General features: G+C 49.7%; 101 protein-coding genes (2 of these 101 running past the window's edge). 69 read left to right on the forward strand and 32 right to left on the reverse strand.

What is annotated here, in order from left to right; genetic code table 11:
- The 3 genes from B076_RS12775 to hisI form a co-directional block, all read left to right on the forward strand.
- A protein-coding gene (locus tag B076_RS12775; RefSeq protein ID WP_084205765.1) for a UDP-2,3-diacylglucosamine diphosphatase crosses the window boundary here: on the forward strand, nt 1-279 show its end. The gene continues 648 nt to the left of window position 1, outside the view; the window shows 279 of its 927 coding nt (coding positions 649-927); the start codon falls outside the window, past its left edge; its stop codon occupies nt 277-279.
- Nucleotides 280-457: 178 nt separating this feature from the next.
- The gene (locus B076_RS0110855; protein ID WP_028487339.1) at nt 458-1534 is read left to right on the forward strand and encodes an exonuclease domain-containing protein; all 1077 of its coding nucleotides are present in this window, start codon (nt 458-460) and stop codon (nt 1532-1534) included.
- A gap of 5 nt (nt 1535-1539) precedes the next feature.
- Nucleotides 1540-1980 carry a phosphoribosyl-AMP cyclohydrolase gene (hisI, locus tag B076_RS0110860; protein WP_028487340.1) on the forward strand — a complete coding sequence of 147 codons (441 nt, stop codon included), beginning with the start codon at nt 1540-1542 and terminating at the stop codon, nt 1978-1980.
- A gap of 39 nt (nt 1981-2019) precedes the next feature.
- Here hisI and B076_RS13105 read toward each other — a convergent pair whose 3' ends face one another.
- The gene (locus tag B076_RS13105) at nt 2020-4830 is read right to left on the reverse strand and encodes a PAS domain-containing hybrid sensor histidine kinase/response regulator (RefSeq protein WP_051347311.1); all 2811 of its coding nucleotides are present in this window, start codon (nt 4828-4830) and stop codon (nt 2020-2022) included.
- 395 nt (nt 4831-5225) lie between these two features.
- Here B076_RS13105 and B076_RS12785 point away from each other — a divergent pair, with 395 nt between their 5' ends.
- Nucleotides 5226-7991 (forward strand): methyl-accepting chemotaxis protein, encoded by a 2766-nt coding sequence (locus tag B076_RS12785; protein WP_051347312.1) that lies wholly within the window; start codon nt 5226-5228, stop codon nt 7989-7991.
- An 11-nt stretch (nt 7992-8002) separates the two neighbouring features.
- Here the strand turns inward: B076_RS12785 and truD are convergent, their stop codons facing one another.
- The 4 genes from truD to B076_RS0110890 all read right to left on the reverse strand — a co-directional run bounded on the left by truD (nt 8003) and on the right by B076_RS0110890 (nt 11429).
- Nucleotides 8003-9112, reverse strand: a complete 1110-nt coding sequence (gene truD, locus B076_RS12790; protein WP_245566355.1) for a tRNA pseudouridine(13) synthase TruD — start codon at nt 9110-9112, stop codon at nt 8003-8005.
- 131 nt (nt 9113-9243) lie between these two features.
- The gene (locus tag B076_RS0110880; protein WP_028487341.1) at nt 9244-9705 is read right to left on the reverse strand and encodes a hypothetical protein; all 462 of its coding nucleotides are present in this window, start codon (nt 9703-9705) and stop codon (nt 9244-9246) included.
- A 44-nt stretch (nt 9706-9749) separates the two neighbouring features.
- Complete coding sequence (locus B076_RS0110885; RefSeq protein ID WP_028487342.1) at nt 9750-10685, reverse strand: Tim44 domain-containing protein; 936 nt, start codon at nt 10683-10685, stop codon at nt 9750-9752.
- 162 nt (nt 10686-10847) lie between these two features.
- Nucleotides 10848-11429, reverse strand: a complete 582-nt coding sequence (locus tag B076_RS0110890; protein ID WP_028487343.1) for a class I SAM-dependent methyltransferase — start codon at nt 11427-11429, stop codon at nt 10848-10850.
- 119 nt (nt 11430-11548) lie between these two features.
- On the opposite strand from B076_RS0110890, the gene rep reads away from it, so the two are divergent.
- The 10 genes from rep (at nt 11549) to B076_RS0110940 (ending at nt 26819) form a co-directional block, all read left to right on the forward strand.
- Entirely contained in the window at nt 11549-13582 is a 2034-nt protein-coding gene (gene rep / locus B076_RS0110895; RefSeq protein ID WP_051347314.1) for a DNA helicase Rep, read from the forward strand.
- 44 nt (nt 13583-13626) lie between these two features.
- Nucleotides 13627-14826: an iron-containing alcohol dehydrogenase gene (locus B076_RS0110900; protein ID WP_028487345.1), complete on the forward strand. Its 1200-nt coding sequence runs from the start codon at nt 13627-13629 to the stop codon at nt 14824-14826.
- Nucleotides 14827-15169: 343 nt separating this feature from the next.
- Nucleotides 15170-16120, forward strand: a complete 951-nt coding sequence (locus B076_RS12795) for an OmpA family protein (RefSeq protein ID WP_051347315.1) — start codon at nt 15170-15172, stop codon at nt 16118-16120.
- A 57-nt stretch (nt 16121-16177) separates the two neighbouring features.
- A complete protein-coding gene (locus B076_RS0110910) occupies nt 16178-16840 on the forward strand; it encodes a transglutaminase-like cysteine peptidase (RefSeq protein ID WP_038150546.1) in 663 nt (220 codons plus the stop codon).
- A gap of 58 nt (nt 16841-16898) precedes the next feature.
- Nucleotides 16899-18848 (forward strand): bifunctional diguanylate cyclase/phosphodiesterase, encoded by a 1950-nt coding sequence (locus B076_RS0110915; protein ID WP_028487347.1) that lies wholly within the window; start codon nt 16899-16901, stop codon nt 18846-18848.
- 104 nt (nt 18849-18952) lie between these two features.
- Entirely contained in the window at nt 18953-21151 is a 2199-nt protein-coding gene (locus B076_RS0110920; RefSeq protein ID WP_084205766.1) for a type I secretion system permease/ATPase, read from the forward strand.
- Entirely contained in the window at nt 21148-22512 is a 1365-nt protein-coding gene (locus tag B076_RS0110925) for an HlyD family type I secretion periplasmic adaptor subunit (RefSeq protein ID WP_028487349.1), read from the forward strand. The genes B076_RS0110920 and B076_RS0110925 overlap by 4 nt, the downstream gene beginning before the upstream one ends.
- A 137-nt stretch (nt 22513-22649) precedes the next feature.
- Nucleotides 22650-24380 carry an ABC transporter substrate-binding protein gene (locus tag B076_RS13110; RefSeq protein ID WP_169721415.1) on the forward strand — a complete coding sequence of 577 codons (1731 nt, stop codon included), beginning with the start codon at nt 22650-22652 and terminating at the stop codon, nt 24378-24380.
- Between the two features lie 399 nt (nt 24381-24779).
- Entirely contained in the window at nt 24780-25388 is a 609-nt protein-coding gene (locus B076_RS12805; RefSeq protein WP_051347317.1) for a helix-turn-helix transcriptional regulator, read from the forward strand.
- A gap of 87 nt (nt 25389-25475) precedes the next feature.
- Entirely contained in the window at nt 25476-26819 is a 1344-nt protein-coding gene (locus B076_RS0110940) for a TolC family outer membrane protein (protein WP_245566356.1), read from the forward strand.
- A 102-nt stretch (nt 26820-26921) separates the two neighbouring features.
- On the opposite strand, the gene B076_RS0110945 is transcribed toward B076_RS0110940, so the two are convergent.
- The 3 genes from B076_RS0110945 to B076_RS0110955 are packed head-to-tail and all read right to left on the reverse strand — an operon-like array spanning nt 26922 to nt 29417.
- Nucleotides 26922-27608, reverse strand: coding sequence for a sulfite exporter TauE/SafE family protein (locus tag B076_RS0110945; RefSeq protein WP_028487351.1), 687 nt, complete (start codon nt 27606-27608; stop codon nt 26922-26924).
- A complete protein-coding gene (locus B076_RS0110950) occupies nt 27608-29143 on the reverse strand; it encodes a YifB family Mg chelatase-like AAA ATPase (protein ID WP_028487352.1) in 1536 nt (511 codons plus the stop codon). Before B076_RS0110950 ends, B076_RS0110945 begins: the two co-directional genes overlap by 1 nt.
- A 7-nt stretch (nt 29144-29150) precedes the next feature.
- Complete coding sequence (locus tag B076_RS0110955; protein ID WP_028487353.1) at nt 29151-29417, reverse strand: accessory factor UbiK family protein; 267 nt, start codon at nt 29415-29417, stop codon at nt 29151-29153.
- A 259-nt stretch (nt 29418-29676) separates the two neighbouring features.
- On the opposite strand from B076_RS0110955, the gene B076_RS0110960 reads away from it, so the two are divergent.
- The gene (locus tag B076_RS0110960) at nt 29677-30726 is read left to right on the forward strand and encodes a GGDEF domain-containing protein (RefSeq protein ID WP_028487354.1); all 1050 of its coding nucleotides are present in this window, start codon (nt 29677-29679) and stop codon (nt 30724-30726) included.
- Between the two features lie 34 nt (nt 30727-30760).
- Here B076_RS0110960 and B076_RS0110965 read toward each other — a convergent pair whose 3' ends face one another.
- On the reverse strand, nt 30761-31405 hold the full coding sequence (locus B076_RS0110965; RefSeq protein ID WP_028487355.1) for an SPOR domain-containing protein: 645 nt from the start codon (nt 31403-31405) through the stop codon (nt 30761-30763).
- Nucleotides 31405-33177, reverse strand: a complete 1773-nt coding sequence (gene argS, locus B076_RS0110970; protein WP_028487356.1) for an arginine--tRNA ligase — start codon at nt 33175-33177, stop codon at nt 31405-31407. Before argS ends, B076_RS0110965 begins: the two co-directional genes overlap by 1 nt.
- 367 nt (nt 33178-33544) lie before the next feature.
- Between argS and B076_RS0110975 the strand changes: the two genes are divergently transcribed.
- On the forward strand, nt 33545-35074 hold the full coding sequence (locus B076_RS0110975) for a sensor domain-containing diguanylate cyclase (protein WP_084205768.1): 1530 nt from the start codon (nt 33545-33547) through the stop codon (nt 35072-35074).
- A gap of 84 nt (nt 35075-35158) precedes the next feature.
- On the opposite strand, the gene topA is transcribed toward B076_RS0110975, so the two are convergent.
- Nucleotides 35159-37684: a type I DNA topoisomerase gene (topA, locus tag B076_RS0110980; protein ID WP_028487358.1), complete on the reverse strand. Its 2526-nt coding sequence runs from the start codon at nt 37682-37684 to the stop codon at nt 35159-35161.
- A gap of 229 nt (nt 37685-37913) precedes the next feature.
- On the opposite strand from topA, the gene B076_RS0110985 reads away from it, so the two are divergent.
- Nucleotides 37914-38846 (forward strand): response regulator, encoded by a 933-nt coding sequence (locus B076_RS0110985; protein WP_051347318.1) that lies wholly within the window; start codon nt 37914-37916, stop codon nt 38844-38846.
- A 14-nt stretch (nt 38847-38860) separates the two neighbouring features.
- On the opposite strand, the gene dprA is transcribed toward B076_RS0110985, so the two are convergent.
- Nucleotides 38861-39937 carry a DNA-processing protein DprA gene (gene dprA, locus B076_RS0110990; RefSeq protein WP_245566357.1) on the reverse strand — a complete coding sequence of 359 codons (1077 nt, stop codon included), beginning with the start codon at nt 39935-39937 and terminating at the stop codon, nt 38861-38863.
- A 106-nt stretch (nt 39938-40043) separates the two neighbouring features.
- Here dprA and def point away from each other — a divergent pair, with 106 nt between their 5' ends.
- The 10 genes from def to B076_RS0111040 all read left to right on the forward strand — a co-directional run bounded on the left by def (nt 40044) and on the right by B076_RS0111040 (nt 51600).
- Complete coding sequence (gene def, locus B076_RS0110995) at nt 40044-40556, forward strand: peptide deformylase (RefSeq protein WP_028487361.1); 513 nt, start codon at nt 40044-40046, stop codon at nt 40554-40556.
- A gap of 21 nt (nt 40557-40577) precedes the next feature.
- On the forward strand, nt 40578-41519 hold the full coding sequence (gene fmt, locus B076_RS0111000) for a methionyl-tRNA formyltransferase (protein WP_084205769.1): 942 nt from the start codon (nt 40578-40580) through the stop codon (nt 41517-41519).
- On the forward strand, nt 41516-42850 hold the full coding sequence (gene rsmB / locus B076_RS0111005; protein ID WP_038150547.1) for a 16S rRNA (cytosine(967)-C(5))-methyltransferase RsmB: 1335 nt from the start codon (nt 41516-41518) through the stop codon (nt 42848-42850). Before fmt ends, rsmB begins: the two co-directional genes overlap by 4 nt.
- Nucleotides 42851-42859: 9 nt before the next feature.
- Nucleotides 42860-43522 (forward strand): DUF4390 domain-containing protein, encoded by a 663-nt coding sequence (locus B076_RS0111010; protein WP_084205770.1) that lies wholly within the window; start codon nt 42860-42862, stop codon nt 43520-43522.
- Complete coding sequence (locus tag B076_RS0111015) at nt 43519-45708, forward strand: ATP-binding protein (RefSeq protein WP_028487365.1); 2190 nt, start codon at nt 43519-43521, stop codon at nt 45706-45708. The genes B076_RS0111010 and B076_RS0111015 overlap by 4 nt, the downstream gene beginning before the upstream one ends.
- Nucleotides 45705-47054, forward strand: a complete 1350-nt coding sequence (locus B076_RS0111020; protein WP_028487366.1) for a sigma-54-dependent transcriptional regulator — start codon at nt 45705-45707, stop codon at nt 47052-47054. The genes B076_RS0111015 and B076_RS0111020 overlap by 4 nt, the downstream gene beginning before the upstream one ends.
- A gap of 72 nt (nt 47055-47126) precedes the next feature.
- Complete coding sequence (gene trkA, locus B076_RS0111025; RefSeq protein WP_028487367.1) at nt 47127-48527, forward strand: Trk system potassium transporter TrkA; 1401 nt, start codon at nt 47127-47129, stop codon at nt 48525-48527.
- Nucleotides 48528-48574: 47 nt separating this feature from the next.
- On the forward strand, nt 48575-50026 hold the full coding sequence (locus tag B076_RS0111030) for a TrkH family potassium uptake protein (RefSeq protein WP_028487368.1): 1452 nt from the start codon (nt 48575-48577) through the stop codon (nt 50024-50026).
- A gap of 17 nt (nt 50027-50043) precedes the next feature.
- A complete protein-coding gene (locus tag B076_RS0111035) occupies nt 50044-50634 on the forward strand; it encodes a class I SAM-dependent methyltransferase (RefSeq protein WP_028487369.1) in 591 nt (196 codons plus the stop codon).
- Nucleotides 50635-50664: 30 nt separating this feature from the next.
- Nucleotides 50665-51600 (forward strand): DMT family transporter, encoded by a 936-nt coding sequence (locus B076_RS0111040; RefSeq protein ID WP_028487370.1) that lies wholly within the window; start codon nt 50665-50667, stop codon nt 51598-51600.
- A gap of 46 nt (nt 51601-51646) precedes the next feature.
- On the opposite strand, the gene B076_RS0111045 is transcribed toward B076_RS0111040, so the two are convergent.
- Nucleotides 51647-52588 carry a lysophospholipid acyltransferase family protein gene (locus B076_RS0111045; protein ID WP_084205771.1) on the reverse strand — a complete coding sequence of 314 codons (942 nt, stop codon included), beginning with the start codon at nt 52586-52588 and terminating at the stop codon, nt 51647-51649.
- Nucleotides 52589-52590: 2 nt separating this feature from the next.
- Nucleotides 52591-53484: an ATP-binding protein gene (locus tag B076_RS0111050; RefSeq protein ID WP_084205799.1), complete on the reverse strand. Its 894-nt coding sequence runs from the start codon at nt 53482-53484 to the stop codon at nt 52591-52593.
- 109 nt (nt 53485-53593) lie between these two features.
- Here B076_RS0111050 and B076_RS0111055 point away from each other — a divergent pair, with 109 nt between their 5' ends.
- Nucleotides 53594-54622 carry a DUF3616 domain-containing protein gene (locus B076_RS0111055; RefSeq protein WP_157753558.1) on the forward strand — a complete coding sequence of 343 codons (1029 nt, stop codon included), beginning with the start codon at nt 53594-53596 and terminating at the stop codon, nt 54620-54622.
- A 40-nt stretch (nt 54623-54662) separates the two neighbouring features.
- Here the strand turns inward: B076_RS0111055 and B076_RS12810 are convergent, their stop codons facing one another.
- Genes B076_RS12810 through trmA form a run of 3 tightly spaced genes read right to left on the reverse strand, consistent with a single transcriptional unit; the run spans nt 54663 to nt 57274 of the window.
- Nucleotides 54663-55334 carry an MOSC domain-containing protein gene (locus tag B076_RS12810; protein ID WP_051347320.1) on the reverse strand — a complete coding sequence of 224 codons (672 nt, stop codon included), beginning with the start codon at nt 55332-55334 and terminating at the stop codon, nt 54663-54665.
- A gap of 52 nt (nt 55335-55386) precedes the next feature.
- Nucleotides 55387-56151 (reverse strand): sulfite exporter TauE/SafE family protein, encoded by a 765-nt coding sequence (locus B076_RS0111065; RefSeq protein ID WP_028487374.1) that lies wholly within the window; start codon nt 56149-56151, stop codon nt 55387-55389.
- A 31-nt stretch (nt 56152-56182) separates the two neighbouring features.
- Nucleotides 56183-57274, reverse strand: a complete 1092-nt coding sequence (trmA, locus tag B076_RS0111070; RefSeq protein ID WP_028487375.1) for a tRNA (uridine(54)-C5)-methyltransferase TrmA — start codon at nt 57272-57274, stop codon at nt 56183-56185.
- 307 nt (nt 57275-57581) lie between these two features.
- On the opposite strand from trmA, the gene metH reads away from it, so the two are divergent.
- The 5 genes from metH to B076_RS0111095 all read left to right on the forward strand — a co-directional run bounded on the left by metH (nt 57582) and on the right by B076_RS0111095 (nt 63483).
- Nucleotides 57582-61292 carry a methionine synthase gene (gene metH / locus B076_RS0111075; protein ID WP_028487376.1) on the forward strand — a complete coding sequence of 1237 codons (3711 nt, stop codon included), beginning with the start codon at nt 57582-57584 and terminating at the stop codon, nt 61290-61292.
- A 240-nt stretch (nt 61293-61532) separates the two neighbouring features.
- Nucleotides 61533-61874 carry a hypothetical protein gene (locus B076_RS0111080; RefSeq protein WP_028487377.1) on the forward strand — a complete coding sequence of 114 codons (342 nt, stop codon included), beginning with the start codon at nt 61533-61535 and terminating at the stop codon, nt 61872-61874.
- Between the two features lie 79 nt (nt 61875-61953).
- Complete coding sequence (locus B076_RS0111085; RefSeq protein ID WP_028487378.1) at nt 61954-62340, forward strand: DUF6680 family protein; 387 nt, start codon at nt 61954-61956, stop codon at nt 62338-62340.
- A gap of 104 nt (nt 62341-62444) precedes the next feature.
- Nucleotides 62445-63029, forward strand: a complete 585-nt coding sequence (locus B076_RS0111090; protein WP_028487379.1) for a hypothetical protein — start codon at nt 62445-62447, stop codon at nt 63027-63029.
- A gap of 103 nt (nt 63030-63132) precedes the next feature.
- A complete protein-coding gene (locus B076_RS0111095; RefSeq protein WP_051347321.1) occupies nt 63133-63483 on the forward strand; it encodes a carboxymuconolactone decarboxylase family protein in 351 nt (116 codons plus the stop codon).
- 16 nt (nt 63484-63499) lie between these two features.
- On the opposite strand, the gene B076_RS0111100 is transcribed toward B076_RS0111095, so the two are convergent.
- A complete protein-coding gene (locus tag B076_RS0111100) occupies nt 63500-64045 on the reverse strand; it encodes a YaeQ family protein (RefSeq protein ID WP_028487381.1) in 546 nt (181 codons plus the stop codon).
- A 242-nt stretch (nt 64046-64287) separates the two neighbouring features.
- Here B076_RS0111100 and B076_RS0111105 point away from each other — a divergent pair, with 242 nt between their 5' ends.
- The 11 genes from B076_RS0111105 to B076_RS0111155 all read left to right on the forward strand — a co-directional run bounded on the left by B076_RS0111105 (nt 64288) and on the right by B076_RS0111155 (nt 72848).
- Nucleotides 64288-64584 (forward strand): hypothetical protein, encoded by a 297-nt coding sequence (locus tag B076_RS0111105; RefSeq protein ID WP_028487382.1) that lies wholly within the window; start codon nt 64288-64290, stop codon nt 64582-64584.
- A gap of 40 nt (nt 64585-64624) precedes the next feature.
- Nucleotides 64625-65164 carry a GNAT family N-acetyltransferase gene (locus tag B076_RS0111110; protein ID WP_028487383.1) on the forward strand — a complete coding sequence of 180 codons (540 nt, stop codon included), beginning with the start codon at nt 64625-64627 and terminating at the stop codon, nt 65162-65164.
- A 61-nt stretch (nt 65165-65225) separates the two neighbouring features.
- Nucleotides 65226-66314 (forward strand): acyl-CoA dehydrogenase family protein, encoded by a 1089-nt coding sequence (locus B076_RS0111115; RefSeq protein WP_028487384.1) that lies wholly within the window; start codon nt 65226-65228, stop codon nt 66312-66314.
- 206 nt (nt 66315-66520) lie between these two features.
- Complete coding sequence (locus tag B076_RS0111120) at nt 66521-67009, forward strand: YeeE/YedE family protein (protein ID WP_028487385.1); 489 nt, start codon at nt 66521-66523, stop codon at nt 67007-67009.
- 30 nt (nt 67010-67039) lie between these two features.
- Nucleotides 67040-67543, forward strand: a complete 504-nt coding sequence (locus B076_RS12815; RefSeq protein ID WP_051347322.1) for a YeeE/YedE thiosulfate transporter family protein — start codon at nt 67040-67042, stop codon at nt 67541-67543.
- A 256-nt stretch (nt 67544-67799) separates the two neighbouring features.
- On the forward strand, nt 67800-69620 hold the full coding sequence (gene typA, locus B076_RS0111130; RefSeq protein ID WP_028487386.1) for a translational GTPase TypA: 1821 nt from the start codon (nt 67800-67802) through the stop codon (nt 69618-69620).
- A 120-nt stretch (nt 69621-69740) separates the two neighbouring features.
- Nucleotides 69741-70706 carry a prolyl aminopeptidase gene (pip, locus tag B076_RS0111135; RefSeq protein ID WP_028487387.1) on the forward strand — a complete coding sequence of 322 codons (966 nt, stop codon included), beginning with the start codon at nt 69741-69743 and terminating at the stop codon, nt 70704-70706.
- Nucleotides 70703-71140, forward strand: coding sequence for a D-aminoacyl-tRNA deacylase (dtd, locus tag B076_RS0111140; RefSeq protein WP_028487388.1), 438 nt, complete (start codon nt 70703-70705; stop codon nt 71138-71140). Before pip ends, dtd begins: the two co-directional genes overlap by 4 nt.
- Nucleotides 71141-71175: 35 nt before the next feature.
- A complete protein-coding gene (locus B076_RS0111145; RefSeq protein WP_028487389.1) occupies nt 71176-71535 on the forward strand; it encodes an Hpt domain-containing protein in 360 nt (119 codons plus the stop codon).
- Nucleotides 71536-71586: 51 nt separating this feature from the next.
- The gene (locus tag B076_RS0111150) at nt 71587-72189 is read left to right on the forward strand and encodes a hypothetical protein (RefSeq protein ID WP_028487390.1); all 603 of its coding nucleotides are present in this window, start codon (nt 71587-71589) and stop codon (nt 72187-72189) included.
- Nucleotides 72186-72848, forward strand: coding sequence for a hypothetical protein (locus B076_RS0111155; protein ID WP_028487391.1), 663 nt, complete (start codon nt 72186-72188; stop codon nt 72846-72848). Before B076_RS0111150 ends, B076_RS0111155 begins: the two co-directional genes overlap by 4 nt.
- 127 nt (nt 72849-72975) lie before the next feature.
- Here the strand turns inward: B076_RS0111155 and ccoS are convergent, their stop codons facing one another.
- From ccoS to ccoN, 9 genes are all read right to left on the reverse strand, one after another.
- Nucleotides 72976-73251, reverse strand: a complete 276-nt coding sequence (gene ccoS / locus B076_RS13375) for a cbb3-type cytochrome oxidase assembly protein CcoS (RefSeq protein ID WP_051347323.1) — start codon at nt 73249-73251, stop codon at nt 72976-72978.
- Nucleotides 73251-75734, reverse strand: coding sequence for a heavy metal translocating P-type ATPase (locus B076_RS0111165; protein WP_028487392.1), 2484 nt, complete (start codon nt 75732-75734; stop codon nt 73251-73253). The genes ccoS and B076_RS0111165 overlap by 1 nt, the downstream gene beginning before the upstream one ends.
- 3 nt (nt 75735-75737) lie before the next feature.
- Nucleotides 75738-76259: a FixH family protein gene (locus B076_RS13220; RefSeq protein ID WP_028487393.1), complete on the reverse strand. Its 522-nt coding sequence runs from the start codon at nt 76257-76259 to the stop codon at nt 75738-75740.
- 109 nt (nt 76260-76368) lie between these two features.
- Entirely contained in the window at nt 76369-77838 is a 1470-nt protein-coding gene (ccoG, locus tag B076_RS0111175) for a cytochrome c oxidase accessory protein CcoG (protein ID WP_028487394.1), read from the reverse strand.
- A gap of 144 nt (nt 77839-77982) precedes the next feature.
- The gene (locus B076_RS13340; RefSeq protein WP_169721417.1) at nt 77983-78123 is read right to left on the reverse strand and encodes a hypothetical protein; all 141 of its coding nucleotides are present in this window, start codon (nt 78121-78123) and stop codon (nt 77983-77985) included.
- A 116-nt stretch (nt 78124-78239) separates the two neighbouring features.
- Complete coding sequence (gene ccoP / locus B076_RS0111185) at nt 78240-79148, reverse strand: cytochrome-c oxidase, cbb3-type subunit III (RefSeq protein ID WP_028487395.1); 909 nt, start codon at nt 79146-79148, stop codon at nt 78240-78242.
- 20 nt (nt 79149-79168) lie between these two features.
- Nucleotides 79169-79351 (reverse strand): cbb3-type cytochrome c oxidase subunit 3, encoded by a 183-nt coding sequence (locus B076_RS13315; protein WP_157753559.1) that lies wholly within the window; start codon nt 79349-79351, stop codon nt 79169-79171.
- A gap of 5 nt (nt 79352-79356) precedes the next feature.
- On the reverse strand, nt 79357-80184 hold the full coding sequence (ccoO, locus tag B076_RS0111195; protein ID WP_028487396.1) for a cytochrome-c oxidase, cbb3-type subunit II: 828 nt from the start codon (nt 80182-80184) through the stop codon (nt 79357-79359).
- Nucleotides 80185-80260: 76 nt separating this feature from the next.
- On the reverse strand, nt 80261-81691 hold the full coding sequence (gene ccoN / locus B076_RS0111200; RefSeq protein WP_028487397.1) for a cytochrome-c oxidase, cbb3-type subunit I: 1431 nt from the start codon (nt 81689-81691) through the stop codon (nt 80261-80263).
- Nucleotides 81692-82143: 452 nt separating this feature from the next.
- Here ccoN and hisB point away from each other — a divergent pair, with 452 nt between their 5' ends.
- The 11 genes from hisB (at nt 82144) to B076_RS0111255 (ending at nt 90361) form a co-directional block, all read left to right on the forward strand.
- A complete protein-coding gene (gene hisB, locus B076_RS0111205; RefSeq protein ID WP_028487398.1) occupies nt 82144-82731 on the forward strand; it encodes an imidazoleglycerol-phosphate dehydratase HisB in 588 nt (195 codons plus the stop codon).
- Nucleotides 82731-83369 carry an imidazole glycerol phosphate synthase subunit HisH gene (gene hisH / locus B076_RS0111210; protein WP_028487399.1) on the forward strand — a complete coding sequence of 213 codons (639 nt, stop codon included), beginning with the start codon at nt 82731-82733 and terminating at the stop codon, nt 83367-83369. Before hisB ends, hisH begins: the two co-directional genes overlap by 1 nt.
- A gap of 12 nt (nt 83370-83381) precedes the next feature.
- Nucleotides 83382-84125, forward strand: a complete 744-nt coding sequence (hisA, locus tag B076_RS0111215) for a 1-(5-phosphoribosyl)-5-[(5-phosphoribosylamino)methylideneamino]imidazole-4-carboxamide isomerase (RefSeq protein ID WP_028487400.1) — start codon at nt 83382-83384, stop codon at nt 84123-84125.
- Nucleotides 84126-84152: 27 nt separating this feature from the next.
- Nucleotides 84153-84926 (forward strand): imidazole glycerol phosphate synthase subunit HisF, encoded by a 774-nt coding sequence (hisF, locus tag B076_RS0111220; protein WP_028487401.1) that lies wholly within the window; start codon nt 84153-84155, stop codon nt 84924-84926.
- Nucleotides 84923-85252 carry a phosphoribosyl-ATP diphosphatase gene (locus B076_RS0111225; protein WP_028487402.1) on the forward strand — a complete coding sequence of 110 codons (330 nt, stop codon included), beginning with the start codon at nt 84923-84925 and terminating at the stop codon, nt 85250-85252. Before hisF ends, B076_RS0111225 begins: the two co-directional genes overlap by 4 nt.
- An 11-nt stretch (nt 85253-85263) precedes the next feature.
- The gene (locus tag B076_RS0111230) at nt 85264-85584 is read left to right on the forward strand and encodes a histidine triad nucleotide-binding protein (RefSeq protein WP_028487403.1); all 321 of its coding nucleotides are present in this window, start codon (nt 85264-85266) and stop codon (nt 85582-85584) included.
- A gap of 240 nt (nt 85585-85824) precedes the next feature.
- Entirely contained in the window at nt 85825-86082 is a 258-nt protein-coding gene (tatA, locus tag B076_RS0111235; RefSeq protein WP_028487404.1) for a Sec-independent protein translocase subunit TatA, read from the forward strand.
- Nucleotides 86083-86141: 59 nt separating this feature from the next.
- Nucleotides 86142-86666: a Sec-independent protein translocase protein TatB gene (gene tatB, locus B076_RS0111240; RefSeq protein ID WP_028487405.1), complete on the forward strand. Its 525-nt coding sequence runs from the start codon at nt 86142-86144 to the stop codon at nt 86664-86666.
- 3 nt (nt 86667-86669) lie between these two features.
- Entirely contained in the window at nt 86670-87761 is a 1092-nt protein-coding gene (gene tatC / locus B076_RS0111245) for a twin-arginine translocase subunit TatC (protein ID WP_028487406.1), read from the forward strand.
- Nucleotides 87646-89586, forward strand: a complete 1941-nt coding sequence (locus B076_RS12825) for a thioredoxin domain-containing protein (RefSeq protein ID WP_084205772.1) — start codon at nt 87646-87648, stop codon at nt 89584-89586. Before tatC ends, B076_RS12825 begins: the two co-directional genes overlap by 116 nt.
- 88 nt (nt 89587-89674) lie before the next feature.
- Nucleotides 89675-90361 (forward strand): zinc metallopeptidase, encoded by a 687-nt coding sequence (locus B076_RS0111255; protein ID WP_028487407.1) that lies wholly within the window; start codon nt 89675-89677, stop codon nt 90359-90361.
- Here B076_RS0111255 and B076_RS12830 read toward each other — a convergent pair.
- The 3 genes from B076_RS12830 to B076_RS0111270 form a co-directional block, all read right to left on the reverse strand.
- Nucleotides 90358-91632, reverse strand: a complete 1275-nt coding sequence (locus B076_RS12830; protein WP_051347325.1) for a GGDEF domain-containing response regulator — start codon at nt 91630-91632, stop codon at nt 90358-90360. The two genes, B076_RS0111255 and B076_RS12830, sit on opposite strands and share 4 nt — an antisense overlap.
- 75 nt (nt 91633-91707) lie before the next feature.
- Nucleotides 91708-92619: a cation diffusion facilitator family transporter gene (locus tag B076_RS0111265; RefSeq protein WP_051347326.1), complete on the reverse strand. Its 912-nt coding sequence runs from the start codon at nt 92617-92619 to the stop codon at nt 91708-91710.
- Nucleotides 92620-92696: 77 nt separating this feature from the next.
- Nucleotides 92697-93377, reverse strand: a complete 681-nt coding sequence (locus B076_RS0111270) for a ComF family protein (RefSeq protein WP_028487409.1) — start codon at nt 93375-93377, stop codon at nt 92697-92699.
- Between the two features lie 136 nt (nt 93378-93513).
- Here B076_RS0111270 and bioB point away from each other — a divergent pair, with 136 nt between their 5' ends.
- From bioB to B076_RS0111285, 3 genes are read left to right on the forward strand one after another with little or no spacing between them, the layout of a single operon-like run.
- Nucleotides 93514-94533: a biotin synthase BioB gene (gene bioB, locus B076_RS0111275; protein WP_028487410.1), complete on the forward strand. Its 1020-nt coding sequence runs from the start codon at nt 93514-93516 to the stop codon at nt 94531-94533.
- Nucleotides 94534-94576: 43 nt separating this feature from the next.
- Nucleotides 94577-95755, forward strand: coding sequence for an 8-amino-7-oxononanoate synthase (gene bioF, locus B076_RS0111280; RefSeq protein ID WP_028487411.1), 1179 nt, complete (start codon nt 94577-94579; stop codon nt 95753-95755).
- An 18-nt stretch (nt 95756-95773) separates the two neighbouring features.
- Nucleotides 95774-98701, forward strand: coding sequence for a DUF748 domain-containing protein (locus B076_RS0111285; RefSeq protein WP_028487412.1), 2928 nt, complete (start codon nt 95774-95776; stop codon nt 98699-98701).
- A 235-nt stretch (nt 98702-98936) separates the two neighbouring features.
- Here B076_RS0111285 and B076_RS0111290 read toward each other — a convergent pair whose 3' ends face one another.
- Entirely contained in the window at nt 98937-99146 is a 210-nt protein-coding gene (locus B076_RS0111290) for a cold-shock protein (RefSeq protein WP_028487413.1), read from the reverse strand.
- A gap of 271 nt (nt 99147-99417) precedes the next feature.
- On the opposite strand from B076_RS0111290, the gene B076_RS0111295 reads away from it, so the two are divergent.
- Both B076_RS0111295 and bioC read left to right on the forward strand, forming a co-directional pair.
- Nucleotides 99418-100200 carry an alpha/beta fold hydrolase gene (locus B076_RS0111295; protein WP_028487414.1) on the forward strand — a complete coding sequence of 261 codons (783 nt, stop codon included), beginning with the start codon at nt 99418-99420 and terminating at the stop codon, nt 100198-100200.
- Nucleotides 100201-100211: 11 nt separating this feature from the next.
- Nucleotides 100212-101171, forward strand: coding sequence for a malonyl-ACP O-methyltransferase BioC (bioC, locus tag B076_RS0111300; RefSeq protein ID WP_028487415.1), 960 nt, complete (start codon nt 100212-100214; stop codon nt 101169-101171).
- Between the two features lie 66 nt (nt 101172-101237).
- Here the strand turns inward: bioC and B076_RS0111305 are convergent, their stop codons facing one another.
- On the reverse strand, nt 101238-103484 hold the full coding sequence (locus B076_RS0111305) for a primosomal protein N' (protein ID WP_028487416.1): 2247 nt from the start codon (nt 103482-103484) through the stop codon (nt 101238-101240).
- 281 nt (nt 103485-103765) lie between these two features.
- Here B076_RS0111305 and B076_RS0111310 point away from each other — a divergent pair, with 281 nt between their 5' ends.
- The 9 genes from B076_RS0111310 to B076_RS12840 form a co-directional block, all read left to right on the forward strand.
- Entirely contained in the window at nt 103766-104161 is a 396-nt protein-coding gene (locus B076_RS0111310; protein ID WP_028487417.1) for a hypothetical protein, read from the forward strand.
- Between the two features lie 155 nt (nt 104162-104316).
- Nucleotides 104317-104877, forward strand: coding sequence for a TRAP transporter small permease subunit (locus tag B076_RS12835; protein WP_038150548.1), 561 nt, complete (start codon nt 104317-104319; stop codon nt 104875-104877).
- Nucleotides 104877-106247 carry a TRAP transporter large permease gene (locus B076_RS0111320; RefSeq protein ID WP_028487418.1) on the forward strand — a complete coding sequence of 457 codons (1371 nt, stop codon included), beginning with the start codon at nt 104877-104879 and terminating at the stop codon, nt 106245-106247. Before B076_RS12835 ends, B076_RS0111320 begins: the two co-directional genes overlap by 1 nt.
- 131 nt (nt 106248-106378) lie before the next feature.
- Nucleotides 106379-108520 carry a sensor domain-containing protein gene (locus B076_RS0111325; protein WP_028487419.1) on the forward strand — a complete coding sequence of 714 codons (2142 nt, stop codon included), beginning with the start codon at nt 106379-106381 and terminating at the stop codon, nt 108518-108520.
- 110 nt (nt 108521-108630) lie between these two features.
- On the forward strand, nt 108631-110754 hold the full coding sequence (locus B076_RS0111330; RefSeq protein ID WP_038150549.1) for a putative bifunctional diguanylate cyclase/phosphodiesterase: 2124 nt from the start codon (nt 108631-108633) through the stop codon (nt 110752-110754).
- A 415-nt stretch (nt 110755-111169) separates the two neighbouring features.
- Nucleotides 111170-112909, forward strand: a complete 1740-nt coding sequence (locus tag B076_RS0111340; RefSeq protein ID WP_028487421.1) for a DEAD/DEAH box helicase — start codon at nt 111170-111172, stop codon at nt 112907-112909.
- A 323-nt stretch (nt 112910-113232) separates the two neighbouring features.
- On the forward strand, nt 113233-114195 hold the full coding sequence (locus B076_RS0111345) for a hypothetical protein (RefSeq protein WP_038150550.1): 963 nt from the start codon (nt 113233-113235) through the stop codon (nt 114193-114195).
- A gap of 12 nt (nt 114196-114207) precedes the next feature.
- Entirely contained in the window at nt 114208-114981 is a 774-nt protein-coding gene (locus tag B076_RS0111350; RefSeq protein WP_028487423.1) for a type II secretion system protein, read from the forward strand.
- A gap of 12 nt (nt 114982-114993) precedes the next feature.
- Nucleotides 114994-115343, forward strand: the beginning of a protein-coding gene (locus B076_RS12840; RefSeq protein ID WP_038150555.1) for a type II secretion system protein. 1084 nt of this gene lie beyond the right edge of the window; the window shows 350 of its 1434 coding nt (coding positions 1-350); it begins with the start codon at nt 114994-114996; the stop codon falls past the right edge of the window.

A 115343-nucleotide genomic window follows, 5' to 3' on the forward strand; every position in this document is an offset into this window, starting at 1 on the left:
AAACGCGCCGTCAACTTCATCTCCGACTTTGAAACCGCGGTCGCAAAGGAAGCACACAACCAAGGGATGGACGGTGTGGTGTGCGGACACATCCATCATGCGGAAATCCGTCAGATCGGCGAAGACATCACCTATTACAATTGCGGCGACTGGGTCGAATCCTGCACCGCTCTGGTGGAGCACCATGATGGAAAAATCGAACAGATTCACTGGGTGAAAATCGACCATCAAAACCGTCCGTCTGAAGAAGGTTCCGAACCCGTTCTTCAACCCACTTAAACGCTTTCTAAACAAAGAATACCTTGCGGTTAATCCTTTTTAATCCGAGTCAAATCCGCGCTTTTTAACGGATTTGGCGCTTAGATCTGGACAGGCCTGCCTATTTTTAAGAATTGCTCACCAAGCCGGTCGGCAACTGTTAAAATAAGCGTTTTTAATTTCGATACAAAAGACTTCCATGAGCAACGCACAACTTATTCTGATTGACAAACGTAACCAGCCTTTAAAAGAGTATCTAGTCGCGGTTGCGGCCTCCGACGGCTTAAACATCAAAGGCGTGCAAATCATGGCTTCACCGGCCAAAGGTGAAAAAGCGTTGCTCAATGCCGATCTCATCATTCCTCCTTTGGAAGCGTTTGAATTCAACGTCAAAAAACTGGTCAACGAGATCCTTAAGAACCTGTCGGTAAAAGGCGACATCATTGACGTGGACACCTTTATCGAACGCAGCAGCGAAGATGAAGACGTCCAAAAATCCTTGAAAAAGTCGGTTAACCGTCTCAAAAACAAACTGGAAGCCCTGATCAAGGAATTCACCTCTTCGGAAGTCATTCCGCTGATTCAGGAACGCCGCAACGATGCCCTCTTCAAACTCAAAGAACATGACGAAAAGCTTAAAGACAAGAAGATCGTCTGCATCGACATCGAAGCCACCGACATCTGCACCAACCCGGAAGCCGACATCATCCAGATCTCCGGTTGCGACCAGTTCGGCAAAGAACTGTTCAACCAACTGATCAACCCGGGTTACGACATTCCGGAAAACGAAAAACACAACATCACCACCGAGATGGTGCAAGGTCAGCCGACCTTGGCGCAAGTCTGGGATGAGATTCACCAAATTCTCAAAGACGCCGATGTGGTGCTGGCGTACAGCACCGAAAGCGACTTTGCCTATCTGGAAAAAAGTGCCGAGAAGAAACTGCTGCCGTTTGAGCTGGATTACAACACCTGGCTGGATGCCGCCGAACTCAGTAAAGACCTGATTGGGGCCCTGCGCTGGCAGAGTGAAAAAATGTACTGGTTCTACAAGACTCCAAAACTCACCGACGCCTATGAGCGCGTACTGGGTAAACCTTTTCCTGGCGATGCACACGACGCGCTGGCCGACGCACGTGCCACGGTCGAATTGTTCCAGTCCATGCTCATCAAGGGGCGCAAATCCCAGGTGGCGATCAAAAAACCCAAAGCCGTCAAACAAGAGATTACCAACAACCCGTTCGCCGCGGCCTTTGCCAACGCCAAACGGAGCTAAGCCCCATGTCAGAATTGAGTTTCAAACAATTGGAAAAAGCCAAACAGGGCGACACTTTTGAATGGGATGAGTTGAAAAAACAGCTTAAATTTGATGAAAACGGTCTGATTCCGGCGATTGCCCAGCAATACGACAGCAAGGAAGTATTGATGATGGCTTGGATGAATTTGCAGTCACTGGAAGAGACTCTGGAAACCGGGCGGGTGTGTTACTGGTCGCGTTCGCGCCAGAACTACTGGCGCAAAGGCGAAGAATCGGGGCAAATTCAGGTATTGAAAGCACTGGCTCTGGATTGCGACGGCGACACCATTTTATTGAGTGTTGACCAGACCGGACCGGCGTGCCATACCGGCAGAAGAAGCTGTTTTTATACGGCCGTGGAAGGTCATCAGGTGAAGATTCTCAACAACCCGCTGATTGACCCTAACGACCTTTATAAAAAGTAAGTTTTCACCTTTAAAAACCGACAGGCCTGTCGGTTTTGTCTATTTTCGTGGCAGATCCGGAAACCATTTGTAGACCATCTTCTGAAAATCCTCCATAAACAGCGGTTTCACCAGAAAATCGTTCATACCCGCTTCCAAACAGCGTCGTTCGTCCTCTTTGTAGGCATTGGCGGTGAAGGCGATAATCACGGCCGGATTCAGAGGTTCCAACAAGTCTTCCTCCTGACGAATCAGGCGACTCGCCTCATAGCCGTCCATAATCGGCATCTGACAATCCATCAGCACCAGGCCGAACTGTCCATGATGCAGACGCCAGAACTCAAGGGCTTCCAAGCCGTTATTGACCACATCGACCTCCAGACCCAGCTTGTGGATAAAGGCTTCGGCAATCTGCTGATTGGTCACATCATCCTCAACCAGCAATACCCGTTTCAAGGGTTTTTCCTGACCTGGACGTGCTGTGTCGACCACCGACTCCGCCGGCAAGGCCTTGTCCTGCTGGGCCATTTCCTCTTGCAGTGACCACTCTTGTTGCGGAATATTCGTCACCAAACCGAAATTCAATTTAAGGATAAAGGTGCTGCCCTGCCCCAGTTCGGAAACCAGTTGAATGTCACCCTCCATCAAATCAACCAGCTGCTTGGTGATGGCCAAGCCCAAACCGGTGCCGCCATAATGGCGTGAGGTCGAGCTGTCGGCCTGGGTAAAAGGTTCAAACAACCGCGCCTGCTGAGACTTAGCGATACCGATTCCGTTATCCTGCACACTGAACTGCAAATGGGTTTTGCTCTCATCGCTTTTCAGCAAGGCGACATTGATGTGCACTTGACCATTGGGGCTGAACTTGATTGCATTGCCGACCAGATTGAGCAACACCTGCCGGAGCCGCAGAGCGTCGCCTTGAACCCAAAGCGGACAGTCCTGTGCATAAGACTGTTGAATCGAGACGCCCCCAATCTTGGCTTGCGGCATCAGCAAACGAACGCAGTTATTGACCAGATCCTGAAGGTTGAAAGGTTCATTGAAAAGATGAATCCCACCCTGTTCGAGTTTGGAAAAGTCGAGCACGTCATTGAGGATAGCCACCAAGGAGCGGCCGCTTTCACGAATGGCGCCTAAATATTTTTGCTGCGACTCATCTAACGGGGTTTCCGAAAGCAAATCCGCCATTCCCAAGACCCCGTTCATCGGGGTGCGGATTTCATGACTGATCATCGCCACGAACTGGCTGCGGGCCTGAGCCAGGCTTTCCGCGCGTTCCTTAGCCAAAAGCATTTGCTGCTGTGCGGCTTTCTGCAGGGAAACATCGCGAATCACGCTGGCAACCACCACACCATCAGCGGTCTGCAAATGATTCAAGCTGACCGCCAATGTCAATTGTTTGCCGGAAGAGGTTTGCCCTTTGCACTCATTTTGGGTGGTCACACCGGAGATCAGCAAGCCCTCCAGAGCCTTTTGGTAGGAAGGAATCCACTCGACCATGGACAAGGCCTTGACCCCTTCCCTATCGGTTTCAAACAACTGTTCGGCCATTTTATTCAAACTCTGAATGCGCCCTTGGGTATCGGTCACCACCATGGCATCCGGGGCATTTTCAATCAGGGTGGTAGCTTGCTGTTCAGCCAACTTTTGTGCTTGTATTGAGGTAATATACCCTTGAATTCGAGCCACCTGATTGGTTTTAGTGCGGGTCAAATGCACCAGACTGTATACCCAAATGTAATCCCAGTCCGCGGCCATTAAGCGATATTCAATTTCAAAAGAAGGCACTTCATTATCAATCGCCCGCAGGATCGCCTGCTTGAAGCCAGGCAAATCTTTAGGGTGAACCAAATCATAAAAGCTGCGCTCTGCAATCAATTCCGAATCCCTAAACCCCAGCAGTTGAAAAACATTAGGGGAGACATATTCAATCGACATGCCTGCCGGATAGTTTTTTTCAAACAGAACCGTTGGCCCTGCATTGAACAACGCACTGTAAGAGGCTTTCTTTTCAGCCTGAAAACGCGCCTGATTGGCTTTTTTAAGGTAGTAACTGAACACCAGCAACAGCAACAGCAGGCCAAAAAACAACAACCAGGCAAACAGGTTAATCTGCCGGGCATATTTGGCAAATACGCCATCCACCGGCAGTGCCAACAACATCCAACGGGTATTCTCGACAGACTCTTTAGCGAGAGCATTTTGATGGAAATTTACAGGCATGGCTTTCTGCACAGTCTGATCCGAACCAGCAGACGAAGAAATCACAATTTTCTCTGGATTTTGCACTTCAACCAGCACCAACTTCAATTCGGGGCTGGCAAACTGGCTGAGCAATTTCTGCAAATGCTCAAGGGTGAAACTCACAAATAACGCCGCCATCTCCTCACCCCGACTGATTCTAACAACCACATCAAAATGGTAACCTTGCCCAGAGTGATGCAGTTCGGCTTTAATGTCGCCCTGGGTTTGCGTCATCATTTTCTCGACCTGCCCCTGACACTGGGCATCCAGCGCATCACCCTGACTGACGACAACCGCTCGGCCATGACGATTGATGACTGCAAACTCTTTGGCTTCGCTAAAAAGAGTGAAAATATCGCTGGAAATCTGCGTAAAGTCATAAGGGTAACCACCACCGGTAGCCAATTCGTAAATTCGATCCTGGTGATGATTGGCAATGGAGCGAATCACCAAGTGATAATTATTCAGGCGTTCATTGATCAGGCTATTGACCCCTTTGGCGGTCACCGTAGCAGTTTCCTGCAAACGCTCCTGGTAGCTCTGCTTCAAATACTGGCTTCCAAAATACACCGCCAACGCAATCAAAACCACACCCAACACAATGCTCGGTGAAAGCGACTTCATAAACAACGGTTTAAATTTTGACAGCTTGGCGGACAATGGGTTCAACCTCTCAGAGTTAATAACAAGAGTTTAAAGCATAGCACCCGCTTTTTTAAAGCGTTAAAAAAATAACTCGCAATAAAGCTTTTAACAAAAAAAACCACATCATAAGTAAGTTTATGCATACCAAAAGTTTTTCTTATTCACAAATTATGCAATAATTATGCAACCTTATTGATTATATGGTTTAATCTAAATACCCTTATTTTCATAGGTCATTGACTTTAAAGCAAAGACAACGAAGTCCATGCTTTGATTTTGACATTTTCAGACTGGTTCACCCCCTCTCCAAGAAGGAACACAGACCATGTCTAGTGAGTTTTATAAACGATTTAATCACTGCGAGTCTTTTAAGAATGAGAAACAATCAGCCCGTCACAAATCAAGAGTACGTTGTCCCTGAAGGCCTTATTTTGGTTTCCAAAACCGATCTTCAAGGCACCATTACCGAATGTAACGATGCCTTTGAGGCCGCCAGCGGATTTTCAAAAAACGAACTGATTGGCCAGGCTCACAACCTGGTACGCCACCCGGACGTGCCGGAGGCTGTATTCAAAGACATGTGGGCGACTTTGAAAATGGGGGCGCCCTGGACGCAAATGGTCAAAAACCGTCGCGCGGATGGCGGTTTCTACTGGGTACAAGCCAATGCCACTCCGGTCTATAAGGACAATCAGATTGTCGGCTACATGTCAGTGCGTACCGCCATCAGTGAAGCCGATAAGCGCGCGGCAACTCAAGCCTATCAAGACATTGCCGCAGGCAAAGCCAAAATCAAACACGGTCAAGTCATTTATGGATTCGACTGGTCACGGTTGAACTTCTACCCCAAACTCAACCCCCAATATCAGATGACCTTGATGATCGGCCTGCTTTACCTGTTGCCTTATCTGATTTATGCCGAAACAATTGGCAGAGGACACATGGAGGTGGCATTGGTCACCATTCTGGGATTAATCCCCCCTTACCTCTATGGTCTGGCAAGACTCAAATCCGACCGCAAAATGCGGGAACGATTGAGAAGACTGGCCGCCAATGATCCTATGCAAACCGAACAATCCGATCCCACCACCTACAACGGTAAAATGCAAAGTGCATTTAAAAGTGCCTGCCTGGGTGCGGTGGAACGATCTGAAGAGAGCGCTTATCAATTAGACAAAGCCAACCAGCTGCAATCCGCCATCGACCAGGTCAGCGCCAATGTCATGATTGCCGACAGCAAACTCAATATTGTCTACATGAACCAAACCATGACGGACTTCATGAGTGAACGCGAAAACCAGTTACAAAGCGAACTGCCCAACCTGAAGGCTGATGAAATTTTAGGCTCCAGCATCGACATATTCCATAAAAATCCGGAACACAACCGAGCCATGTTGCAGCAAATAAAAAAACCGACTGTTGCCAGCATTCAGGTGGGTGGATTCCATCTTGAACTCAACATCGTACCGGTTTTCAACCGCGCCGGAATACAGACTTCAACCTTGGTGGAATGGCGAGACTGTACCGCAGAATTCCAATTAATCGACCAGGTCAACAGCACGGTCAATGCGGCCAAAAACGGCATACTGACTCAACGCATTGACCTCTCCAAGGTCAATGGTGTAGCCAGACAGCTGAGCCAATCCATCAATGAAATGCTGGTTGCGATAGAAAAGCCGATCAATTCCGCGGTACAGATTGCCGTCGCCTTGTCGAGCGGGGACTTGACTCAACAGATTAACGGCCGTTATTCGGGTCGGTTTGCGGTCATGCAAGACAGTCTCAATGTCGCCGTCAACAATCTTTCATCGATGATGGCGCAAACCAAAAACACCACCATCAGAGTCGAAGAAGGTGCCCAGCAAATCAACACCGGCAGTATCGAACTGAACGAACGCACTCAGAATCAGGCGGTCTCAATTGAAGAGACCGCCGCCAGCATGGAACAGATGACATCAGCCGTGAAGCAAAATGCTGAAAACGCACAGCAAGCCGCTCAAGCCACGCAACGTTCGGCCGAACAAGCCAAACAAGGCGTCAAGGTCATGGATGATGCTATTCTCTCTATGCAACAGATTAACCAGTCTAGTCAACGCATTAACGACATCATCAGCTTGATCGACAGCATCGCTTTCCAAACCAACTTATTGGCTCTGAATGCGGCGGTGGAAGCGGCGCGTGCCGGTGAGCACGGACGCGGTTTTGCGGTGGTGGCCGGAGAGGTCCGAAACTTGGCCGGAAAATCCTCCGAAGCCGCCAAAGAAATCCGTCAACTGATTGAGGATACCGTACAGAAAGTATCAGAAGGAACCCAGCATGTGCAGGGCTCAGGCGAAGCATTGAATCAAATGGTGGAATCCATTACTCAGGTCAATCAGATCATCGAAGAGATTGCGACTTCCAGTCATGAACAGAGTGAGGGCATTATCCAGGTCAACCAGGCCATCACCAATATCGATTCCGCTGTTCAGCAAAACGCCGCCATGGTGGAGGTCACGACCTCTACCGCGGAAGAACTGGAGAAAATGGCCAAAATCATGATCGACAATGTCTCTCAATTCAAAATGCATGAATTAAAAGGCACCCCAGCTACGGGAGACGATATGAGCGGATTTGATTTTGCCCGGGCACGTCGCGCTCACACCCAGTGGCGTGTCAAACTTAACGCCTACGTCAATGATGTGGACATTGAATTCGACCGCAAAAGCGCAACCAACCCTAATCTTTGCGAACTCGGAAAATGGATGAAGGACAGCGGTAAACGCTATCAACATCTATCAAGTTATCAAACATTGCAAAGCGCGCACACTCAACTGCATGAACTCATTGGAAACATACTCGAATTCAAAGAAAATAATGATGAAGATGCCTTGAAACAGGGATTGACGGAACTATTCCAGCTTAGCGAAAAGGTTGTCTCGGAGCTGCACCAGCTTGAAAAAGAGCTTCAACAAGATTCGCTAAGCAATCAACACAAAGTTGCTTACCTGCCGGGAAATGAACCGAAAACATCCGAACAAAAAGCCAGGCATTCAGGCACTTTGCCGAAAACACAACTTGCCCAGAATTCCGCCAAACCGGAACCCAAAGTAGCGAACAGCGGCCTCCAGCCCAGTCAGGACGAATGGGCTGAATTTTAATCGATAAAACATCATGATGTAGGGGTTTCAGGGGGACGCGATCCACGCTCTTTATGTTGGATTTGAGCGTCCTCTACCTTCATGATTTCACGCATGACCATCGTGGCGTAACTGCCCGCTGGCAATTCAAACTGCAGACTCAAAGTATCTGTTTTCAAAACCCAACTAATATTCTTGGGCAACACCCGCAAAGCTCGGCGATCCTGTTTGAGCCCCAGGCGCTCAAGCCCATCACGCCAAACCTCGTAAGACTGCATTACCTGCTCCTCCAAATCGCGAACACTCCCTTGACTGGGCAATTCACCGCGTCCGAACATGGGGCCGGTAGGATGTAAATCCCCTTCTTCAACCCGCTGGGACAAATCCGAAGAACCATCTTCACTAAACCAGCGGCTTGAGCCTTCAAGTTGCAACACATCTCCACTGACGAAATGGTTCCAGTCGCCTTTCTGAACCCGCTGACTCAACACCAGGTTAAACAGCCAGGAACGGGCCGAGGAGATGTACATACTTTTTTGATTGCGCTTGACTCGCTGCAGTTTTCCGGACAGAAACTCGGTCGCCTTATTGAGGTTGCGGCCTTGATAACCAAAACGTTGCTCGCCAAAGTAGTTGGGCACCCCGCCCTGTTGAATGGCAAGCAAACGCTGTTCAAGCGTTTCGCACTCACCATGAATGTCACGCACCACCAATTCAAAACGGTTACCACTCAAACCCCCGGTTTGCAATTTACGCTGATGACGTTGCATCTTGAGTATGCGTACAGAATCCAAACCTAAAGCCTCCGGATCGGGATCGCTTTGGCCCGGCAACTGGATGCTGAACCACTGGCGAGTGACCGCATGCCGATCTTTCTGCCCGGCTACGCCGATACGCGCTGGCGAAACTCCAGCCCATTTCGCCAGTTGCTGCAATACCCAATCGGTATTCTCGCCGGTTTTTTCCACCCAGCACCAAAGATGCTCGCCTTCACCGCTCAGTTCGAAAGCGATCTGCTCTTCCACCAAAAAATCCTCAGGTTTTTGCTTATAAATTCCTGAGCAGCTGGGGAGACCATACGCATAGGCCAAACCCGACATTAAAGGTTGCGGCAATTCTTTATTCATCTTTTCAATACTCATAAAAAAACCCGGCAAAACGCCCTGGTGTTACCAGAGTCGCTTTACCAGGCCTGCTGATTTTAAAAATGCGTTGATTCAAGCCAATTCAGTCGCTCAATCGTCGCCTCATCTTTGTCTCGCGTTTTACAAGATCAGAGATCCTTGAATACGCGCTCGCTAATGGGGCGCTCTTTACCCTCAGGCTTGGAATCGTAGATCTGGACTAAAATCTGACGGATATTTCCCGGCACCACATAATCTTTGATCAACTCGCGCGCGCCGATCGGCGAATCCTTATGGATATAGGTGTAGATATTTCTTAACTGACATTTATTATCCGGATCCGAAGCCAAAGGACGCAAAGTCCCTTCACCGGTGATTTTCACCGACTCTTTGGTCAAAATCACAACCTTATGATAATAAGTATCGGACAAAGGCTGTTTAAAGCAGATTTGAAGCACGCGGTCGAAATTTCCGGAACCCTTATCCAAATTAGAGACCACTTGGGCCGATTCTAACTCGACCGGCTCCTTGGAGCATCCGCTGAAAAGACTCATAACCAAAACCGAAAAAACCAGTGTCAGCAGTCCGTTTTTAACCCGACCTCTTTCCATCTTCCTTCCTCCGCTTACGCTTAAACTTTAGGCTGTGCGTCCTTTTAAACTTCCTGCTGAATCCCTGCAACCAACCAATTTCCTTGATTGGAAAGCTTACGACGAATATGCCAGATTTCACGGAAAGCGTGAGCATCGGCCCCGGCCTCTTCCTGAATAAAACCACTGAAACGCACACTCACCACAAAATATTCACCATCAACGACCCTATCCGCCATTTCGGCATATAAGGTATCGACCACAGTGTGGTTGTCACCGGATACACGTCCTTGCATCTGCTGTTTTATCTCGGCAAACAGTTCCGGCGTACAATAAGACTCAATTTCAGTCACATCCAAATCATCCCAAGCTTTTTGCAAGGTAATGAAATGCCCTTTCGCTCCCTGCAAAAACTGCTCGGCATCAAACCAGTCTGGCACTTCAGCCATGAATTGAGCCTGGCTGGAAGGAGCTTCCCCTAGTGCTGAGCCGATAATGGAGTCGCCGCCTTTGGCCGCAAAGTCCGATTGAGGCGAATGGGATTCACGTCTCTGCAAGGACTCATCACGCGAAGCGACTGGCTCAAACGGACGGGAAGGCTCGACATAAGCTGATTGATAGCTCGACTGTTGGGCTTGTCGCATACGCGCAGCGGCAAACAGCTTAAAGAGTACAAAAGCAATCAAGCCCAAAATCAAGAAATCCATGATTTGAAAGCCTTCAAAACCGTCACCGAACAGCATGGCGGCCAATAAGCCACCTGCTGCCAAACCGGCCAAAGGCCCCAACCACTTGGAAGCGCCACTGGTCGCAGCCTTACCAGTTGAGGTCGCCGCAGGCTTGCTGGCGGTTGACTTGGGTGCGGTGTTATAGGACTTGGACGGCACCGACTTGGAATAACCGAAACTGGAGCCTCCCCCAAAACGTTTGGCCTCCGCGACCTGCACCATAGACATGAAACCGAATAAAAATGTAAACACCACCAGCCAAGATTTTTTCACGACTTACTCCCAAAATACAATGATAAGACTCCAACCTTTAACCTATGCAAAGCGGAGCCTCAAAACCAATCAAATACCTGATAAGAATACTCGGTATTCTAACAAGGACTTGAATAATAACAAGTCAAGACCTCACCCCTGTCCTGCCAAGGGTTGACGCCGTCACTGTTTGACGCAACGCGAAATCGTATAGTCTTTACCCTGCTTTACCTTTTCATAATTGCCGAACACCTCGATGAAGTTGCGCTTCATATACTGTCTTAATCCGTTGATGGTCACCACCACAAACTGTCCGCCCGGCGCCAATTGCTGATGAACGTCATGCAACAAAATGCTCAACATCTCCTTGCCGACTTTGGCGGGGATATTGGACACCACCGTGGTGAACTCAATGTCTTTAGGCACGCTGCTCAAACCATTGGAAAGATAGGCCTTGGCATTCGACAGACCATTCATTTCCGCGTTTTTATTGGCATATTCCACCGCCACAAAATCCTTATCCACCATATGAACCTCGCCTTTTACTGCGCTGGCGGCAATCGCCAATCCAATCGGGCCATAACCGCAGCCGATGTCCAAAGCGACCTCATCGTCCTTGACTTGCAAATACCGTAAAAAAAGATCGGTTCCGGAATCGATCTCACGCGGACTAAAAATCCCCCACGTAGTCGCAAAACGCAAGGGGTTGCCCATCAGATTCGCTTCGATATGCAGGTCTTGTTTTAACTCATTAATGGTCGCCATACTGGTATTTTCCTAAAGTAATTCTTTTCGATTTGAATTATCATATTGTACCTTTTCTGCTGTTCCGTCATCCAAAAAGCATCAGAACCCAAAGTACTCAAATAGAATCCGAAGCCAGAATGCATAGCCTAAACGAACGACAATATGAAGCGGTCATCCACATTGACACGCCTGCCTTGGTGCTTGCCGGTGCCGGCTCGGGAAAAACTCGAGTCATCACTGAGAAAATAGCCTATTTGATTCGTAAGCACGACTATAAAGCGCATAACATTTATGCCGTGACCTTTACCAACAAATCCGCCAAAGAGATGAAGGAACGTGTCACCAAACTGCTTAAGGACGAGAATACTAAAGGCCTAAATGTTTCGACCTTTCACAACCTGGGGCTGAACATCATCCGCCAAGAGTATAAAACCCTCGGCTATAAAGCCAATTTCTCAATCATGGATGCCACCGACAGCGGTCAGATTCTGAAAGAACTGATGCATAAACAGTCGATTGACCCCGAAGTGCTGGACGGCGTGCAGTGGGACATCTCCAACTGGAAAAACGCACACATTAACCCGCAACAGGCGCTGGAAAATGCCGAAGATGCCCAACAGCAAGCACGCGCACTGTTATACCAGGCCTATCAGAAACAGCTACACGCCTATAATGCGGTGGATTTCGACGACCTGATCGGCTTGCCGGTGAAACTCTTCAGCGAACACCCCGAGGTTCTCGACAAATGGCAGAATAAAGTACGTTATCTGTTGGTGGATGAGTACCAGGATACCAACGCCTCCCAGTACGCACTCGTGAAACAATTGGTCGGCATTCAGGCACGCTTTACCGTGGTCGGAGATGACGACCAATCGATTTATGCCTGGCGCGGTGCCCAGCCAGAAAACCTGGCCTTGCTTCAGGAGGATTTCCCAGCACTTAAACTGATCAAACTAGAGCAAAACTACCGCTCCAGTAACCGCATTCTACAATCGGCCAACCAATTGATTGCCAACAACCCGCACGTTTTTGAAAAATCGCTGTGGAGTGACATGGGCATGGGCGACCACATTCGCGTGATTTCCTGCGCCAACGAAAACCAGGAAGCGGAACGCGTGGTGTCGGAAATCATCGTGCATAAATTCAAACACCGCACCAAAAACAAAGACTATGCGATTCTTTATAGAGGCAACCATCAAGCGCGCCTGATGGAGCGCGCTTTACGCGAACAGAACATCCCCTACGTGATTTCCGGCGGAAAATCCTTTTTCGACCATGCGGAGATCAAGGACATCATGAGTTACCTGAAACTCATCGTCAATCCGGATGATGACGCGGCCTTCTTGAGAATCGTCAACACCCCGCGCCGCGAAATCGGCGCCTCAACGCTTGAAAAACTCGCCACCTACGCCACCGGACGTGGCATCAGCCTGTTCGACGCTACCCAGGAATTCGGCCTGACCAGCATCCTCTCTGAAAAAGCCTTGAAACGCGTGCAGTTTTTTGGCCAGCAACTGCTGGACTGGGCTCAAAAGGTGGACGCGGCACAAGGCGAAGAGGTCATCTCTTTTGTGCGCCAGTTGATTGAAACCCTGGAATACGACAACTGGATTCACGAAACCGCCAGCAACGTCAAAACCGCGGAACGTCGCATCAACAATGTACGTGAACTGATATTGTGGATTGAACGCATCATCAACAAGGCGATTGAAGAGGACGGTGAAGAAAAGCAACTGCAAAGCATCGTCACTCACATGACTCTGATGGACATGATGGAACGCAACGAATCCGAAAAAGAGCACGACATGGTCAGCCTGATGACCTTGCATGCCTCCAAGGGGCTGGAGTTTCCGCACGTTTTTCTGATCGGCATGGAAGAAGAACTTCTGCCGCACAAGCAGAACCTCGAATCTCCCGGCCTGGAGGAGGAACGCCGTCTCGCTTATGTAGGCATCACACGCGCGCAACAGACCCTGACCATGACCTATGCTTCCAAACGCCGAAAATATGGAGAGGACATGGCTTGTGACCCCAGTCGTTTCCTGGAGGAGTTGCCTCAAGACATCCTTAAATGGGAAGGCAAACCCGGCCAGGTCATCAGCAAAGAAGAGCACCTTGAAACCGGTAATGCCCATTTGGCGAATTTGAAATCCTTTCTCAAAAAAGATTAAACTGCCTTACAGCCACCTCAAACCCAAACTTTCGGATTCGCTTTATGCCTCAAACCCTTCCCATATTTCAATTCGCCCCCATGCCGCTTCTCCGTTTCGGCTGGGGAATTCGACACCAACTGGTCGATCACCTCAAAAACAACTATCACGGTCGAGTGGTTTTGATTACAGGCAATTATTTGAGCAGGCCTGGTGAATTTGGGCAGGTGGTTCGAGATGCCCTGCTGGAAAACAATCGCCTAGTCGATCACTTTACGGTTTCCGGCGAACCGTCGCCCGATCTAGTGGACTACATCGTCAGTCAATGCAAGACGGACAGCGAAGTCGTCATCGGCATCGGCGGCGGCAGTGTTTTGGATGCTGCCAAAGCCGTCGCCGGGTTGATTCCGAGCCAAACCTCGGTGATGGAATACCTGGAAGGCGTCGGGGCGGGAAAACCTTTTAATGTCCCCACCTGTCCGTTTATCGCCGTGCCTACTACGGCGGGAACCGGCAGCGAAACCACCAAAAACGCGGTTTTATCCCACCTCGGCGAATTTAAAAAATCGTTTCGTGACGACACTCTCTTGGCGAAAGAAGCTTGGCTGGATCCTGAGCTGTTACGCAGTTGCCCTAAGGATGTGCTCTATGCCACCGGCATGGACGCTTTCACCCAACTGCTTGAATCCTACACGACACTCAAATCCAACCCGATTACCGATGCGCTGGCCTGGCAAGGCATGACACTATTCAAAGGCGCTTTTGAAGACATCGAAAGCGTGGATCCGAATGCTCAGCAGCAAGGATATAGCCGCCTGATGCTGGCCGCTTCACTGTCGGGCACGACACTGGCCAATGCCGGCTTGGGCGCGGTGCATGGTTTGGCCGGTCCGATTGGGGCTTTTTTTGAAGCCCCTCACGGCTTGGTGTGCGCCAAACTTCTAGCGCCGATCTCACAGAAAAACATCACCGCCCTGCAACAACAAACCGATACAAATTCGCAACAAACCTTGGAAAAATACCGTCAAGTCGGCCGTCTTTTCAACCCCGATAGCGAGCCCGGCCAAGAATTGACAGCCCTGCTTGATACGCTCAAAGATTACGCATCGGTTTATACGCCACAAGCCCTGTCCGGATACGGATTACACAAGGATAAATTGCAAAAGGTCATAGCGCATTGCCGTAGCGGCAGCATGATGGGCAACCCGGTGACCTTAAGCGACGTCGAACTGATGGATGCGATGCTTGATACCCTTAGCCAATAAATACCCATATCGACTTGCACACTGAAAAGCCGAAATCACAAGCCAATTGGTGAAAACCAACAGCGTTTTTACCTTTTTTTACCGTTTTATAATTGCCAAACCCGACCATTCCGTAGAGAATTATGCCTATCACCAAACGGTAAAACCGGGTTAACGAATCAGATCACTCCGGAATTCAACCCAACCTGAAGAAACACACAATGGCAGGAACCTATTGATTCGTGTTTTTCACACAACCGAAAACAAAGCAGAAATAAAATCAAGCATTTGTTTCTGTTTTTGACTAAACTGTCATTATTGACATTAAGTTGTTGACCTAGAAACTATTTTCAGGAGATTTAAAATGCGCCATAACGAAAACTCTTCAATGACTTTATCACTGCCCATTTGGGTCATCCTTTTAAGTTTTGCCGGTCTTTCAGCTTGCACAACGACTCCTGAAGAACCGAAAGAATACCCGTCTCATGCCATTGAGGTTCTGCATGAAGACAAACCCGATGCCTATCAAACGGTCTATCCTGATTTGGATCAGGACGGTGTCGCCGACAGACTCGATCACTGCCAGAATAGCCGCTTGAACAGCAAAGTAAACCGTCTGGGTTGTGAACTGGATGCCGATAACGATGGCGTATATGACAAAGACGACCAGTGCCCTAACACGCCAGAAGGCGTTCGCGTTAACTTCATGGGCTGCGAACCCGACGATGACCGCGACGGCGTTGCCAACTCTATTGATGAATGCCCGAACACCCCAATCGGCACAAAAGTAGACGCTAAAGGTTGCCCACTGGATATGGATCTCGACCGTGACGGCGTATTCAACGATAAAGACCAGTGTCCCGACACCCCGCTTGGCGCCAAGGTCAACGAACACGGATGTCCGCCTGAAATCAAAGTGCTGAGCAACATCGTTTTTGATACCGGATCGCCGAAAATCCGTGACGACCAAGCTGCAGTATTGCAACAAAACGCCAGCCGCTTGAAAGACCTCGACAGCGATGAAGTGGTCCTGATTACCGGGCATACCGACTCCGTTGGTGCCGAGAGTTATAACCTGAAACTTTCTTGGCAACGTGCGGACAGCAGCAAGGAGTTTTTACTGAAAACCCTTAACCTTAAAGACTCTGACATATACATCTCCGGAAAAGGTGAGAGCAGCCCGATTGCCGACAATGGGTCAAGCGAAGGCAGACAGCAAAACCGCCGTATCGAGTTGCAGGTTATTCCTCGCGAAAGCTTGCCTGAAAGCGCCGCGGACCGTCTTCCATCTGAATTTGAGAGCATGCGTGATTAAGAGACTGATAACGGGTTGCCAAGCCAGTTACCCAACAACGAGTTAACGAGGTGCGTAATGTCCTCTTGGGCCAAACACTTCGTTTTAACCATAACCGGACTCGCTTTTGGGTTAATGAGCGCCAACGCACAGAAGTCGGCGCAAGTCATCAGCGAGGCACAACTTGTTAAGGCGAGCCAACAATACGGCATGCTCGCCGAAAAGCGATTTCGTGCCTGGCAAAACTTGGTTGACCAGAATGCTGGCAAGCCTGACAAAATCCTGCTGAATAAAGTGAATGACTTTTTCAATCAAGCCCAGTTTGTATCTGATGAAATCCACTGGAAACAAAAGGACTACTGGGCGACCCCCATTGAGTTTTTGGGCACCGATGCAGGGGACTGTGAAGACTACGTCATTGCAAAATACTTTACCCTGAAAGCTTTGGGCGTCCCAGAAGAAAAACTCTATTTAACCTACGTTAAAGCCATTCGGCTCAATCAGGCGCATATGGTACTCACCTATTTCGAAAGCCCAAGGTCGGTTCCTTTGGTTCTGGACAATCTCAACAACCGCATTCTCAAAGCTACTCAGCGAAATGACCTGGTGCCGATATACAGTTTTAACGGTGATGGTCTTTGGCTATCCAAACAGCGCGGCAAAGGCAAAGCGGTCAAAGGCGGAACAAATCGTCTGAAAAAGTGGACTTCATTACTCAAGAAGCTGGAAAACGAATCATGACACACTCTCATCCAGACGCCCCAATAGGTCGTTTTGTTGTAAAAAGTAGGAAAAACGTATGAGCTTAAACAAACAGATGGTGCTCTTTATCGCTTCGATGCTGTTGATACTATTGATCGGCACCTTTGCACTCAACTTATCCAACACCAAACATTTCCTGCAGGAACAGTTAAGCTCGCATGCCCAAGATACCGCGACTTCACTCGGCCTTTCGCTAAGCAGCAACGCCGATCCGGATGACATTTCCACCATGGAAACCATGATCAATGCGGTGTTTGATCGCGGTTATTACTCCAACATCACACTCACAGACATGGACGGCAAGATACTGTACGAACGCATCAACCCCCAGCAAATGGAGGCTGTGCCGGCTTGGTTTATTGAAAGCATAAACTTGCAGACCCCAACGGCAGAAGCGATTGTGCAGGCGGGTTGGATACCAATCGGAATGCTTAATGTCACCAGTCATCCGGGCTACGCCTACACTGAACTCTGGAAGGCCGTCATTAATCTTTCGATCTGGTTTGCGATTGCCGCCTTATTGGCCGTCATCGTCATTGTCAGTGCATTACGCATCATGCTAAAACCGCTCAAGGCAATGGAACAACAGGCTGAAGCGATTGTGAAAAAAGAGTATCTGCTGCAGGACGACCTGCCCAACACCACCGAATTCAGACAAGTGGTCAGAGCCATGAATGCGATGGTTCAAAAAATGAAAGATGTTTTTGACAGGGATGCCAAAACTGCCGCGAAACTGCAGAAGATGGCCTATCAGGACAGCGTGACCGGGCTGAGCAACCGTCGCCACTTTGAAATGGTGGTCGACACCCTGCTCGACATTCAAGAAGAAACCACCCCTGGCATGATCACCCTGGTTCGTGTAGAAGGCTTAAAAGAGTTGAATGATCAGTACGGCTATTTGATTGGTGACCACTTCATGAAACAATTGGCCGATTCACTCTACAGCACCCTGCACACCCCTTATGCCTTATTAGCGAGGTTGAACGGCACCGAAATTGTGACCATCAACCCGGGCTTGGAGGCGCAAAAATTACAGCCGGTGCTTTCACAGGTTTCCAAAGCAATTCCGGATGCTCTAAAGAGCCTGAATGCGGGTGAAGCCCCCACATCCGTTTCCATCGCCTATATGGATTACCAGCCGGGCGAAACCCGGGCGAATCTGCTGTCCTCGCTGGACTACGCGATTGAACAGGCTAGGGAACAAGGTAAAAACCAGACTTTTTACTACTCAAAACAGTCCGACATGGAAAAACAGGCGAACATCTGGAGCCAATTGATCAGAAAAGCCATCACCGAACAGCGTTTCGTCTTGTACCAGCAAAACACCTTCACCTATCAAGGCGAACCGCAGGACAAGGAGGTCTTCATTCGCCTCAGGGATGAGGACGGGGTGATACATTCCGCCGGCTATTTCATGCCTGCGGTCGAACAGTCCGGCAAAACCGCCGAGATCGATAAAATGGTGATCAATCTTGCTTTTGAGCATTTGCAAAAACATCAACCAACCCAGCGCTTGTCAATCAACCTCACGCGTTCCATCGTCTTTAATGCAGAATTACGCAACTGGCTGATACGCAACCTAAATACGAAAGACGTCAGGACATCATTAGCGTTTGAGTTAAGCGAGCCGTTGATGATCGAGAACCCCGAAGTCACCAGCCAGTTCATCAAGGTATTGAAAACCCTCGGGGTGGCGATAGGCATTGACCATTTTGGCAGTCGCTTTTCCAACCTGGGTTATCTGCAAGGCATCAAACCCGATTATGTCAAATTGGATTCGGCTTTTAGCAAGGTCATCGAACAAGACGAGCAGACCCGTCAATACGTCTCCAGCCTGTGTGAAATGGCCAATAGCCTAGACATTAATGTCATCGCCCTGGCGGTTGAAAGTCAGGCTCAACTGGATGCCTTTAGTGAACTGGGGGTGGCGATGTTCCAAGGGTACTACTATGGCGCCCCCACTCCGCTGAATGAGCAGACAAGCTAAAGGTCCGTCTAGATAAGAAAACACACCTGAATAACAATTGAGTTTTCAGGGGTTCTCGGCTAAAGTCACCTTACACCATAAAAATGACAGGATTCAAACGCAACATGACGGAGCATTCAACCACCAATCCATCGCTTACAACAGAAAACGATGAAGAGGTGCACGCCAGTGAATTCAAAGGCATCAACAGCCCTCTGCTTGATTGCTTAGTGATTTACAGCAAACTCAACCGCAATCCGATCTCCAAAGAATCCTTACTGTCCGGCCTGCCCATCGAGTGCGAAAACATCACCCCTGACATTTTCAAGCGCGCCGCCAACCGCGCCGGTCTGATCGCAACGTTCAAACAAAAGCAACTCGGAGAGATTTCCAACCTGGTTCTCCCGTGTATTTTGATCCTTAAAAACCAACAGGCCTGTCTACTCCAAGAGATTGATTTTGAAAATCAGCAGGCCAAACTCATTTTGCCTGACCAAGAAGAGGGCCAAACCCTCATCTCACTGGAAGCCCTTCAGCAGGATTTTGACGGCTATGTTGTCTACCTGACTCAAAAACAATATCACGACCGTAAAAAAGAGAACCTTATCGGTTTTGAACAAGGCCACTGGTTCTGGGGCACCTTATGGTCATCGCGTGCCATTTACCGGGACGTTTTGATTGCCTCAGTCGTCATCAACTTCTTCATTCTCGCCAATCCGTTATTCGTCATGAACGTCTATGACCGAATTGTTCCCAATAACGCAGTGGAATCGCTTTGGGTTCTGGCCATCGGCGTGAGCGTGGTGTACATGTTTGACATCCTGCTCAAATTCCTGCGTTCCTACTTTCTGGAAGTGGCGGGTAAAAAAAGCGATGTTTTACTGTCGGCCAAGCTGTTTGAACAGACTCTCGGACTGACCATGGCCAACCGCGAAGGCAGCATCGGTGCCTTTGCCAACAATCTGCGTGAATTTGACAGTATTCGCAACTTCTTCACCTCAGGCACCATCGCTTCTCTGGTGGATCTACCGTTTGTGATTCTGTTTCTGCTGGTGATTTTCTACATTGCCGGCAGCATTGTAATGGTGCCGATTTTCATTATTTTAATCATTTTGCTCTACAGCCTGTTGCTAAAAGGGCCAATCCAGCGAAGCATCGAAGCCTCCTACGAAGCCTCCAGCCAGAAGAATGCGGTTTTAATCGAAACCTTAACCGCGATTGACACCATCAAATCATTGGGAGTTGAAGCACACTCACAATGGAAATGGGAACAGGCGGTGGGCGAAATCGCCCGTGCCAGCTTGCGCTCCAAAATGCTGCAGAGTTCGATTGGCCGCATGACCGGTTTCATGCAGCAAATGAGTACGGTCGTCATTGTACTGTCGGGCGTTTACATGATCCAGGAAGGCGACCTGACCATGGGTGGGCTCATTGCAACGGTAATGATCAGCCAGAGAGCGATTGGCCCAATGGGACAGTTTGCCAACCTGACCAGCTCCTACCAACAAACCAAAACGGCTTTAGACACGCTCAATCAACTCATGAAAAAAGAGATTGAACGCCCTGAAGAAAAACGTTTCATCCAGCACCCGCACTTTGAGGGGGCCATTGAGTTCGTCAATGTCAGCTTCACCTATCCCAATGAGAACAAACCGGCTCTGAAAAATGTCAGTTTTAAAATCGAACCCGGCGAAAAAGTAGGCATCATCGGAAGAATCGGCTCGGGTAAATCGACCATAGAAAAACTTATTCTGGGCTTTTACCAGCCGACAGAAGGGTCGATTATGATTGACGGCATAGACATCACTCAGCTTGACCCAGCGGAATTGAGACGTAACATCAACTACGTTCCCCAAGAAGTCACATTGTTCAGTGGTGATGTACGCGATAACATCGCTTACCGAGCCCCTTACATTGAAGATGACAAGATCATCAAAGCGGCGCGTCTGGCAGGCGTGGACGATTTCATTAAACAGCACCCTTCCGGTTACAGCCTTAAAATCAATGAGGGCGGTAGTTCTTTATCCGGTGGGCAACGTCAAAGCATTGGGGTCGCCCGCGCGCTCCTGCTGGAAGCGCCCATTTACCTGTTTGACGAACCGACCAATTCTCTGGACGCCAAGTCGGAACAGATCATGATTGACCGCCTCAAACAGGGCACCATTAAAAACACCAGTATTCTAGTCACCCACAAAATGAGCCTGTTACAGCTAACCGACCGACTGATGGTCATGGATAACGGAAAACTGATTGCCGATGGCGAAAAACAAAGCGTACTCGAAGCCTTGAAGACGGGCAGAATTAATAAAAGCAACCAATCATGACCGAAAAAAACCATAACAAACCGCCGATCAAACCGATCTCGCATGACAAGCAGCAAGATCTGGAATTCATGTCCAGCCTGAGCCAAGCGGCGTTGGAAAAGCCGACACGACGTTCACAACTCGTCGTCTGGGTGGTGCTTTTAGTGATGATCTGGCTGGTGGTCTGGGCCAACTATGCAGAGCTCGATAAGATCGTGCGTGGAGAAGGCAAGGTGGTGCCTTCAACCAAAGTTCAGGTGATCCAGAACCTCGAGGGTGGAATCGTTGAAGATATTTTTTTCCAATCCGGTGACAAGGTACGTAAAGGCGACGTGCTCATCAAACTGGACAACACCCAATTCGCGAGTTCCTTTGGCGAGAGTAAGATACGTGCGACCCAGTTGCGCGCGCGCGCCCAAAGGTTACATGCCGAAGCCTTTAACAAACCTCTAACAAGAACCAAAGACCTTGACGACCCGATCATGCAGACCCTGTTTGACCGCGAATATCAGCTTTATGAATCCCGCCAAAAACAACTCTTGACCACTCATGCGATATTGGATGCGCAAATTGAACAGCATAAAATCGAACTTACCGAAGCCTATAGCCAGGAAACCCAACTTAAACGTTCTCACCGCCTTTTAAGCCGCGAAATCAACATGATGAGACCGCTGGTCAGGCAAGGTATTGCTTCTGAAGTCGACTTGCTGAAATTACAGCGTGAAGAGAACGATGCCTTAACCAAACTGAAAAGCACGCAGAACTCGATCCCCAGACTTAAATCGATCATTGCCGAAGCCAAAAACAAACGTAAACAGGCCGAAGAAGAATTCATGAATCAGGCGCATGAGGAGCTTAATGACGTGCTTGCCGAGATCAGTCAGATTGACCAGTCCAATACCGCGCTGGAAGACCGAGTGCGCCGCACTGCGATTACCTCACCGGTAAACGGCACCATCAAACAGCTGCTCGTCAACACCATCGGCGGGGTGGTTCAACCGGGAAGCGACATTGTTGAAATCGTTCCTGACGATGACAAACTTGTTCTGGAGACCAAAATCCTGCCCGCCGACATCGGATTTATCTATCCCGGCCTAAAAGCCAAAGTAAAATTCACCGCTTATGATTTTGCAATCTACGGCGGGCTTGACGGCATCGTCACGCGCATATCCGCCGACACCATCACCGACGAGGAAGGCAACAGTTTTTACATCGCGCGCATTCAAACCGACAAAAACCATTTAGGCAATAAAGCGCAACCGCTGTTCCTGCTTCCGGGCATGACGGCCAGTGTCGACATCGTCGTCGGAAAACACACCGTATTGGATTACATCCTAAAACCGATTATCAAGGCAAAAGAGCTAGCCCTCAGAGAGTCCTGATCGGAGTCAGTCGGTCTTTTATCCAAATGAACAGTTCTTTTCATACACTCCACAGTCGACCTGCGTCTCAAACCATGAGAGGCAGGCATCAGTCCCTATTCCATTTCTTGCTGATCTGTTTCACCTGCTTGGGCATATTGTTTTCTCCCGCAGCCATTGCCGGCGATGGAAAAACCACCCCCATTAAAATGCAGCTTAAGTGGGAACATCAATTTCAATTTGCCGGTTACTATATGGCTAAACACAAGGGCTTTTACCGTCAATATGACTTGGATGTCGAGTTCATTGCCGCCACGCCCGACTCCGATCCCATCGAAGCAGTATTAAACGGGGAAGCAGACTTTGGCGTTGGAACCAGCGATTTACTGCTTAAATTCCACCAGGGCCATCCGGTTAAAGTTCTTGGGGTACTTTTCCAACACTCGCCCCTAGCCTTGGTATCTCTGGAGTCTTCCGGCATTGATACCGTCCAGGATCTCGCCAACCGCGCCATGATGATCGAACCCAACTCTGCTGAAATCTATGCCTACCTCAAACAGTCCGGCCTGTCTCTGAACTCATTGCAAACCGCCAATCATAGCCTTCAAATCTTCGAGTTGATTTCCGGACAAGTCGATGCCATGAGTGTCTATACGACCACCGAGCCTTTTGAACTCTATGCCAAAGAAATTCCCTATCGAATCTTCACTCCAAGAATGGGAGGGATCGACTTTTACGGAGATAACCTGTTCACCACGACTCAACTGATCAATTTAAACCCTAAACGGGTTGAACAGTTCACACAGGCCAGCTTCGAAGGCTGGAAATACGCCATGAACCATATTGAAGAAAGCATAAACGTGATTCTAGCAAACTATCCGGCAAACCGGAGTCGTCAGGCGTTGCGTTTTGAAGCTGAAACCATGCAGGATTTAATGCGCACAGACCTGATTGAACCGGGCTACATGACTGAAAATCGCTGGCACCACATTCAAACCATTTACCAAGAATTGGGATTATTGGATCGCCAAGCAAACATGCAATTAGAGGACTTTTTATACAATCCCGATGCCCAGCTCAACCGGCTCAAATCCTCAATGCAATGGCTAACCTTGACTGTCATTGTCATTCTGACTATCACCGCTTTAACGCTGTACCTGCTTAGAAGGGTCAATCAAACACGCAAGCAGCTGGCGGCTATGGTTCAAAACTCCCCCATCCCGATTCTGCTTTTAAATGAACGCCTAACTATCATCGAATGGAACCGACAGGCTGAAAAAGTCTTTGGCTGGCCAGCTCATGAGGTGCTCGGCAAGGATGTCATAGACATTCTGGTGGCAAATTCCCATCAGGCTTCAGTCCGAGAGGTTCTGAAAAACACCCTCAAACAACAACTAAGCCAAACGTTCAGTAATAAAAACCTAACCAAAAGCGGTCAATTAATTTCATGTAACTGGTCGAATGCGCCTTATCATGTGCAACACAAAAAGTATGTATTATGCATGGCCATCGACACCTCCGAAATCCGGGAACTCAAGGCGATCACCCTGGCCAAGGAAGACACACAAGAGGAGTGCGATCTCCAGAAGAAACAGGCATTACTTTCCGGACTGGTTGAAATTACGCAACTGTGCCTGACCATTTGGGAAGAGTGTACTCATACCAGCAAGATTCAGCTCGCAGACCAGAGTGGCCTCTGGCGTGTGAGCTTGGACAATGGCACCGCCAAAACTCGTACCCTTGATAAATACCTCAGCCTTGAAACCATCCCCAACAACCCCAGATGGAAAACCGTCATACAAACCGCCAACTTCATTATTCGTCAGTGCCCAGACCATCCTATGACGGAAAAACTCAAAAAACTCAAGCTACGGCACCAGCATAAATAACTTTTAGCTCAAGTCGAAATGATATTTACCCTTTTTTACCTGAATTTGATCGCATCACATTTGCGTATTGATGCGGTAATAAGGATAATTTAACAAGGGTTTCTAGGGATAAGCTTGGTTTATTTGCAATCAATCGCAAGGTATCAAAGACAAGCCATAAGTTTTCTTGATGTTTTGATGTGTAATTAAGCAAATGATCTGCTGGTACAAACCAGTATCTATCACTCTCAAAACGTTCATTCCATAATTTGCATATTGCATACTGACTGAAGGCAACTGAACGAAAAACCTATAAAAAAAACAAATAGATACACATACTCTATTTTGAGTTATGATAAATATCTGCCTGATTAAATAGATAAAAAAACATACAGTGCAGAAAAGAGAGAGGATGCACCTTTGAATAAAAGGCCGATTTACATTTACGTGCAAGATCCAAATGCATTAAAGACATGGTTGAGCGCGTGCGAAAGCAAACCGGAAATCATCTACAACCTGGAATCACTTGACTCTAAAACCAGTGCAAAAGAACACTTACTGTTGCTTCATGAAACAGAAGAAGTCAATGACCAACAGGTTCGCAAACTGGCCGAAATGGGCTGGGATATTTTATTGTTCAGCAATAAACCTAGCGTCAACCAGAGCATCCATTTTTTTAAACTGGGTATCAAAGGATATTTAAATACTTTTTCAAGTTCGGAACGCATTAAACAAGCCATTGAAACGGTCCAACTAGGCAATGTCTGGCTTGGCCAAAACCTTATGAATGCCATGATTCAATCGATAGGCGACAAAAACCTTGGAACAGATGAGTGGAAAAAAAACCTGACTGAGCGCGAAATAGAAGTCGTCAGTTGGGTTGTCAAAAGTAAAAGTAATAAAGAAATTGGCCAATTGCTGGACATTACTGAACGCACGGTAAAGGCTCATTTGCAAAATGTTTTTCAAAAACTTAATGTCAAAGACCGATTGAGCTTGGTCATTAAGGTGCAAAGTTGGCAAGCCTGACAGGCGCTGTTTCAAACCCGAAAGAATTAGATTCGATAACAACCTTTAAAAAAACATATTCAGTCAAACCTGAATGAGGAGCCTAAAATGGATGCTTTTAACATGAAACGTTTTTATCTGACTTGCCTGGGAGGCATGATTTTCCCACTGGCAAGCCTATTCAACCCGGCGATCGCCATTGAGCTCAATGAAACCGTTGAGGACGCCATTCTGCACAACCCGCAATTGCGTGAGCAAGTCAAGGCCTACCGCGCGATTGAAGCGGAACTGGATGGTGCAAAAGGCAGCTGGCGCCCTACAATCGACTTATCTGCTGGCATTGGTTATGAAGAGGTCGACAATCAAACTACTGACAACACCGGCGACGGCCTGACCCGCCGTGAAGCCTCGATCCGCTTGACTCAAAACCTGTTTGAAGGCTTTGGCACCGAAAATGAAATCAAACGCCAACAGCATCGTTTGGATGCCGCAGCCTATCAGGTTGAGGCCACCGCCAATCAGATTGCTTTGGATATGACCGAAGCCTATATCAACCTGATCAAAGAAAAAGAGTTTGTAACACTCGCCGAAGACAACGTTGAGACCCACCAGAAAATCCTCGACCAGATCACACAGAGACGAGAGGCAGGAATCGGCAATCAGGTAGAAGTCGACCAAGCTAAAGCACGTCTGGCCTTGGCTCAATCCAATCTAATGGCAGCAAAAAACAACTATTCCGATGTATTGTCACGTTTTCAACGTGTACTGGGACGTTTTCCTGACAGCGAACTCATTGCGCCAAACTTTGAAACCGAACTGCCGAAAACCGTCGAAGAAGCGGTGGATATCGCCCTTCTAAACCATCCGACCATCCTTTCGGCCAGTGCGGACATTGCTGAAGCACAAGCGCAATATGATGCCTCTGAAAGCAGTTATTACCCGCGTATCGACTTGGAAATCGAAAAAACCTACGACCATAACATTGCCGGTGTCGAAGGTCGTAATGAAGATTTTCAAGCTATGCTGAGAATGCGTTACAACCTATACAATGGCGGTAAAGACAAAGCCGAAAGACGTCGTACCAACAGTGCCATGCATCAGGCGATTGAGATTCGCAACAACAGCCGTCGCCAAGCAATTGAGAACCTTCGTTATGCTTGGAATGCCCACCAATATGTAGGTGCGCAGCTGGACTACATTCAAGCCCACATCAAAATGACACGTGATACGCTCGAGGGCTACCGTCAACAATTCAGTCTAGGACGCCGTTCGTTGCTTGACCTGTTGAACACGGAAGATGAATACATCAATGCGTTGAGAACACTGGTCACCAGTGAAAATGAATATAAACTGGCGGAATACCGGATCCTCAATGGCATGGGCACCCTGCTTGATACCTTGGAAGTGCAAGTGGACATGGCTCAGTCTGAAAACGACTATTCCAACTACTAAAACTCCTAAAGGTCTGGTTTGGATTTTCAAACAGGCCTGTTTATAAGCTGTAGAAACCCATAAAACAGCGATGCATTTTATCAAACCATCGCTGTTTTCATATTAGACCTTTAACGTCATCGCCAAATATATTTGCCAGGCTCCCATGGACATAACCCCCAGGCCTGCCAATTTTCGCACCCATTCTTTTCGAGCCAGCCGGGTGAAGTAGAATGCAAACACCCCCATCAGCATCAAGTTGGGCAAGGTTCCCAAACCAAATGCCAACATTACCATCGCCCCCTGAAGGGCTCCACCGGCACTCAAGGCCATAATCAACATGCTGTACACCAATCCACAAGGCAACCAGCCCCAAATCAGGCCATACCACCACGCTTGCGGCAACGATTTTACCGGCGTCAGCTTTTTCGCATAGGGTTGCATTCTCAACCAAAGTTTTTGACCAAGTTTTTCAATCTGCACCACTCCATACCACCAGCCAGCCAAATACAAGCCCAAGGCCAACATAAACAGTCCGGCCAATACTTGTAACGCTTGCTGAGCCGGGAGGACGGTCGCTAAAGAGCCTAAGGCCGCGCCCAAGTAGCCGAACAGAGCCCCAATCAACATGTAACTGCTGATACGCCCCAGATTATAGGCCAACTGATACGGGAGCATGCGCCACCAACTGCTCTGAACCCGCACATCCAAGCTAAAGGTCAAAGCGCCGACCACACCGCCACACATTCCCAAACAGTGGACACCGCCTAATATTCCCACCAATAGGGACGTAAGGTAAATTGATTCCATTAAAACGACCTTGAATGACGGTCAAAACTGCGATAACTGAGCGCTTCCGCAAGGTGATTCTGGTGAACATCAAGACTATCAGACATATCCGCCAAGGTGCGCGCCACCCTTAAAATCCGGTGATAACTGCGTGCCGAGATGCCCATGCGTTCAACCGCATTTTTAAGCAAGACCTGACCTTGCTGATCAACCGGCACGTGCTGTTGAATTTGTTTAGGCGTTAAATCCCCATTCAAACAGCCCTGACGAGCTATCTGCTTAAGATGCAGTTTCTCTACCCGCTGCCTGACCGTCTCACTGGTCTCGTTTTGAGGGTTGGATTTGGCCTGCAAGGCGTCGATATCCACAGCGGGAACTTCCAGGTGTAAATCAATTCGGTCCAGCAAGGGGCCCGACACCTTTTTTTGATAACGTGCAATCTGATCCGGCGTGTCTTTACAGCGCCCATAGGGGTCGTCGGGAAAAAACCCGGAAGGGGTGGGGTTCATAGCCGCCACCAATAAAAACTTAGCCGGATAGGTAACCTGTCCGTTGACTCTGGAAATGTCTACGCGATGATTTTCGAGAGGCTCACGCATCGCCTCCAGTACACTGCGCGAAAATTCAGGCAACTCATCCAAAAACAAAACCCCATGATGCGCTAAACTGATTGCGCCAGGTTTGGGTGTGCTTCCTCCGCCAACCATCGCCGCGGCAGAAGCCGTATGATGCGGGCTAATCATTTTGCGCACCAAGTCCTGAGCTCCCGCCACCTCTTGGCCGGAAACCGACCGAATGGCTGCCAGCTCAATCGCTTGATCCCTTTTAAGATTGGGCAACAAAGTCACCAGCCTTGAAGCCAACATGCTTTTTCCAGAACCGGGCGGTCCAACCATCAAAACCGAATGCCCGCCACTGGCACTCAGCTCCAGCAAACGTTTGGCCTGAGTTTGCCCGACCACATCCGCCAAATCCAATGCAAAATCGATTTCGGGTTCGGGCACGGGTAAAGTGGATTCAAGCACATTGCGATTCAACAAAAAACCGCATAACTCCAACAAGTTGGATGCCCCATAAGCCTGGGCACTGTCACCCCCCTCCGGCCCTCCTTGCACGGCAAGACTCGCCTCTTGCAAGTTTTCGAGCGGCACAATGGCAACCTTTCCGTCCTGCACGGTCTGCAACACGGCCGGCAAGACTCCCGGAACACGACGAATCTCACCGTTCAACCCCAACTCCCCGAAAAACTCAAAACCGGAAAGGTCGACCGACAACTGTTCGGTGGCTAACAATATCCCCAAAGCGATCGCCACATCATAGCGCCCGCCGCTTTTCGGCAAGTCAGCCGGTGCCAAATTGACCGTGATCCGTTGCGGTGGCAACTGAAACCCACTGCTCAACAAGGCACTGCGCACGCGCTCTTTACTCTCTCTTACCGAGGCTTCTGGCAACCCGACTATTGACAGGGCGGGCAAGCCGTTACTGGCATGCACCTCAACCGTGACCGAAGGGGCTTTCAAGCCGAGCATGGCACGGGTATTAATGGCTGCAAACATCAATCGCTTACTCTAAAGATCCGTCTTTGACGTCGACCAGACTTTCAAGCTGCTCGACTTTTTTCTCCAGGGCTTCCAGTTTGGCTCGAGTTTTTGCCAAAACCGCGCTTTGCAAATCAAACTCATCACGCGAAACCAGTTCCATCTTTTCAAAGCTGGCAGTTAGAATCGCCTTAAACTGTGATTTAAGCTCTTCCGGAGCCTGACCCAGACCGGATGGAATCGCCTGTGAGAGTTTTACAACGGTTTCTTCGATTTGTTTGGGATTAAACATCTTATTACCTTAAATTGAGTGACGATCAATGGAATCAAACCTTGCGGATTTGGCCATGGTTTGAGCCAATTTTGAATATTACTGGACTATACTATTTTTAAGGTTTTTTCACCAGTGATTCACTTTACACTACGCAAAATAAACCCATTCAAAATCGTTAAGGGTGGATGTGTTGGTTTTTCTTTTTCATGTTAAAATCAAATCGGATTCTGACTCCAAATAGGCAATCCCACTTAAGCCAAACATAAGAGTTTTAAACATGATCAACGTCAATGATACGCCAGAAAAGGCCAAAAGAATCTTTTCGAAACTGATTGAGGATTTTGAAGAGCAAAATATCAACCCTACTCCGTTGAATTATTTTGTCTGGTATCAATATCTCAAAGGCGAAAACCCTAAGTTCCGCCAGGAGATGGACGCCATCATCAACGATCCGTTTGGCTACAATGACCGTGCTGGTAAACGTTTATATGAAGAGTACCTGATCGAAGACGGCGAGGCCACCTCAGAATTTGACCGTGCTTTCCGACGTTTGGTCAATCTCATGATCAAAAAGATGAACGTATGGAGCGACAAACTTGAACAGCACACCAAAGAGCTTGATGACTGTGCCACTTCGCTCGCCAACCCCGATATTGACTCGGCTGAAATCAAACGCATCACTCATACCATGATCTCCACGGCACACTCCATGAACGAAAGCAGCCGCGCCTTTCAGCAAGAGATGTTCATGAGTTCTGAAGAAGTCAAACAGCTCCGCAACGATCTACTTGAGGCTCAGGCGGCAGCCCTAACCGACGAACTCACCGAAGTCGGTAACCGCAAGGCCTTCAACAACGCCTTGGAAGAGAAGATTTTAGACACGATCGACAAGCCGCAGAGCCTGTGCCTGATTTTGAGTGATATCGACCATTTCAAGAAATTCAACGACAACTATGGCCATCTGATCGGTGACAGCGTCTTACGTTATTACGCCAATATCATGAAAAAACTCCAGGGAGAACATGAAACCATTTGCCGATATGGTGGAGAGGAATTTGCGATCTTGCTGACCCATTCGTCACTCGAAGAAGCCAAGGCCCACGCAGAAGAGATTCGCACCGCCATTGAAGCCGCGGTGCTCAAACGCAAAAATTCAAGCGAACCTTTGAGCAAAATCACCGCCTCTTTCGGTATCGCCCACTACCATGGTGAAAATGACAGCAACGACGCCTTCATCGGCCGAGCCGATAAAGCCCTCTACCAAGCGAAAGAAGCCGGGCGTAATTGCATAAAAGACGAACTCGATCTCACCGAAAACCAATCGTAAATAAGCGTATCGATCCGCTCGGGAAAATATTAAGTCAGTCGGTCGTAGGCACTTTTATCAACAGGGTATCGACACCCAGAGCGCGAAGTTCATTACGCTTTTTATTCATTTCCAAACGGTCATCGTAGGGTCCTACCCTCAAGCGGTAGTAGGTTCGATCCCGCTGATGCAATGGCGACAAGTCGACAATCTGACCAAAACGCGCCAAACGACGCTGCTCTTTTAAGGCTATTTCTTGCGAGCCGAAACTTCCCGCATAAATATAATAAGCGTCTTCCAGCTTCACCGAAATCGGCACCGCATCCACCACCACCTCAGTTTCTTTCAAGCCTTCATAAAAACTGTAAGTGCGGGGTTTTTCAGCCGCTTCAACCGATTCATCAGAGGATTTATCCGCTACTACGGCCTCAACGGTAATCGTTGCTTGTTTGTTTACCGGCTCTTCGGGCAAGGCATTGACTTCGGCATAGATTTCGGACGTCGCTTGGTTTTTGGCGTAGGGCTGCCCGCTCATAAAGTGCTGAACGACCCAGAAGCCGCCTAAAAACACCACCGATACCAGCAAGCCAATCACCCAAACACGCCCAACAGCGCGACTCGGGCGTGTTTCCTGCTGTTGAGACTTGCGCTGGAATCCAGCTTTATGATGATTATGACCGTAGCGATAATCTCGGGACATTACATTTTCTCAGGTGCGGACACCCCTAAAATCGCCAAACCGTTCTGCAGAACCTGCTGCACTGCCAGCACCAGGGTCAAACGCGCATTGCGTACGGCACTGTCCTCGACAATGAACTGGCTGGCATTGTAATAACTGTGCAAACCATGCGCCAAATCCTTCAGATAATAGGCGATTTGATGCGGTTCATAAGCCAAAGCAGCGCGCGCAATGACCTCAGGGTATTTGGCCAACTGAACCGCCAGAGCCGCTTCTTGCTCAAGTTCTAGTTTATCCAGCGCAGCCAGGCCTGCCGATTTATCCAAGGCCAATCCTTTTTCCGAAGCTTGTGCCAACACGCTGCAAATACGCGCATGGGCATACTGGATGTAATAAACCGGATTTTCATTCGACTTGGATTTGGCCAAATCCAGATCAAAATCCATATGCTGTTCGGATTTACGCTGCACATAAAAAAAACGTGCCGCATCGGTTCCCACTTCTTCTCTAAGTTCGCGCAGGGTGACAAATTGACCACTACGAGTAGACATGGCGAGCTTTTCTCCGCCGCGGTACAGAATCGCAAACTGCACCAACAGCACCTCAAGGGCATCCGGATTGGTTTCCAACGCCTGCATCGCCGCCTTCACCCTGGGCACATAACCGTGATGATCGGAGCCCCAGACATCGATCAAAATATCGAACCCACGCTCCAACTTGTTGAAGTGATAGGCGATGTCGGACGCGAAATACGTCTTCAAACCATTGTCACGTACCACCACCCGGTCTTTTTCATCGCCATATTCGGTCGATCGAAACCATAAAGCGCCATTTTTCTCATACACTTTATCCGCCGCCTGCAATTTCTCCAGAGCGGCATCAATCACCCCGGTTTCCATCAAGGAACGTTCCGAGAACCAGTTTTCAAAGGTCACGTTAAAGCCGTGCAAATCCTCTTTGATGTCCCCTAAAATGCTATTCAAAGCCAGCGAAAACACGGTTTCATAATGATGTGCACCCAATAGATTTTTGGCCTTGGCAATCAGGTCGTCAATGTGCTTTTCCTTATCTCCGTCGGTCTGCCCTTCATCTGCACACACCCCGGTAAACACTTCAAAAGCGGGCTTTCTCAAAGTCTCACCGTGCTCACGTTGCAGTTCCGCACTGATGTCAAAAATGTACTCACCTTTGTAACCATTGCTCGGGAAAGTGAACTCTTCGCCACACAACGCCAGATAACGCAGCCAAACCGAAGTGGCCAGAATGTCCATCTGGCGACCGGCATCGTTCACGTAGTACTCTTTATCCACTTCAAACCCAGCGACTTCCAGCAAGTTCGCGACACTCGCCCCATAGGCCGCGCCACGCCCATGACCAACATGCAACGGGCCGGTCGGATTGGCGGAAACAAATTCCACCAAAACCGATTTACCCTGTCCCACATTGCAACGCCCAAAATCTTGCGCTTGCGCAAACACGGTTTCCACCACCGCAAATTTGGCGTCATCCTTGACAAAGAAATTGATAAATCCCGGTCCGGCGATTTCGACTTTCTCGACCGACTTTTGATCCGCCATCGCCTCGATTAAAGCCACAATCTTTTCCGCCAACGCCCGTGGAGGCAGGCCTGCCGATTTTGTCAACATCATCGCCAGATTCGTCGCCAAGTCTCCATGTGCCTTATCACGTGTGTTCTCAACATTGATTCGGGGATTGGTATCCTCTGGCAGGATTCCCTCTTCTTTTAACTGTTGAACAACGTTCATCAAAATTTGCACAATTTGCTGCTTCATGGAGCTCTCTCTTAAAATCAACTGGATGGGTAAGGCTTCAGAATACCGAACTGAAAAGAAGGCCACGAAAACGCCCCCTAATTGAACTTTTCATCAAGGTTTTCGCACTGGTTCACAAGCCCGGTCAAATACGAAGAAGCTATTTTACTAAAATCCGTTGCAAGATGGAAAAGGGATTGTCGCCAGGACGCTCCAATTGATGCACAACCGCTTTAAAATGAATCCAAGCAGGCCTGCTGACTTGACCTTAAAGCCAAACATACCAAAATTTTACTTATACCCCTCTATTTACAATCAATCCCCCTATAAAATCAGGGAGTTATAATATGCGCTGGTTTTTCGATTTCTCAAGGCAAGCCCCTTCCAAATGAGCAGACTTCTCTCACTGTTTCCAATCCAACCTCTAGTGCTCGTCACTTGGAGCCTGCTTGTTGTCTTGACAGTAAACCTAATTCACCCGCTCACCTTATTGGATCCGCTGTTGACGGCTGTGCCCTATTCACCGGCACAACAGCTGCTTTTTTTATTATTGCTGATGGTGCCCTTGGGACTGTTATTGACGTTAAAAAGCGCCCGCTTGCAACGCGCTCTGGAAACACAACAGCAACAGCATAAACAGGAAATCAAAACCCTCAAGAAAAGTTACAACAAAACCGACGATCAAATCCGCACCCTGATGCAAAGCGATCAAATCGCTTACTGGGAGTGGGACATCAAACACAATCGCGCCGACTATTCACCGCAATGGAAAAAAATGCTGGGCTACCCGGCCGATGAAACCTTGAACAGTTTGCACGCCCTGCAAAACCGAATCCACCCCAAAGACCAGTCGGCGGTGCAAACACGCTTCCTAAAGATACTCAGTGGCGAACACCGCCATTTTGAATGCACCCACCGGGTGCAACATCAAGACGGCCACTACCTCTGGGTTCATGATAAGGGGCAAATCTTTTACTCACCTCACGGCGAAGTGGAAAAGCTCAGCGCCATCCGTCTGGATGTCAGCGCACAAAAGTGGATAGAAGCGGAACTGGAATTGGATGCCACCATTATCGAGCACTCCTCGGAAGGCATCGCCATCGCCGATCAGAGCAAGCAGGTCATCCGTTGCAACCGGGCGCTGAGTGAAGCCTTGAAGCTGACACGAGAACAGATTGAAAGCATGGATCTGCAAAGTCTGATCGAGGCGTTGCAATCAAACCCGTCCAGCAATACGCTCGAAAAGGTGGAAAGCGAAGGGCGATGGCGTGGAGAAATGGCTTTATATAACTCCGAGGGTCACCTTCTGCTGGCGAGCATCGTACACATTCAGAAAATCTTTCAGGAGACCAGTCAAAGCGTGCACTACAGCCTGACCCTGACCGACATCACCGACCTAAAACACAGCCAACAGGCGCTCGACGACCTGGCTAACATCGACAACGTCACCGGTCTGGCCAACCGCAACAAACTCTACCAAGAGCTGGACAGGGTACTGCAAGATGAGCAGCCAATCACCCTGTTTTTCATGGATTTGGACGATTTCAAACCGGTCAATGATACCTTCGGTCACGATTTCGGGGATGCGCTTTTGCAAAAAGTCAGCCAGGTGATTCAGGAATCCACTCCGGACAACACTCTGATTTCCCGCATTGGAGGGGACGAATTTGTACTCTTTTACCCTCAATCCGAGGATGTCACGCAAGCCCAACAGATTGCGCAGACACTTAGCGACCGTCTAAAAGAGCCTTTTCAGATTAAGAATCAGTCGATTAAGATTGGGTCAAGCATCGGCATCGCCCACTACCCGCAAGACGCCCAACAGCGCCAATCGCTAATGAAAGCCGCTGACACCGCTATGTATCAAGCCAAACGCGCAGGCAAGGGACGGTTCCACTGCTTTTCAGCCCAAACCTGAGCCTCCTTTCTCAAGAGAGGCAAGCCCACTAAACAGAGTGCAAATCCGGCAAATTGAAAACCGGCAGGCCTGGTGAAAAAAGGTTTATTCGGCCTTTTTAGGCGGTGCTTTCTTAGCCGTGGTTTTTTTAGCAGTCGTCTTCTTAGTCGCCGGCTTCTTGGCGGCCGGTTTTTTAGCTGGCGCTTTCTTTGCGACAGCCTTGGTTGAGGCCTTTTTGGCCGGTGCTTTCTTGGCGGCGGGCTTTTTAGCCGCTGCACGACCACGTCTTTTAGGCTCCGGGGCTTCGTCCAAACGTTTCTGGCACTCTTCCAAAGTCAACTCCAAGGCGTCTTCATCTTTGGCAATTTTGGCATTTTTCTTGGTCGACACATCGGTAATGTAAGGTCCCCAGCGCCCTTTAAGGATCTTCACATCTGTTCCGGCAAAAGTCTTGACGATTTTATCCGCATCGGCCTGAATTTTAGCTTCAATCAAAGCCACCGCATCTTCCAGTTCGATACTCAGCGGATCAAAGCCTTTGATCGGTGCGTACAGCTTCGGACCATACTCCAGATAAGGACCAAACGGCCCTTGCTTGGCGATGATTTTCTGCCCCTTCTCCACCGAAAACACGGTGCCATCCACCGCTTTGGCCTCATAGGATTCCGGCATTTCACCGACTTCGCGCGGCAACTTGAACAGTTCCAACGCCTGCTCAAGGTTGATGACATCCATCTTCTGACCCGGCATCAAGCTGGCGAAAACCGGTTTTTCATCATTCTCGCCATCACCCAACTGCACATAAGGCCCAAAGCGCCCAATTTTGACATACATCGGCAAACCGCTTTTCGGATGATTACCCAACAGGCGAGCCTGCCCCGCCTCTTCACGGGAAACGTCCTCGGCCGCAACCACCTTGGGATGGAATTGCTTGTAAAACTCGTCCAGCATCGCCTGCCACTGGACTTGGCCCTGGGCGATGTTATCGAACTTGTCTTCCACCTTAGCGGTGAACTGATAATCCAACACATCGCCAAAATGATTGATTAAGAAATTGGTGACAATACCGGCGATATCTGTCGGGAACAGCTTGTTCTTCTCGCTGCCTGCCATTTCAGTCAACGTCTCGGCTACAACTTCTCCCGCCTTCAAGGAAATCTGGCGGTACTCGCGTTCCTTGCCTTCGCGGTCTTCCTTAACGACATAACCGCGCTGCTGAACGGTATCAATGGTCGGCGCATAGGTAGAAGGTCGCCCTATCCCCATCTCTTCCAGCGTTCTGACCAGACTGGCTTCGTTGTAACGCGCCGGTGGCCGGGAAAAACTCTGACGTGCCCCCAGCTCAAGAACCTCTAGCGCTTGGCCTATATGCATCGGTGGCAATAAACCGTCATCGCCAGACTTGTCCAGATCATACACTTTCAGGAAACCGTCAAATGTGACGACTTCACCTTTGGCAGTAAACTTATCGCCGGGAAGCGTATCGATGCCGATTTCAACAGTGGTGCGTTTCAGCGCTGCATCGGCCATCTGCGACGCGATCGCTCTGCGCCAAATCAGTTGGTAAAGCCGTTGTTCATTACGCTCACCCTCAACCTGCTGCATGGAAAAATCGGTGGGGCGGATGGCCTCGTGTGCCTCCTGAGCGTCCGCATTTTTGGTTTTGTAGCGTCGCGGAACGCTGTATTCGGAACCGTAATCCTGATTGATCACTTCCTGCGCCTGTGAAATCGCCAATTCCGACAAATTCACCGAGTCGGTACGCATATAGGTGATTTTTCCGGACTCATACAAACGCTGCGCCACCATCATGGTCTGCTTAACTGAAAAGCCAAGTTTAGAAGAGGCTTCCTGTTGCAGGGTCGAAGTGGTAAACGGAGCTTTCGGGCTGCGTTTGGCCGGTTTTTCTTCCAGAGATAAGACCGACAGATTGGCTTTGGAGACAGCCTCTAAAAACGCCGTGGCCTCGGCTTCGGTGTCGAAGGTCGCAGTGCGTTTGACCTCCAGCTCCCCAACCGGCTTGCCGTCGTCTCCCAATAAGTTAAGCACACCTTGAACCCGGAATACGAAACTGGATTCAAACGCATCGATTTCGCGCTCGCGTTCCACAATCAAACGCACGGCGACTGACTGAACACGGCCGGCCGAAAGGCCGGTGCGAATCTTTTTCCACAAAATCGGCGACAGCTCAAAACCGACGATACGGTCTAGAATACGTCGCGCCTGCTGGGCATTGACCAAATCCATGTCCACCTTACGCGGCTCGGCAATCGCCTTTTGAATGGCCGGCTTGGTAATCTCATGGAATACGATTCGTTTGGTGGTGGTCACATCCAGATTTAGGGCTTCCGCAAGGTGCCAGGCGATCGCCTCCCCCTCGCGGTCCTCATCCGTCGCCAGCCAGACGGTTTCCGCCTGTTTGGTGAGTTTCTTCAGTTCGGTGACGTTTTTCTTCTTGTCCGCAGAAATTTCATAATTTGGCACAAAACCATTTTCCAGATCTATGCCCATGCCTTTCTTCTGAATGTCTCGGATATGCCCATAACTGGAACGAACGGTAAAGTCTTTTCCCAGGTATTTTTCTATGGTTTTCGCTTTTGCGGGGGACTCCACTATTACCAAATTTGTCATCTATTGAAACTCTAAAATTATTGGGGGTTTATTAATGTGTATTTTTAACAGGGTGCAAAAAATTCTCTCAATTTGCAAACTAAAAATTTTAAAAGCCGCCGCAAATAAAACGTTTTTTATTTAAAAGGCTTACCACATCGCCGTCAAAAACCTTTAAAATAAAAACTAAAATACAAACAATTACTTAGTTGCACCTTTGCAGGTCGATATTGGATTCGAATCATACCCTATGACTGACGTTACTTCCTATCAAAAAAATCCATTGCGCATTCTTCTGGTGGATGACGACCCCGCCAGCCTGGCGTTAATATGCGCTTATTTCGAGGGATGTGATTATGAAATCATCACCGCCACCAATGGCGTAGAAGCCGAAGAGATCATCCACAGCCATGCGGACGACTACTTCAGCCTGTATCTGTTTGACTACCGCATGCCGAAAAAAGACGGCATACAGCTACTGATCGATCTCAAAAAAGATTCCCGCTATAAAATGGTGCCTGCCATCCTGCAAACCTCGGCGGACAGTCAGGAGGACATTCAAAGAGGCATCCAGGCCGGGGCTTTCTACTATCTGCTCAAACCTTTTACCCGAGCCCACCTATGCTCCATCGTTGAAGCCGCCATCAAAGGTTTCACCAACCACCAGCAGATCAACCGCCAGATCAAAAGCTTTCCAAAAGCGGCCGAACTGCTTAAGCGGGCGCATTTTGGCTTCAAGACCATTGAGCAAGCAAAAGATTTGGCCACCACCTTGGCGTTTTTGACCCCCGACCCCCAACAAACCGGGATCGGCCTGTTCGAACTGATGATAAACGCCATCGAACATGGCAACTTGGGAATCGGTTATGATGAAAAAACCCGCCTGATCAAAACCGACCGATTGCAACAGGAAATTCAGCGCCGCCTGAACCTTCCTGAAAACCTGAATAAATCGGTAAAAGTCGAGCTTACCCGACATGAAGATCGTCTGGATATCAGCATTGAAGACATGGGCATAGGATTTGACCCCAAACCCTATATGGAGTTTTCGCTGGAGAGAGCGATGGACAATCATGGCCGAGGCATTATGATGGCGAATCAGTTGAGTTTTGACCGACTCCACTTTTCAAATCATGGCCGTAAGGTCACCTGTTCGGTAAAACTTGACGATGCTTACCGCTAGGCGAAAAACCGCCATTAGCGCAATCTTCGCCAACGGCCTGCCGACAAGGCTTCGACCTCACCGGAAAGTTCCAGCAAAGTCAGCTGGCTCTGTATCTCGGACACCGGCATCTTGCTTAAGACCACCAATTCATCCAACCCTATTGGGTCATATTCAATGTATTTAAGCACCCCTGATCCCGCGGAATGCTTTTGGCTACTGACTTCCGGCTCCTGTCCGCCATGCTCAGAGACAAAGTCAAAACGATCCTGCTGATTCCAGTCTTGTTTCAACACGGAAGCCAGTTCTTCCAAGACATCCTGGCCGGATTCGACCAATTTAGCGCCCTGTTTGATCAATTGATGACAGCCCTTGGCCTGGGGGTTATTGATTGAACCCGGTACTGCAAACACTTCGCGCCCCTGCTCGTTGGCGATCCTGGCGGTAATCAGGGAGCCGCTTTTCAAAGCGGCTTCCACCACCAGCGTGCCGACACTCAAACCACTGATCAAGCGGTTACGTTTTGGAAAATGATAATTCAGCGGTTTGGTGCCCAATGGGAATTCCGACACCATCGCCCCCTGCTCCACAATCTCGTAAGCGAGTTTTTTATTCGCCGCCGGATAGATGCGATCCAGTCCGGTTGCGACGACCGCAACAGTTTTACCCAAGCCTAACAAGCCGCCCTCATGTGCCGCAGTGTCAATGCCCAGTGCCAAACCACTGGTGATGCACAACCCCTGATCAGAAAGATGATGAGCAAAGTCTTTTGCCGTGTTAATGCCCTGCCTGGACGCGTGACGGCTGCCGACAATTGCCAATTGTGGATCGCTCAATAGTCCCACCGATCCGCGAACCGCGAGCAGAATCGGCGGATCGGAGATGTCTTTCAGCAAAGGCGGGTAAGCCTCCGATCCAATCGCCACCAAAGATTGCATGGGTTCTTCACACCAGGCCTGCGTCTCCTCTATCCGCTCCGGAAGTTTTGCATCAAACAGCTGCTCCAACTGAGATTCACTGACCAGACCGGCCTTTTGCCACTGCGATTTCCCGGCTGCAAGTGCATCGTTCAAACTGCCAAAATACTGCTCGCAGCTGCGTAGCTGATTCAACGAGAAAAAACTCAGATGAAAGGGAATCAGGCGGGGTAAGTCGGAAAAACTTGACATAGTCAGATATAATATAAGGAATGGAATTTAAATAAGTATAAACGACACTATGGAAAAACTCGACATTGTTCTTTACCCGGAGCAGGGTTTGCGTGAAGTCTGCACTCCGGTGGCGGAAATGAACGACGACATCGACAAGCTCATCGACGACATGTTCTATACCATGTATGACGCCCCCGGCATCGGCTTGGCTGCGCCACAGGTAGCGGTTCAGGAACGTCTCATCGTGGTGGACGTGTCCGAAAAAAACAACCAGCCGATCGCACTCATCAACCCGGAAATCATCCAATCTTCCGGGCACATCACCTGGGAAGAAGGTTGCCTGTCTTTGCCGGGCATCTACGCCAAGGTCAACCGCCCCAGTCACATCCTGGTGCGCGGCATGGACCGCGACGGCAAGCCGGTCGAATTTGAAGCCGACGAACTGCTGGCGATTTGCATTCAGCATGAAATCGACCACCTGAACGGCAAGCTGTTTGTCGATCATTTATCGGGTTTGAAGCGCACACGCGCCCTGCAAAAATTCCGTAAACTTCACCAAGAACAGACCCAAGAGCACTGATTTTTGACTAGGAGCCAACCATTGAAAGTAATTTTCGCCGGCACGCCCGAATTTTCGGTCGCGCCCCTTCAAGCGCTGCTGGATTCCAACCATGACGTCATTGCCATCTACACTCAACCCGACAGACCGGCTGGAAGAGGTCGAAAGCTGACCGCCAGCCCCGTCAAACAGTTAGCTCTGCAACATGACATTCCGGTGTATCAACCTAACAGCTTACGCGATGCCGAAGCCCAGACCGCGCTGGCGGAACTTAATGCCGACATCATGATCGTGGTGGCTTATGGCTTGATTCTGCCGAAAGCGGTGCTGGAGATGCCCAAATACGGCTGCCTGAACATTCATGCCTCCCTGCTGCCACGCTGGCGCGGAGCCGCGCCGATTCAACGCGCCATTGAAGCTGGCGACGCCGAAACCGGCGTCACCATTATGCAGATGGATGTGGGTCTGGACACCGGCGACATGCTTTACAAAATGAGTACGCCAATTGCTGCCGAAGACAATGCGCAAAGCCTGCATGACCGTTTGAGTCAGATGGGTTCCAAGGCGCTGATGGAAACCCTGGCACAACTCCAGGCTGGCCAACTCACACCTGAAAAGCAGGACGAAACCCGGGTCACTTACGCCGAAAAACTCAACAAAGCCGAAGCGGAAATTGACTGGACACAGCCGGGTGAGACGGTGTTGCGTAAAATCCAGGCCTTTAACCCTTGGCCGATGGCCTTTACCCGTTTTCAGGAACAGCCTTTGAGGGTATTGCAGGCAAGAATCGCCGACGATACCGCGCAAAAAGAGGCCAACTCAAAACCAGCAGGCCTGGTTATTGATGTCGATAAAAACGGTATTCTAATAACCACGGGCAGTCGTCCCATCTGGCTGACGCAAGTGCAACCCGCCGGTAAAAAACCGATGGCCGCTTATGACTTTGCCCAATCACGCCAACTTCTGGGGCAACAATTCCCATGAATACAGAAGCCAAGCCCATCAACACCCGTCTGGTCGCTCTCAAAATCTGCTTGACCGTCATCGAAGACGGACGTTCGCTCAGCCAGACCTTATCCGAAGGTTTGGCGCAATTCAGCGACCGCAGGGAACGCAACTTCACCCAAAACCTGGTTTTGGGCACCTTGCGTTGGCAGGAGCGTTTGGCGGCGATCAGGGCCCATTTGCTCAACAAACCCATGAAAGCCAAGGACGAAGACATCAACCAACTGATTCTTCTTGGGCTCTACCAAATCCTCTACATGGACACTCCGGAACACGCGGCGGTTTCGGAAACCGTCGGCGTCACCAAATCGTTGAAGAAACCCTGGGCGAAAGGCTTGATCAACGGTCTGTTAAGACGTTTTTTGCGGGAAAGAGAGAGTATTTGCCAGGAGGTCGACCTCAAACCGGCTTATCGCTATTCGCATCCTCAATGGATGGTTCGGGTCTTGCGCAAAGCTTACCCGGAGCAGTGGGAAAACATCCTCGACGCCAACAACCAGCAGGCCCCTCTGACATTGCGCGTCAACACCCATTACCAAAGCCGTCAGACCCTGCTAGAGACTTTGCAAGCCGAGCAAGTCGAAGCAGAAATCCATCCGCAAGCGCCGCAAGGCATCGTACTGCAGAAAAGCGCGGATATATCGCAATTACCAAGCTATGACGAAGGCGGTTTCAGTGTTCAGGACCCTGCTGCACAACAAGCGGCCAACCTGCTCAAGCCGCAGCCGGGAGAACGTATTCTCGATGCCTGCGCCGCCCCCGGCGGAAAAACCACCCACCTGCTGGAACTTTCCGCCAATCAGGCGCAAGTTTTCGCGCTGGAAAAAGAGCCGGAACGTCTGGAACGATTGGCGGAAAACCTGCACCGACTGGATCTGCAAGCCGACTATGAAGCCGGAGACGCTTCCGAACCGGACAGCTGGTGGGATGGCCAAAGCTTTGACAAAATTCTGTTGGATGCGCCCTGTTCGGCTACCGGCATTATCCGCCGCCATCCGGATATCAAATGGCACCGTACCGAAGACGATATTGAACAACTGGTGGCTACCCAAAAACTCATTCTCGGAGCGCTTTGGCCTTTGCTCAAACCCGGCGGACAGATGCTTTACGCCACCTGCTCGGTTCTGCCTCAAGAAAACACTTTGCAGATGCAACACTTTTTGGAGGACGAGCCCAGCGCCCGGGAAATCCCCCTTGAATCGGAATGGGGCATGCGTTTTGAAAGCAGCCCCGGCACTCAGATTCTGCCTGGAGAACACGGCATGGACGGTTTTTTCTACTGCCTGCTTCAAAAAACGCAAACGGCCTAGGACAAACGGATGGTTCAGTCTTCACACACACACCCAGGCATGATTCCCATCCAGGACTTAAAAGACGGGGGATTACCCCCAAACGGGCACATAAAAAAATTACTGACAGGCCTGCTGGTTTTGGGGATGCTGCTGTTTTCCGTGACAATCTCGGCTTCCGACGAAATCCGCATTATGCAGGTCACCGACTTTCAGGAAGACCAGTTGCTGATGTTTGACTCTCAAACCCAGTTTCATCTTCCTGATGCGGTGATCGATGCCATTCACAATGAAATCACCCTCACCTTCGAAACCTCGATCATCTTTACCGAACACCACCGCATGCTCGGCATTAAATACGACCGTGAGCGCAAAAACATTCAATACCAGACCAAATTGCACTATTCCGCTTTCAGCAACCGCTACACTCTAACCAATGAACGCAATCTCAACACTCAGACATTCGGCAGCCTCAAAAAAGCGCTGAGCACACTGGGTACCCTGGCGTCCTTTCCGGTGTTATCCTTATCCGAACTGCATCCGGGGCAAAAATATACCCTAAAATTGAGAATCCGCCTCAACCCATGGCGGCTTCCCGCACCCATGGTGCTTAATTCTCTGCTGGATTCGGATTGGCAGCTCAACAGCGGCTGGTTTGAAACCACCATTTACACCCCCAAGAGTTGGTTATGAAGATAACAAGCTGGCAATTCATCAAACAATATGGCTGGCTGGCAGTGCTCTCCAGTGCGATGCTGATCGCACTGGTGATGATGAGTCAAATCCTACAAAACGCCTCGGAATTCGCCGAAGCCTACTCCAGCCTCCTGCTGTTCACCTTCGCCGGCATCAGCGTGTTGCTGGTCATGCTGGTGCGTACCTTATTGACCTTACGCAAACGTTATCTGCAGAAAACCCCCGGCATCAAAATCACCTTAAGAATCACCGCCATTTTCACCTTCCTGATTGGAATACCGGTTGCCATCATTTTCTATTTTGCCTTGAACTTCATCCAACAAGGCATCAACCAATGGTTTGACGTCAAGACCGAAACCGCCTTGAGCAACGCCACCTCACTGGTGCGCATCACTCTGGACAACAAAACCATAGACAGCCTCAACCTGACCTTGAGTGTGGCTAAAGACAACCGCTCACTGTTGGCCTCGTCGCCGTTCATCGGGGTGAGTACCCTGCGCACCAAACTCAGTGCCCAGGAAGTGGCACTCTACCACTCCAACCAACAATTGATTGCCTTCAGCAGCCTCGACGAAACCGACATCCTGCCGGTGCCGCCCGGCGACAACCTGTTTCAGCAGATCCGCCAGAAAAAAACCTATGCGGCGGTGGAGACCCTTCCCGGGGCCACCCGCGAACAGGAAATCATCCGCGTCATCATTCCATTTTCCGACATTCAACTGAACGGCAACTATGCGCTCCAGGTCATCTTCAATGTCCCGGCCGGCATCAGCGAACTGGCCGACTCGGTCAAGGTGGCCTCGGGGCAATACAAAGAGCTCTCCTACCTCAAAGGCCCGCTGACCGCGAGTTTTACCCTGATCCTGTCAATGGTTCTACTGCTGACGTTGGTCACCGCCTTACTGTTCACCATTCAGGCGGTTCAAAACCTGACACGCCCGATCCGAACCCTGGCACGCGGAACCGCAGCGGTGTCGCGCGGTGATTACAGCATTAAAATGCGTGCCGACAGGGAGGATGAGTTCGGCACCTTGATCAAATCCTTCAACGACATGATTCAGAAAATCGCCCAAGCGCGCAACGACATCAAAATCGGGCACCAGCAAACAGAAGTGCAGAAACTCTACCTACAGGCAATCATCCAAAACCTCTCCAGCGGGGTTTTGACTTTTGACATGAACAATCGCCTGCGCACCTCCAACGATGCCGCCGCCACCATTCTCAACACCGACCTGACCCGGCACATCGGCAAGCCCTTTGAAGAACTCATACAAAGCGAGGACAGCACCCACCTCAAAGCCTTGTTCGACCACATCAAACCAATGTTCGACAAAAGTGTCAAACCGTGGAACATGCAGCACAAGTTCTCCTGCAAACAGGGGCAAAAAATCCTGTTGTTACACGGTTCGACCCTGCCCAGCATCGACAAGAAAATCGGCGGTTTCGTTATCGTCATGGACGACATCACCGAACTGGTGCAAGCACAGCTTAATGCAGCCTGGAGTGATGTCGCGAGGCGTTTGGCGCATGAGATCAAAAATCCATTGACGCCGATCCAGCTCTCCGCCGAACGTTTGAACTACAAACTGCATACCAAGCTTGAATCTGAAGACCAGGCGTTACTGGCGCGAATGACCCATACCATCACCGAGCAGGTCTCCACCATGCAAACCCTGGTGCAGGCTTTTTCTGAATACGCTAACACTCCGGAAGTTCAGGTGCGTAAACTGGACGTGAACCAGCTGATTGATGATGTGACCCTGATGTATCAAGGGCCCGATGTGCGCTGTAAAATCATTCAGGACCTGGATGCACAGTGCCCGCAGATGATGGTTGACGCCTCCAGACTGCGCCAGCTGTTCCACAATCTGATTAAGAATGCCATCGAGGCAACCGAAACCACCCCTCAAGCTCATGTTAAAATCACCACACAGTGCGCAAACGACCTTAGCGAACTGGAGATTACAATCTGCGACAATGGTCCAGGAATCGGTGAAGAGGCGAAAAACTGGATTTTTGAGCCCTATGCTACCGACAAGCCCAAAGGCACCGGCTTGGGCTTAGCCATTGTACGCAAGATTGTAGAAGAGCATAATGGACAGATACAGGTGGAGTCTTCCCCGGAAAGTGGCACCTGTTTTATCATCAATTTACCGATTATAGTGAGTGACACGCCAGCATGAAACCAGGCAAGATCTTAATTGTGGATGACGAAAAAGACATTCGTAATTTGATGCGCGAAATCTTCGAAGAAGAAGGTTACCAAATCGAGACCGCCGCCAATGGCGTCCAAGCCAAAGCCGCATGGAAAACCAAGGTGCCGGACGTGATTTTCTTAGACGTCTGGATGCCCGACATCGACGGCATCACCCTGCTCAAAGAGATGCAGAACGACCCGCTTCTGGAACAGACCAGCATCATCATGATGTCCGGCCACGGCACCATTGAAACCGCTATTGAAGCCACCAAACTTGGCGCCTATGACTTTCTGGAAAAGCCGCTCTCGCTCGCAAAACTGATTGTCATCGCCGAACGGGCGCTTGAACATACCCGCCTGAATCAGGAAAACCGTCAACTCAAGCAAACCCTGCCTGAACAGATCCTGCCCATCGGCAAAAGTAAACTCATCAGCGCCCTGCGTGACTCCATTGAACGCCTGGCCAAATACAGCATGCCCATCCTGGTGATTGGCGAAGCCGGCAGCGGCAAAAAGCATTTTGCCAAGGCGGTGCATAAAACCAGCGATCGAAAAGAGGCAGGCCTGTTGGTTTTTTATGCATCGGATTTCAATGATTTAGCTCAAAAAGCCTGGGAGGAGAACAGCACCGAACTTCTGACTCAGCTTCGCCAGATTGATGGCGGCACGCTGGTGATTACCGATGCCGACCTGCTCAGCCCACAAAGCCAGGTGATTCTGGCGGGCATCATGCTTGACCACCGCTATCAAAACGCCCACCAGCAAGAGGCCATGCAGCTTGATATCCGCGTCATCGCCCTTACCAAAACCGGACTGGAAAACGTGCATCATAAAGGCGAATTTCGCGACGATCTTTACCAGCGTTTTCAGGTCATGCCCATTCACATTCCAGCACTCAGACAGCATACCGAGGACATTCCCGAATTGATTGGCCATTTCATCAATCAATTTGTAACTCATGATGGCCTGACTTACCGCGATTTCACGGTCTCCGCGCAAAACATCATGCGCCAGTACAGTTGGCCGGGAAACCTACGTGAATTGCAGAACCTGATTCAAAAACTGCTAATCCTCGGAAACGGCGATATTGATGACGCCGAAGTGAAAGCCGCCCTGACACAATCGGAAGCGGCCGAACTCAGTGCACTGGAAGTGGACACCGGCATCAACCTCAAGCAGGCAAAAGACCAATTTGAAAAAGCCTATTTAAGTCAGCTTCTGAGGGAAACCGGCGGCAATGTCTCGGAAACGGCAAAACGTTCGGGAATTGACCGTACCAACCTTTACCGCAAACTGAAAACCCTGGGGATAGACCCAAAAAACCCGGTTTAACCATATTTATTAAGTTGTTTTCAGCGTAGAATACGGTTTGAATATGGCATTACTTAAAGAACCTTACACACTATGAATATCGTGATTTTAGGAGCAGGTCAGGTCGGTTCCTCCTTGGCTGAGCTACTGGCAAACGAAAACAACGACGTCACCGTGGTCGATTTGGACAGCGCCAGCCTGCAACGTTTACAGGACCGTTTGGACATTCGCACCGTGTGCGGTCACGCCTCTCACCCCGATGTGCTTGAACAGGCCGACCTTGAAGAGGCGGACATGCTGATCGCCGCGACACAAAACGACGAAACCAATATTCTGGCCTGCCAGATCGCCCATATTCTCTATAAAACCAACACCAAGATTGCCCGTGTACGCAGCGGCTCCTACCTGGATCACCCGGAGATTTTCAGTCGTAACTATACCTCTGAAGCCTTGCCGATCGACGTGCTCATCAGTCCGGAAACCTTGGTCACAAACTACATTCTACAGTTGATCGAATATCCGGGCTCGCTACAGGTCATCGACTTTGCGGAAGGCAAGGTGCGTTTGATTGCGGTGCGTGCCTTTAAGGGAAGTTTGCTGGTAGACAAACGCATCAGCGAACTCAAAAACTACCTGCCCAAAGAGGTCAAAACCCGCATCGTTGCGATTTACCGCAAGGATGAAGTGGTCATGCCCAACGGCAATGCCACCATCAAAGCCGAAGATGAAGTGTTCTTTCTGGCCGAACCCAAACACATTCCCGCGATCGTTGAAGAGTTGCGACGCCATAAAGAACGTCCTTCGCGTAACATCATGATCGCCGGCGGAGGAAACATCGGCTTTAACCTGGCCAAAGAGTTGGAAAAGGCCCATCAGGTCAAACTCATCGACCACAATATTCAACAAGCCAGACAGGTCGCCGAAATTTTGGATCACACCATCATCATTCATGGCGACGTGGCCGACAAAGATCTGCTTCTTGAGGAAAACATCGATGAGATCGATCTATTTGTGGCGGTCACCAACTCGGATGAGGCCAACATCATCTCCGGCATGCTGGCCAAGAAATTAGGGGTGCGGCGTGTCATTGCCCTGGTCAACAACCAATCCTACATCGAGCTGATTCAGCTAAACAGCATTGACGTCGCCATTTCCGCCGACCAAATCACCACCAGTAAGTTGTTGCACTATATGCGACAGGGAGACACGGTACAGGCCGCCACCCTCCGTCGCGGTGCTGCCGAAACCATGGAGGTGATTGCCCACGGCAGTGAAAACAGCTCCGAGGTCATCGGCAAACGTATCGGCGAAATCCAATGGCCAAAAGACCTCACCGTCGGCTGCATCATTCGTGAAGACCAGGTTTTGATTGCCCATCGCGATCTGGAAATCGAAGCTCAGGATCATGTCATCCTGTTCTTGACCGACCCCAATTGCGCCGAAGAGGTCGCCAAACTGTTTTCGCCGACTGAATCCACCGGATGGCTCAGTTAACCCAATGAACCATCAAGCCGATAAAACAAAGCGATACTAGAAACTCCATGCATTCAAAAATCATTACCAAAGTTCTCGGTCTGTTGTTGATGCTTTACAGCGTAAGCCTAGTGCCGCCGTTACTGGTCTCTTTAGTTTATCGGGACGGCGCTACCTTTGCATTCAGCAGTGTATTGATCGGTGTCTTGCTGCTAGGATTAGTGCTGTGGTACCCCATTCGCAACCACAAACAGGACTTGAAAATCCGTGATGGTTTTTTGGTGGTGGTGATGTTCTGGAGTGTACTCGGCCTGGTGGGTGCCTTGCCTCTCTATATCGAAAAAGAAGTGCCCTTAAGCCTCACCGATGCCATTTTTGAATCCTTTTCAGGCCTGACTACAACCGGTGCCACGGTCATGAGCGGACTGGACAACATGCCACACGCGATTCTGTGGTACCGCCAACAACTGCAGTGGATGGGCGGCATGGGGATCATCGTATTGGCCGTCGCCATCTTGCCGATGCTCGGTATCGGGGGCATGCAGCTCTACCGCGCGGAAACTCCGGGGCCGATGAAAGATTCTAAAATCGCACCGCGCATTTCGGAAACCGCCAAAACCCTCTGGTATCTTTACCTCGGGCTCACAGTCTCCTGCGCGGTCGGCTACTGGTTTGCCGGAATGAACTGGTTTGACGCTTTTGGCCACAGTTTCTCAACGGTGGCGATTGGCGGCTTTTCAACCCATGACGCCAGCATTGGGCACTTCAACAGCACCGCAGTTGAAACCGTAGCCATTATTTTCATGTTTTTGTCCGGCATCAACTTCGCTTTGCACTTCACGGCCTTTCATCGACTTAATGTCGCGCCCTATCGTTTTGACCCTGAATTCCGCGCCTACGCCACCCTGCTGTTTTTGGTGACCGCCATTGTCACCAGCTACCTCTATTTCCATGAAGTGTATCCAACCTGGGAAGAAGCCTTCCGTTATGGGGTCTTCCAAACGGTCTCCATCGCCACCACCACCGGCTTCGCCAACGCCGACTTTGCCGCTTGGCCAGTGTTTCTGCCTATCCTGCTGATTATGATGAGTTTTATCGGCGGCAGCGCCGGGTCTACCGCCGGGGGCATGAAAATGATCCGGTTTGTGTTGCTGTTCAAACAGGGGTCGCGCGAAATCCGCAGCCTAATTCATCCCAACGCCATCATGCCGGTTAAACTGCAAGGCAAGCCCATTCCCGAGAAGGTCATGACCGCCGTTTGGGGTTTCTTCTCGGTTTATGTCTTCACCTTCGCTATCCTGCTGCTGATTATCATGGCTCTGGGAGTCGACCAGGTCACAGCATTCTCCGCCATCGCGGCGATGATGAACAATCTGGGGCCCGGCCTGGGAGACGTCGCCAGCAACTATGAAACCATGAGCGATCCGGTCAAGTGGGTGCTCACCTTGGCGATGCTGCTGGGACGTTTGGAGATTTTCACTCTGCTGGTTCTGTTCACCGCCGCCTTTTGGCGCAAATAGACACAGGAGACCTGAATATGAGTAATAAGGCCGCCCAGAAATGGGATGAGAAATACGCCTCCGCCAGTTTGAAGACCCCGGCCAATCCATGTTTTGTGCTCAAGCAGCACAGCCGACTGTTACCCTTTAACGGACGCGCCTTGGAAGTGGCCTGCGGACTGGGTGGAAACGCGCGCTTTCTGGCTTTATGCGGCCTCAAGACCGAAGCCTGGGACATCTCCGATACCGCCTTGACCCTGCTCAACAACTGGGCCAGCCTGAATCACCTGCCGATTCAGCCGCTGATAACCGATCTGGAGCAGATGCTGCTGCCTTATCAACAGTTTGACGTGATTGTGGTGAGCCGCTATCTGGACCGAAAACTCTTCAGCCAATTGGAAAACGCACTCAAACCGGGTGGTCTGTTGTTTTACCAAACCTTTTTAGCACCGGTGCAGGACAATGCGCCGAGCAATCCCGATTTTTACATCCAGCCCGGAGAATTCAACCAGGCCTGCCCAAACCTGCAAACGCTGGTTTATGGCGAAGGCTGGCTGGCGAATGAAAACAGTGTGTCGTCCGCTGAAAAACAGCGTTACGCCTGGTATGTCGGGCGCAAAAGCCAATAGTATGACGCGACTGAACCGCCCCCTTTCAACATGATTTTTATCAGACACGCCTCGCCGAGGGCAATCGGTTTCTTTCTGGCTATTTTCGGCACGGCCCTGTTTTCCATCAAATCGATCTTCATCAAACTCGCCTATGCCGAAGGATTGGATACCGACAGCGTTTTGATGCTCAGAATGGCGATCGCGCTGCCGGTCTACCTGCTGATGATGGTCTGGTTGCTACGCGTCAATAAAAGCGTTCCGCTGCTGAGCGGCAAACTTCTCAAGATCACCTTTCTGGGATTCATCGGTTACTACCTTTCCTCCTGGCTCGACTTGAAAGGATTGGAAATGATCTCCGCACAACTGGAAAGACTCACGCTCTTCACCTACCCGATCATGGTCGCTTTACTGGGCGCGCTGTTTTTCAAAACGCCTTTGACCCGAAAAATCATTCTGGCATTGGTCATCACCTACGGCGGGCTTTTGGTCACCTTTTATCAGGAGCTGCACTTCAGCGGCACCAACACAAGCCTGGGCACCCTGTTGGTCTTTCTGGCGGCGCTGAGCTTTTCATTTTACGTGCTGTTCGGCAAGAAATTGATTCATCAGGTGGGCAGTCTCTGGTTCACCAGTCTGGCGATGGCGATTTCCAGCGCTTTCGTATTGGTTCACTATCTGCTGTTAAACGATATTTCCAATCTCGACGTCAGCGCCATGGCGTGGCTGTGGCTGTTTCTGCTGGCGATTGTCAGTACCGTCATCCCCAGCTTCATGATCAGCGAGGCGATTGCCAAGATCGGCCCGGCGCAAACCGGCATAATCGGCACCTTGGGGCCCTTAGTGACCATTGTGTTGGCGGTATGGATTCTGAACGAACCCTTTACGATCTGGCATGCGTTCGGGCTGATTCTGGTCATCGGCGGCGTCACCATTCTGACCCACCAGCCAAAACCGACAACCAACCCGAAAACGCATCAACCCTAAAACGGACAGGCCTGCTCAAAATCGTTTGATTTAGAACAGGAAACGCTCATGACTTATAGATGTCTTCCACACCGGCGGGCGGTTTACGGTAACGTTTGTAGGACCATAGATACTGTTCCGGCGCAATGCGAATACAGGCTTCCACCCCTCGGTTGAGTGCCGCTGCGGCCAAGGTCTCGTCTTCGCTGGCCACCTCGTCTTCCGCCGGCAACACATGCAGGCGATAGCCTTGTCCTTTGGGCAGACGCTCCATGACCACAAACAGAAACGCGCAGTCCGATTTTTGAATCAATTTCGACACCAGCGTCATGGTGCGCGCCGGACGACCGAAAAACGGTGCATAAACGCCACCTTTTTTGCCCGGATCCTGATCCGGCAAAATCGCCGAAAGCTGCTGTGCCTTCAGCGCCTTGACCAGATAACGCACACCGCGCATATCGGTCGGTGCCAACTTGGCACCGTAACGGCTGCGCGCCTCAACCATAAACGATTCCACCGAAGGAATATTGGGCGGACGGTAAAGAAAGGTCGAGCTTTGCGTCGTCGAGGTGTACATGCCGTTGACTTCCCAAGCGCCGATATGCGGCGCCAGCAGCAATACCCCTTTATGCTGTTCACGGGCTTGGTCCAATAATTCCTGCCCTTCGACTTCCTTAATCAACGGCAGCAATTTTGATTGCGGCCAACACCACGCCGGTCCCAGTTCGGTCGTCACCTGACCGAGATGGATGAGGCTGCGTTTGACCAGTCGGCGCTGCTCTTGCTGGGTTAATTCCGGAAAGGCGACGGCGATGTTCTTTTGCGATACCCGTTTATTGCTGTTTGGAATCCACCATAACAGGGTACCGATAAACGTACCCAAAGCCTGATTCCAGCGCAACGGCAACCAACTGAAAAACACAATCAGACCTTTCAAAACAGCGCCCAACCAGGCCTGCTTATTTTGGTTTTTTGTGCGATTGGCTGTTTGCTTGCCCGGGTTACTCACGATTACTCCCCAGTCTTTTCGGCGATTTTATCATCCGAATTCGGTTCGGAAAGCGACAAGGCCGCCTGACCTTCGTGATTATCATCGGCAATCAAAGGCTGCATCGCCGTCCAAAGATTGGCGTACAGGTGTTTGTTCTTTTTTTCCTGCTCAAGCAGCAGTGCTTTGGTTTCGGCACGCGCCTGCGGTTTGGCGTAGCAAGCCGGGCAGTTGTCCGGAATCACCGGCAAATGCGCCGCCTCGGCGAAATCGCGCGTCTGGTTTTCACGCACTCGCACCAACGGACGGATAATGCGGATATCGCCGTCGTCGTTCAAATAGTGGGCTTTCATGGTGCGTAACTGTCCGGCATTGAAGGCCGACATCACAAAACTCTCGGCCAGATCGTCCAGATGCTGCGCCAGCGCCAAAACGTTATAACCTTCGCGGCGACACACCGTATAAAGTATTCCGCGTTTCTGACGGGCGCAGAAACTGCAGAACGAATCGCCCTTCATGCGCTCATCGGCCAGCCCCACCATGTCTTCGCTTTCGTAAAAATAAGGTACGTCCATTTTCGCGCACCACGCTTTCAGTGGCGACGGATCAAATCCCGGAATCTCCGGATCGATGGTGCAAGCCGCCAACTCAAACTTGATCGGCGCATGACGTTGCAGGTGTTTCAGAATCACCAGCAGACTCAAGGAATCCTTACCTCCGGACAAGCCCAACAACACCCGGTCACCGTCGCGCAACATCTTGAATTGCGCCATCGCACGCCCCACCGGCTTCATGATCGCCTTGGGCGGCTTGATCCAATCTTTGGTGCGCTCTTTTTTGCTCAATTTCTTTGGGTGGTCGGCATCGGACTTGAGTGTCTCTGCCTCGGTCTGTTGCTCAGTCTGTTTTTCAGTCATTGGGTCACCATTGTTTTTCATAGGGGCTATTTTACACAATCCGTTATAATCGCGTTTTGAATAAACTTCATTTGCCGCCGATGTGCAAATGGCTTACGAGATCAAAACCATGTCGATTCCCACTCATTCCTGGCTTCAACTTCTTACCATCCTGGTGATGACCACATTGGCCAGCCTCAGCCAAGCCAATGTTTCTGTACCGAGCGCGCAAAAGCAACAGGCCTGGTCATTTTCCGGGCCGTTAAATATCGACCCACTCAATATCAGCGGTCTGGTTGTCACCCAACAATTCACGGCCCTGGCCAGCGACGAAGGCCAGAGCATTGAACTGTTCACATTCCAACAGACTGAGCAAAAAAAATGGAAAAGCCTGGCCACCGTCCCCCTCAGCCAAAAGGACGACGAACTCGACATTGAAGCCCTGGCCTGGCAAGCGCCCTACCTGTATGCAATCGGTTCGCATGGGGTGAAACGAAAAAAACTCAAAGCCGGACTCTCACAAAAACAGAATGAAAAACGGCTTGAAACGGTGGTGCGTGAACCGGCCAGGCATCAGTTGTTTCGCATCAAGCTGGATGACCAGCTGAAGGTTATGGAAACACATTCGCTGTCATTGGATTCGATCCTGCAACAGGAAGACATTTTGAAGCCTTTCAGCAAACTTCCCAGCAAAGAAAACGGCATTGATATTGAGGCATTGGCGATCGATGAAAAAGGCCGCTTACTGGTGGGCTTCAGAGGCCCGGTATTACGCGGCAACACCCTACCGGTGCTGCGCCTTAAACTGAACAAGCGTGAATTTGCGGTCAAAAAACACAAGCTGCTGTACCTGCACACCGACAACGGCGGCGGCCTGCGCGGCATGAGTGAAACCGAAAATGGTTTTTTGATTTTAAGCGGGCCGGTTGGCAACCAGAGCATGCCCTATCAAGTGGCTTTGTGGAGCGGTGAAAATGCCTTAAAGGGCAAAGACCAACCCTCAGGCGCAGTGAAAACCCTGTGTCATTTACCCACCTCGGCAGGCAAACCCGAAGGCATTCAATTTATCTCTCAAAGCCACAAACTAATCGAGTTTATGATTGTCCAAGACGGTCTGCCAAATGGCCAGCCTACGCTATTCAGCTGCCCCTCCCGGTAAGTTTAAGCCGCAAGTCGTGCCGATCTTACTCGTGCCTGTATTAGCTGGCCTGCTGGATCAGTTTGGCAATCGCCTTTCGCCAGGCCTCTGATAAAGCCGGATGCGCCGCAGCCTGCTTGAGCAAAGCCCAGTCGGCTTCCGAGCGATGATAATGTTTGGCTAAAAACAGGTCATGGATCGTCAGCTTGGGTCTGGTTATGCCATCTTCTGGTTCAAAAGGTTTCTTTTTGACCTCGTCGCCTTTTTTCAAAAGCCCTTCTTGCAACACCCGGCAATAGAAGCCCACATGGCCGCTTTGCGAATAGGCGTCCAAAAATTCCGCAGCGGAACTCCAGTCCGAAGTCTCCAACACCTGTTCGGCCAGTTTCCAGCAGGGTGAACGCGGCTGGGTGACTTCCAATACAACACTGCCCACCAGCAAACGCTCTCCCAAACAAACCTGTTTCTCATCCAGCCCGGAAATCGTCAGGTTTTCCCCTAAATACCCATAGGGCGCCTGAATCCGAAAACGTGCATAATTCTCTTCCGGCATCACAAACACCGCCTTGTCAGCACCGCCATGGTTGATCAGGTCGGCCTGCTCATCACCTTCCAGACCCAAAAACCCAACCTGAACCAGGCCGTGAACATGTCCCTTATGAATCGCCGAAGAGACTCCATCTCGCCAAGCCACTTTCTTGGCCGGGCCGACATTGACTGCTTTCAACTGCATAACACCCTCCTGTCTAGGAAATCTCTGGTTGAATCAGAGCTTCCCGAGAGGATTAAAATAACCCCGGAAGATTTTTGTAGAGAATGAAAATCCCCATGAGTACAAGAAAAACCGCAAAGCCTTTTTTAAGTAGCTCCTGATTGATTTTACTGCTGATTTTGTGACCCAGCCAGCCCCCGACAATACCGATGACGGAAAAGATGCCGATAATCGACCAATCCAGGCTCAAGTCCAAAGCCTCCAAAACCTGCAGGTAACTCACAAAACCGGCCAACGAATTGATGGCGATGATCACCAAGCTGGTGCCCACCGCCAGACGCATCGACAAACCACCCAACAGCACCAAAGCCGGAATGATCAGGAAGCCGCCGCCTACCCCGACCAGACCGGTAATCGCGCCCACCACAAACCCGTCCAAAGCGATTTTGGACATGGCGCGTTCACTATGTTCGGTGTTGGCGTCGTCGAGTTTCACCGGGCGGAACATCAAAAAAGACGCGCTCAGCAACAAGACCGCAAACACCAGCATCTGCAAGGCATCGCTGACATAGTGCGCGGCCCAGGCACCGGCCGCCGCCCCCATCATTCCCGGCACCCCAAAGAGTACCACGGTTCGCCATTTAACTTGCTTCTGGCGTGCGTAAGGAATGGCTGAAAACAGACTGATGATCCCCACAATGACCAAAGAGCCGGCAATCGCCACCTTGGTTTCCTGCCCGACCACATAGGTCAACACCGGAACGGTTAAAATCGAACCGCCGGAACCCAACAAACCTAAGGTCAAACCAATCAATAAAGCGCCTATCCAAGCCAACATTGTCTATTCCTTGCTGTTTACGTTATCTATATTATTTACGTTTTAAAAACACACCGCTTTCAATGTGGTGTGTATAGGGAAACTGGTCAAACAGAGCCGATTCCACCACCTCGTGCGTCGCCGAGATAGATTCCAAATCCCGCGCCAGGGTTTCCGGGTTACACGAAATGTACAAAATGCTCTCATACTCACAAACCATCTTGCGCGTCAGATCATCCAGTCCGGCACGCGGCGGATCGACCAGAATCGCCTGAAAATCATAACTCGGCAAATCCACATCCTTTAGGCGGTTGAAGGTTTGACCCTGCAACGCCAAGGACACCTCTTCGGCGGCCATCTTCACAATGGTCAGGTTCTCCACGCCATTGGCGGCGATATTGAACTGCGCCGAGTGCACCGAGGTTTTGGAGATCTCGGTTGCCAACACCTTGCGGAACTTGTCGGCCAGCGCGATCGAGAAATTGCCGTTGCCGCAATAAAGTTCAATTAAATCGCCCTGACCGTCAAGATAGCGCTCGCACATCTGCCGCGCCCAGCCCAACATCTTTTGCGCCACAAACGCATTCGGCTGGGTAAAGCTGTTTTCAATTTGCTGGTAGATGAAAGTCCGCCCGTCAACCTGAAGTTTTTCCACCACGTAATCTTTGTCCAACAGAATTTTCTGCTTGCGGGCGCGGCCAATGACATGATCAATCGGCAAGCTCTGCTTGAGTTTGGCCACCGATTCCAACCAGGCCTGGTCATTTTCAATCGGACGACGATAGATCAAGGTCACCAACATCTCGCCGCTTAAGGTCGCCAGAAAATCCACCTGAAACAACTTCAAACGCAAGACCGGATCGGCCACAATCTGCGCCATCAGTTTCGGCATCAGCTCGTCAATCGCCTGAATCGCCATCGGGCAGGACTTGATCGCCACCTTCTCGCGGGTTTCGGGGTTGAACATGATGTAATCGCTTTGCTCGCCCTCGTGCCAAATGCGAAATTCGGCGCGCGCCCGGTAATGCGAGGCAGGCGATTCAAACACCTGCAAATGGGGTAAATCCGGAAGCAAATCCGTTAAACGCTGCACCTTTTCGGCCAGCTGAGTTTCATATTGTTGGGGGAAAACTTGGCAGAGCATCGCGTTTCCATGGTGTCATGCTGAAAATTCGAGAACCTTGCCTAAAAAGGCTTGTAAGATCTCTGTGGATATAAGTGGGCAATTATACTTGATTCATCCCCCGGCTTGAGCATTTTCCCGTGAACAAGCAAGACCTTAACAATCCAGTCAGACCATCCGCTGATGGCTCATTTTTATGGACAGCCCTGCACATAACCTTGAATCTCTAGGGTTTAATGCCGTTGATATTCGTTTCTCAAATTAGTGATTGGCCTGCAAATCGGTTAAAATACGCCGATTAAATTTTACGCCATCTACGGAAATCCCAATGAGTCCAAAAACACAACGCCTAGAACAGCTTAAATCCCTTCTGCAAGAACGCATTATGGTGCTGGACGGTGCCATGGGTACCATGATTCAGGACAAGAACCTGAGCGAAGAGGATTTCCGTGGCGAACGTTTTGCCGACTACCACATGGACATCAAGGGCAATAACGACATTCTGGTGATCACCCAGCCTGACATCATCCGCGACATCCACCTGGATTTCCTGCGTAACGGTGTCGACATTCTGGAAACCAACTCCTTTAACGCCACCACCATCGCCCAAGCCGATTACGACATGCAGGAATATGTCAGCGAAATCAACCTGGCGGCCGCCAAGGTGGCACGTGAAGCCTGCGACATCGCGCAAGCCGAAGACGGCAAACCGCGATTTGTCACCGGGGTCCTGGGACCAACCAACCGCACGGCGTCGATCTCGCCGGACGTCAACGATCCGGGCTACCGCAACACCTCCTTCGACGAACTGGTGACCGCCTACAAGCAGGCCACCCATGCGCTGCTGGAAGGCGGTGTGGACGCGATTCTGATTGAAACCATTTTCGATACCCTGAATGCCAAAGCCGCGATTTTCGCGGTCAAAGAAGTGGAAGACGAAGTCGGTTACGAAGTGCCGATTATGTTGAGCGGTACCATCACCGACGCCTCCGGGCGCACTTTGTCCGGTCAAACCACCGAAGCCTTCTACAACGCCGTCGCGCATGCCGAACCGCTGTCCGTGGGGCTTAACTGCGCCTTGGGGCCGGAAGAGCTGCGCCCTTATGTGGAAGAATTGAGCCGCGTTTGCGAGACCTTTGTATCCGTTCACCCCAATGCCGGCCTGCCTAACGAATTCGGTGAATACGACGAAAGTCCCGAACAGATGGCCAAGGAAATCAAAATCTGGGCGGAACGCGGCTGGATCAACATCATCGGCGGCTGCTGCGGCACCACACCGGATCATGTCAAAGCCATGGCCGAGGCCGCACAAGCGTTCCCGCGCCGCGAAATCCCGCAAGTCAAACCGGCTTGCCGCCTGTCGGGTCTGGAGCCTTTGAACATCGACGAAAGCTCGCTGTTCGTCAACGTCGGTGAGCGTAACAACGTCACCGGTTCGGCCAAATTCAAGCGTCTGATCATTGAAGAAAACTACGACGAAGCCATCGAGATCGCGGTCAAGCAGGTGGAAGACGGCGCGCAGATCATCGACGTCAATATGGACGAAGGCATGCTGGACGCCAAAGCCTGCATGGTTCGATTCCTCAACCTGCTGGCCTCCGAACCGGAAGCCTCGCGCGTACCGATTATGATCGACTCCTCAAAATGGGAAGTCATCGAAGCCGGTTTGAAATGCATCCAGGGTAAAGGGGTGGTCAACTCCATCTCCCTGAAAGAGGGCGAAGAGGCCTTTATCCAGCACGCCAAACTAGTCAAGAAATACGGTGCCGCCGCCATCATCATGGCGTTTGACGAAGACGGTCAGGCCGACACCCTGGAACGTAAAATCGAAATCTGTGAACGCTCCTACCGTGTGCTGGTCGATAAAGTCGGTTTCTTGCCGCAGGACATTATTTTCGACCCCAACATTTTCGCGGTGGCCACCGGCATCGAAGAACACAACAACTACGGTCTGGATTTCATCAATGCGGTCACCTGGATCAAGGCCAACCTGCCGCACGCCAAAATTTCCGGTGGGGTCTCCAACGTCTCCTTCTCGTTCCGCGGCAACAACCCGGTGCGTGAGGCGATCCATTCGGTGTTCCTGTATTACGCCATCAAAGAAGGCATGGACATGGGGATCGTCAACGCCGGACAAATGGCGATTTACGACGACCTGCCGGAAAAACTGCGTTTGGCGGTCGAAGACGTCATTATGAACACCGATCCGGAAGCGGGTGAACGCCTGCTGGAAGTGGCCGAAGAGTTCCGTGGAGACGGCACCGCCACCAGCAAGGTGGCCGACACCGCCTGGCGTGAAGCCGAGGTGGAAAAACGTCTGGAACACGCTTTGGTGAAAGGCATCACCGACTACATCGAAGCCGATACCGAAGAGGCCTATCAAAAATCCGGCTCCGCCCTGCAAGTCATCGAAGGCTCGCTGATGGACGGCATGAACGTGGTCGGCGACCTGTTCGGTTCCGGAAAGATGTTCCTGCCGCAGGTGGTCAAGTCCGCCCGCGTCATGAAACGTGCGGTCGCCTACTTGGATCCTTACCTGCTGGCGCAAAAAGCCGAAGGCCAAGCCAACGGTAAAATCGTCATGGCCACGGTCAAAGGCGACGTGCACGACATCGGCAAAAACATCGTCGGCGTGGTGCTGCAATGTAACAATTTCGAGGTCATCGACCTCGGCGTGATGGTGCCGGCCGAAAAGATTCTGGACACCGCGGTCGAACAAGGCGCCAATGTCATCGGGCTTTCCGGTCTGATCACCCCCTCTCTGGAAGAGATGGTCAACGTCGCAAAACTGATGAAAGAGCGCAATATGGATCTGCCGCTGCTGATCGGCGGTGCCACCACCTCCAAAGCGCACACGGCGGTCAAGATCGAACCGCAATACGACCATCCGGTGGTGTACGTCAAAGACGCCTCGCGTGCCGTGGGCGTTGCGCAAAGCCTGATCTCCAACGACCTTAAAGTCGATTATGCCGCCAAAATCCGCGCCGAATACGAACAGGTGCGTGAAGAGCGTAAGGCGCGTGCCGCTCAGGTCAAACGCATTCCAATAAACAAGGCGCGTGAAAACCCCGCGCTAAATGAACAGGCCTGGTCGGATTACATGCCGGTCAAACCGACATTCCTCGGCAGCAAAGTGCTCAACGACTTCCCGCTGGAAAAACTGGTGGAACGTTTCGACTGGTCGCCGTTTTTCCAGTCTTGGGAACTGCACGGTTTGTACCCGCGCATTCTGGACGACAAGGTCGTCGGTGAAGAAGCCCGCAAGGTGTTTGCCGACGCCAAAGAAATGTTGCAACAGATTGTGGACGAGAAATGGCTGACCGCCAAAGCGGTCTACGGATTCTACCCGGCCAACCGCGTGGGCGACGACATTGAAGTCTATGCCGACGAATCGCGCACTCAGGTGATTCATAAATTCCACCACCTGCGCCAGCAGGCGGAAAAGAAACGTGGCGGCGCCAACAACTGCCTGTCGGACTTCATCGCCAGTAAAGACAGCGGCGTGGCCGACTACATCGGTTTCTTTGCGGTCACCGCGGGCATCGGCATCGACGAACACATCGAACGTTTTGAAAAAGAACATGACGACTACCGTTCGATCATGCTCAAAGCCCTGGCCGACCGTTTTGCCGAAGCCTTTGCCGAAACCCTGCACGAGATCGTGCGTAAAGAAGACTGGGGCTACGCGCCGGACGAACAGCTGGAAAACGAAGACCTGATTCGCGAACGCTATCAGGGCATCCGCCCCGCCGCCGGTTACCCGGCCTGTCCGGATCACACCGAAAAAGGCATCCTTTGGGAACTGCTCAAACCGGATCAGGAAATCGGTCTGGAAATCACCGAAAGCTTCGCCATGACCCCAACCGCCGCGGTTTCCGGCACCTACTTCGCGCACCCGGATAGCCGTTACTTCGGTGTCGGTTCTCTGGGGCGCGATCAGGTCGAAGACTACGCCCGCCGCAAAGGCTGGAGCATCGAAAAAGCCGAACAATGGCTGGCGCCGAATCTGGGTTACGACCCGGAAGATTTTGCGCAGTAATAAAAAAGGGCGATTTATTCGCCTTTTTTAATGCTCTGAACTTAATTAAAACAACCCACCCTCTCACTCCCCTGAAACCGATTACGTACTTATTCTAGTAAACAAGGTTTTATTAAGGTAGTATTTGATAAGAACATTTTTGGCTCGTGGCAATCATGCGGGAAAATGACTTAAAGATGTCTTTAATACTGAATAACAAGGCATTAATGCCTCATACTAAATGTTAGAGTCATAAGGCAAATGGATTACTTAGCAGAACATAAAAATATTCTTGAGCAAGCAGTTCAAAATAAGCTCCCGAAACAAATTGACTCAAAAAGTGAAGTATCAGTAGACATAGTTCGAGACCTTATTGAAGATGGCTATCTCAAAGCAGTTGATGTTAGTTCATTCAGCGGTATAGGTTATTTAGAACCAAGAATAACAATTTTGGGGCGAGAATATTTAAACCAGCTAAATGAACGAGCATTTAATTCCTCTACAGTTGGAAAGCTACATAAAGTAAGTATTAGGCTTCTAGATTGGGCAGGAGGTATCTTGGCTGGTATTCTTATTGCAATCATCGTAGCAAAACTAATATGAACTCTAACAATTCACTCAACCCGACCGCGCTAATGCGCGGCTGGTTAGCTTAAACGTTATGTGTGTGAATGAGGTGACAATGGAAGTTCCGATTTGGATAACAGTAATATCATCACTGGCCTCTGGGCTCATTACGTTTGCCATTTCAACATGGTTTTACGTTCGTCATGAGAATAGAAAGCAAAAAATCGAAGTGTTTAGAAAACTCATGGGCAACCGTCACGGGCTAATTGAGAATCCTGACCCAGATGTAAAAAGACAATTTTTTGTGGCGCTAAATGAAGCATTTGTTGTGTTTGGTAAATCTAGAGATGTCTTAACAGCAGTCATGAATTTCAAAACATACCCTAATAGAGCAAGTGATAATTTTACGTTATTGTCTCGTGCAATATGTACTGAGCTAAAAATACCTGATTCAACAATTAAGGATGAATTCTTTAATGAACCATTTGTGCCTAAATACTGAAGCCACACATAACCAGCGGCTCAAGAACGACGCGCAAAAGTCGCGCGCGTCTTAGCCGAGTCGTTAAAGGTTTCAAGTCAATAAACCAATGAAATTAGGGAACTATGGATCAGTTCGATCGAGTTAAAGATTACATCAGCGTGCGCCTAGAACTTTGGGTTGCCTACCACAACCACAAAGAGAATATGGCCAACGCGGGTTTCTTAGTGCAGATCAGCCTTTTTGGTGCGGTGATTACTAAAAACATTTGGCCGCCAGAGTGGGTCGCAAAGCTTATAGAGTTACCAGAATTAGCGACATTTCTGGTTTATGGGCTTTTGTGGTTTCTTATTCACTATTACACCAGATGGCAACTAATAAATAAGCGTGTTTCCGCATTCTATGTGGCGGGGTTTGATCAAGCCTTTCAAGAGCTGGTGACCAGCGATCCTCAGAATCTTGACATGAAGCCTTATCAGAAAGAAGAATTAGCGACCAGTAAATGGCGTAATGTCTTAGCGCGAATCATTTATGTTCCAAAAGGGTTCGTGCGAATGGATGCGTCCTTTGTAGGTCTGCCCAATTTTTTGGCCGAAAAAGTGAAAAAGAAATTCGATGAAGGTAGTGGGGCAGACAGCTTAGAAATTTTGGTGACTTATACAAGCATAGCGCTTCTATTCCTTGTTGGAGTCAAGGTCTTTTTTGGTTAGCTTTTTAAGTTCTGGATTCACTTTAACAAGCTGCACAGCCGCTTAGTTTAAACGTTATAGACAGGCAACACCTGACAGCTAAAACAACATTAAGAGCAAGGCAATGAATGATTCCATACTGAATTACGAAGACAAAATGTGGCAATTGTTTGATTCCACCAAAACGGAAATGCCGGATTTGGCGGAAGCCTATTACGGTTCTGTGATTGATGCGGTTTACCGGGATGGCGCCATGGACCTCAAAACCAAAAGGTTGATGTCCTTAGCGGTGGCGATTCAAGCGGGATGCAAAGACTGCATGATATCTCAAACCTCTAGGGCTTTGGAACTTGGCGCGACGACAGAGGAAATATTCGAAACCTGTTCTGTGGCCGTAAGCATGGGCGGAACCCTTGCGTGGAGCAAAGCGCTTGTGGTTGCAGACTATTTGAGAGAGAAAGAATTAATCAAATAGGCCGTAACACCACTTTTTAAACATCATGCTTTTGTTGTAAAGTCTCCCAACTGACTTCGCATTCCCCTTTCGCGGTGGCGAGATAGGCGGAATTGCCGCTGATGGTGACGGAAAAATCCATGGTGCGTTCGAGCATTTTGGCGAAGCTTTGTACGTTTGCCCAATCAAAGCGGTACACATCGACATCGAGTCGTTCAAATTGCGCCGCGTTCTGCTCCCACCAAACATCGGATTTGGTATTGAAACTATAAACTTTGACCTGTTGGGCTTTGCGGGTGGCTTTCTTGATGCGCTCCGGTTCGGGTTCACCCACATCAATCCACAAGGCAAGTTGATCGTCGAGGGTTCTGACACTGATGGCGGGATCATCCGCCTCGCTTAAACCTGCGCCGAAGCTCAAAAACTCTTGGGCGTTCAGGCAATAGCCCAGCAAGCGCACCATCATCCGTTCTTCGTTTTCGGAGGGATGTTTGGCAAGGGTTAAATTGAGTGCATCGAAATAGGCGCGGTCCAAATCGGAAAGCGAAATTTTGAATTTATAGACGGTTGGTTTGAGTGCCACAACAAGCCCTTTAAGGTTACCTTGCCCGAACAGCCGGACAGGCGCACATCATGCCACAAAATGCGTGGGGGGAACCGAAGATCGTCACAATTAATTCGTTAGGTTTAAACAAAACGAACAGGCCTGTTCAAAACATTTGTGACCCGGCATTGCGGTCAATAAATTCATTAACAAATTCATGATAGCGATTCTTTGACTATTCCTATTCGACTTAGTCGCAACAAATGGGTACACTTTGAGCTATGAAAGAATTCCTACGCAAACTCGCCTCCCCTATCCTCACTCCCTTGGAAAACTCCGAAGGCTATTATGAATACCGTCCATCGAACCGCAAGGTGCTGAAGATCATGGGCTTTATGTTTATCTCGCTTGGTTTTGTCGGGGCGTATTTTTCCCTTTTGGCCAATTTGATGGCGGGCTTTTTTCCGGTATTCATTTTCGCAAGCATCGGCCTGTTGAGTCTGGTGGTGGCCTATTTAGGCAGTGACAAGGCGGTGGCCAAATTGTGGCGCAACCGTAACGAAACTTTGGATCAATAATGCCAGTGATGATGCAATCACAAAAGCCACTCCCAACACCATGAAAATCAGCCGTTTCACCCCAAGCCAAATTGCCGAAATCCAATCTTTATTCACTTCAACCTTCAGCGATTCGGAAGGACCGGCCGAGGGCGAATCCATCGGCCAATTGGCTTTAGAAATGTTAAACACAACCGATTCAGCCGATTTACAGTGTTTTATCGCCAGTGAAGAGAAGCGCATCATCGCCAGCATTATTTTTTCCAGACTTTCTTTTGCAGAATCCGACATCCAAGCCTTTTTATTGGCGCCGGTTGCCGTCTTGACCGCTTATCAGAAACAAGGCATCGGCCAGACTATAATCCAGTTTGGCCTGCAGCAGTTGAGAAAACAAGATGTGGAACTGGCGGTAACTTACGGTGATCCGGGCTATTATTCAAAAGTCGGTTTTGAGCCGGTCAGCACACAACAGGTTCCGGCGCCGATGGCGCTTTCCATGCCACAAGGTTGGCTGGCACAATCGCTCACCGGCGCAAAAATACCGACCATCTCCGGAAAATCAAAGTGCGTGCCCGCCATCGCCAAACCCGAATATTGGTAATTCACCGCCAGCAAAGCATCCTATAACTTTACCTTTAATCATTAACTGCATTTTTTACAGCATGACAAAACACTCAGCACCTCAATCCTTATTGGACAGCGTTACAACCATCCTGCCGATCATTGAACAAAACGCGCAGAAATCCGAACAGCTTGGACATTTAACGGACGAGGTTCTGGACGCTTTGTTTGAGCAGCGTCTGTTTCGCCTGTTTATTCCGCAAGAATACAACGGTGAAGCCACCGATTTACCCACCGCATTGAAGGTGTTTGAACGGGTGGCGTCAGCGGATGGGGCCACCGGCTGGCTGGTGATGATTGGCGCCGGAGGCGGATTGTTTTCCGGTTTTTTGCAGGAAGACGCCGCACGGCAAATCTTTTCTCCGGAACGCGCGGTGATTGCCGGATCGGGCATGCCTTCGGGTATTGCCAGCAGCACCAAGAAGGGCTTTGAGGTTAGCGGACGCTGGGCCTATGCCAGCGGCGCCTATCATGCCAGTTGGTTTACCGCCAACTGCAAAGTTGATGGCGACGACAATGAGATTACCGCAATCGCCGTGCCTGCAGAACAAGTGACCATTCATGACACCTGGTCGGTGTTCGGCATGCAAGCCACCGGCAGTCATGACTTCAGCCTGGATTCGTTTTCGGTGGCGCCCGCCTATACCCTCTCCCTTTTCGATGAACCGCTATTGGACGAGCCTATTTTCCGCTGCCCGCTGGAAACTCTGGCCAGTCTCTCTTTTGCCAGCGTGGCAATCGGCATTGCACAGCACGCCTTGAACGAGTTCAACGACTTTGCGCAACACAAGCGCCCAGCGGGTTCCTCGCACACCCTTGCCGAAACCTCGGAGATTCAGCGGCTCTGCGATCAAAACGAACACCTGATTTCCAACGCACGTGATTCGCTGTACGGCCTGGCGCAACAGGTTTGGGTTACCGCCGAAGCCGGTGAGGTTCCATGTGAAAACCTGCTGAATCAAGTCCAGCAAATGGGCATTGAAAATGTGCAGGCCTGTCTAAAGGCGGTGGATCAGCTCAAAGCCCATGCAGGCATGCGTGCGGTGTTCACCGATTCGGCATTGGGTCGTGCCTGGCGAGATCTGCATGTTCTTAGCCAGCATGTCATTGTGACACCCAAAATAAATTAATGGGATCGGAACGCGTTTAATTCAAAAAATCCACGCAGAAAATCCAAGCCCGCCCCTTTTAAAAGACCCTTGTCCTACGCTGAATCTATGTATTTACCCGTAATATAAACAGGTTTTATACGCCATAAAAAAATACCTGTTTTAAGCCAAGACCAAAACCAAGCAAAATACCCATAACTATAAAAAATATTTATCAGGAAACACTTATGGAAGTTGTTGTTTGGATCGGATGGATCGGGGGCTTGGCCATCGGTCTGTTTGTGATCTTGCACTTTTGGTTAATGGGCAAACCGGCGGGCTGTTCGACCGGTTATGGCAATGTCTGCGGTTTGCTCAGCAAAAAACTGACCTACTACCGTCAAGGCGAATACAGCAACCCAAACAATACCAAACTTTGGTTTCTGATCGGCATTCCGCTCGGCGGCCTGCTGAGCGCGCTGGGTTCACCTGACACCTGGCATCTGAGTTTTGACATGGGCATGTATGAAGCCGTTTTGCCGCAATCCAATGCGGCCAAAGCGCTGTGGTTGATTTTTGGCGGCATGCTATTGGGATTTGGTGCTCGCTTGGCGGGTGCCTGCACCACCGGGCATGCACTGGTGGGTGGAGCCATGATGAACCCGCCCAGCCTGTTGGCGGGCGCGGTATTTTTCATGAGCGCCATGCTGACCACCCAACTGCTTTTTAATTTCTAAACAAAACACCGGTTTTTAAAGGATTTAACCATGCACCGCTTTCCGATTTTCAAAAGCGCCAAACTGTTTTTAATCTCATTCGGTTTTGTGTATCGCGCCAATTTTCTCGCCTTGTTGATGGGCGTGATGTTCGGCTTTCTGATGAGCCATGCCGGCGCGACCACTTATGACTATCACGCCAAAATGTTTCTGATGATCGATTTTCAATTAATGGAAGTCATTGCCACCGCCGTGGTGGTCTCGATGATTGGGGTATTCTTGTTGAAGAAGTTCCATGTGCATGCGATCAGTACCGGCGACGAAGTCGACTTTGTGAAAAAACCCTACCAAAAAGGTCTGGTGACCGGCGCCTTTCTGTTCGGTATCGGCTGGGCGATGACCGCTTCTTGCCCGGGAACGGTTCCGGCGATGATCGGGGAAGGCAAAATCGGGGCGGTGTTTGTGTTGATTGGTTTGCTGTTAGGCACGATGGCGTTTGGAGTCTTGCAGACCTTCATCGCCCACAACGGACAGGTAAGCGACACCTTAAAATAGGCTTAAAACACATTTCACGCTTTTGGACAGGCCTGCTCATTTTAAAAAAAGCAGGCTGAAAACACGCTACTTTCAAGGCAAAGTCAACCCAATCATAATAAATTCATTTATTTAAGCTATAAATTCCTTTAAATTTCATTATAATACCTCTTTTTCAAATTCTTAGGGCTAACCTATTGTTTTGCATTGTTTTACATGCCCTGTCAGACAATTCAGCAGCAATCACGCCTAAGCTAGTATAGAGAGCGCCAGCTTCATGACCACAGAACATATTCGTAACATTGCAATCATTGCTCACGTTGACCACGGTAAAACCACCCTGGTTGACCAGCTGCTTAGACAATCCGGAACATTGGATGAGCGTAAAGACACCGGTGAACGTGTCATGGACTCCAACGATCTTGAAAAAGAACGTGGGATTACCATCCTGTCTAAAAACACGGCTGTTAAGTGGAATGACTACCGCATCAACATCGTAGACACTCCGGGCCACGCCGACTTTGGTGGAGAAGTGGAACGTATTCTGTCGATGGTGGATTCGGTATTGCTTTTGGTGGATGCCGTTGAAGGCCCGATGCCGCAGACCCGTTTTGTAACCGAAAAAGCATTGCAGCAAGGGCTTAAGCCAATTGTTGTTATCAACAAAATCGACCGTCCAGGTGCCCGTCCTGACTGGGTACTGGATCAGACTTTCGATTTGTTTGACCGCTTGGGTGCAGACGACGAGCAGATGGATTTTGATGTTTTATATGCGTCGGGTCTAAACGGTTTTGCCGGTTTTGAAGATACCGTTCGCGAAGGCGACATGCAGCCAGTATTCCAGACCATTGTTGATAAGGTCTCTCCTCCGGATGTGGATATTGGCGGTCCTTTCCAGGTTCAGTGTATCTCTTTGGATTACGACACCTATAAAGGGGTGATCGGTACCGGACGTATCAAACGCGGTTCTTGTCAGGTGGGCATGGCGGTCTCCATCGTAGATGCAAAAGGCAATATTCGCAAAGGTAAAATGGGCGAGATCTTCGGTTACCATGGCTTGGAGCGTATGAACGTTGATGAAGCGCACGCCGGTGACATCATCGCGTTTGCAGGTTTTGATCCACTGAACATCTCTGAAACGATTTGTGACCCTAACCACCCGGAAGCCCTGCCTGCCTTGACCATTGATGAGCCGACTGTGAGCATGACATTCCAGGTCAACGACTCGCCGTTTGTGGGCAAGGAAGGTAAATTGTTAACCTCTCGCCAGATTCGTGAGCGTTTGGACAAAGAGTTGCTGACCAACGTGGCGTTGCGCGTTGAAGACACCGAAGATGCGAACAAATTCCGTGTCTCCGGCCGTGGTGAACTTCACCTTTCCGTATTGATCGAAACCATGCGTCGTGAAGGATTCGAGATGGGAATTTCACGTCCGGAAGTTATCTTCAAGGAAGTGGACGGCGAAATTCAGGAACCTTATGAGAACCTGACCGTTGACGTACCGGAAGAATCTCAAGGTTCGATCATGGAAAAACTGGGCATGCGTAAAGCCGAGATGGTTGACATGGTTCCGGACGGACACGGTCGTGTGCGTATCGATTTCGTGATCCCGTCGCGTGGTTTGATCGGCTTCCGTACCGAATTCATGACCGCGACCCAGGGTAACGGTTTGATCTTCTCGAGCTTCTCGCACTACGGTCCAAAATTCTCGGGCACCCTGGGTGAGCGTAACAACGGTGTATTGATCTCAATCGGTCAAGGTAAAGCGTTGGCATTCGGTCTATTCGGTCTTCAGGATCGTGGTCGTTTATACATCGGCCATGGTGATGAAGTGTACGAAGGTATGATCATTGGTCTTCATAGCCGTGCTAACGACTTGACCGTGAACCCATTGAAAGGGAAACAGCTGACCAACATGCGTGCATCTGGTACGGATGAAGCCTTGACCTTGACGCCACCGATTCGTTTCTCGCTTGAACAGGCGTTGGAATTCATCGATGACGATGAATTGGTTGAAGTCACCCCTGAAAGCGTGCGTATCCGTAAGAAGTTGCTGACTGAAAACGAACGTAAGCAAGCGTCACGTAGCAAAAAATAATGCTTTGTTAAAGTGACCATAAAGAACCGGCTTTTATGCCGGTTTTTTTATACCCAAAATTCGTCAGGTTCGGTAAACTGTAATCATTTTATAACACTCAAAACAGGCAGACACGGCGCAATGATGCAACACGATGCTCTCTACCCACCAACAGAACCCTACGCCCAGCACAGCTTGCAGGTGGACCATCAACACAGCCTGCATGTTGAAGAGTGCGGCAATCCCGACGGAGTGCCGATTTTGTTCCTGCACGGTGGACCGGGTGGAGGTTACGCTGCAGCGCATCGTCAGTTCTTCAACCCCAACGAATACCGCATTGTGCTGTTCGACCAGCGCGGTTGCGGCAAGTCGCGCCCGCATGCCTGCCTGACCAACAACACCACCGCACACCTGATTGAAGACATCGAGAAAATCCGCCGCCACCTGAACATTGATAAATGGGCTTTGTTTGGCGGCTCATGGGGCTCCACCTTGGCTTTGCTCTATGCACAAAGCTACCCTGAAAGGGTTCTGGGTTTGATTCTGAGGGGTATCTTTCTGTGCCGACAGCAGGACGTTGAGTGGTTTTATCATCAGGGCGCCGACCGTTTCTATCCGGACTACTGGCAAGACTTCATTGCGCCCGTTGCCGAAAACAAACGTGACAACCTGCTGGAAGCCTATCATCAATTGCTCACCAGTGAGGACGAGGTAGCACGAATGCGTGCCGCAGAGGCCTGGTCGGTCTGGGAAGGACGCACCTCCACGCTGAAAGCCGACCCTGATTTGGTGAACCACTTTGGCGACCCTTTTCACGCTTTGGCGATGGCACGTATCGAATGCCACTATTTTCAGCACCATGCTTTCATTGAGGACAACCAGATCATTAAGGATGCACACATCATCCAACACTTGCCGATTACGATCGTGCAAGGCCGTTATGACATGGTGTGCCCAATCAACCAAGCGATGGAACTGGCGCAATCCCTGCCCGATGCACAGTTGAATATTTGCGACCACGCTGGCCATTCGGCCTATGAGCCGGAGATAATCCAAGCACTGGTGGACGCTACGGACAACTTGCTCACCATACTAAACCCCTTATGATCTGCCTGCTCCAAAGAGTCACCCAGGGCAAGGTTGAGGTCAAGCAAAACACCATCGGTCAAATCTCAACAGGCCTGGTGGTTTTGTGCGGTTTTCAACCCCAAGACGACCGCCAAAGCCTTAGCAAGATGGCTCACAAACTGCTACACTACCGACTGTTTGCCGACGCTCAGGGCAAAATGAACCTGAATGTTCAGCAGGTAAATGGCGGCCTGCTACTGGTGCCGCAATTCACCCTGGCGGCAGACACCAAAAGCGGCTTGCGCCCGAGTTTTTCAAGCTGCGCGCCACCGGAGACCGCTCAAGCCTTGTTCAATCAATTTGTCGATGAGATTGCTCAGGCCTACCAAACACCGCAAACCGGAGAGTTTGGTGCGGACATGCAAGTGTCTTTGACCAACGACGGCCCGGTCACATTTTGGCTTGAAGTGTAACTCAGCCAAGCAAATTCATCAGGAAACCGATTGCTATGACAGAGCCTTCACAAAATGAGCTCATTGAACAACGTCTGAATGAACTTTACGAAATCATCGGCGACAAATTAATCGCCACCCTCGCACTCTATATCGAAAACAGCGGCATCAACCTGTCTAACTTAGAAAAAGCCTTTGAGGCACAGAATTTGCAGCAATTGGCGGACATCAGCCACCAGATGAAAGGCAGCTCAGCCAACCTGGGCGCACAAAACTTCTCAAAACTGTGCGGCCAGCTTGAGGTTTTGAGCAGACAGACAAGCGATTTTAATGAAATCGACAAGATTCTTTCAATGATTCGAGTCCAAAATTCAGCGATAATAGAGGTTTTGACAAAATACCTAACCTCCATTTAATTCAACCCGTTTTACCCGTGGAGTAAAACCTTTCAAACACGAGAAACCGTTATGCATTATCAGGTTACAGAAGACGAGAAAAGACGCGCCAAAGTACCGCATCATATTTTCAACATCAATATCATCATCACCCATTTGTTCGCCTCTATGATCATATTGGAAATCGGCGATACACTTGAACTGCTATTGATCCCTGTTATTTCCAGCCTGGTCATTGCGTACCTCTATTTCCGACGCAACAAAGCCATTACCGAAGAGAGCTGGTTTGTGGCTTCACACTGGTTCATGGCTTGGCGCCGTGGCCGCATTTTGCTGATCAGCTATGCCGTTGCCATCGCCATGGTCGCGATTTACGCCTTGATTGACGCGGTTTTTCCGGGTGGTTTTTCCATGAACGACTTCTCGACCGAAGGTGGGCAAACCAACCTGGGCGAAATCATCACCATTCGTTTTGCTGCCCTGGTTATTTTTGTGGCGGTTCTGATTACCTTTATGCAGACCGGGATTGCCGTATACGATGCAGGGAACGGCATCTCCAACCCGGCAATTGAAAAATTTCTGCCACGCGATGCATCCGCCAATGCCGAGCTCGGCAACGGTTCGGATGAGGCTAAAAAACCTCAAACCGCCAAAAGAGAACACACAAAGACATGAGCCAAGCCGCCAAAAAATCTAAAGAAATCCCGCCATTCCTGATTGTTCTGATTGGTGCCTTTGCCCTCTACGCGGTTTTTTTATTGCTGCAGCCGGAGCGTGACCAGGTGGCGGAAGATCGCCTGCCATGGAACGCCCACTTTGATTCACAAGGCCAGTTGCATGCGTTGGGTTTGACACTTCATCAAACCACTCTGCGTGAGGCGATGAATATTTACGGCAAGGATGTTGAGATTCGCCTGTTTACCGACAACGACGGCAGCAATAAATCTGCCGAGGCCTACTTTCCGGTGATCTACATCGGCTCCATCAAGGCCGCTATTGCGGTTCAGTTGGAGGTTCCCAAAGACGAACTGGAAACGGTCTACAATAGAGGCGCAAAAATCAGCCCGACCGGCTCCGGAGCCAAGGAAGTCAAACTCTCTTCTCAGGACAACCTCGACTTTCTGGACAAGACCATTGCCAGCGTGACGTTGATTCCAAGGAAAGATTTGAGTGAACGCGCCATTGATTTGCGATTTGGTGCGCCGGACTTCAAACAGCGACAGTCCGACAAACTTGACCACTGGTTCTTCAAACGAATGGGGCTGGAGATGATTATTGACCCGGAAGGCCCGGAAGCGTTGCAATATAGTCAAGTGAGCGACCGTCCAGAATAGGATTAATCGACTTCACCAATAAAAAAGCCCCGGTCACCATAACGTGATTCGGGGCTTTTTGATTAAGGGCGGTAATGTGCAAAACGGACAGGCCTGCCTGTTTTGGCAGAAGTCTTTTTCTGGAAACCTAAGGCTTCGTATTAGCGGAATCCTGAGTGCTTTCTTTTTCCGCTTCCGTATCAGAAGCTTGGTTTTCTTCCGGCTTATTCTGGCCGTTTGAGCTTTCTGAAGTTTGACGGCCAGCAGGCTGGGTCTCTTCCGGGTATTCATCGTCCATAAAAATGCGGTTGGCGGCGCCATCCAGATCATCGAAATGCCCGGTCTTGGCCATCCAGATAAACACCACCACCACGAGAAATCCGAAAAACAGCATCATTGGAATCAAGCCATAAATCACATCCATCAGTCTTTCTCTCCTTGTCTCGCCGCGATTGCTTTGGGGCTGAAGAAACGACGAATTCTAGCCGCATTGCCGATCACCACCAGACTGCTCAAAGGCATGGTAATCGCTGCGATGAGCGGTGTTAATGCTCCCCCCATCGCCAAAGGCACCATAATGATATTATAGGCAATGGAACTGGCGATATTCTGCTTAATGGTTCTCAGTGTACGGGCTGATAACTCGACCGCGGTATCCACTGCTGAAATGTCATTGTTGATCAATACTATATCCGCACTTTCCATGGAGACATCGGTACCGGAACCCAGGGCGATGCCGACATTGGCACGAACCAGCGCCGGCGCATCGTTGACACCATCCCCGACCATGGCAACCTGTTGACCCTGTGATTGCAACTCGCGGATCACGTTGTTTTTATCTTCCGGCAGCACTTCGGCGATCACCTCCATGCCACCCAACTTAGCGGCGACACGTTCTGCCACCACCGTTTGGTCACCGCTTAAGAGCGTGACTTTTTTGCCTTTTGCTTTGAGACGCTCAATTAAACGCTGTGCTTCTGCTCGTATTTCGTCTTCCAAAAACAGAACGCCTTGCACTTCTTGCCCTTTAGCAACCCAAACGGCTGTCTGAGCCAACTGAGCATGCTTTAAAGCCAATTCTTTTAGATGCTGCGGTAAATCAATGCCTAACTCCTGAAACCACTTGGCGGTGCCCACTCGTATTTCATCAGAGGAAATCAGCCCATACACGCCCTTTCCGGGATGGGTTTTGAATTCATCGACCTTAAGCCAGTCCTGAGTACTCAATTGGTATTGGGATTTGATCGATTCCGTCAGTGCGGTCGCCAAACTGTGTTCCGACTGATGTTCCAGTGAGGCCACCGACTGCATCACTGCCTTTTCATCGAGGCCGGATACCAGCTCAAAATCCATCAGTTTCATTTGACCCTTGGTCAGGGTGCCGGTCTTATCGAAGACAAAGTGCTCGATGCCATTCAAGGTTTCCAATACGGCACCATTCTTGACCAGAATGCCATGGCGCGCGGAGATGCCGGAGGCCACTGCGATGGCCATGGGCGTCGCCAGTCCAAATGCACATGGACAGGTAATGATCAGAACGGCGGTACCTGTCATAATGGCAAACTCAATACCTGCGTTGAAGAACCAGTAAGTGAAACTGAATACCGCCAACGTGATGGTAACGGTCACAAACCAAGGCATGATTTTGTCCGCCGTACACTGAATAGGCGCTTTGGAGCCTTGTGCTTCTTCTACCATATGTACAATACGACCGAGACGTGTATCCTGCAGAATAGACTTCACCTCTACGGTCAAGGTGCCATCAACATTCAACGTCCCGGCGGACACTTGGGCGCCGACCGACTTACTTATCTCTCGCGATTCTCCACTGAGCATGGATTCGTTGACCATGCTCTGTCCTTCCACGATGATACCGTCAACCGGGAACTTGTCCCCAGGCTTGACCAGGATTTGAGTGCCGGGAAGCAGGGTACGCACCGGCACCACTTCCACTTCGCCAGCCGTGACTTTTCGGGCCACACGCGGCTGAAGATCCATAAGACGCCTTGAGGCATCCACCGCCTTGTTTTTGGATATGGCCTCAAGGTAACGTCCAATCAGCAATAAGAATATAAAGTCGATCAAAGTGTCGAAATACACATCCCCGACGTTTTCCGGATGCATCGTGACCCAGCAGGAATAAGCATAGGTGGTCAGCATGCCCAAACTGATGGAAACATCCATGCCTACGGATTTTGATCTCAAGGAAGTCCAGGCACCTTTAAAAAAAGGCTTACCGGAATAGGCTAAGGTGACGGTCGCGATGACAAACTGCAGCCAGTGAAAATAATTCCGGTACTCCTGATCTTCCGCTGCACCGCTGTAGAGTGCTACGGAAAACCACATCACATTCATCATCGCAAAACCGGCAAACCCTAAACGGTAAAGCAGGTCACGATTGGCCTTACGGTAAGCCGCCTCACTGGCGGAAGGATCATAAGGGGTTGCATCATAGCCGATGCTGTTGAGTTTCTTGATGATCTCGGAGAGTTTGATCTGGTTGTTGTCCCAGCGAATCTTGATCTGTTTATTAGTGAAGTTGACGGAAGCCAGCAAAATCCCATCCATCTTCGCCATGGTGTGCTCAATCAGCCACACGCAGGCTGCACAATGGATCGCTTCTGACATCAAGGTGATTTCACGGCGATCGCCCAAGTCGGACACATATTGTGACTGTACCTCATCGTAATCAAAAAAACCGGCGTCTTTATTGGGCGGTGGCGGTGGCGACAATAACTCACCGTCCGGAGTCCGCTGATAAAAACTTTGCATGCCGGCTTCGTATATGACTTCACAAACCGAAGCACAGCCATGACAGCAGAATGCGCGCTCTTCTCCTTGAATCGGTTTGAGTATAAGATCACCTTGCGGTATCGCCTGACCGCAATGAAAACAGTGTTGTGTCATTCTTTACTCAGGATCCTGTACCATGATTGAACGGCCGATATTGTATCGTTCGCCGTCTTTCTGGACTTCGATCATCAAGTCCCACTTACCTTTCAAGGGCAAGGTAAATTCGGCTTGATACTGACCAGGCAGGCCTGTTGAATTCAGAGCCAATTCACCGTCAAGATTTTTGTCCGAAGGTCTATAAAAATAGAGCATGGCAGAATCGACATTCATGGATTGATTTTCTTTGTCCAGCACATTCAGGGTGACGGTGGAAGGTTTTGCTTCGCTTAGAATCGGTAAATCGACATTTAGCTGCCAACCCAATTGCTCCATGCGCTTACGGTTTGCCAGTACGGCATCCATGTTTTTGCCTTTTTCGTAGAAGTCATCAACGACCAAGCCTGGATTGGTGACGATGGCCATGCTCACCATGAAAAAATTGACGCCTAATACAATCGTCAAAATCACAAACCAGGCAATGATGAACGGGTTTTTCCAGACGTTGCTCCAGTCGCGCTTGTCTTCTACGGGGTGTGACATTTATTTTTCTCCTGAAAATAAAAAAGCCCTTAAAAAAAGGGCTTTCATTATAACGCAAGAAACGCTAATTAATTAATACAACCTGACTATAGAATGACTGATAACCCCATTAGCGAGGACGCGGACCGATAAAGGTCGCCTCATACTCTTCGACGATGGCCGGATTGTTCAAATCTGTCACAGTGATGACAATCGGTGTATTCACGTCTTCAAGTTGCTTCCTGGGCATGCGAACGAATAGCGTGGTTGAACCGACATTACCTGGCTGAATGTCGATTACTTTGTCAACATTATAGGCTAAACTTTCAGGCCCCTTGACGGTAATCTCGGCTGCCATCGGCATATTGCCTTTGTTGACGACTTTCATGGTCCATTTATTTTGGATGTTGCCATCACTCATTTGCACAAATAAAGGAGCACGTTCATGCAAAGCTTTGACATCCATTGGCGACATGGTCATGAGGCCCCAAACAATCATCGCGGCCGAAAACAACATAATGGATGAGTAAACGACAACTCGCGGACGTTTCCAGATAGCGGGCAACTGCTTACCGCCAAATTCGGCCAACGAGGCGTAACGGATCAATCCTTTTGGTTTCTTGATTTTTTCCATGACTGAATCGCATGCATCAATACACAAACCACAGGTGATGCAACCAAACTGCTGGCCATAACGGATATCGACGCCGGTCGGACAGACAGCCACACATAAATTACAGTCGATACAATCACCAAGTTCCGGTGCTTCTTCACCGGGCTTGGTTCGCTTCATACGACCACGCGGCTCACCGCGTTCCTTATCATAGGTCGGCACCACCGTTTCGGTGTCATACATGGCACCTTGAATACGTGCATAAGGGCAGAAGCCGATACAGACCTGCTCTCGCAGAATACCTGCAAAGAAATAGGTGGCAATACCCAGAATCAAAACCGTAGTCGTTTCCGTTGCACCCCATTCAAAGGCGAACAATCTCGACCATAAATCAAAGGCATCCACAAAATAAGCCACAAAACTGAACGATGTTGCAAAACCGATGAGAAGCCAGATCAGATGCTTTGGCACCTTAACTTTTAGCTTTTCCAAACTCATGGGAGCTTGTTCAAGTTTAATTCGCTTATTTGGCTGCCCTTCAAACTTCTCTTCGATCCATGTAAAGACATCAGTCCAAACGGTATGGAAACAGAAGTAGCCACACCATAAACGACCGGCAATTGCGGTGGATGCGGCGAGCAACAATGCGAAGAACAAGAGTATCATGGCTAGAATCCAGATATCCTGAGGAAGAATCGTCAATCCGAAGATATGGAATTGTCGATTAGGCAGATCGAACAAAATTGCCTGGTGACCATCCCAGCGTAGATAGGGACCAATAAACAAGATGATCCAAAAGGATGCGATCCACCATTTAAACTTACGGAACATCCCAGGAATACGTTTTGCATGCACGGTTCCGCCTGTATGAACCGGTAATAACTCGACCCCAATGTTTTGGAGGTTCTTATTACTGGTGTCCATCTCATCCAATACCGATGCTGGCTGTGAATGGTCTTGATGCCCTGATTTGTTATCTTCTGACATTTGCAATCCTTGCAGTAGGTGATTGTGTTGCTGCTATTCTATTAAAGAACTCAGGGGATGCCTAAGTTATTATTTTTATTCATACTTATAAACAAAAATAGGCCTGTGATTAACAGACCTATTTTTGTTTATAAGCAGGTTAAATTACTCTTTATCCTGCTCATCCTTTTCCAAACCTTCGATTCCACGCGTCGCTTTCCAGGCAAAGCCTACTAAAGCCACAATACTCAGAACCAACGCTCCGATGGACATCCATAGAACAAAATCACTATTTAAATCATTCATAATACCGCTCCTGATTTCTTGATATGAATCAAGTTTAAGTCACCATAGTAAAAAGGGAGAACCTTACGCTCTCCCTTTTTATTTATTATCAATCGATTGATTTACCTCAATCCAGCTTACTGTCCGCCACCAAGGGCATGGACATAAACTGTTAGTCGCTTGATGTTCACATCGGCATTTGGCAAACGCTCTTTGAACGACGGCATGACAGCTTGCTTAGTGCCCGCAATGTACTGACCATCTTTCTTAACGTTCACACCATTGGTGATCACATTGATCACTTCAGCACGATCTGAACTGAAACGCCAAACCTGATCAGTCAGGTTAGCCGCACCCGCAGGAGCCAATGGCTTACCGGCAGGACCGTGACACGCCATACACATTCCTTTGGTATAGACGGCCTTACCAGCAGCATAAGCCGCATCATCGCCTTTACCTTCTGACAATGCAATCACGTAGTCTGCGACATCGCTGATTTCCTGTTCGTTCAGATTACCCATCATCCCTTTTGCAGGCATGTTACCGATGCGCCCATTGACCAATGAGGCTTCGATTTGAGCAGGTTTACCACCCCATAGCCAATCATCATCGGCCAATACAGGGAAGTTTGGATTACCTTGACCACCGGCACCGTGACAGGCTGCACAGTAATCACCAAACAAAACCTTAGAGGTTGCGACCGCATAAGAACGCAGGTCATCATCCTTGATAATTTCGTCCACAGACAAGGCAGCCAACTTCTCTTCCTTATCCGCAAACTTGGCTTTACGCCAATCTTTCAGGACGGCATAGTCATCATGGTACTCTTCAACCTGAGTCCATTCAGCCATCCCTTTGGTGAACTCACCGGTTCCATCGGTTAATGGAATCGTTGGGTAATACAGGCTGTAGAATACGATCATAATAAAACCTGCGTAGAAAGATAACATCCACCATAGTGGCGGCGGGTTATCCAATTCACGAAGATCCTCATCCCAGATATGACCAGTATTCCCCTCATCCGGCCATGGATTATGTTGTGCCATAGTTATTCTCCTCAGAATAATTAGTCATCTTTCAGTATTTTATATTTTTCTTCTTCCAACTCTTTACGTTTGCTGGGACGCAAGGTCAGCCAAAACGTAATCAGCATTCCAAAGAAAACCAATACTGTGATGATTAATCCAGCCCAGTCCTGGCCAGTCATTGATGACCAGTCTGTGCTGAAATATTGTTCAAGATTACTCACCGGTATTACTCGCGGTATGTTTTGCTATCGTCAAGCTTAACCATGGTTCCTAGAACCTGTAGGTAAGCAACCAGCGCATCCATTTCTGTATGCCCTTTGACAGCTTCATTTGCGTTTTCAATTTCCTCATCCGTGTATGGAACACCTAGAGTACGCATTACTGAAAGACGCTTCTGCATATCACGATCTGTACCGAAGAAATCCTTTTCAATACTGTTCTCAGCTAACCATGGATAAGCCGGCATAACCGATTCTGGAACCATGTCCTGTGGACGCATCAAGTGCATAACATGCCACTCGTCGGAATACTTACCACCAACACGCGCCATATCTGGACCAGTACGCTTAGAACCCCATTGCATCGGGTGATCGTACATAGATTCGGTTGCCAATGAATAGTGGCCATAACGCTCACGCTCATCACGGAATGGACGAATCATTTGCGAGTGACAGATATAACAACCTTCACGCAAGTAAATATCACGCCCAGCTAGCTCAAGAGGCGTATAAGGACGAACCCCATCACCCGCTTTCCAGTCAGCGACAACCCACTTACCGTTATTATCCTGCTTATATAGCGCCTTATCGGCCACCAACTTACCATCCACCTCAGTGAAGGTACGTTCCCAGACCAATTCCGGGAACTTTTCATTTTTAACGTTACCGTATTTATCCGTCTGTTCTGTGTAATCTACTGCGGACTTGAGATAGAACAACGGTACGATTTCAACAATACCAGCGATCGACACTGCCAATGCAGTCGCCAGGAAAAGCGCAAAGATATTACGCTCCAATCCATCCTGGATATTTTTTGGTTCTTGATTATCTGCCATGAGTTTGTGCTCCTCAACTCATTAATTTTCAATTAAGCGACAATACATTTCATTGCCGCTCTTATGATCAGGTAAATTAAGCGTGCGCTTCAGCCTGGCTAGTCGCCTTAGCATTCGCCGTGCGGATTGTCATCACTACGTTATACAACATAATGGCCGCACCACTGAAGAACAGTAACCCACCTAAAGCACGCATTGCATAGTAAGGATGCATTGCAGCAACAGACTCAGCAAAAGTATAAGCCAACGTACCGTACTCATCATAAGCACGCCACATCAAACCTTGCATGATCCCTGATACCCACATCGCTACGATATAGAACACAGTACCAATTGTGGCCAACCAGAAGTGGAAGTTAATCAACTTCATGGAGTACATTTCAGTATTCCATAGCTTCATTACCATGTGATAAATCGCACCGATTGACACCATGGCAACCCAACCTAAGGCACCAGAATGAACGTGACCGACTGTCCAGTCAGTATAGTGAGAAAGTGCATTAACGGTTTTCGAAGCCATTACCGGACCTTCGAACGTCGACATTGCATAGAAAGCCAACGAGATGATTAGGAAACGCAAGATATAATCTGTACGCAATCTATCCCAGGCACCAGACAGTGTCAGCATCCCGTTCAATGCACCACCCCATGAAGGAATGATCATCGCTAAAGAAATAACCGCACCCAGAGAACCCGTCCAGTCAGGCAGAGCTGTGTATTGCAGGTGGTGAGCACCCAACCATACGTAACCAAACATCAAAGCCCAGAAGTGGATAACCGACAAACGGTAAGAGTAGATCGGACGTTGCGCCTGCTTAGGCACGAAGTAGTACATGATTGCCAGGAAACCAGCCGTCAGGAAGAAACCTACCGCATTATGACCCCACCACCACTGAATCATCGCATCCTGAACCCCTGCAAACATGGAGTAAGAACGGAACAATGAAACCGGAATAGCCAAACCGTTCACAACATATAGGTAAGTGATGGCAATCATCATCCCCAGGAAGAACCAGTTTGAAACGTAAACGTTCGGGTGAGTTTCTTTGTTACGTGACGCAATGGTCATAACAAAGTTGAAAGTATATAGCGTCCATACAATGGCAATTGCGATAGCCAAAGGCCATTCTTGTTCGTGATACTCTTTACCGGTAGTCATCCCCAAAGAAATGGTGACCACTACGGCCAAAAGCCCGATCGTGAACAAAATCGCTGTCCACCAAGCCATCTTATTGCTCCACAACTTCACACCATTGGTTCTTTGAACCGTATAGAATGCAGTTGCCATTAACGTCATACCACCAAATGCAAAGATTACCGTATTGGTATGCATCACACGTAAACGTGCAAAAGTGATTTCAGCGATATCAAAATTTAACGCAGGCCATGCTAACTGAGCGGCTGCAAATGTACCCATGAAAGTACCTAGCACCAGAAAAGCAACAGCACCTACCGTCAAATACTGAACCACACCATTGTCATATTGTGGTTTTGCTGTAGTATCCATCAGTCGGATTCCCCTTTATAGTCTTTAAGTTTTACCCTTTTCCGCGTTGAAAATTGCATTCCATTAACGAAAGAGGCTCCTCAATCACGTGCCATTATACAATGACACGCCTCAGCCATCCGTTTAAAAATCTAAATTAAACTTAATTCATATCAAGAAATTAATAAGATTTCATGGTCTGCAACCCTTTATCTTCGCAATGGGTTCTCACAATCAAATCTAAGGGATTATCCCAAACACAGGACTTATTAGGTACTAAAAATAATTTATGAGGCCATATCATTTTCATTGCCTGAACGGAAACACCGACTTAACCCCTTCGATATTCAGCCAACCGATCTCAACTTTTATAAGTCTAATCAAGTTATTAACGCCACTCTAATCGATAAGATGTCAAACCCAAGCCGTTTCAGTTATCATATTGTGCAAAATGATTTATCTAGGACAGACAGATGCGCACAGCCAATATTGAACGCAACACTTTAGAGACGCAAATTAAAGTATCCGTTAATCTGGACGGACAAGGCGAAGCCAGACTCGAGACTGGCGTGCCTTTTTTTGAACACATGCTCGACCAGATCGCCCGTCACGGCATGATTGACTTGGACATCCAGGCGAACGGCGACACCCATATCGACGACCACCATACGGTTGAGGACGTGGGAATTTCTTTTGGCCAGGCGATTTCTGAAGCCGTTGGCGACAAAAAAGGCATCACACGTTACGGCCATGCCTATGTGCCGCTAGACGAAGCACTGTCGCGAGTAGTCATCGATCTTTCCGGCCGCCCGGGATTGACCTTTAACGCCGATTTCACACGTGAGAAAATCGGCCAATTCGAAACCGAATTGGTATTCGAATTTTTCCAAGGATTCGTCAACCACGCGCAAGCAACGGTTCACATCGATTGCATCAGAGGCCACAATGCACACCACCAGGCCGAAACCATCTTCAAAGCTTTCGGTAGAGCATTGCGCATGGCGTTGAGTGCGGATGAACGCATGACCGGGAAAATGCCTTCAACCAAAGGAAGTTTGTAATGGATCAGAAACTTGTCGCCGTCGTGGATTACGGCATGGGCAACCTCAGATCCGTCTCCAAGGCCGCCGAGCACATGGCCGACAGCAATACGCGCATTGTCGTCACCAGCCATCCGGATGAGATCGAAGCCGCCGATGCCATTATCTTTCCCGGACAAGGTGCCGCCAAGGCGTGCATGAAGGCCTTATTGGACACTGGAATGATTCATCCGATCCAAAAGGCCGCCAAAGAAAAACCGTTTCTGGGTATTTGCATGGGATTACAAGTTCTGATGTCACACAGTGACGAGAACGAAGGCATAGAGTGTCTGAATGTCATTAAAGGCAACGTCTCTCATTTTGATCTTGACTCGACACCGGAACTAAAAGTACCACACATGGGCTGGAATCAAATCCACCAGTCCAATGAACATCCTTTGTGGCATCAAATCCCACAAGACAGCCGCTTTTACTTTGTGCACAGTTACTTCGTTGAACCTGACGATGCACATTTAATCGCGGGCGAGACTACGCATGGACAAACCTTCGCGTCAGCGTTGAGTTCAAACAACCTGTTTGCAATTCAAGCACACCCAGAAAAAAGCGCCGAACACGGCCTACAACTTTTTAAAAACTTCCTGCAGTGGAATGGAAAATAATAAGGAAAAACTATGCTACTGATTCCAGCAATTGATTTGAAAGACGGTCAATGCGTCCGCTTGCGCCAAGGCATTATGGAAGACGCCACTGTATTTTCCGGAGATATCGTTGCCATGGCTGAACGCTGGGTGGACCAAGGAGCTCGCCGTCTTCACATGGTAGACTTGAACGGAGCCTTTGAAGGAAAACCCGTGAACGGCGAAGCGGTTTACCAAGTCCGAGAAGCTTACCCTGACCTGCCGATTCAGATCGGTGGAGGCATACGCGACCTGCAAACCATCGAGGCTTACTTGAATGCAGGCGTCAGTTACTGCATCATCGGAACCAAAGCAGTCCACAACCCAGAGTTTGTTGCAGAAGCCTGCCAAGCTTTCCCCGGGCACATCATGGTTGGACTGGATGCCAAGGAAGGCATGGTGGCCATCAACGGCTGGGCGGAAGTCACCGACCACGAAGTCACCCAACTCGGCAAGCAGTTTGAAAACGACGGGGTAGAGGCGATCATCTATACCGACATCGGTCGCGACGGCATGATGCAAGGCGTCAATATCGAAGCCACTCAAGCCCTGGCAAAAGCCTTGAACATTCCGATCATCGCCTCCGGTGGAATTACCAACCTGGACGATATTCGCCGCCTGGCAAGCATTGAAGCCGACGGAGTAAGCGGTGCGATTACGGGACGTGCAATCTATGAAGGTTCGCTGGACTTCAAAGAAGGACAGGCTCTTTCAGACGAACTTTCTCCAAACAAATAACACCACCCGGTCATTAGGATTACCATTATGAGTTTAGCAAAACGAATCATTCCTTGCCTGGATGTGGACGACGGACGTGTCGTTAAGGGTGTTCAATTTGTCGACATCCGCGATGCAGGCGACCCGGTGGAAGTGGCCAAACGTTACGACCAGCAAGGCGCGGATGAAATTACCTTCTTGGACATTACCGCCACCGCCCACGAACGTGACACCACCGTTCACATGGTGGAAGAAGTTGCCAGCCAAGTTTTCATCCCCCTTACCGTCGGAGGCGGCATCCGCAGTGTAGAAGACATCCGCACCATGCTCAATGCAGGTGCCGACAAAGTCGCCATCAACTCGGCAGCAATATTCAATCCGGGCTTTGTAAAAGAAGTGTGCAACGCATTTGGCTCGCAATGCATCGTAGTGGCGATTGATGCCAAAAAAGTCAGCACTGATGGCGAGCCCGACAAATGGGAAATCTTCACCCACGGTGGCCGCAAAGAGACCGGAATCGATGCCATTGAATGGGCAATCAAAATGGAATCGCTGGGTGCCGGAGAGCTTTTGGTCACGAGCATGGATCGCGACGGAACCAAAAGCGGGTTTGACATCGAACTGACTCGCACCATCGCCGACAGCGTTAAAATTCCAGTCATCGCCTCGGGCGGTGTCGGTGAACTTTCCCATCTATCAAAAGGCATCACCGATGGGCATGCAGAAGCGGTGTTGGCCGCCAGCATTTTCCACTTCGGAGAACACACGATTGAAGAGGCAAAAACAGCCATGCAGCAAGACGGTATTGAGGTGCGACTATGAACGACATTCTGTCCCAATTGGATCAGGTTCTGGAATCCAGAAAACAGGATGACCCGAGTCAATCCTATGTTGCCAGCCTTTACGACAAAGGACTGGAGAAGATACTAAAGAAAATCGCTGAAGAGTCGGCGGAAATCGTCATGGCCGCGAAAGACATCGAGCACAACGGCGATAAAGAACATTTGATTTATGAAGTGGCGGATCTCTGGTTTCACACCCTGGTATTACTCGCTTCACAAAACCTTTCCAGTCAGGACGTCACCGCGGAGCTTCAGCGCCGTTTCGGCCTGTCCGGACACGAAGAAAAAGCCAACCGCTCACTATAAGGAGCCCGTTAATGAATACCGAAAAAACCATTTTCAGCAAAATCATTGAGCGAGATATTCCGGCTGATATCGTTTACGAAGACGATAAATGCATCGTTATTAATGACATCAACCCCAAAGCCAGGGTTCACCTGCTCGTCATTCCCAAGAAACCCATTCCTACCCTATTCGATCTCTCCCCCGAGGACAAAGACTTGATGGGGCACATGATGCTGCTTTTGCCTCAATTGGCACAGGCTCAGAAATTAGATGGCTTTAAAACCCAAATCAACACCGGAGAATCCGGCGGACAAGAAGTGTTTCACATTCATATCCACCTAATCGGTGAGTGACGCCTTTAAAACCCCTTCACCCCATCAAAACTGAACACAAACAACAACGGGAATGACAACCAAGCCATTAATAAAACGGATTGATCCACAAGTTTTTTTGTGTAAAGCGATTCAGTTATTTGCTATTATTAGCGGTCATTAATATTTGTCCGAGTTTCATGGTGTTATAAACACGGAACTGGACACACAACAAACAGTACCCGCCGTCACTCTGGATGGCACTTAAAATTGGAGCACAACATGGGCATCAGCATTTGGCAATTACTCATCATTTTGGCAATCGTATTGGTTTTATTTGGTGCAAAGCGCTTGAGAAACGTCGGTAGCGACCTAGGTGGCGCCATCAAAGGCTTTAAAAACGCCGTAAAAGAAGAAGACAAAAAACAAGACGCCGAAGAACAAGACAAGCAGCTAGAGAAAAAAGAAGGCGACAATGTCTTTGATGTGGCAGCAGAAGAGAAACAACCTGCTGAAAACAAAGATAAAGACAAAGTTTAAGCTCGCTGCTTTGACTGTTCGCTATCATTCAACATTTACTAAGCTAGGTTGTCACTGCGATGTTTGACATCGGTTTCTTAGAACTTCTGGTTATACTGGTTATCGCTCTGTTGGTAATCGGTCCGGAACGCATGCCTGAGGTTGCCCGCAAACTGGGATCGTTCATGGGCAAAACCAAACGCTTCATCAACTCTGTCAAGGAGGAAGGCGAGTGGCAGGAAACTGTGCGTGACCTCAAGCAGAGCATGGATTTGCAGGAAGAACGCAAAGAGTTGCAAAAACTCGAGCAGGACCTGCAGGGAAACCTGTCGCAGTCGGCTGAGGAGCTGGACCTGGACAGCCTGACACGCCCAACTTTTGGCGGTAGCGAGCAATCACTTGACGCGCCGGTAAGCAGCCAGTTTTCGAAAGCGCCCGCACAACCCGTTCTGCCCAAACAGGAGACGGCGCCATCCGAAACCCCAACAGAACAGAGCGCCCACACCGCTGATGCGGCAGCAGATGTAAAAACCGACAAGGCGGATGCGCCTGATAGCAAACCAACGGCCAATAAAACCGCCGATACAACTGATCAGAAAAGTTAGACCATGAGCAAAACTGCGCTGCCGCCACAAGACCAGGAAATGACATTGGTCCAGCACCTGTTGGATCTCAAAACCAGTCTGACAAGAGCTGTTCTGGCCATACTGCTTTTTTTCTTGATTCTGTTTCCGTTCGCCAACGAAATTTACACCTACATTTCGGAGCCTTTAACCCGCTTCTTGCCGACCGGAACCAGCATGATTGCGACCGGTGTCGCCTCGCCTTTCTTGACACCATTCAAGTTGAGTTTGGTGCTGGCGGTTTATCTGGCTATGCCGGTGTTGCTCTATCAGCTGTGGCGTTTTATCGCCCCCGCGCTTTACACTCATGAGCGCCAGCTGGTCGGACCCATTCTGTTTTTCAGCTCGTTTTTGTTTTACGCCGGTGGCGCCTTTGCCTACTTTGTGGTTTTTCCTTTGGTGTTCGGCTTCCTGTCCACAACCGCACCGGAAGGTGTGACCATTGCCACCGACATCTCCCTGTATCTGGATTTTGTCATCAAGATGTTCTTTGCATTCGGCATGGCGTTTGAAGTGCCGATTGTCACGGTCTTACTGATTTTGACCGGCATGGCTTCGCCGAAAAAGCTGGCACACGCACGCCCTTACATCATTGTCGGCGCCTTTGTGATCGGCATGTTGCTGACGCCTCCGGACATCATTTCACAGACCCTGCTCGCCATCCCCATGTGGCTGCTCTACGAGATCGGGGTGATTGTCGGCGCGTCTGTACTGAAACGCCGCGGAATCGACCAGAACGACACTGAAAACGAAACGGCACCATCAAGTGACAGCGGTCAATCCGAGGGGACGAAGGCCACACAAACACGCCAATCTGAACCCGAATACGAGTTTGATGATCGTTACGCAGATCAAGTGGATGATGATTTGGATTGGGACTCAGAATTCGATAAAATCGATTCCGAGATGAGTATTCTTGAACAAGAGTACAACAAACGCCAACAAGCGGAGAAGCAAGACAATGACAAACCTGCTGGCACCGAATCCGCTGATAAAGCTACTGAAGACTCTGCCGCGAAGTCTGATTCTGCTGAAGAGCATTCAGAAAATAAACCTGACGACAAGCCTTCTAAATAAGCAGGCCTGTTACCGGCCGGCAAAATGGACAGGCCTGTTCATTTTGCCAAAATCATTTTGGCACACCATATTGACCTTAATCGGCTTCCTTCCGTTCTTGGCACAAAGTGCCCAAAACACAGCAAATACCACTTCAAACAACAGCCTAAAAAACCACCCCAGCGCCTATCTGGCGATGCACGCTCAAGATCCGGTTCACTGGCAGGACTGGTCAGGCAAGGTGCTGCAACTGGCACAACGACACCAAAAACCCATCCTCATCTCCAGCGGCTACTTTGCCTGCCATTGGTGCCATGTGATGCAACACGAGAACTACCAGGACAGCGAAGCCGCCAGACTGATGAATCGTCTGTTCATCAACGTCAAACTCGACCGCGAACTGCATCCCGATTTGGACGACTACCTGATCGACTTTTCAAGAGATGTCAGCGGCAAAGCGGGCTGGCCTCAACATGTGCTCCTGACTCCTCAGGGCTACCCTTTTGCTGCGTTCGGCTATCTCGAAAACCAGACCTACAAACAACGCCTGAGACAAATCGGACAACTGTGGAGTGATCGAAAACAGACGCTGCAAAAGCTGGCCAAAACCGAATCTGTAAACACGCGAGTGCGCAGCCAGTCAGACGTGTCCCAATCGGAGATGCAGACACGCCTTAAGCAGCAATTGGCAGGTGTCATGGATGATTTCAGTGGTGGCCTTAAGGGCACTCTCAAATTTCCAATGGCGCCTTTACTGCTGAGCTTGCTGCAAAACGAACGACTGTCTGAAAACCAGCAGGCCTGGTTACAACTGACACTTGACCAGATGCAAAGCCAGCATCTTATTGACCATGTACATGGTGGATTTTACCGCTATACGGTTGACCCAGAATGGCAGGTGCCGCACTTTGAAAAAATGGCTTATGACAATGCCCTCTTGGCTCAGATCTACTTTCTGGCCGCCGAAAGATGGCAAAATCCGCTTTACCTAGAGACAGCGATCACAACATTGGATTATTTACACCACCAGCTTTGGGAACCGAAGATAGGGCTATTCAAAAGCAGCCAGTCTGCGCTTGACCTGCAAGGCCGGGAAGGCGGTGCCTATTTATTCACCCGATCACAACTTAAACAAAGGCTTTCCAAAGCCGCCTATGCCCAAGTCGAACAGGAATGGAAGCTAAAACAAACACCCCCCTATGCGCTCGGTTGGCACCCGCGGCCGACACAAAATCTGTGGCCCGAGATTCAATCGGCTTTGCGGACGCCCAAAAAAGACATTCCAAGTGACCACAAATACATTCTAAGCTGGAACGCTTTGATTCTATCCGCCTATGTCACCACCTATGAACAGGCCTCAAACACCAAGTATTTACAAATGGCTGAGTCCCTGGGTGCACGACTGCAAACACTGTTGTCGCAAACCCCACCTCCAAGAGCACTCGACCAAAATGGCCAAAGCATAGGCCAAGCCACCTTGGAAGATTACGCCTATACATTGCAGGCGCTAAAAGCTTTACAAAAAGTGGCACCAAACGGCCAACGCCAAGCCGCCATTAAGCAATTGAATCAGCTCGCTTTAGACACTTTCTATAACGCCAATGGCTGGCGAACCAATGTGCACTCCCTGCTGCCCGGCCTGAGTCGCAAACCCGCTCTGGCGGATACCGCCATCCCTAGCGCTACCGCCATTATGAGCTGCCTCAACCCAGCCTTACTAAACGAACAGAACCGGTTTTTTGCCGATTCTTTACGCCAAGATCCAATCCGCTTTGCAAGCTACCTCAGCGCCTTAGAGTGCAAAGACGCAGCGCCAACAGGCTTTTTGGGGAAAAGCCAAAACTGAATTCGGTAAAATAGCATTCAACCGGCGCTCAAACTGACACTCAATCTGGGCCGTCAATTGACTCTCCAGCAACAGAAAAGGAAATTATGTGGGATTTGTAATTATCGGTTTTGTGATTTTGTTTGTATTAACGACCTTGCCTAGCCTGTGGACCAAACATATCCTCAACAAACACCGTCAGCCTCATCCAGACATTCCCGGCAACGGACTTCAGTTTGCGGAACACCTTGTCAAAAAATACCAGCTCAAAGGCGTGCGAGTGGAGGAAACCGAGGCCGGCGACCATTACGACCCCATTGAAAAAGTGGTGCGCATCTCAAGCGACAACGCGCACTCCAACAGCTTGACGGCCATCACCACCGTAGCCCATGAAATTGGGCATGCCTTGCAGGACAAAAGCAACTACCCGGAACTGAAACAACGAACCCTATTGGTAGAGCGTGCCGCAATGATGCAGAAGTTTGCCGGAGTCGCGCTGATGGCTACCCCTTTTTTGATTCCGTTAAGCCATACCCCGGCGGTCGCCTTTATCACATTCGGTGCCGGGTTCATTGCCATGGGAGTGCCGGTCATCATCCACCTAAGCACCTTGCCGGTGGAGTTTGACGCCAGCTTTAAACGCGCCTTGCCTTTACTTGAAGAAGGCGGCTACGTCAGCAAAAAAGACCAAAAAACCGCAAAAAAGATTCTGTTCGCCTGTGCCATGACCTATGTCGCGGCCTCCTTGTCGAGTCTTTTCAATCTTTGGAAATGGCTCAAGGCATTGAAACGCTAAGCCGAAAAGCACTCATCCTTGGTCTGTATGGAGCGATTGACCACTTGGTTACGTCCGTTTTCTTTGGCGGCATAAAGCGCCTCATCCGCCAAGAAAATGGCGTTCTCCAAGTCAACACCACCAAAATTCAGACCCACACTGACGGTAAACGCCACACCGGTTTCGGCCAACGCTTTTTGTTCAACCACCTGACGAAACGATTCACACAGTGCCAATATCTGCTCAGCCGAACTCAACTCACCAATCACACAATATTCTTCACCACCAAACCGCGCCACCAAATAAGGCTTGAACACCTGTTTAAGCTGATTGGCGACAAACACAATCGCTTCATCGCCTTTTTGGTGGCCGTGTGTATCGTTGACCTTTTTAAAATGATCGATATCAGCCATCACTACAAAAAAGGGAGTTTGTTGTTTTTGCCACTCATCGAGCCGCTTTGAAGCGGTTTCGAAAAAGTAACCACGATTATAAAGCTGCGTCAGTGCATCGGTTTGCGAAATGCGTTCAATCTTCTGGTAAGCCTCCGCCTGTTCCAAGTTCTGATTGAGGCGCACATAAAACTCTTCTGCAGAAGAGTCGACGTGATAAAAATCGTTCACCCCATATTTCATCAACTTGATTGCAGACGGCAAATCCTCACCACCGCCGCACACCATGATCGGCAACTGATTGACTGAATACTCAGAACGCAAACTGCTGACGAAGCTGAATATCTCAGCGCCACGGATATTATTGACGTCTTCCATCAACAGAATATCCGGCAATTTTTTTTGCAAAGATTTTTGCAGGCTTTTACAGTCTTCAAATACTCTGACCGGATAACGATGAATTTTTAACAGGCCCACCAGTTTATTGGTATAACCGTTAGGAGAGGCGAGAACCCAAACCATTTTCAAGGCATTGTTCACCAGTTTGACAACGGTATTGACCGCATAATCAATGGAGGCCTTGCCGTCCTTTATTACGTAATCCGCAACATGGGCCTTAAACATCTCCTGTCGAGTCTGCTCGCTGTAGTTTGCAGTCAAAACAACCGTGGTAATATGATGTTTTTGCAGCAGTCCGACAACTTCTCCATGCATCGCATCCGGCAAATGCAAATCACTCAAACATACAAGAATCTGCTGACCCGAATCGATTACCTGCTGGGCTTCTGATAAAGAGTGTGCAATAAGAATGGGCAAATCACATATCTGACTCAAGCTCTGCTGAAGCAGTAACGCCATCGATTTTTGATCTTCAATCACTAAAACAATTTTGTCAGACATAAAATAACAAACACCTTTACCCTAAATTGAAATGCTCAAACCCATTCAAACCCATTCAAACCCATTCAAATCCAATCATGATTCCTGTAACTCGACCACCCAATCGGTCTCCAGCTGTAAAGTGACATGGTGCACCTTATGCTCTTCCAGCAGATAACGTTTGATCTCGCCCAAAGTCTGATCGTTAATATGCGCCAAATCGGTTTTAGCATGCAACGTCATCATCACTTGATCCTCGGCAATCGCCCACAGGTGAATATGGTGAACAGCCGTCAGATAATCGAAGTGGCATTCCAGATCTTCGGCAATATCCCGGATTTCATAACCAGCAGGCACCCCTTCGAGCAGCACATGAGCCGATTCGCGGGTCAAACGGTAGGCCCCAACGCCAATAATCACCGCCATAATCAATGACAGAATCGGGTCGATGGGGGTCCAGTTTGTATAGTAGATAATGATGGCGCCAGCGATAACGGCCACCGACCCCAACGTATCACCCAGAAAGTGCAAGGTGGCGCCGCGCATATTCATATTGTGCTGATCGCCCGAATGCAGAATCCAAAAAACCAACAAATTGTTCAGCAAGCCAATCACGGCAATGATGAACATCTCTTTGCCCAATATCTCTTGTGGCTCCAGAAAACGCTGGATCGCCATCACCACAATCCCACCAACAATCAGAAGCAGGGTAAAACCATTAATAAAGGCGGTCAGGATCTGCACCCGCTGGTAACCAAAAGTCATGCGTTCATTGGCCGGCTTTTGACTGATATGAAAGCCCCACCACGCCAGCGCAAGCGCCATTGCATCGGTCAACATGTGCACGCCGTCCGCAACCAGCGCGATGGAATTGACCCACAAGCCGCCGATGATTTCTACCAGCATATAACTGGCGGTAATGACCGCGGCGATCAACACCTTTTTCTGGTTTGCGGCATTGGCCGAACCCACATGGTTATGATGATGCGAAATGGATTCTTCTGCCATCTTCCCCTCGTTTAAAAATGGATGACCACCAGACACAATATACTTAAAGTCGCGTAGTTTCAAACTTTTTTATTGCATCACTTTGTTTTACAAACCGCCCAGGCCTGTATAGTCTTAATTTGCGTGTTCGTTTTAATCGATTTCGCCAACTGCTGCATGGTGGCGCCCGTCGTAATCACGTCATCAATCAAAGCGATTTGATTCAGGCCTTCGAAAGACCCGTTATCCACCAGGAAAGCACCCTTTAAGTTGCGACGTCGCTGTTGGGCATCCAGATGGGTTTGCGAAGGTGTATCTTTTATCCTCTGCACGGCATGAGCGGGCAGCAATGGAATCTGTAACTTTTTGGATAAGGCTTGGGCGATGAGTTCGGCCTGGTTGTAACCACGATTGCGCCTTCTTTTTGCATATAGAGGAACGGCCAACAACGCTTCAACCGATTCAGTCTGAAGTCTTTCGGCTAACACATCCGCCAAGATTCGACCATAAGCAAGCTGACGTTGATATTTCAGCCCATGCACCAAATCGACCAGTTCTTTATCAAAATAAAAGCCGGCCTGGGTTCGGTCAAATGCGGGAGGATCCGTCAGACAGGCTCCGCACAGCAGCCCCAGAGAACTTGGCTCGCAGCAACATGGACAAACGTTCAACGGCACTTGCCATCCCTCAACTAAAGGTTGTGAAAGGTCGAGATATTCACTTGCCCGACCCGTAATCACGCAAGTCGGCGGCATAATCCATTTTTCCAGCCAATGCATGACACTCTCCATTTGATCAGCAAAGCGTGCGGGAATCTCTGATTTACTCAGAATTGTATGAGCTATAATAACTCATAAAGAATTAACAAAAACGACGTTACACGGGCAAACAACAGATTGGAATATGGCTATGAACATGCAAAACCTTGGACAAATTCGACACGACTGGACACTGGAGGAAATCCGCGCCATTATGGATCAACCTTTCAATGACCTGATGTTTCAGGCGCAGAGCGTGCATCGTCAATATTTCAATCCGAACGAAGTGCAGACCAGCACCTTGGTCAACATCAAGTCGGGCGGATGCGCGGAAGACTGCGCCTACTGTTCACAAAGCGCGCGCAACCAGACCGAAATCGAAAAAGAACAGATGATGGAAGTCCAAGAAGTCATCGAACAAGCGTTGGTGGCCAAAGAGCGAGGGGCAACCCGTTTGTGCATGGGTGCGGCCTGGCGCAACCCAACCAAAAAAGATTTCCCACGCGTGCTGGAAATGGTGAAGGTCGTCAAAGATTTGGGACTGGAAACTTGCCTGACACTGGGCATGCTCAATGATGACCAAGTGGCGCAACTCAAGGAAGCCGGACTGGATTACTATAATCACAACCTCGACACCTCCGAAGCTTTCTATCCAAAAATCATCACCACCCGTAATTATCAAGACCGCCTCGATACCATCGACAAAGTTCAACAGGCCGGCATCAATGTCTGCTCCGGTGGAATCATCGGCATGGGTGAGCAGCATAAAGACCGCGCTGAACTGTTGCGTACTTTCGCCACCATGCGTGTTCATCCAAATTCCGTGCCCATCAATCTGCTGGTCGCGGTTGAAGGCACCCCTTTGGCACACATGAAAGACCAAACTGATTCTTTCGAGTTCATCCGCATCATCGCCACCGCACGCATTTTGATGCCGCAGACCTATGTACGTCTGTCTGCCGGACGCATGAGCCTAACCGATGAAGCCCAGGCGCTATGTTTTTTTGCAGGTGCCAACTCGATTTTCTATGGCGATAAACTCTTGACCACGGACAACCCGGAATCGGATCATGACATGCAACTGTTTGCCAAGCTAGGCATTCAAATGCAGCAGAACGTCAAAGCCGAAACGGCTGCTAAAAAACTGGCGGAACAAGCCACCGAGCTCACCGCCTAAACCTCAAGCGCAGTGATTCCACTGCGTTTTTCGGGAGCACGTCATGTCCATTCAAGCTCGCTTTGAACCGCTTCTCAGGCAACGCCGCCAAGCGCACCTGTATCGACAGCGTCCTTTGAGTCTAAGCGCCCAACAGGCACAGATGCAAATCAATGGGCTACCGGTCGTCAACTTCAGCTCCAATGACTATCTGGGACTGGCCAACCATCCTCAGATCAAACAAAGCCTGATTGACGCCTTGCAACATGACGACCTCAGCTATGGATCCGGCGCTGCCCATCTGGTGACCGGGCACTCAATCCAGCACCACCTGCTGGAAGACGAACTAGCCGACTGGCTCGGGGTTGAACGTGCCCTGTTGTTTTCAACCGGCTACATGGCCAATCTGGCAGTTCAACAAGTCCTGATGCAACCGGGCGACACCATTCTCGCCGACAAGCTCAACCACGCCTCTTTGATCGACGGTGCACTGAACAGCGATGCCACTCTTAAACGCTATCCACACCTGGATATGTCCGCGCTTAATAGGCGCTTGCAGAAGATCCACACTGGACAGGCCTTGATTGCCACCGACGGAGTGTTCAGTATGGATGGAGACATCGCGCCACTGGCCGAAATCCAGAAACTGGCGCAAAATGAGCAGGCCTGGTTGCTGGTGGATGACGCCCATGGTTTTGGCATGCTTGGCGAGCAAGGGCGCGGCAGTTTCGATTTTCTAGGCGTCCAACCCGATGCGGACACCATATTGGTCGGCACCTTGGGAAAAGCCTTTGGCACCTCTGGCGCTTTTGTCGCTGGCAGCCAAATCCTGATTGAAAGTCTGATCCAGTTTGCGCGCCCTTACATCTACACCACCGCCATGTCGCCTCTCAACGCCTTGGCTACCCGAACGGCACTGAAACTAGTCCAATCGGGCGACGCGGAACGCACCCGATTACAACAACACATCCAACATTTTCGCCAAGGCGCGCAACAGATTGGCCTGACCTTGTGGGAATCGAATACCGCGATTCAACCCATCCTATTGGGTGACAGTGAGCTTGCGATACAATGGAGTGAAGCCTTAAAGCAAAAAGGGTTCTGGGTCACGGCGATCCGCCCACCTACGGTGCCAAGCGGTCAGGCACGCCTGCGCGTGACCCTGTCTGCTGGACACAGCCAACAACAAATTGACGCACTGCTACAAGCATTGCACACTATACATAACCTTCACCCTCGTTAACCGATTTAAGGATAGAAAATGGCACGGTCTTTACCTTCTCTGATAACGCACTATAAAAAGACCACAGGCCTGTTCATTTTTATTGGCCTATTGATTCTGGTTCTCCCATTCGCCATCCAATTCGGCATTCAAAAAGCGTTTCTCAGCCAAGGCGCGGATGAAGTGCAGCTGGAAGATGTGGACTTCAATCCGTTTAGCGGGCAACTGGTCATCAAAAACCTGCAGGTCGTCCAGAATTCAGACCGCGTTTTGTCTGTTCAAAAAATGCTCGTCAAGATTAGATGGCGTGCCTTATGGCAGCAACACCTATTGCTCAACACCCTGAACATACAGCATGCCAAACTGCAAATCACCCAGCTTGACCCACAGCACTTGAAAGTCGCAGGAATAGAGGTACCACTCAACCCGCAACAAAGCGAAGACAAAGGGCAGGCGCCCTTTTTCATGCTGGGTATCGGCGCGCTGACGGTTGAGGATTTTTCGGTGACTCTGCTACGCCCCAACCAGAACGTTGAACGCACCACCTATACACTGAACCATTTGGCACTCGACAACCTCTATATGTGGGATAAAAACCCGGCCCAGTTGGTTTTCAACAGCCATCTCAACGATTCACGAATCGCCAGCCATTTCAGGCTCTTTCTGTTCAGCGAACACCCCAAGGTGGTCGGCACCGTCAAAATCGACGGTTTGAACCTGGCACAACTGCCGGTTGTCGCCGAACTCTCAGAGCTCAATGCAGAAGGCCTACTTTCAACGGATCTGACCTTTACCGCCCAACTTTTCCCGCAAGGTCTGAACTTCCAACAGCAGGGAGATATCCAACTTAAAGCGGTTGCACTTTCAACCGCCACGCAACAAGCCAGCTGGCAAGCTTTTAACTGGTCTGGAAGCATGAGTTATATTGAAGGCCACACCTATCCAGAGTTGGCACTCAACGGCACGGCAAAAATGCAGAACTTGCAATTGGACGACTCCGCCAGCCAGATGCACTTGCAACAATCCATGAACGCGCAATGGGAGCTGATTGGGCAACTTAAACCTGAAGGCATCCAACTGGAACACAAAGGCCGCACTACACTCAATGGTTTTGTACTGGATCTCCCCAACCAGCATGCCTCTGCCGATCAGGTTCAATGGCAAGGTTCGGTCAACTTTACTCAAGCGGACATCCCCGAAATGAGTGCATCAGGCCTAATGACCCTTCAAGCCGGGGTGCTTGATGACAGTCAGAACCAACTTCACCTCAAACAGAATGCTGAAGCGCAAGTTGATATGCAATTACAACTGCACCCTCAAGGCATTCAGCTGGCGCAAACAGGCGGTCTGAAGATTAGTGATCTCAATGCTTCCCTTCCAAAGTTTCAGATCCAACTGCAAAGCCTCAATTGGCAAGGCGACTTGGCACTCAAGCAAACCGACAGCCTCAAAATCGACAGCCAAGGCCAACTCAAGCTGAAGACCCTACAAACCCATCAAAAAACCGATACCAAGGGTCGTACCCGGCCTTTGGCGGAAATCGCGGGCTTGTCGATCGATACAATCGCCGTTCAGCAACCCGAGTCGATCAAACTCAAAACACTTAGCCTTGACGGCTTGAACATCGCCAAACAGGAAAACGGGGCCTTTGTGACGCTCAAGCAAGCGCAAGTCGATCATATGACTCTGCATGACCTGTCCAAACTGACTTTGGGCAGCCTTAAGCTGTCTGACAGCCAAACCCAAATCACCCTCAACAAAGAGGGTAAAATCGAACAATTGACGGCTTTACTTGAAGGCTTCACCTCGCCAGACCAAGCAACCGAGCCTACCCAAAACAAAACCGACCAGCAAACCGGCCAAGCTAGCACAGAACAGACACCCGGTTTCCAAGTCCAATGGAAAGCCATCGAAATGCGGGGGAACAACCAGATTGACTTCAGCAGTCACCAATTCGCCTCACCGATTCAAAAAACCATCACCGTCCAGACCCTCAAAATCGGAAGTCTAAACAGCCAAAAACCCGCGGCCGACACGCCTTACGAGCTGAAACTCAAACTGGATGAATTCGCCCATTTCAACAGTCGCGGCAGCCTTCAACCCTTTAACCCGAAACTGACCGCCCAACTTTCCAGTCAGCTAGAAGGCTTGAACTTGGTGGAGATCAGTCCGGCTTCTGCCCAGTTCACTGGATATGACATCAGCAGCGGACAGCTCTCGGCCGACATGGAAACCAAAATCACCGCCAATAAAATAGACGCCGAAAACACCCTGCGACTGCATAAACTGAAACTCAAGGCCGCCGACACCAGCAAAAGTGCAGAGTTCGAACAGGGCTTGAGTATGCCGATCGACGCGGCTTTATCGCTGCTGAGGGACAAGCAGGACAATATCAGATTGAAACTTCCCATCCAGGGTGACCTCACCAATCCTGAGTTCGACCTGAATGACGTCATCAACACCGCTTTGAGCGGTGCCATTAAGACCGCCAGCAAAACCTATTTACTGCTGGCGCTGCAACCTTTCGGCGCGATTGCCTTGGCGGGAGACTTCTTGAGTGGTCAAATGCAAGCGGTTAAATTGCAATCAATCGACTTTGAAGCGGGACAAACCGAACTTTCACCGACTATGCAGACCTATCTGCAAAAAATCCATGCACTGCTTCAGGAACGTAAAGGGGTGCAGATCAAGGTCTGCGGCTTGGCCAATGAAGCCGACCGCAATGCGCTGTTGAAAGCGCTTGCACAACAAAACAAACAGGAAAGCCAACAAAATGCTGAAAAAGCGGCTGCAAAAGGCGTCAAGGACCTGGTCAGCGACACACAATTGCTGGAGCTTGCGCAACAACGTGCCTCAACCATTAAACGCTACCTTCTGAACCAAGGCAGCTCAACCAGCCAGGTCATTCTTTGCCAGCCAAAGCTCAGTCAAAAGACCGATTCACCAAAAGTTGAAATGGGAATTTAATCTCCTTAGCGGTGCTTGCCCGGACACTAAGCCTTATGTTCGGGCAAACCCATCATTGAACCAGCAGGCCTGTCCATTTTCAAAGACTCTCTTTAAAAGAAAGGCAACTGACAGAGCGCCTTGAAAACAGAAAAACTTAAATCGCAGGTATAAAAAAAGCAGGGATAAACCCTGCTTTCTTATGCAACGAGAAGGTGACAGCTAGTCAGAATATACCAACGGCCGTCCCAAACCTTTATAACGGCTGAACGTTAGCCGCTTGTAAGCCTTTTTCACCTTCAACAATTTCGAATGATACGGCTTGACCTTCTGCTAAGGTACGACGGCCCGTACCGTTAATTGCGCGGAAGTGAACGAAAACATCTGGACCACTTTCTTGTGCTAAAAAACCAAAACCTTTTTCGTCGTTAAACCACTTAACGGTACCTGTAACTACATCTGACATGATAAACCTCAAATTAAACAATCATCATACCTTCCCCTCTTCAAAAGGATCTTGAAAAAGAGGTATGATTAAATTCATAGTAACAGGTTGATCTTTAAAAAGATAGTGAAAAATCCTTATCCACAATGAAACTTTTATGACGCTTTTATAAGTGCACAACTCTTCTTTTTTAGCGACTTTAAAACCGCTAAAATATGGCCTTATCACTCCACCTCCCTACTGACTCAGACAAAACCAGACGGTCATCTGATTCAAAGCACAAGGATTTTTAATGCGCACACTTCACTATGAACAGTTCGGTGACGGCCCCAATCTGACCTTTATTCACGGCTGGGGTGCACAGAACAGTGTTTGGCATGACTGGATAAAAAACCATTTCGCAGAGCATTTTCGGGTAACCTTGATCGAGTTGCCGGGATGCGGCAACAGCCACGAAATCGGTAAAACCGAAAACCTTCAACAGGCCTGGGTAGAAGCGCTAATGAAGGTGTTACCGGAACCGACCCACCTGGTCGGCTGGTCGCTGGGTGGGCTGCTGTCGCAATCAATCACTATCCAGCACCCCGAAAAAGTAGTTAGCCTGACCTGCCTGGCCTCGACGCCACGTTTCATACAAACCGATGATTGGCACTGGGCGATGAATCCCAAACTCATGAATGACTTCATTCAAGCGCTGGGCAAAGACACTCTGGCCACCCTGCAGCACTTTTGGAAATTGCAGATTCAAGGCTCGGATGGCGCTCGCCAACTGATCAAACACTTTCTCAAACAGATGCAAACCCGAAAAATTCCTAAGCTCAGCAGCCTATCGCAAGGCTTGCAACTGCTTAAGGAGATGGACAACCGTCAGGCTTTACAAACCTCCTCCACGCCAGTGCTCTGGCTATTGGGCGAAAATGATCCCCTTATTCCAAAGGAATTCGTCGCGGATTTCAGTACAATACAGCCTCTTGCTCAGGTCAGTTTGATTGCCGGGGCGGCGCACATGCCGTTTTATTCCCACCCCGAAGAGACCGCTCAGGCCTTGCAGACGTTTTTAAACTCAGTCAAATAACACGGAACAGCATGTCGGATCACGCCCCCTTATCGTCGCCCCCGGTCAACCGGGCCCACATCAAACAGCACTTCAGCCATGCCGCACCGAGCTATGACGAAGCGGCGGTGCTGCAGAAGGCGGTCGCCGAACATGTGGACGAAAGACTGGCACTGACGACCTTGTCCCCGCAGATGATTCTCGACATCGGAGCGGGAACCGGCCTGCTCACCGAAAAAGTTATCCATCGTTATCCACAGGCCAGAACTTTCGCGATCGACCTGTCTGCAGACATGCTCAAACGTGCGCAACAACGCCTGCAAGGCCCCAGATTCAAATGGCTGCCGCAGAGTCTCTTCGCTAAAGACGGAGCGAATCTTGTGAACGCCGACGCTTACGCCTTGCCGATTGCAGATCACAGTGTGGATCTGATTGTCAGTAACCTTATGTTGCAATGGTGTGATGATCTGGATCGGGTGTTTCAGGAGTTCCGCCGAGTCTTACGCCCCGAAGGCCTGTTGATGTTCACCACCTTCGGCCCGGACACTCTCAAGGAACTCAAACAGGCCTGGGCGGTCGCTGATGCCGACAACCCGCATGTCAACCATTTTGTGGACATGCACGACATTGGCGATGCGCTGATCCGCAATGGTTTCGGACAACCGGTCATGGACGTGGAAACTTTTACGCTGACCTATGACAAACCGATTGGCGTGCTCAAGGATCTCAAGGCCATCGGTGCCACCAACGCCGGTCTGAACCGTAAACGCGGACTGATGGGCAAGCAGACTTTTCAAACCATGCTCGAAGCCTATGAAAGCCAGCGTGACCCGCAACGCCACGATGGAAAACTTCCCGCTACTTACGAAGTGGTTCACGGCCATGCCTGGGCGGCGCAGGAAGTCATAAAAGGCCCCAACCGGGATCGGGCAGGCCTGGTGGAAATCAGTCTGGACGAATTCTCCAAACAGACCAAAAACCGTCAAACCTAAAACCAACAGGCCTGGTGCTTCCAAGCCTTAACTCAACGGGCCCTTAGCTCAACTCCGAACAGTCGCTCAAAACATCTCTTGTGGATCAACATCGATGCTCCAGCGAACTTTACGGCTCAGCGGACTTTTATAGATATGAGGTTCCACCTGCCCCAAAACCGCATGCAAGTCAGATCGTTGTGCCGACTGCAACAACAACTGATAACGGTAACGTCCTTGCCGACGCTCCATCGGAGCGGAAACCGGCCCCCATACATCCAGATCACGGACTTCGGCAGAAGAGCCGCCCGATTTGGTTTGTGCTAATTGGGCTTGAGCCAGCAAGGCGTGTTTCAATTCACTTAAAAAACGCAAACCATCCTGTGGTTGCATGGCTTCGGCCCGAATCATAATTTGATAACGGAACGGCGGCAATCGTGCTTGCTGACGCTCCAGCAACGCTTTCTCGGCGAAAGCGCCGTAGCCCTCTTTAATAAGGGTGATCAGAAGCGGATGATCGGGATGATGCGTCTGGATCAGAACTTCTCCGGCTTTTTCGGCGCGCCCGGCGCGTCCGGCCACCTGAAGAACGAGTTGAGCCATGCGTTCCGACGCGCGAAAATCGACTCCGAACAACCCTTGGTCAATATCCAACAGCGCCACCAGCGTCACATTGGGGAAATGATGCCCTTTGGCCAGCATTTGCGTGCCGATCAGAATATCGGCTTCACCGCTGCGAGCCTGCTCGGTCAATTCCGCCATCTTGCCTTTTTGTCGTGTGGTGTCGCGGTCGATGCGAACCACCTTTTGCTCGGGAAACCACTCCTGAATGGTTTCAGTCAAACGCTCCGTCCCCTGCCCGACCTTGACAAACTCCTCACTCTGACAGCTTGGACACGCCTTGGGCGCGGCACATTGGTAACCGCAATGGTGACAGCGCAAATGTCCGTGGACCGTTCCGGATTGGTGAAACGTCATATTGGCGTCACAACTTGGACATTGCGCCTGCCAGCCACATTGATGACACATCAATACCGGTGCAAACCCACGGCGATTCAAAAACAACAACACCTGACCCTGTTTTTGAAGATGTTGCTGCATAGCGGTTCGCAGTGGGCGCGATACGCCTTCCTGAATTTTTTCGCCGCGCACATCCAGCAGTTTGATGGATGGCAACTGGGCATTGGCAGCACGTTGATGCAGTTGCAGATGGTGATAACGTCCGATTTCAACATTATGCAGGCTTTCTAAAGAGGGCGTGGCCGAGCCCAGCACCACCGGGACTTTGCTATCGAATGCCCGACGGATCAACAGGTCACGTGCCGAATAGCGAAAGCCTTCCTGTTGCTTGAAAGAGAGGTCGTGCTCTTCGTCAATAATGCAGATTCCCAGATCGGCAAAAGGCGCAAAAATCGCCGAACGTGTGCCCAGCAACACCTTGACTTGGCCGGTACGCACCAACTGCCAGGCACACAGTCGTTCGGCATCGTTCAAACCGGAGTGCAATGCCGCAACCGGCTGTTGCAGATAAGCCGTGAAACGCGACACCATCTGCGGCGTCAGGCCGATTTCCGGCACCAGTACCAAAGCCTGCTTGCCACGTTTTAGCACGGCATCGATCATGCCCAGATAGACCTCGGTTTTACCGCTACCAGTGACCCCTTCCAGCAAAAATGCCTGGAACGACTGCACCGGCAAAGCCGCGACCGCATCCACCGCCTGTTGCTGATCTGCATTGAGTTCATGCTCAGGCTTGGCAGCATAAGCCATTTCCGGCAGACAGAGGCCTCGGCTCTCTTTGATCCAGCCTAAATCCATGAACTTTTTCAGGCTCGGGCGCCAAGATTCCAGCACGCAAGACAATTGACTGGCGGATTGGGCCATGCCCACCGACTTGAGATGGGTCAACAGCGCCAATTGATGTTTGGCGTTTTTGGGAATCGCATCGGCTTGAATTTCCAAGCCTTTTTCACTCAACTCCCAAACGGGCAGGCCTGTTATATTGACGGCCTCACCGGCACGCAGTTTTTTAGGCAAGGCGGCCTGCATCACTTCTCCAATCGGCTCATGATAGTAATGGGCCGACCAACTCAAAAACTCCAGATGTGCTTGAGTAAACAAGGCCTCTTCATCAATGACCGCCAGCACGCTTTTAAGTTTGTCGGACTGGTAATCGCTCTCTTCGGCCAAGCCCATCACCAGACCCACCTGCTGCTTATTACGAAACGGCACCCAAACCCGACCGCCCACAACCGGCAAGGCTCCTTCCGACAGATCAAAACGGTAATCCAATGGGAACAGAAACGGTCCCGGCACAGCAACTTTAACAATCATTCTGGTTTGATTCAGCTTACATAATTAAAAGCGAATCTTAACACGCCTGAACCTCGACCAAGAGTTGGGAAGCACAATTATTAAACAGGTTTCACCCCCTTTTGGCGTTTTAATACTTTGTTGTTTCCTGTTCAGAGTCTTTTCATGCTTTGCCTCTTCAAACATGCTAAAGTGTTGATAACACTCTTTTAAAGTGACGTTTAAGAGATAGAGCTGGATTGATTCGGCCTTAAAGGCTTTTCACCCCTTCTTGAACAAGCCCCGTAGGAAAGGAGGCCCCTATGTTTAAACCCCTCACCTTGCTCACCTTGATTGCATCATTTTTATTGCTGAACGCGTGCAGCGTTTACCCGACCGCGACCAGCGGCTCACTGCAAACCCGTTCGGACAATGTGTATCTGAAGATCGGGTTCAGCAATTATGACCGCAACCGTATCTTCCGTTATTACGGCTATCCGCACAAACGCCACGGCCACATTCCACCGGGTTATTACAAACGTTATCACCGCCACAAACCTCTGCCCCACAGTTTTCAACCACGTCCACTGCCATGGGAGCTTGAAAGGCATTTGACCCCATTACCCAGCGGTTACATCCGGGTAATGATTGGTAACGACATCGCCATCATGAACACTCGGACTCGGGTCGTTTATGATGTGCTTTGGTCGATTCGCTGACAAATCACAACCAAACCAGCAGGCCTGTTCATTTTGGGCCTGCAAAAAAACCAGTTCTGGCTTTGTCTGCCCAAAGCAATCGACAGATAAAACCTGCAAAAACTCGCATAACACCGTAAAATACAAGGCAAATTAAGTTAAAAACCAAAATATTTATGCAATTTGCCAACACTTTAAATCGTTTCATCTCTCTGCAAAACCAACTTCAAATCCGACTGGGGCATTTCATCGCCTGGGGTAGCCTGACTCTGGTTCTGCTAATGGCCTTGATTGTGGTACTGCGCTACGGCTTCAATATCGGCGAAGTCTCGTTGCAGGAAGCGGCCATGTACAACCATGCGATTTTGTTCATGCTGGGGATTGCCTACACCTACCAGCAGGATCAACATGTACGTGTCGATGTGTTTTACACCCACGCCAGCCCCAAACGCAAAGCCTGGATCAACCTGCTGGGCACAATGATACTGGTCTTACCGAGCATGCTCTTCATTCTTTGGGTTGGCTGGGATTATGTATCCGCCAGCTGGGCCATCCAGGAAAGCTCGGCGGAGGCCGGGGGGTTGGCTTATCTCTATCTTCTGAAAAGTTTGATTCTGATCATGGCGTGTTTGGTGATTCTGCAATCCTTGTCCATTGCCGCAAACTCTTGGCTGGAAATTTTTGACCCCAATGCGCCCAAAATTGAAAACAGCGTTGAAACGGAGGGCAAACTTTAATGGAATGGTTAGCTCTACTGCTTTTCGCAGTCATCTTCATCGCCCTTTTGGTTGGATTTCCTGTCGCCTTCACACTGGCCGGGATCTCATTGATTTTCGCCTTGGTCGCCAACCTGTTCGGCGCGTTCGATATGGCATTCCTGCAAAGCATCCCCAATCGAATCTACAGCATCATGAGCAATGAAATCCTGATTGCCGTGCCGCTGTTTGTCTTCATGGGCATCATGCTCGAACAGTCTAAAATCGCCGAGCAGCTGCTCAACACCATGGATGAGGTCATGCGTGGCGTCAAGGGCGGTTTGGGCATCTCCGTGATTGTGGTGGGCATGCTGCTCGCTGCCAGTACCGGCATTGTCGGAGCCACGGTGGTCACCATGGGTTTATTGGCCCTGCCGACGATGATCAAACAGGGCTATTGTCCCAAACTGGCGAGCGGCACCATCTGTGCATCCGGCACTTTGGGGCAGATCATTCCGCCCTCTATCGTATTGATCCTGCTTGGCGACGTTCTGTCATCCGCCTATCAGCAAGCCCAGCTCAGTCAAGGCATCTTCTCGCCTGAAACGCTCTCGGTCGGAGACCTGTTTATTGGCGCACTGTTCCCGGGCATGTTGCTGGTGCTTCTTTATATGCTTTACATCCTATTCAAGGCCATCACTCAACCCGATAGCGTACCCAACCATGTCGGCCAACCGGTTCAACCCGGCCTGCTCAAACGCGTTCTGGGCAGCCTATTGCCGCCACTGTTACTAATCTTACTGGTACTGGGATCGATTTTAGGCGGTTACGCCACCCCAACCGAAGCGGCGGCTTTAGGTGCCTTGGGGGCGACCTTGTTAGCCTTGAGCAAACAAAAACTGAATCTAAACACCCTAAACACCGTCATGCGCAACACCCTGCAAGTAACCAGCATGATTTTCATGATTTTCATCGGTGCCGCCTTCTTCTCCCTGGTGTTCCGCGGCCTAGGCGGCGATGATTTAATGACCGAACTGCTTTCCGACCTCCCCGGCGGCGTGTTTACCGCCATGTTGATCGTGATGGCACTGATGTTTGTTTTAGGCTTCTTTCTGGACTTTATTGAAATCACCTATGTCGTAGTGCCGGTGGTAGCGCCCATCCTGCTGATGATGGGGGTCGACCCGATCTGGCTCGGCATTATGATCGCCATTAACCTGCAAACGGCATTCCTCACCCCCCCTTTCGGTTTTGCGCTCTTCTATCTGCGAGGCGTGGCCCCAAAAAGCCTGACCACTGCCGATCTCTATCGCGGAACTCTGCCGTTTATTGCGATTCAACTTGGGGTATTGGCCATGATTGCCATCTGGCCGGAATTGGTGACTTGGCTACCTAAGCAAATATACGCATAAATAGCGATAATGTGAGCTTTTTCCATAAATTTATTCAAATAAGGCCTAATTTAGCCGTTAATTAATTGGCAAGGCCTATTTTCTTGGTTAGAATCGAAGTAACTAATGATTGCTAATACGGCTCACACTGAATGAATGCAGTAAGAATCCCTTCACAACTTGAAAACTCGGTGGCACGGTTACGTGAAGAGCGAGAGAACAAGTTGGAAATCATCTGCGCATTCCATGAAGCCGTCATTGTATTCAAACCAGATCTGACGCCGCAAATCATCAACCAACAAGCCAAACTCTTGCTGGGCGAACACATCGACATTGACCAGCCCATTGAAAGCTTACCGCTTTACAAAAACAAAAAAGCCAGCCTGAGGTTTGACCTGCATGACTGCCTTCAGCAACTCATCGAAGAGGTTGAGCACACCCCAAAAGACAGTCAGCCCAAAGAGATTTCGGTTTGGCTCAAAGACGTGGAAACCCTCAAAACCACCCCGCTGCTGCTGTCCGGAAAGGCCCTGAAAACGGCTGAAGGTGGGCTAAAAAACCTGCTGCTGGTCATCTACGATCGTACCATTTACGCTCAGGCTGACGAACAAAAGCGCCTTATGGAAGCCGCTTTCAACAGTTACGACGGCCAGTTCATCACCAATGAAAAGGGATACATCACCCACCCCAATGACGCCTTCTGCGCTCTGACCGGACTGCCAACCTCCACTCTGAAAAAAATGACCTTAACCGGCTGGCTGGAGCAGCAGGTCACCCTTAAAACCAACACCAATGAAGTGCTGAAGACCCTACTGACCTCACGTTACTGGAGTGGAGAGGTGGAACTGCACCCCATGCCCAACACCACGTTTTATGCAGTATTAAGCATATCCATGCTGGCTGATGAACAGTTCAATATCGAACATTATGTGGTGACCATCCAGAACATTACCGACATCCACGAAGCGCAAATGGCCATCGAACAAATGGCCTATTACGATGACCTGACAGGCCTGGCCAATCGCCGTCTGGCTTACGAGCATCTGGATGTGGCATTAAAACACCATAAGCGCCACAATTCCTTTGCCTCGCTGTTTTTCATCAACCTGGACCGTTTCAAAAGCATTAATGACGCCTTTGGGCGCAACACGGGCGATGCGCTGCTCAAGCAGGTGGCGAGCAACCTCAGAAATCTGTTGCGTGAAGAAGATACCATTGCGCGCATCGGCGGTGACGAATTCCTGATCCTGACCCAGGACAAGGCCTTTTCCACCACCCAGGCGACCCAAAACGCCTACCATTTGGCCAACAAAATCGCCAAAGCACTGAACAAGAACTACCACATCAACGAAACCACCTTGCACAGCACCATCTGCATCGGCATCACCGTATTCCCATTCAAAGACGGGGACAGTGCGGAAGACTTGATGGACTATGCCGATTTGGCGATGTCGGCCGCCAAAAAACGCACCAACCAGAAAATTTACTTTTATGAACCGTCATTGTCCGAAGTGGTGATTGAACGTCGCGAACTCGAACACGCCTTGACCACAGCGGATCTGGACCAACAGTTTGAACTGCATTATCAAGCGCAAATCGGTCGCGATGACCAGGTTCATGGCGCGGAAGCCTTGCTGCGCTGGGATCACCCCGAACTCGGTTCGGTGACGCCGAATAAATTCATTCCTATCGCTGAAGAAGGCCGTCAGATATTAAGGCTGGGTGACTGGGTCATGGCCACCGCCTTTATGCAGGCTAAAAAGTGGAGTCAGATTGACCCGCACTTTAATCTGTCCATCAACATCAGCCCCATACAATTTCACGAGGCCGATTTTGTCGAACAGACCATGCAAGTGATGCAGACGACACAAGTCAACTCGCGCAACATCACTTTGGAACTCACAGAAGGGGTTTTGATTTCCGATACCCAGTCGGCCCTCAAGAAGATCGGGCGTTTGAGCCAACTGGGCTTTAAAATCTCAATCGATGATTTCGGAACCGGGTATTCATCTTTGAGTTATTTGCAAAAATTGCCGATACACGAACTGAAAATTGACAAAAGCTTCATCCATCGGGTGCCCGAAAGTGAAGATGATATGGCGATAGTCGAATCCATCATCAGCCTAGCCAGAACCAAAAAACTCGTCATAGTGGCTGAAGGCGTTGAAAACCATCAGCAAGTGGCCTTTTTAAGAGCTCAACCGGACGACATCATCATCCAAGGCTTCCTCTATGGCAAACCCTGCCGTAACAAAGAGTTTGAACAAACTTTCCTGAATGTTTCATCCGATTAATTCCGCCATAAAAATTTTATTCCATCAAGTTCTGTTTTCGTTAAAACACTCATTAACACTTAGTGTATTATGCTAAGTATTAACTTATTTACTTGAATTATCAAAGTGGTATGGACGCTCCCAAGCACAGCACTGAAATCACCAAGCTGATCGCCAAACTCCATCAGGCGCACAGCTTTCAACGCCAGCAAATTGCCGATTCTTTTCAGCAAGGGTTGATCCTCTTTACGCCACAGCTTTCGCCAAGACTGGTCAACGCCAAAGTGCGCTATGTCATTGGTGAAACCACCGATACCGACACACTCTTTTCCCAACTCAAACTCTACACCCAAAAAAGAAGCAACACTGAATTTGACCTTAAGGAATGGTTGCAAGAGTGCATCAACAGTCCGAAATTAAAGTTGCAAGAAACCATGGTCTGGCTCAAGGACTGCGGTGAGGTCGCGGTCCACGCTACCACGCCGATTCAGCTGCAGGCTTTTCCCATTTTAAATGCCGACCAATCACTTGAAAGCATCCTGCTTCATCTAAAAGACCTGACCCTGGAAATTCAGGCCGAAGCCCAACAGAGACTGATGAATGCGAGCTATGCGGGACAGTTCATCACCAATGCTCAAGGACTGATCACTCAACCCAACTATGCGTTCTCGGCCTACACCGGTCTTAAACCGGAAATACTGGAGACCATGACCTATGTGGACTGGCTGAAAAAGCAGGTGACTCTTAAGGTGCCATTCGGTACGGTTATGGAATCCCTGTTAGAGGAAGGCTCCTGGAGTGGCGAGGTTCAGATTACCGCCTCAACCGAAGCGCAGTTTTACGCGGTATTAAGTCTGTCGATGCTGATGGACGAGAATCGCAATATTGAACATTTTATCGGCGTGCTTCAAGACATTACCGACATTCACGAAGCCCGGTCAAAAATTGAACAGCTGGCTTATTTTGACAAGCTCACCGGACTCGCTAACCGCAGTTTACTGCAAAACCAAATCGAAGCGGCCATCGAAGAAATTACCGTCAGTCAAAGCCATGCCGCCTTGCTTCTTATCGACCTGGACGGTTTCAAGATTCTGAATGACACCTTGGGGCATATGATCGGCGACCAACTGCTGATCCTGGTGGCTCAAAAACTCCAGGCGGTGGTTGGCAGTGAAGGTCTGGTTGCCAGACTGGACGGCGACGAATTTGCAATTCTGCTCAAGGAACTCAGTCAAGATCATTACGAAGCCCTGCAAAACACCCTCGCTCTGGCGCATCGTATACAAGAAGACCTGGATGATCGCTATGAGATCAGCAACCGCTCCCTGCATTGTTCAGCGAGCATTGGCGTGCACCTTTTCGCCCCGACCCTGGAAGACAATCAATCCGACCAGCTCATAGGGTTCGCCAACCTTGCCATGCACGAAGCCAAAAACCTCGGTGGCAATCAGGTTCACCTGTTCGAAAACAATTTATGCGCCGTCGCCAAACAACGTCTGGAAATGTTGCAGGCTCTCAATCATTCTGAACTGGATGACGAATTCCAGCTTTACTTTCAGGCGCAAATTGATCAAAACGGCAAAGCGGTGGCTGCGGAGACCCTGTTGCGCTGGTTCCATCCAAGTCTGGGGTTTGTACCGCCTTGCGATTTCATCCCCGTGGCCGAAGAAGGACGGCAGATCATCAAGATCGGTCTGTGGGTCATGCACAAGGCGTTTTTGCAGGCAAAAGCCTGGAATGACAACCAACACAACATCCGGGTATCCATCAACATCAGTCCGATTCAGTTCCACGAGCAGAGTTTTGTCGAATTGGTCATCGGTCTGGTCAAGTTCACTCAGGTCAACCCCAGCCACATCACGCTTGAATTGACCGAAGGGGTCTTGATCCGCAACACCAGCTTGGCGCTGCAAAAAATTCAGCATTTGGTCAGTTTGGGCTTTCATGTCTCCATCGATGATTTTGGAACCGGCTACTCTTCTTTAAGTTACCTGCAGAGGTTGCCGTTGCACGAACTCAAAATTGACCAAAGCTTTATCCGTCACATTCCCGAAAACCCGGACGATGTCGCCATCGTGCAATCCATCTTGAAACTGGCGCAAACCAAAAACCTCTCGGTCGTGGCCGAAGGGGTTGAAACCCAAGACCAAGCCGATTTTTTGCGTGAACAGAGTTCTGAACTGCTGATACAGGGTTACCTGTTTAGCAAACCGGTACCTGCAGGGGTCTTTGAAGAACGTTTTATCCAATCCTGATTCAACCCAGCTTGAGTCTCTACCAGGCCTGCTCATTTTCAAAACCACGTTATTTTTGCTTTTTATACAAATATTTAGTATAATCCGCGCTCGTTTTAAGAATTGGGCTCAAATACGCCCTTCCACAATAAAACGAATACCGCTGAGCCACTTGCCCGCATATGTGCGATTTTCAACTTCCTGTTATACGACTAGAGAAGTTGACCTGAATGTTTTCTGCTGCAAAAGTGCTCAATTAAAAGAATTTTTTGCCCCAGAATAACAACACACGCTTTCACTTCATCTTCATTTTGAAAACCGACGCTGAAAGCATGCGCCATTAGTTCCTATCGCCTGATTCACACTCAAGTTGAACTCATGTCTTCCTTTATTCCAGGGCAAATCGATCCGCTCACCGAGCGATTAAGGATAATGGATGACCACTGAAATTAAATTTGACCAACTGAATCTTAGCCAAGATGTACTGAAAGCAATTTCCGACATCGGCTATGAAACCCCCTCACCGATCCAGGCACAAGCCATTCCGACACTATTGGAAGGCGGCGATATTCTGGGGATGGCGCAGACCGGAACCGGTAAAACCGCCGCGTTCGCCTTGCCGATCTTAAGCAAGATCGACATCAAAAAAACCAAACCTCAAGTATTGGTTTTGGCTCCGACACGTGAACTTGCCATCCAGGTGGCTGAAGCCTTCCAAAGCTTCGCCCACCACATGAAAGGTTTTCATGTTCTACCGATTTACGGTGGTTCAGACTACGGCACACAGATTCGCGCCCTGAAACGTGGCGTGCATGTTGTCGTCGGAACGCCTGGACGTGTGATGGACCATATTCGTAAAGGCACCTTGCAGCTGGACGGTTTGACCACCCTGGTTTTGGATGAGGCCGATGAAATGTTGCGCATGGGATTCATCGACGATGTCGAGTGGGTACTGGAACACACGCCTAAAAACCGTCAGATCGCGCTGTTTTCGGCCACCATGCCGAAAGAGGTTCACCGCATCGCCAACAAGCACTTGCAGAACCCGACCGAAGTCATCATCAAACAAAAGAGTTCAACCGCCACCACCATCGACCAGAAATACTGGTTAGTCAGCGGCACGCATAAGCTGGACGCTTTGACACGTATTTTGGAACACGAAGAGACCGATGCGATCATCATTTTCGTGCGCACCAAAACGGCGACAGTTGAACTCGCCGAAAAACTGGAAGCCCGCGGTTATGCCGCAGCGGCTTTGAACGGTGACATCGCGCAGAACCAACGTGAACGCATTGTCGATCAATTGAAGAAAAGTAAATTGGATATTTTGGTGGCCACCGATGTTGTGGCACGTGGTTTGGATGTTCCACGTATCAGCCATGTTATCAACTATGACATTCCGCATGACAATGAGTCTTATGTACACCGTATCGGCCGTACCGGTCGTGCCGGACGTTCCGGAACCGCGATTCTGTTTGTGGCACCCCGTGAACGCCGTTTGCTGCGCTCGATTGAACACTCCACCAAGAAGCAGATTCCGATAATGGAACTGCCTTCCACCCAGGACATCAACGAAAACCGTGTACAACGCTTTAAGCAGCGCATCGTTGATGCGGCTCAACAGGATGACATTCAGTTCTACCAAGAACTGATTGAACAGGTTGAATCCGAACAGAACATTCCGGCGATTGAAATCGCCGCCGGCTTGGCGCATCTTCTTCAGGGTGACGTGCCTTTCTTCCTGGATGAAAAAGCGCAACGCGAACCGCGTCGCGAATCTTTCCGTGACAACGAACCGCGCCGCCGTAAAGAGCGCGAGCCGCGTCAGCGTCGCGAACGCAGTGCCACACCCGATGAAGGCATGACACGTTACCGCTTGGAAGTCGGTCGCACCCACGGCGTCAAGCCGGGTAACATCGTGGGCTGTATCGCCAACGAAGCCGGTCTGGACAGCGAATTCATTCGTCAGCTAAACATCGACGACACCTTCAGCACGGTAGATCTGCCTTCGGACATGCCTAAAGAAGCCTTTATGGATTTGAAAAAATCTTGGGTATGCGGTCAGCAATTGAACATCTCCAAGGTTAAAACCATCGGAGAAGGCGCTCCGCGTAAGCGTTTGTCACGCAACAAACCGACCAAAGACAAAGGCAAACCACGCCGTATGACTAAGTAAACACCTAGTCAAAGCCATTCTTGCAAATCCAACAGGCCTGTCCGGATACCCTATCCGGACAGGCCTGTTCATTTTTAAAAACACCTCTTTTTATGACTACTTCATGTACTTGCTTGGGTTGATAGACTCTTTCTGGCCATGCTCCTATTCAGCGCCCCTCTCTCTTGAACGCACACTGAACAGACTTATTTGAAGTCCATATTTTGCATAACTCATTTTAATTTCCAATTAATTAAATTCATAACCCATTGAAATATAATGCGATATAATCAGAATATCAGGCAATCTAAAGAATTTTTTCTTGGGGTATTTAATGGCCATCAATGAACAACTCTAACAGTAAAAAAACACCCAATACACGCAATCAAGCGGGATTTATGGTGCTCATCATCTTGATGATGTTAGTAGTGGGGACCGCTGTGTGGTTTGGTACCCTGGGGCAAGTTCGTACTAATTCCATGAAAATAGAAAGTGAGGACCGGAACCTATCGCAACTGAAAGCGATAAAAAACCGGATGTTGGCCTATACAATCCTCCACCCCGAAATCTACTCAGACGAACTCCTTACACCTGGAGTGGGTTACTTCCCGTGCCCTGATACAAATGGGGACGGTTCATCAGATGGTCCCTGCGGTTATGTTTCTGGGGTCAACCAACTGTTTGTCATCGGCCGAGTTCCAAACAAAATTGTAAATCGTTTCTTCTCATTCATTGATTCAGATGTGGATCGGTCACTTTATTGGTTTGCAGTTGACAGCCGACTCGTCAACGACCATGGTTTCTACCAATTCAATTCAGCTAAACGATTGGCTCCGGTCAATGCCAATCTGGAGCATGAGGTCAAAGATCTCAGTAATAATGATGTCGCTCCCTTACTGGTTGACGGCAAAGATGACATTGTAATGGCGCTGTTTTATGCTGGCCCGCCTCTTAGCGGACAATCAAGACCCAGCAATGCGATTGGCGATTATTTAGAGCAACCTACCGCCAATAACGGGTTCAATATCGACTTTCAATCCGTGGGTGCAAATCAAAATGTCTTCAATGACTATGTGATCACCATAACCAGAAATGAGTGGGAGGCCGCCGTTCTTGCTCGGATCAGCCAGGATATCTCCCCGCAGGACGGCGCACCCGATTTATGCACCCTGATAACAGATAACACACAACACTGGTTTAACGAATGCGCTTACACAAACCCGGTCAGCAGACCCGTGTATACCTGTGACGGCACATCCTTTGACAATCTAACGGGGCAGGGCTGGCGAGCCATCGTCTGCCCATAGAGTGAAAAAATTATGATGCATTCGGACTCCATGACAAATCAAAAACAATCTGGATTCTCTCTTCTGGAGATAGTCATTGCATTAGTCATCCTTGGTTTTTTGACTACCGAACTAGTCAAGGTCACGTCGATCTCCAGAGATTATGACCAGCACAAAGAAAACATGATCCAGGTGAGCACAGTCAAAACACTGCTTTTAAGCTTTTTGCAAACCAATGCCTATCTTCCATGCCCCGATACAGATAATGACGGCTGGGAGAATCGTACAGGAACTCAATGCTCTTCGGACTCGGGAAAGTTACCTCATTTAATGCTGGGAATTTCACAAAGCGTCGCGACGGAATCAATCCTTTTTTATAAGGTCAACACGGAAGCCGTTACGGCGAAAATCGACGATAATAACTTCTCCGCCAGTTATTTTGGAACGGCTTCCCCGCCAACCTTTTCATTCATAACGCCTCCACAAGGAGTCAACAAAGGAAGCGGAAACCTCACCATTTGTTCGGAAGCGGAAATCTCAAGCTGTAATGCTTCGACCTCAAACGGCAATATTTTGGAGGAGGCTGCCATTGCCGTTGTCGTCAGCTTTGGAAAAAACGGCCAACAAACATGGAGTCATATCGGTTCTGGAAACGTAAGTTCTCTTTCTATAGTGGAACGGGAGAATGCCGATGATGACGATTACTTCTGGCAGTCACCTGCGGATCAAGCCGACGATTCCATCGCCTGGCTCACTGGTTACGATGCAAAATACGCCGTGCTGAAGTCGGAACAGGGCATTAATTAAGGATACCTCGCCATGAAGAAAAATACATCACACTCATACTTGAACGGTTTTTCTCTTCTGGAGCTTACCGTTGTACTGGCCATTGTTGGCCTCATTGGCATCGGTTCCACTCTATCTTACTCGGAGTTTCACGATCACGCCAAGTGGCAAGAAAGCCAGGCCAAACTGGCCGTAGTGAAAAAAGCCATCATCAAATTCACTGAAAAAAACAAGTTCGTGCCTTGTCCGGACACCAATGAGAATGGCTTTGAGAATAGAACCATCAGCAAGGGCAGAATTCCAGCCGTGCCGGCGATTCCGGCGATTCCGGCGGTTCCGGGAACCGAAAGCAGACCAACCATCCCGGCGATTCCGGCCATTCC

Source organism: Thiomicrorhabdus chilensis DSM 12352 (genome assembly GCF_000483485.1).
Classification (GTDB): Bacteria; Pseudomonadota; Gammaproteobacteria; order Thiomicrospirales; family Thiomicrospiraceae; genus Thiomicrorhabdus; species Thiomicrorhabdus chilensis.

What these genes read in the sequence shown, in the direction of transcription:
- B076_RS0110880 (WP_028487341.1), bottom strand. Translation starts at nt 9,705, where the DNA reads ATGGAAAGAGGTCGGGTTAAAAACGGACTGCTGACACTGGTTTTTTCG.
- B076_RS0111035 (WP_028487369.1), top strand. Translation starts at nt 50,044, where the DNA reads ATGAGTAATAAGGCCGCCCAGAAATGGGATGAGAAATACGCCTCCGCC.
- B076_RS0111115 (WP_028487384.1), top strand. Translation starts at nt 65,226, where the DNA reads ATGACAAAACACTCAGCACCTCAATCCTTATTGGACAGCGTTACAACC.
- B076_RS0111295 (WP_028487414.1), top strand. Translation starts at nt 99,418, where the DNA reads ATGCGCACACTTCACTATGAACAGTTCGGTGACGGCCCCAATCTGACC.
- B076_RS0110950 (WP_028487352.1), bottom strand. Translation starts at nt 29,143, where the DNA reads ATGTTTGCAGCCATTAATACCCGTGCCATGCTCGGCTTGAAAGCCCCT.
- B076_RS0111320 (WP_028487418.1), top strand. Translation starts at nt 104,877, where the DNA reads ATGGAATGGTTAGCTCTACTGCTTTTCGCAGTCATCTTCATCGCCCTT.
- dtd (WP_028487388.1), top strand. Translation starts at nt 70,703, where the DNA reads ATGATCTGCCTGCTCCAAAGAGTCACCCAGGGCAAGGTTGAGGTCAAG.
- B076_RS0110855 (WP_028487339.1), top strand. Translation starts at nt 458, where the DNA reads ATGAGCAACGCACAACTTATTCTGATTGACAAACGTAACCAGCCTTTA.
- tatC (WP_028487406.1), top strand. Translation starts at nt 86,670, where the DNA reads ATGAGCAAAACTGCGCTGCCGCCACAAGACCAGGAAATGACATTGGTC.
- B076_RS12835 (WP_038150548.1), top strand. Translation starts at nt 104,317, where the DNA reads ATGCAATTTGCCAACACTTTAAATCGTTTCATCTCTCTGCAAAACCAA.
- B076_RS0110900 (WP_028487345.1), top strand. Translation starts at nt 13,627, where the DNA reads ATGCCTCAAACCCTTCCCATATTTCAATTCGCCCCCATGCCGCTTCTC.
- B076_RS0110920 (WP_084205766.1), top strand. Translation starts at nt 18,953, where the DNA reads ATGACGGAGCATTCAACCACCAATCCATCGCTTACAACAGAAAACGAT.
- B076_RS0111265 (WP_051347326.1), bottom strand. Translation starts at nt 92,619, where the DNA reads ATGGCAGAAGAATCCATTTCGCATCATCATAACCATGTGGGTTCGGCC.
- hisF (WP_028487401.1), top strand. Translation starts at nt 84,153, where the DNA reads ATGAGTTTAGCAAAACGAATCATTCCTTGCCTGGATGTGGACGACGGA.
- B076_RS0111230 (WP_028487403.1), top strand. Translation starts at nt 85,264, where the DNA reads ATGAATACCGAAAAAACCATTTTCAGCAAAATCATTGAGCGAGATATT.
- B076_RS12795 (WP_051347315.1), top strand. Translation starts at nt 15,170, where the DNA reads ATGCGCCATAACGAAAACTCTTCAATGACTTTATCACTGCCCATTTGG.
- pip (WP_028487387.1), top strand. Translation starts at nt 69,741, where the DNA reads ATGATGCAACACGATGCTCTCTACCCACCAACAGAACCCTACGCCCAG.
- B076_RS0110910 (WP_038150546.1), top strand. Translation starts at nt 16,178, where the DNA reads ATGTCCTCTTGGGCCAAACACTTCGTTTTAACCATAACCGGACTCGCT.
- B076_RS0111330 (WP_038150549.1), top strand. Translation starts at nt 108,631, where the DNA reads ATGGACGCTCCCAAGCACAGCACTGAAATCACCAAGCTGATCGCCAAA.
- B076_RS0111290 (WP_028487413.1), bottom strand. Translation starts at nt 99,146, where the DNA reads ATGTCAGATGTAGTTACAGGTACCGTTAAGTGGTTTAACGACGAAAAA.
- B076_RS0111345 (WP_038150550.1), top strand. Translation starts at nt 113,233, where the DNA reads ATGAACAACTCTAACAGTAAAAAAACACCCAATACACGCAATCAAGCG.
- topA (WP_028487358.1), bottom strand. Translation starts at nt 37,684, where the DNA reads ATGACAAATTTGGTAATAGTGGAGTCCCCCGCAAAAGCGAAAACCATA.
- B076_RS13340 (WP_169721417.1), bottom strand. Translation starts at nt 78,123, where the DNA reads ATGAATGATTTAAATAGTGATTTTGTTCTATGGATGTCCATCGGAGCG.
- argS (WP_028487356.1), bottom strand. Translation starts at nt 33,177, where the DNA reads ATGAAGCAGCAAATTGTGCAAATTTTGATGAACGTTGTTCAACAGTTA.
- B076_RS0111270 (WP_028487409.1), bottom strand. Translation starts at nt 93,377, where the DNA reads ATGCATTGGCTGGAAAAATGGATTATGCCGCCGACTTGCGTGATTACG.
- B076_RS0111285 (WP_028487412.1), top strand. Translation starts at nt 95,774, where the DNA reads ATGGCACGGTCTTTACCTTCTCTGATAACGCACTATAAAAAGACCACA.
- typA (WP_028487386.1), top strand. Translation starts at nt 67,800, where the DNA reads ATGACCACAGAACATATTCGTAACATTGCAATCATTGCTCACGTTGAC.
- B076_RS0111085 (WP_028487378.1), top strand. Translation starts at nt 61,954, where the DNA reads ATGGAAGTTCCGATTTGGATAACAGTAATATCATCACTGGCCTCTGGG.
- B076_RS0111080 (WP_028487377.1), top strand. Translation starts at nt 61,533, where the DNA reads ATGGATTACTTAGCAGAACATAAAAATATTCTTGAGCAAGCAGTTCAA.
- hisH (WP_028487399.1), top strand. Translation starts at nt 82,731, where the DNA reads ATGGATCAGAAACTTGTCGCCGTCGTGGATTACGGCATGGGCAACCTC.
- B076_RS0111305 (WP_028487416.1), bottom strand. Translation starts at nt 103,484, where the DNA reads ATGATTGTTAAAGTTGCTGTGCCGGGACCGTTTCTGTTCCCATTGGAT.
- B076_RS0111310 (WP_028487417.1), top strand. Translation starts at nt 103,766, where the DNA reads ATGTTTAAACCCCTCACCTTGCTCACCTTGATTGCATCATTTTTATTG.
- B076_RS13220 (WP_028487393.1), bottom strand. Translation starts at nt 76,259, where the DNA reads ATGTCACACCCCGTAGAAGACAAGCGCGACTGGAGCAACGTCTGGAAA.
- B076_RS0111050 (WP_084205799.1), bottom strand. Translation starts at nt 53,484, where the DNA reads ATGACTGAAAAACAGACTGAGCAACAGACCGAGGCAGAGACACTCAAG.
- B076_RS0110960 (WP_028487354.1), top strand. Translation starts at nt 29,677, where the DNA reads ATGATCAACGTCAATGATACGCCAGAAAAGGCCAAAAGAATCTTTTCG.
- B076_RS0110945 (WP_028487351.1), bottom strand. Translation starts at nt 27,608, where the DNA reads ATGGAATCAATTTACCTTACGTCCCTATTGGTGGGAATATTAGGCGGT.
- B076_RS0110975 (WP_084205768.1), top strand. Translation starts at nt 33,545, where the DNA reads ATGAGCAGACTTCTCTCACTGTTTCCAATCCAACCTCTAGTGCTCGTC.
- B076_RS0110915 (WP_028487347.1), top strand. Translation starts at nt 16,899, where the DNA reads ATGAGCTTAAACAAACAGATGGTGCTCTTTATCGCTTCGATGCTGTTG.
- bioB (WP_028487410.1), top strand. Translation starts at nt 93,514, where the DNA reads ATGCAAAACCTTGGACAAATTCGACACGACTGGACACTGGAGGAAATC.
- trkA (WP_028487367.1), top strand. Translation starts at nt 47,127, where the DNA reads ATGAATATCGTGATTTTAGGAGCAGGTCAGGTCGGTTCCTCCTTGGCT.
- B076_RS12815 (WP_051347322.1), top strand. Translation starts at nt 67,040, where the DNA reads ATGCACCGCTTTCCGATTTTCAAAAGCGCCAAACTGTTTTTAATCTCA.
- B076_RS0111150 (WP_028487390.1), top strand. Translation starts at nt 71,587, where the DNA reads ATGCATTATCAGGTTACAGAAGACGAGAAAAGACGCGCCAAAGTACCG.
- B076_RS0111350 (WP_028487423.1), top strand. Translation starts at nt 114,208, where the DNA reads ATGATGCATTCGGACTCCATGACAAATCAAAAACAATCTGGATTCTCT.
- hisB (WP_028487398.1), top strand. Translation starts at nt 82,144, where the DNA reads ATGCGCACAGCCAATATTGAACGCAACACTTTAGAGACGCAAATTAAA.
- hisA (WP_028487400.1), top strand. Translation starts at nt 83,382, where the DNA reads ATGCTACTGATTCCAGCAATTGATTTGAAAGACGGTCAATGCGTCCGC.
- B076_RS0111165 (WP_028487392.1), bottom strand. Translation starts at nt 75,734, where the DNA reads ATGACACAACACTGTTTTCATTGCGGTCAGGCGATACCGCAAGGTGAT.
- B076_RS12810 (WP_051347320.1), bottom strand. Translation starts at nt 55,334, where the DNA reads ATGCAGTTGAAAGCAGTCAATGTCGGCCCGGCCAAGAAAGTGGCTTGG.
- ccoP (WP_028487395.1), bottom strand. Translation starts at nt 79,148, where the DNA reads ATGGCACAACATAATCCATGGCCGGATGAGGGGAATACTGGTCATATC.
- truD (WP_245566355.1), bottom strand. Translation starts at nt 9,112, where the DNA reads ATGAGTATTGAAAAGATGAATAAAGAATTGCCGCAACCTTTAATGTCG.
- metH (WP_028487376.1), top strand. Translation starts at nt 57,582, where the DNA reads ATGAGTCCAAAAACACAACGCCTAGAACAGCTTAAATCCCTTCTGCAA.
- B076_RS13105 (WP_051347311.1), bottom strand. Translation starts at nt 4,830, where the DNA reads ATGAAGTCGCTTTCACCGAGCATTGTGTTGGGTGTGGTTTTGATTGCG.
- B076_RS12830 (WP_051347325.1), bottom strand. Translation starts at nt 91,632, where the DNA reads ATGTCTGACAAAATTGTTTTAGTGATTGAAGATCAAAAATCGATGGCG.
- B076_RS0111120 (WP_028487385.1), top strand. Translation starts at nt 66,521, where the DNA reads ATGGAAGTTGTTGTTTGGATCGGATGGATCGGGGGCTTGGCCATCGGT.
- B076_RS0110965 (WP_028487355.1), bottom strand. Translation starts at nt 31,405, where the DNA reads ATGTCCCGAGATTATCGCTACGGTCATAATCATCATAAAGCTGGATTC.
- B076_RS0111155 (WP_028487391.1), top strand. Translation starts at nt 72,186, where the DNA reads ATGAGCCAAGCCGCCAAAAAATCTAAAGAAATCCCGCCATTCCTGATT.
- B076_RS0111055 (WP_157753558.1), top strand. Translation starts at nt 53,594, where the DNA reads ATGTCGATTCCCACTCATTCCTGGCTTCAACTTCTTACCATCCTGGTG.
- trmA (WP_028487375.1), bottom strand. Translation starts at nt 57,274, where the DNA reads ATGCTCTGCCAAGTTTTCCCCCAACAATATGAAACTCAGCTGGCCGAA.
- B076_RS0111010 (WP_084205770.1), top strand. Translation starts at nt 42,860, where the DNA reads ATGGTTCAGTCTTCACACACACACCCAGGCATGATTCCCATCCAGGAC.
- B076_RS0111145 (WP_028487389.1), top strand. Translation starts at nt 71,176, where the DNA reads ATGACAGAGCCTTCACAAAATGAGCTCATTGAACAACGTCTGAATGAA.
- B076_RS0111095 (WP_051347321.1), top strand. Translation starts at nt 63,133, where the DNA reads ATGAATGATTCCATACTGAATTACGAAGACAAAATGTGGCAATTGTTT.
- bioF (WP_028487411.1), top strand. Translation starts at nt 94,577, where the DNA reads ATGTCCATTCAAGCTCGCTTTGAACCGCTTCTCAGGCAACGCCGCCAA.
- ccoS (WP_051347323.1), bottom strand. Translation starts at nt 73,251, where the DNA reads ATGGATGTGATTTATGGCTTGATTCCAATGATGCTGTTTTTCGGATTT.
- B076_RS12785 (WP_051347312.1), top strand. Translation starts at nt 5,226, where the DNA reads ATGAGAAACAATCAGCCCGTCACAAATCAAGAGTACGTTGTCCCTGAA.
- B076_RS0111110 (WP_028487383.1), top strand. Translation starts at nt 64,625, where the DNA reads ATGAAAATCAGCCGTTTCACCCCAAGCCAAATTGCCGAAATCCAATCT.
- B076_RS0111340 (WP_028487421.1), top strand. Translation starts at nt 111,170, where the DNA reads ATGACCACTGAAATTAAATTTGACCAACTGAATCTTAGCCAAGATGTA.
- B076_RS0111020 (WP_028487366.1), top strand. Translation starts at nt 45,705, where the DNA reads ATGAAACCAGGCAAGATCTTAATTGTGGATGACGAAAAAGACATTCGT.
- B076_RS0111105 (WP_028487382.1), top strand. Translation starts at nt 64,288, where the DNA reads ATGAAAGAATTCCTACGCAAACTCGCCTCCCCTATCCTCACTCCCTTG.
- B076_RS0110955 (WP_028487353.1), bottom strand. Translation starts at nt 29,417, where the DNA reads ATGTTTAATCCCAAACAAATCGAAGAAACCGTTGTAAAACTCTCACAG.
- ccoO (WP_028487396.1), bottom strand. Translation starts at nt 80,184, where the DNA reads ATGGCAGATAATCAAGAACCAAAAAATATCCAGGATGGATTGGAGCGT.
- tatB (WP_028487405.1), top strand. Translation starts at nt 86,142, where the DNA reads ATGTTTGACATCGGTTTCTTAGAACTTCTGGTTATACTGGTTATCGCT.
- B076_RS0110985 (WP_051347318.1), top strand. Translation starts at nt 37,914, where the DNA reads ATGACTGACGTTACTTCCTATCAAAAAAATCCATTGCGCATTCTTCTG.
- rsmB (WP_038150547.1), top strand. Translation starts at nt 41,516, where the DNA reads ATGAATACAGAAGCCAAGCCCATCAACACCCGTCTGGTCGCTCTCAAA.
- B076_RS0111065 (WP_028487374.1), bottom strand. Translation starts at nt 56,151, where the DNA reads ATGTTGGCTTGGATAGGCGCTTTATTGATTGGTTTGACCTTAGGTTTG.
- B076_RS0111030 (WP_028487368.1), top strand. Translation starts at nt 48,575, where the DNA reads ATGCATTCAAAAATCATTACCAAAGTTCTCGGTCTGTTGTTGATGCTT.
- ccoN (WP_028487397.1), bottom strand. Translation starts at nt 81,691, where the DNA reads ATGGATACTACAGCAAAACCACAATATGACAATGGTGTGGTTCAGTAT.
- B076_RS0111325 (WP_028487419.1), top strand. Translation starts at nt 106,379, where the DNA reads ATGAATGCAGTAAGAATCCCTTCACAACTTGAAAACTCGGTGGCACGG.
- B076_RS12825 (WP_084205772.1), top strand. Translation starts at nt 87,646, where the DNA reads ATGACAAACCTGCTGGCACCGAATCCGCTGATAAAGCTACTGAAGACT.
- B076_RS0111015 (WP_028487365.1), top strand. Translation starts at nt 43,519, where the DNA reads ATGAAGATAACAAGCTGGCAATTCATCAAACAATATGGCTGGCTGGCA.
- B076_RS0110940 (WP_245566356.1), top strand. Translation starts at nt 25,476, where the DNA reads ATGGATGCTTTTAACATGAAACGTTTTTATCTGACTTGCCTGGGAGGC.
- B076_RS0110890 (WP_028487343.1), bottom strand. Translation starts at nt 11,429, where the DNA reads ATGGCGACCATTAATGAGTTAAAACAAGACCTGCATATCGAAGCGAAT.
- tatA (WP_028487404.1), top strand. Translation starts at nt 85,825, where the DNA reads ATGGGCATCAGCATTTGGCAATTACTCATCATTTTGGCAATCGTATTG.
- B076_RS0111090 (WP_028487379.1), top strand. Translation starts at nt 62,445, where the DNA reads ATGGATCAGTTCGATCGAGTTAAAGATTACATCAGCGTGCGCCTAGAA.
- B076_RS0111225 (WP_028487402.1), top strand. Translation starts at nt 84,923, where the DNA reads ATGAACGACATTCTGTCCCAATTGGATCAGGTTCTGGAATCCAGAAAA.
- bioC (WP_028487415.1), top strand. Translation starts at nt 100,212, where the DNA reads ATGTCGGATCACGCCCCCTTATCGTCGCCCCCGGTCAACCGGGCCCAC.
- rep (WP_051347314.1), top strand. Translation starts at nt 11,549, where the DNA reads ATGCATAGCCTAAACGAACGACAATATGAAGCGGTCATCCACATTGAC.
- B076_RS0110925 (WP_028487349.1), top strand. Translation starts at nt 21,148, where the DNA reads ATGACCGAAAAAAACCATAACAAACCGCCGATCAAACCGATCTCGCAT.
- B076_RS0111040 (WP_028487370.1), top strand. Translation starts at nt 50,665, where the DNA reads ATGATTTTTATCAGACACGCCTCGCCGAGGGCAATCGGTTTCTTTCTG.
- ccoG (WP_028487394.1), bottom strand. Translation starts at nt 77,838, where the DNA reads ATGTCAGAAGATAACAAATCAGGGCATCAAGACCATTCACAGCCAGCA.
- def (WP_028487361.1), top strand. Translation starts at nt 40,044, where the DNA reads ATGGAAAAACTCGACATTGTTCTTTACCCGGAGCAGGGTTTGCGTGAA.
- hisI (WP_028487340.1), top strand. Translation starts at nt 1,540, where the DNA reads ATGTCAGAATTGAGTTTCAAACAATTGGAAAAAGCCAAACAGGGCGAC.